General features: G+C 57.4%; 110 protein-coding genes, 2 tRNA genes and 1 riboswitch (2 of these 113 running past the window's edge). Of the genes, 34 read left to right on the forward strand and 78 right to left on the reverse strand.

The features are described 5' to 3' along the window. A riboswitch (TPP riboswitch) is annotated at positions 1-84 on the reverse strand; it reaches 19 nt to the left of the window's first position. 226 nt (positions 85-310) lie between these two features. The 8 genes from ACZ5VE_RS05380 to ACZ5VE_RS05415 form a co-directional block, all read right to left on the reverse strand. Beyond that, a complete protein-coding gene (locus tag ACZ5VE_RS05380) occupies positions 311-1,345 on the reverse strand; it encodes an NAD(P)/FAD-dependent oxidoreductase (RefSeq protein ID WP_464456999.1) in 1,035 nt (344 codons plus the stop codon). Between the two features lie 58 nt (positions 1,346-1,403). Beyond that, positions 1,404-1,733 carry a ferredoxin FdxA gene (gene fdxA, locus ACZ5VE_RS05385; protein ID WP_464457000.1) on the reverse strand — a complete coding sequence of 110 codons (330 nt, stop codon included), beginning with the start codon at positions 1,731-1,733 and terminating at the stop codon, positions 1,404-1,406. Positions 1,734-1,957: 224 nt separating this feature from the next. Beyond that, positions 1,958-3,226 carry a sulfate adenylyltransferase subunit 1 gene (locus ACZ5VE_RS05390; protein WP_464457001.1) on the reverse strand — a complete coding sequence of 423 codons (1,269 nt, stop codon included), beginning with the start codon at positions 3,224-3,226 and terminating at the stop codon, positions 1,958-1,960. Between the two features lie 14 nt (positions 3,227-3,240). Next, complete coding sequence (gene cysD, locus ACZ5VE_RS05395) at positions 3,241-4,170, reverse strand: sulfate adenylyltransferase subunit CysD (RefSeq protein WP_464457002.1); 930 nt, start codon at positions 4,168-4,170, stop codon at positions 3,241-3,243. Positions 4,171-4,400: 230 nt separating this feature from the next. Further along, positions 4,401-5,156: a phosphoadenylyl-sulfate reductase gene (locus ACZ5VE_RS05400; RefSeq protein WP_464457003.1), complete on the reverse strand. Its 756-nt coding sequence runs from the start codon at positions 5,154-5,156 to the stop codon at positions 4,401-4,403. A 195-nt stretch (positions 5,157-5,351) separates the two neighbouring features. Continuing rightward, positions 5,352-5,729, reverse strand: coding sequence for a DUF934 domain-containing protein (locus ACZ5VE_RS05405; RefSeq protein WP_464457004.1), 378 nt, complete (start codon positions 5,727-5,729; stop codon positions 5,352-5,354). Positions 5,730-5,838: 109 nt separating this feature from the next. Beyond that, the gene (locus ACZ5VE_RS05410; protein WP_464457005.1) at positions 5,839-7,644 is read right to left on the reverse strand and encodes a nitrite/sulfite reductase; all 1,806 of its coding nucleotides are present in this window, start codon (positions 7,642-7,644) and stop codon (positions 5,839-5,841) included. A 25-nt stretch (positions 7,645-7,669) separates the two neighbouring features. Beyond that, positions 7,670-8,461 (reverse strand): sulfite exporter TauE/SafE family protein, encoded by a 792-nt coding sequence (locus tag ACZ5VE_RS05415; protein WP_464457006.1) that lies wholly within the window; start codon positions 8,459-8,461, stop codon positions 7,670-7,672. A gap of 236 nt (positions 8,462-8,697) precedes the next feature. Between ACZ5VE_RS05415 and ACZ5VE_RS05420 the strand changes: the two genes are divergently transcribed. After that, positions 8,698-9,897, forward strand: coding sequence for an ABC transporter substrate-binding protein (locus tag ACZ5VE_RS05420; protein ID WP_464457007.1), 1,200 nt, complete (start codon positions 8,698-8,700; stop codon positions 9,895-9,897). Positions 9,898-9,921: 24 nt separating this feature from the next. Here ACZ5VE_RS05420 and ACZ5VE_RS05425 read toward each other — a convergent pair whose 3' ends face one another. The 3 genes from ACZ5VE_RS05425 to ACZ5VE_RS05435 form a co-directional block, all read right to left on the reverse strand. Further along, positions 9,922-11,526 carry an FMN-binding glutamate synthase family protein gene (locus ACZ5VE_RS05425; RefSeq protein ID WP_464457008.1) on the reverse strand — a complete coding sequence of 535 codons (1,605 nt, stop codon included), beginning with the start codon at positions 11,524-11,526 and terminating at the stop codon, positions 9,922-9,924. Between the two features lie 95 nt (positions 11,527-11,621). Beyond that, positions 11,622-12,860 carry an FAD-dependent 5-carboxymethylaminomethyl-2-thiouridine(34) oxidoreductase MnmC1 gene (gene mnmC1 / locus ACZ5VE_RS05430; RefSeq protein ID WP_464457009.1) on the reverse strand — a complete coding sequence of 413 codons (1,239 nt, stop codon included), beginning with the start codon at positions 12,858-12,860 and terminating at the stop codon, positions 11,622-11,624. A gap of 55 nt (positions 12,861-12,915) precedes the next feature. Next, positions 12,916-13,191, reverse strand: coding sequence for an oxidative damage protection protein (locus tag ACZ5VE_RS05435; RefSeq protein WP_464457010.1), 276 nt, complete (start codon positions 13,189-13,191; stop codon positions 12,916-12,918). A 204-nt stretch (positions 13,192-13,395) separates the two neighbouring features. On the opposite strand from ACZ5VE_RS05435, the gene ACZ5VE_RS05440 reads away from it, so the two are divergent. Both ACZ5VE_RS05440 and ACZ5VE_RS05445 read left to right on the forward strand, forming a co-directional pair. After that, complete coding sequence (locus ACZ5VE_RS05440; protein ID WP_464457011.1) at positions 13,396-14,172, forward strand: ferredoxin--NADP reductase; 777 nt, start codon at positions 13,396-13,398, stop codon at positions 14,170-14,172. Positions 14,173-14,251: 79 nt separating this feature from the next. Then, on the forward strand, positions 14,252-14,758 hold the full coding sequence (locus ACZ5VE_RS05445) for a disulfide bond formation protein B (RefSeq protein ID WP_464457445.1): 507 nt from the start codon (positions 14,252-14,254) through the stop codon (positions 14,756-14,758). On the opposite strand, the gene ACZ5VE_RS05450 is transcribed toward ACZ5VE_RS05445, so the two are convergent. After that, positions 14,743-15,219: an Lrp/AsnC family transcriptional regulator gene (locus tag ACZ5VE_RS05450; protein ID WP_464457012.1), complete on the reverse strand. Its 477-nt coding sequence runs from the start codon at positions 15,217-15,219 to the stop codon at positions 14,743-14,745. The two genes, ACZ5VE_RS05445 and ACZ5VE_RS05450, sit on opposite strands and share 16 nt — an antisense overlap. Before the next feature lie 112 nt (positions 15,220-15,331). Here ACZ5VE_RS05450 and ACZ5VE_RS05455 point away from each other — a divergent pair, with 112 nt between their 5' ends. Beyond that, positions 15,332-16,021 carry an aspartate/glutamate racemase family protein gene (locus ACZ5VE_RS05455; protein WP_464457013.1) on the forward strand — a complete coding sequence of 230 codons (690 nt, stop codon included), beginning with the start codon at positions 15,332-15,334 and terminating at the stop codon, positions 16,019-16,021. Positions 16,022-16,029: 8 nt separating this feature from the next. Further along, a complete protein-coding gene (locus tag ACZ5VE_RS05460; protein ID WP_464457014.1) occupies positions 16,030-16,878 on the forward strand; it encodes a class II glutamine amidotransferase in 849 nt (282 codons plus the stop codon). Here ACZ5VE_RS05460 and argA read toward each other — a convergent pair. Further along, positions 16,865-18,211, reverse strand: a complete 1,347-nt coding sequence (gene argA, locus ACZ5VE_RS05465; protein WP_464457015.1) for an amino-acid N-acetyltransferase — start codon at positions 18,209-18,211, stop codon at positions 16,865-16,867. The genes ACZ5VE_RS05460 and argA overlap by 14 nt on opposite strands. A gap of 102 nt (positions 18,212-18,313) precedes the next feature. Between argA and hrpA the strand changes: the two genes are divergently transcribed. Both hrpA and ACZ5VE_RS05475 read left to right on the forward strand, forming a co-directional pair. Continuing rightward, the gene (hrpA, locus tag ACZ5VE_RS05470; protein WP_464457016.1) at positions 18,314-22,243 is read left to right on the forward strand and encodes an ATP-dependent RNA helicase HrpA; all 3,930 of its coding nucleotides are present in this window, start codon (positions 18,314-18,316) and stop codon (positions 22,241-22,243) included. An 83-nt stretch (positions 22,244-22,326) separates the two neighbouring features. Then, positions 22,327-24,537: an OsmC domain/YcaO domain-containing protein gene (locus ACZ5VE_RS05475; protein ID WP_464457017.1), complete on the forward strand. Its 2,211-nt coding sequence runs from the start codon at positions 22,327-22,329 to the stop codon at positions 24,535-24,537. 46 nt (positions 24,538-24,583) lie between these two features. Here the strand turns inward: ACZ5VE_RS05475 and ACZ5VE_RS05480 are convergent, their stop codons facing one another. After that, on the reverse strand, positions 24,584-25,846 hold the full coding sequence (locus tag ACZ5VE_RS05480) for a D-alanyl-D-alanine carboxypeptidase family protein (RefSeq protein ID WP_464457018.1): 1,263 nt from the start codon (positions 25,844-25,846) through the stop codon (positions 24,584-24,586). A gap of 327 nt (positions 25,847-26,173) precedes the next feature. Between ACZ5VE_RS05480 and ACZ5VE_RS05485 the strand changes: the two genes are divergently transcribed. Further along, entirely contained in the window at positions 26,174-26,818 is a 645-nt protein-coding gene (locus ACZ5VE_RS05485; protein ID WP_464457446.1) for a Crp/Fnr family transcriptional regulator, read from the forward strand. Between the two features lie 35 nt (positions 26,819-26,853). On the opposite strand, the gene ACZ5VE_RS05490 is transcribed toward ACZ5VE_RS05485, so the two are convergent. After that, positions 26,854-27,417, reverse strand: coding sequence for a DNA-3-methyladenine glycosylase I (locus ACZ5VE_RS05490; RefSeq protein WP_464457019.1), 564 nt, complete (start codon positions 27,415-27,417; stop codon positions 26,854-26,856). Positions 27,418-27,518: 101 nt separating this feature from the next. Between ACZ5VE_RS05490 and ACZ5VE_RS05495 the strand changes: the two genes are divergently transcribed. The 4 genes from ACZ5VE_RS05495 (at position 27,519) to ACZ5VE_RS05510 (ending at position 31,233) form a co-directional block, all read left to right on the forward strand. Continuing rightward, positions 27,519-28,763 (forward strand): LysR substrate-binding domain-containing protein, encoded by a 1,245-nt coding sequence (locus ACZ5VE_RS05495; protein ID WP_464457020.1) that lies wholly within the window; start codon positions 27,519-27,521, stop codon positions 28,761-28,763. 77 nt (positions 28,764-28,840) lie between these two features. Next, positions 28,841-30,010 (forward strand): ABC transporter substrate-binding protein, encoded by a 1,170-nt coding sequence (locus ACZ5VE_RS05500; protein ID WP_464457021.1) that lies wholly within the window; start codon positions 28,841-28,843, stop codon positions 30,008-30,010. Between the two features lie 10 nt (positions 30,011-30,020). Beyond that, the gene (locus ACZ5VE_RS05505) at positions 30,021-30,773 is read left to right on the forward strand and encodes an alpha/beta fold hydrolase (protein WP_464457022.1); all 753 of its coding nucleotides are present in this window, start codon (positions 30,021-30,023) and stop codon (positions 30,771-30,773) included. A 1-nt stretch (position 30,774) separates the two neighbouring features. Beyond that, entirely contained in the window at positions 30,775-31,233 is a 459-nt protein-coding gene (locus tag ACZ5VE_RS05510; RefSeq protein WP_464457023.1) for a nuclear transport factor 2 family protein, read from the forward strand. Here ACZ5VE_RS05510 and ACZ5VE_RS05515 read toward each other — a convergent pair. Further along, positions 31,219-32,043 (reverse strand): TPM domain-containing protein, encoded by an 825-nt coding sequence (locus ACZ5VE_RS05515; RefSeq protein ID WP_464457447.1) that lies wholly within the window; start codon positions 32,041-32,043, stop codon positions 31,219-31,221. The genes ACZ5VE_RS05510 and ACZ5VE_RS05515 overlap by 15 nt on opposite strands. A gap of 47 nt (positions 32,044-32,090) precedes the next feature. Continuing rightward, the gene (locus ACZ5VE_RS05520) at positions 32,091-32,732 is read right to left on the reverse strand and encodes a LemA family protein (RefSeq protein WP_464457024.1); all 642 of its coding nucleotides are present in this window, start codon (positions 32,730-32,732) and stop codon (positions 32,091-32,093) included. A 245-nt stretch (positions 32,733-32,977) separates the two neighbouring features. Here ACZ5VE_RS05520 and ACZ5VE_RS05525 point away from each other — a divergent pair, with 245 nt between their 5' ends. The 3 genes from ACZ5VE_RS05525 to ACZ5VE_RS05535 all read left to right on the forward strand — a co-directional run bounded on the left by ACZ5VE_RS05525 (position 32,978) and on the right by ACZ5VE_RS05535 (position 35,839). Then, a complete protein-coding gene (locus ACZ5VE_RS05525; RefSeq protein ID WP_464457025.1) occupies positions 32,978-33,532 on the forward strand; it encodes a hypothetical protein in 555 nt (184 codons plus the stop codon). 24 nt (positions 33,533-33,556) lie between these two features. Beyond that, on the forward strand, positions 33,557-34,474 hold the full coding sequence (locus ACZ5VE_RS05530) for a S8 family serine peptidase (RefSeq protein WP_464457026.1): 918 nt from the start codon (positions 33,557-33,559) through the stop codon (positions 34,472-34,474). A gap of 141 nt (positions 34,475-34,615) precedes the next feature. Then, positions 34,616-35,839 carry an MFS transporter gene (locus ACZ5VE_RS05535; protein ID WP_464457027.1) on the forward strand — a complete coding sequence of 408 codons (1,224 nt, stop codon included), beginning with the start codon at positions 34,616-34,618 and terminating at the stop codon, positions 35,837-35,839. Positions 35,840-35,863: 24 nt separating this feature from the next. Here ACZ5VE_RS05535 and ACZ5VE_RS05540 read toward each other — a convergent pair whose 3' ends face one another. Together ACZ5VE_RS05540 and pobA are read right to left on the reverse strand one after the other, a co-directional pair. Further along, entirely contained in the window at positions 35,864-36,733 is an 870-nt protein-coding gene (locus tag ACZ5VE_RS05540) for a CoA transferase (RefSeq protein WP_464457028.1), read from the reverse strand. A gap of 115 nt (positions 36,734-36,848) precedes the next feature. Continuing rightward, complete coding sequence (pobA, locus tag ACZ5VE_RS05545) at positions 36,849-38,048, reverse strand: 4-hydroxybenzoate 3-monooxygenase (RefSeq protein ID WP_464457029.1); 1,200 nt, start codon at positions 38,046-38,048, stop codon at positions 36,849-36,851. A 192-nt stretch (positions 38,049-38,240) separates the two neighbouring features. Between pobA and ACZ5VE_RS05550 the strand changes: the two genes are divergently transcribed. Beyond that, positions 38,241-39,011 carry an IclR family transcriptional regulator domain-containing protein gene (locus ACZ5VE_RS05550; protein ID WP_464457030.1) on the forward strand — a complete coding sequence of 257 codons (771 nt, stop codon included), beginning with the start codon at positions 38,241-38,243 and terminating at the stop codon, positions 39,009-39,011. 93 nt (positions 39,012-39,104) lie between these two features. On the opposite strand, the gene ACZ5VE_RS05555 is transcribed toward ACZ5VE_RS05550, so the two are convergent. The 12 genes from ACZ5VE_RS05555 to ACZ5VE_RS05610 form a co-directional block, all read right to left on the reverse strand. Further along, positions 39,105-39,818 carry an ABC transporter ATP-binding protein gene (locus ACZ5VE_RS05555; protein WP_464457031.1) on the reverse strand — a complete coding sequence of 238 codons (714 nt, stop codon included), beginning with the start codon at positions 39,816-39,818 and terminating at the stop codon, positions 39,105-39,107. Position 39,819: 1 nt separating this feature from the next. Beyond that, positions 39,820-40,587, reverse strand: coding sequence for an ABC transporter ATP-binding protein (locus ACZ5VE_RS05560; RefSeq protein WP_464457032.1), 768 nt, complete (start codon positions 40,585-40,587; stop codon positions 39,820-39,822). After that, a complete protein-coding gene (locus ACZ5VE_RS05565) occupies positions 40,580-41,590 on the reverse strand; it encodes a branched-chain amino acid ABC transporter permease (RefSeq protein WP_464457033.1) in 1,011 nt (336 codons plus the stop codon). The genes ACZ5VE_RS05560 and ACZ5VE_RS05565 overlap by 8 nt, the downstream gene beginning before the upstream one ends. 13 nt (positions 41,591-41,603) lie before the next feature. Further along, positions 41,604-42,467: a branched-chain amino acid ABC transporter permease gene (locus ACZ5VE_RS05570; RefSeq protein WP_464457448.1), complete on the reverse strand. Its 864-nt coding sequence runs from the start codon at positions 42,465-42,467 to the stop codon at positions 41,604-41,606. A gap of 120 nt (positions 42,468-42,587) precedes the next feature. Next, entirely contained in the window at positions 42,588-43,772 is a 1,185-nt protein-coding gene (locus ACZ5VE_RS05575; protein ID WP_464457034.1) for an ABC transporter substrate-binding protein, read from the reverse strand. A gap of 187 nt (positions 43,773-43,959) precedes the next feature. After that, complete coding sequence (locus tag ACZ5VE_RS05580) at positions 43,960-44,409, reverse strand: flagellar export protein FliJ (RefSeq protein ID WP_464457035.1); 450 nt, start codon at positions 44,407-44,409, stop codon at positions 43,960-43,962. An 18-nt stretch (positions 44,410-44,427) separates the two neighbouring features. Then, the gene (locus ACZ5VE_RS05585) at positions 44,428-45,744 is read right to left on the reverse strand and encodes a FliI/YscN family ATPase (protein ID WP_464457036.1); all 1,317 of its coding nucleotides are present in this window, start codon (positions 45,742-45,744) and stop codon (positions 44,428-44,430) included. Next, the gene (locus ACZ5VE_RS05590; protein ID WP_464457037.1) at positions 45,744-46,718 is read right to left on the reverse strand and encodes a FliH/SctL family protein; all 975 of its coding nucleotides are present in this window, start codon (positions 46,716-46,718) and stop codon (positions 45,744-45,746) included. The genes ACZ5VE_RS05585 and ACZ5VE_RS05590 overlap by 1 nt, the downstream gene beginning before the upstream one ends. Further along, the gene (gene fliG / locus ACZ5VE_RS05595) at positions 46,705-47,823 is read right to left on the reverse strand and encodes a flagellar motor switch protein FliG (protein WP_464457038.1); all 1,119 of its coding nucleotides are present in this window, start codon (positions 47,821-47,823) and stop codon (positions 46,705-46,707) included. Before fliG ends, ACZ5VE_RS05590 begins: the two co-directional genes overlap by 14 nt. 22 nt (positions 47,824-47,845) lie before the next feature. Then, positions 47,846-49,717: a flagellar basal-body MS-ring/collar protein FliF gene (gene fliF, locus ACZ5VE_RS05600; RefSeq protein ID WP_464457039.1), complete on the reverse strand. Its 1,872-nt coding sequence runs from the start codon at positions 49,715-49,717 to the stop codon at positions 47,846-47,848. Positions 49,718-49,742: 25 nt separating this feature from the next. Continuing rightward, complete coding sequence (gene fliE, locus ACZ5VE_RS05605) at positions 49,743-50,102, reverse strand: flagellar hook-basal body complex protein FliE (RefSeq protein WP_291924070.1); 360 nt, start codon at positions 50,100-50,102, stop codon at positions 49,743-49,745. A gap of 11 nt (positions 50,103-50,113) precedes the next feature. Then, positions 50,114-51,622, reverse strand: coding sequence for a sigma-54 interaction domain-containing protein (locus tag ACZ5VE_RS05610; protein ID WP_464457040.1), 1,509 nt, complete (start codon positions 51,620-51,622; stop codon positions 50,114-50,116). A gap of 249 nt (positions 51,623-51,871) precedes the next feature. On the opposite strand from ACZ5VE_RS05610, the gene ACZ5VE_RS05615 reads away from it, so the two are divergent. After that, positions 51,872-51,997, forward strand: a complete 126-nt coding sequence (locus ACZ5VE_RS05615; RefSeq protein ID WP_464457041.1) for a hypothetical protein — start codon at positions 51,872-51,874, stop codon at positions 51,995-51,997. A 186-nt stretch (positions 51,998-52,183) separates the two neighbouring features. Here the strand turns inward: ACZ5VE_RS05615 and ACZ5VE_RS05620 are convergent, their stop codons facing one another. Beyond that, a complete protein-coding gene (locus tag ACZ5VE_RS05620; protein WP_464457042.1) occupies positions 52,184-53,020 on the reverse strand; it encodes a flagellin N-terminal helical domain-containing protein in 837 nt (278 codons plus the stop codon). 61 nt (positions 53,021-53,081) lie between these two features. Beyond that, positions 53,082-53,558, reverse strand: coding sequence for a tetratricopeptide repeat protein (locus tag ACZ5VE_RS05625; protein WP_464457043.1), 477 nt, complete (start codon positions 53,556-53,558; stop codon positions 53,082-53,084). Positions 53,559-53,851: 293 nt separating this feature from the next. Here ACZ5VE_RS05625 and ACZ5VE_RS05630 point away from each other — a divergent pair, with 293 nt between their 5' ends. The 4 genes from ACZ5VE_RS05630 (at position 53,852) to ACZ5VE_RS05645 (ending at position 56,504) form a co-directional block, all read left to right on the forward strand. Continuing rightward, positions 53,852-54,244, forward strand: a complete 393-nt coding sequence (locus ACZ5VE_RS05630) for a flagellar protein FlaG (protein WP_464457044.1) — start codon at positions 53,852-53,854, stop codon at positions 54,242-54,244. A gap of 206 nt (positions 54,245-54,450) precedes the next feature. Beyond that, positions 54,451-55,284 carry a flagellin N-terminal helical domain-containing protein gene (locus ACZ5VE_RS05635; protein ID WP_464457045.1) on the forward strand — a complete coding sequence of 278 codons (834 nt, stop codon included), beginning with the start codon at positions 54,451-54,453 and terminating at the stop codon, positions 55,282-55,284. 123 nt (positions 55,285-55,407) lie between these two features. Next, a complete protein-coding gene (locus tag ACZ5VE_RS05640; RefSeq protein WP_464457046.1) occupies positions 55,408-56,247 on the forward strand; it encodes a flagellin N-terminal helical domain-containing protein in 840 nt (279 codons plus the stop codon). Positions 56,248-56,279: 32 nt separating this feature from the next. Beyond that, complete coding sequence (locus ACZ5VE_RS05645; protein WP_464457047.1) at positions 56,280-56,504, forward strand: hypothetical protein; 225 nt, start codon at positions 56,280-56,282, stop codon at positions 56,502-56,504. Here the strand turns inward: ACZ5VE_RS05645 and ACZ5VE_RS05650 are convergent, their stop codons facing one another. The 21 genes from ACZ5VE_RS05650 to ACZ5VE_RS05750 form a co-directional block, all read right to left on the reverse strand. Then, positions 56,505-57,329: a flagellin gene (locus ACZ5VE_RS05650; protein WP_464457048.1), complete on the reverse strand. Its 825-nt coding sequence runs from the start codon at positions 57,327-57,329 to the stop codon at positions 56,505-56,507. A gap of 292 nt (positions 57,330-57,621) precedes the next feature. Next, positions 57,622-60,081 (reverse strand): HAD family hydrolase, encoded by a 2,460-nt coding sequence (locus ACZ5VE_RS05655; RefSeq protein ID WP_464457049.1) that lies wholly within the window; start codon positions 60,079-60,081, stop codon positions 57,622-57,624. A 24-nt stretch (positions 60,082-60,105) separates the two neighbouring features. Next, positions 60,106-61,407: a hypothetical protein gene (locus ACZ5VE_RS05660; RefSeq protein ID WP_464457050.1), complete on the reverse strand. Its 1,302-nt coding sequence runs from the start codon at positions 61,405-61,407 to the stop codon at positions 60,106-60,108. An 11-nt stretch (positions 61,408-61,418) separates the two neighbouring features. Further along, positions 61,419-62,477: a hypothetical protein gene (locus tag ACZ5VE_RS05665; RefSeq protein WP_464457051.1), complete on the reverse strand. Its 1,059-nt coding sequence runs from the start codon at positions 62,475-62,477 to the stop codon at positions 61,419-61,421. A gap of 17 nt (positions 62,478-62,494) precedes the next feature. After that, on the reverse strand, positions 62,495-62,944 hold the full coding sequence (locus ACZ5VE_RS05670; RefSeq protein WP_464457052.1) for a hypothetical protein: 450 nt from the start codon (positions 62,942-62,944) through the stop codon (positions 62,495-62,497). Positions 62,945-63,060: 116 nt separating this feature from the next. Next, positions 63,061-63,114, reverse strand: a complete 54-nt coding sequence (locus tag ACZ5VE_RS05675) for a hypothetical protein (protein WP_464457449.1) — start codon at positions 63,112-63,114, stop codon at positions 63,061-63,063. Between the two features lie 326 nt (positions 63,115-63,440). Continuing rightward, positions 63,441-64,784, reverse strand: coding sequence for a 2-C-methyl-D-erythritol 4-phosphate cytidylyltransferase (gene ispD / locus ACZ5VE_RS05680; protein WP_464457053.1), 1,344 nt, complete (start codon positions 64,782-64,784; stop codon positions 63,441-63,443). After that, a complete protein-coding gene (locus tag ACZ5VE_RS05685) occupies positions 64,777-66,441 on the reverse strand; it encodes a hypothetical protein (RefSeq protein WP_464457054.1) in 1,665 nt (554 codons plus the stop codon). Before ACZ5VE_RS05685 ends, ispD begins: the two co-directional genes overlap by 8 nt. A 156-nt stretch (positions 66,442-66,597) precedes the next feature. Continuing rightward, a complete protein-coding gene (gene fliD, locus ACZ5VE_RS05690) occupies positions 66,598-68,004 on the reverse strand; it encodes a flagellar filament capping protein FliD (RefSeq protein ID WP_464457055.1) in 1,407 nt (468 codons plus the stop codon). 87 nt (positions 68,005-68,091) lie between these two features. Further along, a complete protein-coding gene (flgL, locus tag ACZ5VE_RS05695) occupies positions 68,092-69,006 on the reverse strand; it encodes a flagellar hook-associated protein FlgL (RefSeq protein WP_464457056.1) in 915 nt (304 codons plus the stop codon). Positions 69,007-69,017: 11 nt separating this feature from the next. After that, positions 69,018-71,507, reverse strand: coding sequence for a flagellar hook-associated protein FlgK (gene flgK, locus ACZ5VE_RS05700; RefSeq protein ID WP_464457057.1), 2,490 nt, complete (start codon positions 71,505-71,507; stop codon positions 69,018-69,020). Next, the gene (locus ACZ5VE_RS05705; RefSeq protein WP_464457058.1) at positions 71,504-71,983 is read right to left on the reverse strand and encodes a rod-binding protein; all 480 of its coding nucleotides are present in this window, start codon (positions 71,981-71,983) and stop codon (positions 71,504-71,506) included. Before ACZ5VE_RS05705 ends, flgK begins: the two co-directional genes overlap by 4 nt. Before the next feature lie 11 nt (positions 71,984-71,994). Further along, positions 71,995-73,119, reverse strand: coding sequence for a flagellar basal body P-ring protein FlgI (locus ACZ5VE_RS05710; protein WP_464457059.1), 1,125 nt, complete (start codon positions 73,117-73,119; stop codon positions 71,995-71,997). A gap of 23 nt (positions 73,120-73,142) precedes the next feature. After that, entirely contained in the window at positions 73,143-73,883 is a 741-nt protein-coding gene (locus ACZ5VE_RS05715; protein WP_464457060.1) for a flagellar basal body L-ring protein FlgH, read from the reverse strand. 10 nt (positions 73,884-73,893) lie between these two features. Continuing rightward, positions 73,894-74,679: a flagellar basal-body rod protein FlgG gene (gene flgG, locus ACZ5VE_RS05720; protein ID WP_464457061.1), complete on the reverse strand. Its 786-nt coding sequence runs from the start codon at positions 74,677-74,679 to the stop codon at positions 73,894-73,896. A 26-nt stretch (positions 74,680-74,705) separates the two neighbouring features. Beyond that, positions 74,706-75,467, reverse strand: a complete 762-nt coding sequence (locus tag ACZ5VE_RS05725; RefSeq protein ID WP_464457062.1) for a flagellar basal body rod protein FlgF — start codon at positions 75,465-75,467, stop codon at positions 74,706-74,708. Between the two features lie 40 nt (positions 75,468-75,507). Continuing rightward, a complete protein-coding gene (locus tag ACZ5VE_RS05730) occupies positions 75,508-77,838 on the reverse strand; it encodes a flagellar hook-basal body complex protein (protein ID WP_464457063.1) in 2,331 nt (776 codons plus the stop codon). Between the two features lie 42 nt (positions 77,839-77,880). Beyond that, the gene (locus tag ACZ5VE_RS05735) at positions 77,881-78,573 is read right to left on the reverse strand and encodes a flagellar hook assembly protein FlgD (RefSeq protein ID WP_464457064.1); all 693 of its coding nucleotides are present in this window, start codon (positions 78,571-78,573) and stop codon (positions 77,881-77,883) included. A 14-nt stretch (positions 78,574-78,587) separates the two neighbouring features. Next, positions 78,588-79,013 (reverse strand): flagellar basal body rod protein FlgC, encoded by a 426-nt coding sequence (gene flgC / locus ACZ5VE_RS05740; protein WP_108426076.1) that lies wholly within the window; start codon positions 79,011-79,013, stop codon positions 78,588-78,590. A 2-nt stretch (positions 79,014-79,015) separates the two neighbouring features. Next, positions 79,016-79,405, reverse strand: coding sequence for a flagellar basal body rod protein FlgB (gene flgB / locus ACZ5VE_RS05745; RefSeq protein ID WP_464457065.1), 390 nt, complete (start codon positions 79,403-79,405; stop codon positions 79,016-79,018). A gap of 211 nt (positions 79,406-79,616) precedes the next feature. Next, on the reverse strand, positions 79,617-80,540 hold the full coding sequence (locus ACZ5VE_RS05750; RefSeq protein WP_464457066.1) for a hypothetical protein: 924 nt from the start codon (positions 80,538-80,540) through the stop codon (positions 79,617-79,619). 308 nt (positions 80,541-80,848) lie between these two features. Here ACZ5VE_RS05750 and flgA point away from each other — a divergent pair, with 308 nt between their 5' ends. The 3 genes from flgA to flgN all read left to right on the forward strand — a co-directional run bounded on the left by flgA (position 80,849) and on the right by flgN (position 82,534). Continuing rightward, positions 80,849-81,646 (forward strand): flagellar basal body P-ring formation chaperone FlgA, encoded by a 798-nt coding sequence (flgA, locus tag ACZ5VE_RS05755; RefSeq protein ID WP_464457067.1) that lies wholly within the window; start codon positions 80,849-80,851, stop codon positions 81,644-81,646. A gap of 149 nt (positions 81,647-81,795) precedes the next feature. Then, entirely contained in the window at positions 81,796-82,098 is a 303-nt protein-coding gene (flgM, locus tag ACZ5VE_RS05760; RefSeq protein WP_464457068.1) for a flagellar biosynthesis anti-sigma factor FlgM, read from the forward strand. Between the two features lie 46 nt (positions 82,099-82,144). Beyond that, entirely contained in the window at positions 82,145-82,534 is a 390-nt protein-coding gene (flgN, locus tag ACZ5VE_RS05765) for a flagellar export chaperone FlgN (protein ID WP_464457069.1), read from the forward strand. Positions 82,535-82,598: 64 nt separating this feature from the next. Here the strand turns inward: flgN and ACZ5VE_RS05770 are convergent, their stop codons facing one another. Genes ACZ5VE_RS05770 through ACZ5VE_RS05790 form a run of 5 tightly spaced genes read right to left on the reverse strand, consistent with a single transcriptional unit; the run spans position 82,599 to position 86,306 of the window. Further along, complete coding sequence (locus ACZ5VE_RS05770) at positions 82,599-82,880, reverse strand: EscU/YscU/HrcU family type III secretion system export apparatus switch protein (RefSeq protein ID WP_464457070.1); 282 nt, start codon at positions 82,878-82,880, stop codon at positions 82,599-82,601. Further along, positions 82,877-83,992, reverse strand: coding sequence for a hypothetical protein (locus tag ACZ5VE_RS05775; RefSeq protein ID WP_464457071.1), 1,116 nt, complete (start codon positions 83,990-83,992; stop codon positions 82,877-82,879). The genes ACZ5VE_RS05770 and ACZ5VE_RS05775 overlap by 4 nt, the downstream gene beginning before the upstream one ends. A 21-nt stretch (positions 83,993-84,013) precedes the next feature. Then, a complete protein-coding gene (locus ACZ5VE_RS05780; RefSeq protein WP_464457072.1) occupies positions 84,014-84,616 on the reverse strand; it encodes a hypothetical protein in 603 nt (200 codons plus the stop codon). A 36-nt stretch (positions 84,617-84,652) separates the two neighbouring features. Next, positions 84,653-85,930: a hypothetical protein gene (locus tag ACZ5VE_RS05785; protein WP_464457073.1), complete on the reverse strand. Its 1,278-nt coding sequence runs from the start codon at positions 85,928-85,930 to the stop codon at positions 84,653-84,655. Positions 85,931-85,934: 4 nt separating this feature from the next. After that, the gene (locus ACZ5VE_RS05790) at positions 85,935-86,306 is read right to left on the reverse strand and encodes an LPP20 family lipoprotein (RefSeq protein ID WP_464457074.1); all 372 of its coding nucleotides are present in this window, start codon (positions 86,304-86,306) and stop codon (positions 85,935-85,937) included. A 452-nt stretch (positions 86,307-86,758) separates the two neighbouring features. On the opposite strand from ACZ5VE_RS05790, the gene ACZ5VE_RS05795 reads away from it, so the two are divergent. After that, positions 86,759-88,030, forward strand: a complete 1,272-nt coding sequence (locus tag ACZ5VE_RS05795; RefSeq protein WP_464457075.1) for a sigma-54 interaction domain-containing protein — start codon at positions 86,759-86,761, stop codon at positions 88,028-88,030. Between the two features lie 56 nt (positions 88,031-88,086). Here the strand turns inward: ACZ5VE_RS05795 and ACZ5VE_RS05800 are convergent, their stop codons facing one another. From ACZ5VE_RS05800 to motA, 3 genes are all read right to left on the reverse strand, one after another. Further along, complete coding sequence (locus tag ACZ5VE_RS05800) at positions 88,087-88,590, reverse strand: hypothetical protein (protein WP_464457076.1); 504 nt, start codon at positions 88,588-88,590, stop codon at positions 88,087-88,089. A gap of 83 nt (positions 88,591-88,673) precedes the next feature. Beyond that, positions 88,674-89,660, reverse strand: a complete 987-nt coding sequence (locus tag ACZ5VE_RS05805) for a flagellar motor protein MotB (RefSeq protein ID WP_464457077.1) — start codon at positions 89,658-89,660, stop codon at positions 88,674-88,676. After that, positions 89,660-90,523 (reverse strand): flagellar motor stator protein MotA, encoded by an 864-nt coding sequence (gene motA / locus ACZ5VE_RS05810; RefSeq protein ID WP_464457078.1) that lies wholly within the window; start codon positions 90,521-90,523, stop codon positions 89,660-89,662. The genes ACZ5VE_RS05805 and motA overlap by 1 nt, the downstream gene beginning before the upstream one ends. A gap of 439 nt (positions 90,524-90,962) precedes the next feature. On the opposite strand from motA, the gene ACZ5VE_RS05815 reads away from it, so the two are divergent. Both ACZ5VE_RS05815 and ACZ5VE_RS05820 read left to right on the forward strand, forming a co-directional pair. Beyond that, positions 90,963-91,736 carry a GNAT family N-acetyltransferase gene (locus tag ACZ5VE_RS05815; protein WP_464457079.1) on the forward strand — a complete coding sequence of 258 codons (774 nt, stop codon included), beginning with the start codon at positions 90,963-90,965 and terminating at the stop codon, positions 91,734-91,736. Positions 91,737-91,765: 29 nt separating this feature from the next. Continuing rightward, positions 91,766-92,155 carry a surface-adhesin E family protein gene (locus tag ACZ5VE_RS05820; RefSeq protein WP_464457080.1) on the forward strand — a complete coding sequence of 130 codons (390 nt, stop codon included), beginning with the start codon at positions 91,766-91,768 and terminating at the stop codon, positions 92,153-92,155. Between the two features lie 115 nt (positions 92,156-92,270). On the opposite strand, the gene ACZ5VE_RS05825 is transcribed toward ACZ5VE_RS05820, so the two are convergent. From ACZ5VE_RS05825 to ACZ5VE_RS05880, 12 genes are read right to left on the reverse strand one after another with little or no spacing between them, the layout of a single operon-like run. Beyond that, entirely contained in the window at positions 92,271-93,257 is a 987-nt protein-coding gene (locus ACZ5VE_RS05825; RefSeq protein ID WP_464457081.1) for a hypothetical protein, read from the reverse strand. Then, the gene (locus ACZ5VE_RS05830; RefSeq protein ID WP_464457082.1) at positions 93,254-93,700 is read right to left on the reverse strand and encodes a hypothetical protein; all 447 of its coding nucleotides are present in this window, start codon (positions 93,698-93,700) and stop codon (positions 93,254-93,256) included. Before ACZ5VE_RS05830 ends, ACZ5VE_RS05825 begins: the two co-directional genes overlap by 4 nt. 17 nt (positions 93,701-93,717) lie before the next feature. After that, entirely contained in the window at positions 93,718-95,082 is a 1,365-nt protein-coding gene (locus tag ACZ5VE_RS05835; protein ID WP_464457083.1) for a hypothetical protein, read from the reverse strand. Beyond that, positions 95,079-96,242: a flagellar biosynthesis protein FlhB gene (gene flhB, locus ACZ5VE_RS05840; RefSeq protein ID WP_464457084.1), complete on the reverse strand. Its 1,164-nt coding sequence runs from the start codon at positions 96,240-96,242 to the stop codon at positions 95,079-95,081. The genes ACZ5VE_RS05835 and flhB overlap by 4 nt, the downstream gene beginning before the upstream one ends. Then, entirely contained in the window at positions 96,235-97,011 is a 777-nt protein-coding gene (fliR, locus tag ACZ5VE_RS05845; RefSeq protein ID WP_464457085.1) for a flagellar biosynthetic protein FliR, read from the reverse strand. The genes flhB and fliR overlap by 8 nt, the downstream gene beginning before the upstream one ends. Positions 97,012-97,029: 18 nt before the next feature. Further along, positions 97,030-97,299: a flagellar biosynthesis protein FliQ gene (fliQ, locus tag ACZ5VE_RS05850; protein ID WP_464457086.1), complete on the reverse strand. Its 270-nt coding sequence runs from the start codon at positions 97,297-97,299 to the stop codon at positions 97,030-97,032. Positions 97,300-97,310: 11 nt separating this feature from the next. After that, positions 97,311-98,063, reverse strand: a complete 753-nt coding sequence (gene fliP, locus ACZ5VE_RS05855; protein ID WP_464457087.1) for a flagellar type III secretion system pore protein FliP — start codon at positions 98,061-98,063, stop codon at positions 97,311-97,313. Then, positions 98,060-98,371: a flagellar biosynthetic protein FliO gene (fliO, locus tag ACZ5VE_RS05860; protein WP_464457088.1), complete on the reverse strand. Its 312-nt coding sequence runs from the start codon at positions 98,369-98,371 to the stop codon at positions 98,060-98,062. Before fliO ends, fliP begins: the two co-directional genes overlap by 4 nt. Positions 98,372-98,388: 17 nt before the next feature. Then, positions 98,389-98,700 (reverse strand): flagellar motor switch protein FliN, encoded by a 312-nt coding sequence (gene fliN / locus ACZ5VE_RS05865; protein ID WP_464457089.1) that lies wholly within the window; start codon positions 98,698-98,700, stop codon positions 98,389-98,391. 22 nt (positions 98,701-98,722) lie between these two features. Further along, positions 98,723-99,721, reverse strand: coding sequence for a flagellar motor switch protein FliM (fliM, locus tag ACZ5VE_RS05870; protein WP_464457090.1), 999 nt, complete (start codon positions 99,719-99,721; stop codon positions 98,723-98,725). 31 nt (positions 99,722-99,752) lie between these two features. Further along, on the reverse strand, positions 99,753-100,331 hold the full coding sequence (locus ACZ5VE_RS05875) for a flagellar basal body-associated FliL family protein (protein ID WP_464457091.1): 579 nt from the start codon (positions 100,329-100,331) through the stop codon (positions 99,753-99,755). Positions 100,332-100,355: 24 nt separating this feature from the next. After that, positions 100,356-101,915 carry a flagellar hook-length control protein FliK gene (locus ACZ5VE_RS05880; RefSeq protein WP_464457092.1) on the reverse strand — a complete coding sequence of 520 codons (1,560 nt, stop codon included), beginning with the start codon at positions 101,913-101,915 and terminating at the stop codon, positions 100,356-100,358. Between the two features lie 232 nt (positions 101,916-102,147). Between ACZ5VE_RS05880 and flhA the strand changes: the two genes are divergently transcribed. From flhA to fliS, 7 genes are all read left to right on the forward strand, one after another. Beyond that, positions 102,148-104,265 (forward strand): flagellar biosynthesis protein FlhA, encoded by a 2,118-nt coding sequence (gene flhA / locus ACZ5VE_RS05885; protein ID WP_464457093.1) that lies wholly within the window; start codon positions 102,148-102,150, stop codon positions 104,263-104,265. A gap of 6 nt (positions 104,266-104,271) precedes the next feature. Then, positions 104,272-105,687, forward strand: a complete 1,416-nt coding sequence (locus ACZ5VE_RS05890; protein WP_464457094.1) for a hypothetical protein — start codon at positions 104,272-104,274, stop codon at positions 105,685-105,687. Beyond that, positions 105,680-106,504: a MinD/ParA family protein gene (locus tag ACZ5VE_RS05895; RefSeq protein ID WP_464457095.1), complete on the forward strand. Its 825-nt coding sequence runs from the start codon at positions 105,680-105,682 to the stop codon at positions 106,502-106,504. Before ACZ5VE_RS05890 ends, ACZ5VE_RS05895 begins: the two co-directional genes overlap by 8 nt. 5 nt (positions 106,505-106,509) lie before the next feature. After that, on the forward strand, positions 106,510-107,220 hold the full coding sequence (gene fliA / locus ACZ5VE_RS05900; RefSeq protein ID WP_464457096.1) for an RNA polymerase sigma factor FliA: 711 nt from the start codon (positions 106,510-106,512) through the stop codon (positions 107,218-107,220). A 67-nt stretch (positions 107,221-107,287) separates the two neighbouring features. Further along, positions 107,288-107,785, forward strand: a complete 498-nt coding sequence (locus ACZ5VE_RS05905) for a hypothetical protein (RefSeq protein WP_464457097.1) — start codon at positions 107,288-107,290, stop codon at positions 107,783-107,785. Positions 107,786-107,797: 12 nt separating this feature from the next. Then, positions 107,798-108,457 carry a hypothetical protein gene (locus ACZ5VE_RS05910; RefSeq protein ID WP_464457098.1) on the forward strand — a complete coding sequence of 220 codons (660 nt, stop codon included), beginning with the start codon at positions 107,798-107,800 and terminating at the stop codon, positions 108,455-108,457. 88 nt (positions 108,458-108,545) lie between these two features. After that, positions 108,546-108,968, forward strand: a complete 423-nt coding sequence (gene fliS / locus ACZ5VE_RS05915) for a flagellar export chaperone FliS (protein WP_464457099.1) — start codon at positions 108,546-108,548, stop codon at positions 108,966-108,968. An 18-nt stretch (positions 108,969-108,986) separates the two neighbouring features. On the opposite strand, the gene ACZ5VE_RS05920 is transcribed toward fliS, so the two are convergent. The 4 genes from ACZ5VE_RS05920 to ACZ5VE_RS05935 form a co-directional block, all read right to left on the reverse strand. After that, a tRNA-Arg gene (locus ACZ5VE_RS05920) sits at positions 108,987-109,063 on the reverse strand. Positions 109,064-109,171: 108 nt separating this feature from the next. Further along, positions 109,172-109,248: transfer RNA gene (locus ACZ5VE_RS05925), tRNA-Pro, on the reverse strand. Positions 109,249-109,314: 66 nt separating this feature from the next. Further along, positions 109,315-110,007 carry a glutathione binding-like protein gene (locus ACZ5VE_RS05930; protein ID WP_464457100.1) on the reverse strand — a complete coding sequence of 231 codons (693 nt, stop codon included), beginning with the start codon at positions 110,005-110,007 and terminating at the stop codon, positions 109,315-109,317. Positions 110,008-110,103: 96 nt separating this feature from the next. Then, on the reverse strand, positions 110,104-110,422 hold the final stretch of the coding sequence (locus ACZ5VE_RS05935; protein WP_464457101.1) for an acyl-CoA dehydrogenase family protein. It continues 941 nt past the right edge of the window; only the last 319 of its 1,260 coding nucleotides appear in the window; its start codon lies off the right edge, out of view; its stop codon occupies positions 110,104-110,106.

A 110,422-nucleotide genomic window follows, 5' to 3' on the forward strand; every position in this document is an offset into this window, starting at 1 on the left:
CCTGCGCGAGGATTACCTCAATCAGGTTCAAAGGGACTTTCTCAGTCGAAGACCTCACGGCCCTCAACACCCCTAGCGAATGCCACGCTGCTTCAGCGGTGTGGCGGGCGGATTCTACCGCAGGCGGCGTGCGTGTAGGTATGTGACCAGACGCTTCACCCCTGTAGGAGCTTGCCCTGCAAGCGAAAAGCTTTTGGGCCACCATGGCCACCTGTAGGAGCTTGCCCTGCAAGCGATCATCCGCAGACCACACGCGCCCCATCGCCAGCAGGGCTGGCTCCTACAAAAAACAGCTGAACCCTGTCCGGGGTCACACTCCCAAGCGTTGGTGCAGCAAAGTGGAGGTGGTGGTGTACTGCAGCAGGGTCTTTTCGGCCGGGCGCAGCAGGGCGACCGCCCCAAACGCGGCCAGCGTGGCTTCGTGGAAGCCGCACAGGATCAGCTTCTTTTTGCCGGGGTAGGTGTTGATGTCACCAACGGCAAAAATGCCCGGCTCGGACGTGCCAAAGTTTTCGGTGTTGACCACCAGCTGCTTGCGCTCCATGGCCAGACCCCATTGCGCCACGGGGCCGAGTTTGGGCGACAGGCCCAGGCAGGTTTGCAGTACGTCCAGATTCAGCCACTCAGTTTCGCCTTGCGGGTTGAGCAGTTCCAACGCTTGCAGTCGATCGCCTGCAGTGCGCAGACCGGTGGGCTGGCCCGCCACAAAACGCATGCGGCCTTCGGTGCAGGCCTGGCGCATGTGCGCGATCAAATCCGGTGCCGCGCTGAACTGGTCACGGCGGTGCAGCAAGCTCACGCTGGCGGCCGCTTGTGGGCCTTCGATGGCGTCCAGACAGGTTTGCAAGGCGGCATCGCCGTCTCCTGCCACCACCAGGTGCTGGCCTGCCCAGCGTTCGGCGGCGGGGTGTTCGGCAAACACCTGGGTGCCGTCAAAGGCTTCCAGGCCATCGAGCACCATGCGGCGCGGCACAAAAGCGCCCACGCCTGCGGCAATGAAGAGGGTCTTGGTGAGAAAAATCTGGCCCGAACCCGTGGTGACTTGCAGGCGCTGGTCGGCCATGCGCTCGATGTGGCTGACCTGTTGGCTCAGATGCAATGAGGGCTTGAAGGGCGCTATTTGCTGCTGCAGGCGTTCGACCAGTTCTTGCCCGGTGCAAAACGGGATGCCTGGGATGTCGTAAATCGGCTTGCCCGCATACAGCTCGGCGCACTGGCCGCCCACATGGGGCAGGGCGTCGATGGCGTGGCAGTGGATGCCTTGCAGTCCGAGCTGGAACACCTGAAACAGGCCCACGGGGCCTGCACCAATGACCAGCGCTTCGGTATCGATGGGGTGGGTCATGCGGGGTGTCCAGAAAAAAGGCCGGAAATTCCGGCCAGAGGGGTCATGCGCGATGCGATCAGCGGATCAGTTCGGCCAGTTTGCCGGTTTTGTCTTTCCAGCTGTCGGCATCGGCCATGGGCGCTTTGCGCTTGGTGATGCTCTTCCAGCCGGGCAACAAGGCCAACTCGGCATTGATCTTGGTCATGTGCTGCTGGTCAGCGGGCAGGTCTTCTTCGGCGTAGATGGCGTTCACGGGGCACTCGGGGATGCACACGGCACAGTCGATGCACTCATCGGGGTCGATGGTCAGGAAGTTGGGGCCTTCGCGGAAGCAGTCCACTGGGCAAACGTCCACACAGTCGGTGTATTTGCACTGGATACAGGATTCGGAAACAACGTGGGTCATGATGGACTCGGAAAATGGAGCAGCGCTGTCAAATGGGCGCGGAACTGTGAATTTTAAAGGAGATCGCTGAGGGCCTGTGAGAGTCCCCGCAATGCTTGGCGCTTTGTAGGAGCTTGCCCTGCAAGCGATGGTTTGAGGGCCACGAAGGCCAAATCGCCAGCAGGGCTGGCTCCTACAAAAAGCAGCCCTGTAGGCGCTTGCCCTGGAGACCATCAGGGCCGCTTTCAATTGACCAGCACGGCGCCTGAGGTCTTGTGGCTGGCGGTGTCCACCAGCACTAGGGCACCCAGAATGCGCGACTGGGCAAAGGGCAGGGTGACCAGAGGCTCTTGCAGGGCCAGCGTGACATGGCCAATGGCATTGGGGGCCAGCTCGGTCGCTTCTTCTTCGGCCAGGGTGTTCACGTCCAGGCGGTGCACCACGCGCTGCACTTTGACCTTGACCCAGCGGTGGCCGTGCAGCGCCCAATACAGACGGCCTGCGACCAGGGGCTCGTCGTCCATCCAGGCGATGGTGGTGCTCAGCTGGCGCTGGCCTTCGGGGGCCCCAACGGCCGCGAGCAGCCAGTCGCCACGCGACACGTCCACTTCGCGGTCCAGCACGATGCCCGCGCTGTGGCCGGCGGCCTTGTTTTGCGGCTGGCGGGTGGCCGACAGCACTTGCGAGACCACGGCGGTCTGACCGCTGGGGAAGACCTTGATGGTTTGGCCAGGCTCGATGCTGCCCGTGGCCACGCGGCCCCAGAACACACGGCGGCCCTGGGTGGTCACGCCGGAGTCGTGGAACTTCTCGACCCACTGCACCGGGAAGCTGAAGGCCACATCGGTCTCGGCAGGTGTCACGGGCAGGTCTTCGAGGATGCTGAGCAGGCTCGGGCCGGTGTAGCCACACCAGTCAGGCTGCGAATCGACCACGTTCCAGCCCTTGAGCGCCGACACGGGCACCATGGCCGCGACGGTGATGCCCGCTTCTTTGGCGAATTTGTCCAGGGCACCCGCGATGTTCTGGTACGCCACAGTGGCGTCGGCCACAGCATCGAGCTTGTTGATGGCGAACACGATGGAGGGCACGCGCAGCAAATTCACCAGCAGCGAGTGGCGGCGGGTTTGCGGCAGCAGTTGCAGATCGGGGTTGGCCCAGTCAAGCTTGATGGCATCGACCAACACCACAGCGGCGTCGGCGCTCGATGCCGCCGTCACCATGTTGCGGGTGTACTGCTCGTGGCCGGGTGCATCGCCAATGATGAACTTGCGCGCTTCGGTGTTGAAGTAGCGGTAGGCCACGTCGATGGTGATGCCTTGCTCGCGCTCGGCGCTCAAGCCATCGGTCAGTAGAGCCAGATCGGTTTCACCCGAGCGTTGCACACCGGCCAGGTGGTCTTGCAGCACCGCCTTGGTGTCCACCAGCAGGCGGCCGATCAGCGTGCTCTTGCCGTCGTCGACCGAGCCGCAGGTGATGAATTTAAGGGCTGAAAATTGTTTGTCGTTGTGCATGTTTTTCTCCCTGATCAGAAATAGCCGTCTTTTTTGCGCTTCTCCATCGAAGCCTCGGAGGTCTTGTCGTCCATGCGGGTCGCGCCGCGTTCGCTCACGTCGGCGGCCAGGGTCTCGATCACGATCTGCTCGGGCGTGGCGGCTGTGCTCTCCACCGGGCAGGTGCAGGTGATGTCGCCCACGGTGCGAAAACGCACGTCACGCACCACCACTTCTTCGCCATCTTTGGGCGGTGTCAGCTCGGTCACCGGCACCAAGAGGCCGCGGCGGTCCACCACCTCGCGTTTGTGGGTGTAGTAGATCGAGGGCAGGGCGATCTTTTCGCGGGCGATGTACTGCCACACATCCAGCTCGGTCCAGTTGCTGATCGGGAACACGCGGAAGTGCTCGCCCGGCTGCAGGCGGGTGTTGAACAGCGTCCACAGCTCGGGGCGCTGGGCCTTGGGTTGCCACTGGCCAAAGCTGTCGCGGTGGCTGAAGATGCGCTCTTTGGCTCGGGCCTTTTCTTCGTCACGTCGCGCACCGCCGATCAGGGCGTCAAAACGGAACTCTTCAATCGCTTCGAGCAGCGTGACCGACTGGTGCACGTTGCGGCTCTCGCCCGGGTGGGCCAGACGCACGGTGCCGCGTTTCATCGAGTCTTCGACGTTGCGCACGATCAGCTCGGCACCCAACTCTTTGGCGCGTGAGTCACGGAAGTCAGTCACTTCCTGGAAGTTGTGACCGGTGTCGATCATGAGCAGCGGGTAGGGAATGCGACCCGCGCCGAAAGCTTTTTCGGCGCACTTGAGCATGACCAGCGAGTCCTTGCCGCCCGAAAACAGCAAGGTGGGGCGCTCGAAGGCGGCGGCGACTTCGCGCAGGATGAAGATGGTTTCTTCTTCCAGCGCGTCCAGGTGGCTGTTGCTCAGGGTGTGCAACTCGGTTTGTGTGATGGCGTTCATGAGCGTTTCTCGGTTCTGTTTTTGTAGGAGCCAGCCTGCTGGCGATTCGCTTGTCTGTGGGTGACGGGGTCATCGCTTGCAGGCAAGCTCCTACAAAGTCAATTCTTTGGGCTTGAGTCAGTGGGGTCGTCTGTTTGGGGGCAACCGCTTGCAGGCAAGCTCCTACAGGGAATGTGTCTGCTGTTTTTTGTAGGAGCCAGCCCTGCTGGCGATGTTGATGGGCAGTTTGTTCATTTCTTGACGTGCAGTCCGCATTCCTTGGCCGCCTCGTCTTCCCACCACCAGCGCCCGGCGCGGAACTCTTCGCCCAGGCTGATGGCGCGGGTGCAGGGCGCGCAGCCGATGCTCGGGAAAAACTGGTCGTGCAGCGGGTTGTAGTCCACCTTGTTCGTGGCGATGTAGTGCCACACATCACCCCAGGTCCAGCGGGCCAGCGGGTTGAACTTGGCCAAACCTTTCGTGGATTCTTCGCTGGTATCGAGCAGCGGCACCTCGGCGCGCGCGGTGGATTGCTCCTGGCGCAGACCGGTGATCCAGGCGCGCTTGCCTTTCAGGGCAAGGGCCAGTGGTTCCATCTTGCGCACGCCGCAGCATTCTTTGCGCAGTTCGATGGACTTGTAGATCGCGTCCTGGCCTTTGTCGCGCACGAACTGGATGACCGATTCGTGCACCGGACGGAAGACGTTGATGGGCGCACGCGAATGGGCCTGGGTGCGCTCCAGCAGGGCCAGGGTCTCGGTGTGCAGTGCGCCGGTTTCCAGCACAAAAACCGGGATGTCCAGTTGCAGGCTGTTGATGAGGTGGGTGATCACCACGTCTTCGGCGCCCAGACTGGAGGCCTGGGTCACGGGGGTGAACTCGGCGGCTGCGCGGCGCAGCAGGGCCTGCGTCTCGGCCAGCTTGGCGACAAAGTCTGGGCTGGCCTTGGCGTTTTGTTCCGTGGCCTTGGCTGGCGCACCGCGAGAAGAAATCAAGGAAGAGGTCATGGTCATGTCTTTGTAAGAGCCAGCCGACTGGCGATGCCGATGGTGGTCTGCGTTCATCGCTTGCAGGCAAGCTCCTACAGGTATGGGTTTTGCCGCTGATGAGTCGGTGTTGGTTTTTGTAGGAGCCAGCCTGCTGGCGATTTAGATGGTGGTCTGCGAGTCATCGCTTGCAGGCAAGCTCCTACGGGGTTTCTTTCAGGCGGCTTTGGCGAATGGGGGTTGTGTGCCAACGGCGGAGCCTTGGTAAAAGCCCGAAAATCGGTCGAACTGGCGCTGGGCTGCCGAGGCGTCCACGCCTTCGCGCAGCACGGCCACGTCAAAGCCGGTGCGCTGCATCTGCACCAGCTGGTCGATCAGCACGTCGCCTGTGGCGCGCAACTCGCCCGCAAAGCCCAGGCGGCGGCGCAGCAAAAAGGCCTGGCTGTACGCACGGCCGTCGGTGAATTTGGGGAACTGCAAGTCGATGCGGGTCACGCCGCTCAGGTCGAGCGTGCGTGGGTCCACGTCGTTGGCCAGCGTGATGACCGCTGGCGATTCCAGGGCTTGGTGTTCTTGGGCAGTGATGATTTTCATGAGTGCTGCTGTGTTGGGTGGTGTTCTGTGGGAGGCTGCCCCTGCGGCCGAATGCATGCTCTGGCCGGGGCGAACATTCGCGAGCAGGGGCTCGCTCCTACAGGGATATTCAGGCAGTTTTTTCCTCGGCCGGGTGGCGTGCCGCATTGGCCGCCGCCTTGAACGGGTCCTGGCCCACGCGACTCAGGGTTTGCACAAAGGCTTCGGCCTTGCCGCCTTGGCTGGTGCGCAGGTCTTTGTAGGTGTTGAGGATCGCTTCGATCACATCAGGCACTTCAAATGACGAGAACGAAGGGCCAACCACCTTGCCGGCCACGGTGGGGCCTGACAGGTCTTTGCCGTCCGAGCCGCCCAGCGTGACCTGGTACCACTCCTTGCCGTCCTTGTCGACGCCCAGAATGCCGATGTGACCCGAGTGGTGGTGACCGCAGGAGTTGATGCAACCGCTGATGTGGAAGTCGATGTGACCCAGGTCATCCAGCTCGTCCAGGTCCTGGTAACGCTCGGTGATGGCGGCCGCCAAAGGCAGCGAACGGGCATTGGCCAGGGCGCAATAGTCGCCGCCGGGGCAGGCGATCATGTCGGTCAAGAGGCCGATGTTGGGCTGGGCCAAACCCAAAGCCTTGGCTTCGAGCCACAGCGCGTGCAGCTGGTCCAGGCGCACCCAGGGCAGCACCAGGTTTTGCGTGTGGGTCACGCGGGCCTCGCCTGCGGAATATTTGGCGACCAGGGCCGCAGCGGCATCGAGTTGGTCGGCGGTGGCATCACCAGGCGACTGGCCGACGCGCTTGAACGACAGCGTCACGGCGCGCAGGGCCGGGTTTTGGTGGGGCTTGACGTTTTGCGTCATCCAGCGGGCAAAGGCGGGTGTCTTGGCGGCTTCGATGCTGACATCGGCTTCTGCTTTGGCTGCCCATTCGGCAGTGGCTGCGGGCAGGTTCAGTGCAGGCGCGGCAAAGCAGGCGGCCACGCGGTCGAACTCGGCTTGCGGGATGGTGTGCAGGCCACCGTCCTTGACCAGAATGTCCTGGTATTCGGATTCGACTTCGTCAAAGTAGCGCTGGCCTTCGGCCTTCACCAAAATTTTGATGCGGGCCTTGTACAGGTTGTCGCGGCGGCCCCAGCGGTTGTACACGCGGATCACGGCTTCGAGGTAATTCATGATCTGGTTCCAGGGCAGGAACTCGCGGATCACGGTGCCCACCACGGGCGTGCGGCCCATGCCGCCACCCACCAGCACTTTGAAGCCGACTTCGCCAGCGGCGTTCTTGACCATCTGCAGGCCCACGTCGTGCCAGCCAATGGCAGCGCGGTCTTCCGCAGCGCCGGTGATGGCGATTTTGAATTTGCGTGGCAAAAAGGCGAACTCGGGGTGCAGCGTGCTCCACTGGCGGATCAGCTCGGCGTACGGCCGGGGGTCGACCACTTCGTCCACGGCCACACCGGCCAGCTCGTCGGTGGTGGTGTTGCGGATGCAGTTGCCGCTGGTCTGGATGCCATGCAGGTTGACGGTGGCCAAGAGGTCCATCACGTCGGCCGATTTGGACAGGGGAATCCAGTTGAACTGCACGTTCTGACGCGTGGTGAAGTGGCCGTAGTTGGTGGTCAGCTTGGGGGCCAAGCCAGCAATTTTGTCTTGTGTGGCCTGGGCTTCGGCCAGCAGGGCGGCGTCGGGTGTGTCGTAGTCGCGGGCGATTTGGGCCAGCACCTGCAGCTGAGGGGCCGAGATTTCGCCATACGGCACGGCCACGCGCAGCATGGGCGCGTAGCGCTGCACGTACCAGCCGTTTTGCAGGCGCAGGGGCTTGAATTCATCGCCCGAGAGTTGGCCCGCCTCAAAGCGCTCCAGTTGGTCGCGGTGTTGCGCAGCGCGGGCGCGCACGAACTGTTTGTCAAATTCGGTGTATTGGTACATGGTGTAACGACAGGTCAGAAGAGATTCAGATCAAAACCAGTTTGGTGCCAGCCCAGGCCAGCAAAACGGAAAGCAGGGAACGGATCACGCGGTCGGGTGTGTGGTGCGTCAGGCGCGAACCCAGCCAGATGCCGGGCAAAGAGCCCGCCAGCAGCTTGGCCAGCAAAGCCCAATCGACCGAGCCGAGTGATGCGTGGCCCAAGCCCGCCACCAAGGTCAGCGGCACGGCATAAGCGATGTCGGCGGCCACGATGCGGGGCAAAGGCAGCATGGGGTAGAGCACCAGCAAGACGGTGACGCCAATGGCACCTGCGCCCACCGAGGTGAGGGTGACCAAAGTGCCGATCAAGGCGCCAAACAGCAGCGGCAGGCTCCAGTGGCGGGGTGTGCTGGCTTGGGCTTCATCGGCCGCGGCCAGGTGGCGCGGCACTTGTTTGCCGCGCACCGCCTTGTAAAGCATGGCCGCAGCCGTCAGCAGCAAGGCCACGCCCAGGGTGCTGGTCATCAGGGCCTGCACCTTGGGGTCGGCCGGGCCCACCCAGTGCAAAAAGCCCAGGGTCACCAGGCAAGCCGGGATGCTGCCCGCGCTGAGCAAACCCACCACTCGCCAGGGCACGATGCGCTGGCGGGCAAAGCTCACGGTGCCGCCGAGTTTGGTGAACGCTGCAAACAGCAAGTCAGTGCCCACGGCCATGTAGGGCTTCACGCCAAAGAAAAAGATCAGCAGCGGCGTCATCAAAGACCCGCCACCCACCCCCGTCAGGCCCACGATGGTGCCGACGAAGAAACCTGCAAACACATAGCCCAAATCAATCATGGGCGCGACTTTAAGCGGTCTTTATGCTCAAACAAACGATTTTTTAGTTGGGTATATATTCCAACTGCTTATAAGAAGTGCTGGCATGACGGACTCTGTTTGAAGCCGGTGGATGGCGAATTTGCGGTGACATGACGGGTCCTCACCAAGCGGGGGCTTTGTGTGTCAACTCCGCGACAGGCTAAAAACTGGCTGGTAAAGTCACGGCTTTCGACGCTAACCCTAGGACTATTTTTATGAACCGCCTTATTGCCACTGGTCTGCTGAGCGCAGCCGCCATGACCCCCGTTTTTGCCCAGACCCCGATCAAGATCGGGGAAATCAACAGCTATTCCGCCATTCCCCAGTTCACCCAGCCCTACAAGCAAGGCTGGCAGCTGGCCGTCGAAGAGATCAACGCCCAGGGCGGCTTGCTGGGCCGCAAGGTCGAGGTCATTGCCCGTGACGACGCCGGCAAGCCCGAAGAAGCTTTGCGCCACGCCATCGAGCTGACTTCCAAAGAGAAGGTCGACGTGCTGGCCGGTGGCTTTTTGTCCAACATCGGTTTGGCATTGGCGGACCACGCCCACAAAAACAAACGCCTCTTCGTCGCCAGCGAACCTTTGACCGACGCCATTGTCTGGGACAAAGGCAATCGCTACACCTTCCGCCTGCGCCCCAGCACCTACATGCAAGCGGCCATGCTGGTTGAAGAAGCGGCCAAGCTGCCCGCCAAGCGCTGGGCCACGATTGCGCCCAACTACGAATACGGCCAAAGCGCGGTCGCCAGCTTCAAGGAACTGCTCAAAGCCAAGCGCCCCGATGTGGAGTTTGTGAGCGAGCAGTGGCCCGCCCAGGGCAAGATCGAAGCGGGCAGCACATTGACGGCCACCATGGCCAGCAAGCCCGACGCCATCTTCAACGTGACTTTTGGTGCTGACTTGGCCAAGCTGGTGCGCGAAGGCAACCAGCGCAACGTTTTCCCCAAGACCCCCGTGGTCTCGCTGCTGTCGGGCGAGCCCGAGTACCTGGAAGTGCTGAAAGACGAAACGCCCAAGGGCTGGATCGTGACCGGCTACCCCTGGGACCAGCTCGACAACAAAGAGCACGCCAGCTTTGCCGCCAACTACTACAAGAAGTTCAACGAGAACCCCAAGGTCGGCTCGGTCGTGGGTTACGCCACCATGCAAGCCATCTTTGCGGGCATCAAAAAGGCCAACTCCACTGACAACGAAAAACTGGTCACGGCCATGCGTGGCCTCAAGTTCAGCACGCCCTTTGGCCCGGCCGAGTTCCGTGCGCTGGACCAGCAGTCCACCATGGGCGCGTATGTCGGCAAGCTCGACCAGCGCGGTGGCAAGGGCACCATGGTCCAGTGGCGCTATGCCGACGGCAAGGCTTATCAGCCCACCGATGCGTATGTGAAGGCACGCCGCCCAGCGGATGCAATGAAGTAAAGCGCCGCCGCGCCTGAACCGGGTTCAGGCAGGCGTCAAGCCCCAGCGGTGGGCATCGCTGGCGTGCCAAAACTCGGCAAATGGGCTCGGCAGTGCCGCTGTGCCCGAGGGGGCTTGCAGCAACTGGCCCGGCGAGAGCGTGTCGATGATGGTCGCCAAGCTGCGGGCCTGACCCTCGGCATTGCGCACCATCAGGTGGTGGGCGGTCATGTCGGTTGGGCTGTTCAGTCCGGCGGCGCCCAGCAAGTCGGCCAGCGCGTGCATCGTGTTGGCATGAAAGTAATACACCCGCTCGGCTTTGTCGGTGACCACAATCGCGCGTTGGCGCACGGGGTCTTGCGTGGCCACGCCTGTGGGGCAGTGGTCGGTGTGGCAGCTACGCGACTGGATGCAGCCCAGCGCAAACATGAAGCCCCGGGCCGAGTTGCACCAGTCGGCCCCCAGAGCCAAGCAACGCGCAATGTCAAATGCCGAGATCACCTTGCCCGATGCCCCGATCTTGATGCGATCGCGCAGACCCGCGCCCACTAAACTGTTGTGCACCAGGCGCAGGCCATCGCGCAAAGGCATGCCCACGTGGTCGGCAAACTCGATGGGCGCAGCGCCTGTGCCGCCTTCGGCCCCGTCCACCACCACAAAGTCGGGCGTCTGGCCGGTCTGAACCATGGCTTTGACGAGCGAAAACCATTCTGCCGGGTGGCCCACGCACAGCTTGATGCCCACCGGCTTGCCCCCGGACAGCTGGCGCAATCGCGCCACAAACTGCAGCAGCTCCACCGGTGTCGTGAACGCAGAGTGCCGGGCGGGCGAAACGCAGTCCTGGCCCATGGGCACGCCCCGTGCATCGGCGATCTCGGCGCTGACCTTGGCTTTGGGCAGCACCCCGCCATGGCCTGGTTTGGCGCCTTGAGACAGTTTCACTTCGATCATCTTGACTTGGGGTGACTGCGCCTGCAGGGCAAAGCGCTCGGGGTCAAAGTGACCATCGGCCGTGCGGCAGCCAAAATAACCCGAGGCGATTTGCCAGATCAGGTCGCCCCCGTGCTCCCGGTGGTGCGCCGAGATGCTGCCTTCGCCCGTGTCGTGCGCAAACTGGCCCCGGGCCGCACCTTTGTTCAAGGCCTTCACGGCGTTGGGTGACAAAGCCCCAAAGCTCATGCCCGAGATGTTGAGCAGCGACAAGTCATAGGCCTGTGTGCACTGCGCCCCGCCCACGCGGACGCGAAACGATGCCGGGTCCGGCTGCACGGGCTGCAAGGAATGGGCAATCCATTCGGTGCCCGCGCTGTACATGTCCTTGATGCTGCCAAAGCCGCGTTTGTCGTTTTGCACCTTGGACCGCGCATAGACCATGGCGCGCTGGTTGCGTGAAAACGGCAGCTTCTGCTCGTCGTCTTCCAGAAAGTACTGGCGCAATTCGGGCCGGATGTATTCCAGCCCGTAGCGCAGCCGCCCGCTCAAAGGGTAGTTGCGGCGCACAGCTTGCTTGGCTTGGGTGAAGTCGATCCAGCCCAGCACAAAGAGCACGGCAAAGCCTGCGCTCGCCCAAACCGAGAAAGGCGCGCTGACGATCGCCGCAGGCACGGTGATCAACCAGGGCAGGTAACGCGACAGAGATTGGCGGGGCATGTGCACTCCTCAAAGTACCGACAAATACCGACACAAAGGTCGATATAAGCGTCGTTATAGTCCCATCGTAGTCGTTATTGGTGTTTTTGTTAAATTTATGAGCGAATGTACCTTTGGGCAGCGAGGTGCTTGGCCAAAGACGCATCCAAAGGCAGTGGCTCGTTGCCCAGCCAGGCCGCAGTGAGTTCACCGCACAACACGGCCAGGCTGATGCCGCGTGCGCCCATGCCCGCACAGAGCCACAGGCCCGGCAGGCGCTCGTTGTCGATGGGGCCGACAGCGGGCAGGCGGTTGGGCAGCGTGCAGCGCAAGCCAGCCCAGCCGTGTACATGTTCGGGGCCAAACTGGTGTTGCATGGCCGCGCCCAAATCGGGCAGCAAGGTGGCCAGGCGCAGCTGGTTGGCGGCGTGGTCTTCCTCGCGCACAGGGGCTTGTTCGCAGTTGCGCTCAAAGGTCGAGCCAATGAACCAGCCCGGCTGGCCATCTGGCGTGGGCACGCCACTGATGAAGCTGCCGTGGCCGTTGACCGGGAAGGGCGGCAGCAGCTGGCGCTGGTCATCGCTCAAATCGTTCAGGTGGCCAAAGCTGATTTGGCCACGCAAGGGGTTCAGCGGCACAGCGAAGCTGGGCAAGGGCTGCAGCAAAGCCAAGCTGTCAAAGGCGCTGGCCACCACCAGCAAGGGCGCTTGACCCAAAAGCTGCCCTTGCGCATCGGTCACGGCCCAAAGCGACCCGCGCCGCTCAATGGTTTGCGCCTTGTGTCCCCAAAGCACCTGCACGCCCGGTGTTTGCAGCTGCGCCGCCACCAGTTGCCGGGGCCTGATCCAGCCCGCCCGCCCGTGCCAGAGCGCAGGCGTTCCGGGCGGCAGGCCAGCGGCCGCGATTTGGGGCGCACTGGCTTGCGTGCTGCATGCGTGGGCGCTTTCCGAGGTGTCATCCAGAGTGGCATCAGGGTCGTTGTTCCCGGTGGGCAGCCTGCGTTTGCCGGCCAGGTTGTGTTCCAGAACACCCGTCAGGGCCCAGTCGGTGCCGCTTTGCAGCAGCGCTTCGGCACGCTGCAAAGTGGCCTGAACGCCCGCCCGTGTGATGCGGGAAAGCACGTTGTCGTCGGGCGAGACATGGGGGGCGGCCAAACCCGCAGGCAAACCCGAAGCGCCAGCGCCCACCCCTTCGGCTTGGTCGAGCACCGTGACGGACCAGCCCCGCGAGGCCAGGCTGTGCGCCACGGCCGAGCCCGACAGGCCTGCACCGATGACCAGGGCCTGGCGTGGGACAGCGCTGCTGTGCTCGGGTCCGATGTGGCGCTGGCTGGGGTGCAAAAAGGGTTGGCTCAAATCAGCAGGAAATGGTCAATGGGAAATGGTCCGGGGAGTGCTCAGTGGTCGGAGGTCAGTTGGCGGCCGGTGGCACGTAGCCTTGGGCGGCGTCCGCACCGGAGCCAAAGAAATGGTTTTCCATTTGGCGGGCCAGGTATTGGCGGGCGCGCAGGTCGGCCAGGTTCAGGCGGTTTTCATTGACCAGCATGGTCTGGTGCTTGAGCCAGTCGGCCCAAGCCTGTTTGCTCACGCCTTCCCAGATGCGCTTGCCCAACTCGCCGGGGTAGGGCGGAAAATCCAGGCCTTCTGCTTCGGTGCCGAGTTTGATGCATTGAACGGTGCGTGCCATGGTCGTGTCCTTGGGTTTCTTAAGAGTGTTTGGTTATACGGATATAAAATCTTGGTATTTCCAGTAATGAGCAAGTCGCTGGACAATACCGGTTTGTCGTGAGATGCGACTGCAATGCGTGTTTTGCAAGACCGCAACTGTAGCAAGCTTCTGCTTCCCTTTTATGGCCTGGGGTCTGAACCCCTCTCCACCTGTTAGATCACCATGAGTGCTTTTCTCGAAGAACGCGTTTTGAGCGTTCACCACTGGACCGACCGTCTGTTCAGCTTCACCACCACCCGCGACCAGGCTCTGCGCTTTTCAAACGGTCACTTCACCATGATCGGTTTGCGCGGTGACAACGGCAAACCGCTCTTGCGCGCCTATTCCATCGCCAGCGCCAATTACGAAGAGCACCTGGAGTTTCTGAGCATCAAGGTGCCCGACGGCCCGCTGACCTCCAAGCTGCAACACATCCAGGTGGGCGACACCATTGTGGTGGGCCGCAAGCCCACAGGCACCTTGCTGTGCGACTACCTCTTGCCCGGCAAAAACCTGTACCTCATGTCCACCGGCACTGGCTTGGCCCCGTTCATGAGCATCATCCGTGACCCCGAAACCTACGAGCGCTTTGAAAAAGTGATCCTGGTGCACGGTGTGCGTCAGGTGAATGAACTGGCTTACCACGACTACATCACGCAAGAACTGCCTGCCAACGAGTTCCTGGGTGAGATGGTGAGCAAGCAACTGCTGTACTACCCCACGGTCACCCGCGAGCCCTACAAAAACCAGGGCCGCCTGACCGATTTGATCGAAAACGGCAAACTGTTTGCCGATTTGGGCCTGCCCAAACTCGACCCCGAAACCGACCGCATCATGATCTGCGGCAGCCCCGCCATGCTCAAAGACCTCAAGCGCATCTGCGAAGAAAGCGGCATGAAAGAAGGCAACACCAGCACCCCAGGTGCCTTCGTGATTGAACGTGCGTTTGCCGAGTCCTGATCGCGCTGGGGCTTTGTGACAGGGCCCACCGATCTAGGCTGAACACGGGCGCACAATGCGCCCGTTGTCTTTTTAAAAACTGACCATGAACCTGACCTCCATCACCCCCTCACGCCTGTTGGCCCTGATCGCCTTGTCGGGCATCGGCATGCTGGCCTTTGGCCTGTATTTGCAGCACGTGGTGGGCCTGAACCCTTGCCCCATGTGCATCGTGCAGCGCTATGCGTTGATCGGTGTGGTGCTGGTGGCGGCTGTGGGCTGGCGTTTGCGCGGTTGGGGCCTGACGCTGTCAGGCTTGTTGCTGGCGCTGGTGTCAGGCTTTGGCGGTTTTATCGCCGCCCGCCAAAGCTGGCTGCAGTGGTACCCGCCCGAAGTCGTGACCTGCGGCCGTGACTTTTATGGCATGGTCGAAAACTTCCCCATCAACCGCGCCATTCCCATGATCTTCAAGGGCAGCGGCGACTGCACCAAGGTGGACTGGACCTTTTTAGGCGGCTCGATTGCCAATTGGTCGTTTGTTTGCTTTGTGGTGTTTGGCCTCTTGGGCCTGTGGGTGGCCTTGAAGTCGCGTCAGCCAGCGGCGTAATTGAGCGGCACGGCCGTGGTGTATTTCAGCTCCTCCATGGCAAAGCTCGAACTCACATCCGACAGCGGCACCTGCTGAATCAGCTGCTTGTACACCTGGTCGTAGGCGGCAATGTCGGGCACCACCACCCGCAGCAGGTAGTCCACGTCACCGCTCATCCGGTAGACCTCGACGATTTCCGGGATGGTCTGCACCGTGGCCCGAAACTTCTCCAGCCAAGGCAGATCGTGGTCACGCGTGCGCACCGCCACAAACACCGTCACCCCCAGATTGACCTTTTGCCGGTCCACCAAGGCCACTTGCTGCGATATCACCCCCAGCTCCTTGAGCCGCTGAATGCGACGCCAGCAAGGCGTGGGCGTCAGGTGCACGGCGGCGGCCAATTCGTTGATCGGCATGTCGCTGCTCTTTTGCAGCAGCTCCAGTAATTTTCGATCTATTGCATCAATTTTCTGTTTCATGCCTTGATTGTAGAAAATTTTTCTAAAAATAAGCCATTTTTTGCGTCATTTTGAAACTTCATGCTGACCATTCGGTGGCAAACTTTGAGGCTCATTTTGAAAAAAGTTTGTCATGAAAAAAATCGGTTTGATCGGTGGCATGAGCTGGGAGTCCACAGCGCTTTACTACCAGAACATCAACCGCGAAGTGGCCCGGCGCCGTGGCGGTTTGCGCTCGGCGCGGGTGCACCTGGTCAGCCTGGACTTTCAGGAAATTGCCGATCTGCAAAAGCAGGGCGACTGGCCCCGCATGACCGAGATTTTGCAAACGGCAGCGCGCCAGCTCGAAAGCAGCGGTGCCGAGGTCTTGCTGATCTGCACCAACACCATGCACCGCATTGCGCAGGAGGTGCAGTCGGTGACCACGCTGCCCTTGCTGCACATTGCCGACGTGACCGCTGACGCGATTTTGGCCGCTGGCCTGCACAAGGTGGGCCTGCTGGGTACCCGCTTCACCATGGAGCAAGCCTTCTTGCGCGACCGTCTGGCGGCACGCGGCATCGAGTGCGTGGTGCCTGACGAAGCCGGTCGCATCGAGGTGCACCGGGTCATTTTTGAAGAGCTTTGCCGGGGCTTGGTGCAGGATGATTCGCGCCAGAAACTCATCGCATTGGTGCGCGAGCTGGCCGCCCAAGGCGCGCAGGGCGTGATTTTGGGTTGCACCGAACTGACCATGATCTTGCAGCCCGGCGACGGTGGTTTGCCCAGCTTCGACACCACCGCGCTGCACGCCATGGCCGCGGTTGATTTTTCCCTGTCCTGAGACGCGCCATGTGCCAACTCATGGGCATGAGCTGCAACAACCGCGCAGCCACCACGTTTTCATTCACCGGTTTTTCAGCCAGGGGCGGGCGCACCTCGGACCATGTGGACGGTTGGGGCATCGCGTTTTACGACGGGCACGGTTGCCGGGTCTTTCAGGACGACCAACCGGCCAGCGAATCACCCCTGGCGGAATACGTGCGCAGCCACCCGATCAAATCCAGGCTGGTGGTGGCGCATGTGCGCAAAGCCACCCAAGGCGATGTGCAAGCGGCCAACTGCCATCCTTTTCAGCGCGAATGGCTGGGGCGCACCTGGGTCTTTGCCCACAACGGCGACCTGGGGCGCTTTGAAGCCCCGCCCACCTGTCAGGACATGCCGGTGGGCACCACCGACAGCGAACGCGCTTTTTGCACGCTCATGAGCCGCTTGCGCCAGCACTTCAAAGACCTGCAGCAGCCTCCCGAATGGCCAGAGCTTGCCCCGGTGCTGGCCAGCATCGCTGGCGACTTGGCCCAGTATGGCAACTTGAACATGCTGCTGAGCGATGGCCACGCCCTTTATGTTCACTGCTCGACCCACCTGCACCAGTTGACCCGGCACCACCCCTTTCCCAACGCACGCTTGGTGGACTGCGACATGAGCCTGGATCTGGGGCCGCTCAACGCCGAAGGCGACGTCATGAGCTTGCTGGCCACCGAACCCTTGACCGTCGACGAGCCCTGGCAAGCTCTGCGCACAGGGGAGTTTCGGGTTTATGTGGACGGCCAGGAAGTCTGGCGCGATCTGAATCCGCACACGCAAGCCTTTGCAGCGGCCGAGCGCATGCTGCCCAAGGGCAGCCTCAGAGTTTCTTGACCAGCACCTGGCTCTTGCGGTCCCAGTTGTATTTGCGTTTGCGCGCCTCGGGCAGCCAGTCGGGGTCGACCTGCACAAAACCGCGCTTGATGAACCAGTGCATGGTGCGGGTGGTCAGCACAAAAATGCTTTTGAGGCCCATGGCGCGGGCGCGTTGTTCCACGCGTTTGAGCACTTTTTCGCCGTCGCCCTGGCCTTGTGATTGCGGCGACACGGTGAGCGCCGCCATTTCGGCGGTTTTGGCTTCGGGGTAGGGGTAAAGCGCTGCGCAGGCAAAGATCACGCCGTCGTGGTCAATGATGGTGTAGTGGTCGATGTCGCGTTCGATCTCGGTGCGGTCGCGCTTGACCAGGGTGCCGTCTTTCTCGAACGGCTCGATCAATTGCAAGATGCCGCCCACGTCGTCGGCGGTGGCTTCGCGCAGTTCTTCGAGCTTTTCGTCCACGATCATGGTGCCGATGCCATCGTGCACATACACCTCCAGCAGCAGCGCGCCATCCACCGCAAAGGGCAGGATGTGCGAGCGCTCCACGCCTTCTTCGCAAGCCTTCACGCAGTGCTGCAGGTAAAAGCCGATGTCGGTCGGCTCGGTCGGGTTGGGCAGCGAGGCCAGCAACTGCTTGGCAGCCGCCAGGGGCAGCTCGGTGTCGATGGGGTTGTCGTCGCTGGCCGGTGCATGTGGCTCGATGCGGATGCCCGGGATTTCGGTCACAAAAATCAGCTTGTCGGCCTGCAGCTCGGCGGCCACGCTGGTGGCCACTTCTTCCATGGCCAGGTTGAAGGCCTCACCCGTGGGCGAAAAGCCAAACGGTGAGAGCAGCACCATCGCGCCCATGTCCAGCGTGCGCATGATGCCGTCCACATCGACCTTGCGCACCAGCCCTGAATGCATGAAGTCCACGCCGTCCACAATGCCCACCGGGCGGGCGGTGATGAAGTTGCCCGAAATCACCCGCACCGTGGAGCCCGCCATGGGGGTGTTGGGCAGGCCCTGGCTGAAAGCCGCTTCGATTTCGTAGCGCAGCTGCCCTGCGGCTTCTTGTGCGCAATCGAGTGCCACGCTGTCGGTGACGCGGATGCCGTGGGAGTATTTGGGCGTGTGGCCTTTGGCGGCCAATTGTTCGTTCACCTGGGGGCGAAAGCCGTGCACCAGCACGATCTTGACGCCCATGCTCTGGATCAGCGCCAGGTCTTGCGCCAGGTTTTGCAGCTTGCCAGCGGCAATGGCCTCACCCGCAATGCCCACCACAAAGGTCTTGCCCCGGTGCATGTGAATGTAGGGTGCCACCGACCGGAACCAGGGCACGAAAGTGAAATTGAAGACTGTGGGCATGGGCGGCGAAGGTGCGGTGAAAGGGCTGCGAAAGTGGCAGGGTGCGCGGGACTGGGATAATCCCCCGCTGTTCTTGCCTTGATTTTCACAGAAGTTTCCGCCTTGTCTGACACCCCCCTCCAAATCGAGTTCCCCGAAGGTCTGCCCGTCTCGGCCCGCCGCGACGAAATCATGGCCGCCATGGACCAGCACCAGGTCATCATCGTGTGTGGTGAAACTGGCTCGGGCAAGACCACGCAGCTGCCCAAAATCGCGCTCATGCTGGGGCGCGGCAAGCTCAACGCCAAGCCGGGTGAGCGGGCCCGCATGATCGGCCACACCCAGCCACGGCGCATTGCGGCCAGCTCGGTGGCCAAGCGGATTGCCGAAGAACTCAAGACCCCGCTGGGCGAGGTGGTGGGCTTCAAAGTGCGGTTTCAGGACCGTTTGAGCAAAAACGCCTCGGTCAAGCTCATGACCGACGGCATCTTGCTGGCCGAAACCCAGACCGACCCGCTGCTGCAGGCCTACGACACCATCATCATCGACGAGGCGCACGAACGCAGCCTGAACATCGATTTTTTGCTCGGCTACCTGCGCCAGATCCTGCCGCGCAGGCCGGACCTCAAGATCGTGGTCACCTCGGCCACCATCGACGCTGACCGCTTTGCCAAGCATTTCGCTTCGCGCCAGGGCCCGGCCCCGGTCATCATGGTTTCGGGCCGCACCTTCCCGGTGGAGCACCGCTACCGCCCGTTTGAAGAGTCGCGTGACTACGGCCTGAACGAGGCCATGGCCGATGCCGTGGACGAACTCTGGCAGGGCGGGGCAGGGGGTGACATCCTGATCTTCTTGCCCGGCGAGCGCGAGATCCGCGAAGCCGCTGACCACCTGCGCAAGCACCTGGCGCACCAGCCGCTCACGCGCAACGCCGAAGTGCTGCCGCTGTTTGCCCGCCTGTCGCAGGCCGAGCAAGACCAGATTTTTGAAGCGTCCAACGGTCGCCGCATCGTGCTGGCCACCAACGTGGCCGAAACATCGCTCACCGTGCCCGGTATCCGTTATGTCATCGACGCAGGCACAGCGCGGGTCAAACGCTACAGCCTGCGCAGCAAGGTCGAGCAGCTGATGGTCGAGCCGATCAGCCAAGCGGCAGCCAACCAGCGTGCGGGCCGTTGCGGCCGTGTGGCCAACGGCATCTGCATTCGCCTCTACGACGAGAAGGACTTTGCGGGCCGTCCGCGCTTCACCGACCCGGAAATTTTGCGTTCGTCTCTGGCGGGCGTGATCTTGCGCATGAAGAGTCTGCACCTGGGCGTGGTGGAAGACTTCCCGTTCATCGAAGCACCGTCCAAGCGTGCCATTACCGACGGCTACCAGCTGCTGGCCGAACTGGGTGCGGTGGACGACGACAACGAACTCACCCCGATCGGCAAAGAACTTTCGCGCCTGCCGCTGGACCCGCGTGTGGGCCGCATGATTTTGGAAGCGCGTGGCCGCGAAGCGCTGGACGAAGTGCTCATCATCGCCAGCGCCATGAGCGTGCAAGACGTGCGTGATCGCCCCATGGACGCCCAAGCCCAGGCCGACCAGCAACACGCCAAGTTTGACGACGACAAGAGCGAGTTCACCGGCTACCTCAAGCTGTGGAAGTGGATTCACGATGCCCGAGGCGGCCCCACCAAATCAATCGGGGTCAGATACCAATTAAATGCGCCCGCACAAGAAGCGCCGCAGCACAAGCTCAGCAACCGCCAATACGAGCAGCTGCTACGCCAGAACTTCATCAACATCCGCCGCGTGCGCGAGTGGCGCGACACGCACACCCAACTGCTCACGGTGGTGGCCGAGCACAAGTGGCGCATCAACACCCAGCCCGCGAGCTATGAGCAACTGCACCTGTCCATGCTGGCGGGCCTGCTGGGCAACGTGGGCTACAAGCTCGAAGACGAAGAAGCCTATCTGGGCGCACGCGGCATCAAGTTTCACAAGCATCCCGGCGCGCACCTGAGCAAAAAACCGGGCCGCTGGATCGTGGTGGCTGAACTGGTCGAGACAACGCGCTTGTTTGGCCGGGGCATCGCGGCGATTGAGCCGCAGTGGCTGGAGCAAGTTGGCGCGCACCTGCTGCGCAAACAGGTGCTCGACCCGCACTGGGAAAAGAAATCGGCCGAAGTGGTGGCGCTGGAGCGCGCCACGCTCTATGGCCTGGTGGTCTACAGCGGGCGGCGCACGGCTTACAGCCGGGTGGACTTGCACGGCGCACGTGAGATTTTCATCCGCGAAGCGCTGGTGGGTGACCAGTGGGAAACCAAGCTGCCGTTCTTGGCCGCCAACCACAAGATGATCGCCAAGGTCGAAGAGCTGGAACACAAGTCGCGCCGGCAAGACGTGTTGGTGGACGACGAGCTGATTTACGCTTTTTACGACCAGCAAATCCCGCCCGAGGTGTGCAGTGGCCGCCTGCTCGAAGACTGGTATCGCGCCGAAAGCGCCAAGCAGCCACGCCTCTTGCTGCTGACCCGCGAAGAGCTGATGCGCCACGAAGCCGCAGGCATCACTACACAAGCCTTCCCCAAACACATCCGCCTGGGCGGCACCGACTGCCAGGCCACTTATTTGCACGAGCCGGGCGATGCCCGCGACGGCGTGACAGTGACCGTGCCGCTGTTTGTGCTGAATCAGGTGAGCGAAGACCGCTGTGAATGGTTGGTGCCCGGCTTGCTCAAAGACAAGATTCAGGCCCTGCTCAAAAGCCTGCCACAGCGCCCGCGCTCGCGCTTTGTGCCGCTGCCCGAATCGGCCACCCGCTTGGCCGCCGAGCTGTCGGTGCCCGAGCTGTTTGGCAGCGGTTCGCTCACCGACGTGCTGCTCAAAAAAGCCCGTGACGAAACCAGCCTGGACATCAAGCGCACCGACTTCAAACACGACATGCTCAGCCCCCACCTGTTCATGAACCTGCTGGTGGTCGACGAACACGGGCGCCAGTTGGGCATGGGCCGCAACTTGGGCGCGCTTAAGGGTGAACTGGGCGCTAAAGCGCGTGGCGCGTTCCAGGCGCTGGCGCAGTTGAAAGTGGCTACAGCGCCCCCGGCGGCTGCCACCACAGCCAGCGCCTCGGCCAACGCGCCAACTGGCGCACAAGGCGCCAACCGCAACAACGCCGCCCCAGCCAAAGCCGCTGCAGCCCCCAAACCCCTGGCCCCGCAGCGCTACACCACTTGGACCTTCGGCGAACTCCCCGAGCTGATGGAAATCAGCAAAGGCGGCCAGACCCTGATTGGCTTTCCTGCGCTGGTGGACATGCAAGACGCCGTGACCATCGAGGTGTTTGACGAGCCCGAAGTGGCCGCCAGCAAAAACCGCGCGGGCCTGCGTCGCCTGTTTGCACTGCAGATCAAAGACGCGCTCAAGTACCTTGAGAAAAACATCCCCGATCTGCAAAAAATGGCCGTGGCCTACATGCCCCTGGGCACGGCGGATGAGCTGAAAAACCAGATCATCGACGTGGCGCTGGACCGCGCCTTCTTGCTTGACCCGTTGCCCAACGACGAGATCACCTTCAAGCGCCGCATCGAAGAAGGCCGGGGCCGCCTGACTCTGATCGCCAACGAAGTAGCCCGGTTGGCAGGCACCATCTTGCTGGAGTTTGGCGCGGCCACCCGCAAGATCAAGGACACCAAAAACGCCCCCGATGCGACTGCAGACTGCACCCAGCAACTACAGCGCCTGATGCCCAAAAACTTCATGGCCGCAACTCCGTGGCCGCAACTGCAGCATTACGCCCGCTACCTCAAGGCCATCACCCTGCGCCTGGACAAATACCGCGCCGACCCCGCCCGCGATGCCCAGCGCCTGACCGAGCTGAAACCACAAGAACAACGCTATTGGCGTCTGGTGGCCGAACGCAAAGGCGCCCAAGACGCCCGCATGCTGGAGTTCCGCTGGCTACTGGAAGAGCTGCGCGTGAGCTTCTTCGCGCAAGAACTGCGCACCCCGCAGCCGGTCAGCATCAAGCGGCTGGAAAAGGCTTGGGGGCAGTTGAATCATTGAGCACATGATCACCACGGGTGCGGGCCAGTTGGCGACCGCCCCGCCTATTCATCGACAGGCAACCACACTATTTGGGAATTCCCATGGAAATCAAAGTCAATTTTCTCGACAAACTGCGCCTGGAGGCCAAGTTTGACGACTTCACTGTGCTGGCCGATCAGCCCATTCGTTACAAGGGCGATGGCTCGGCGCCGGGCCCGTTTGATTATTTTTTGGCGTCGTCGGCTTTGTGTGCGGCGTATTTTGTGAAGCTGTATTGCGAGACGCGCGGCATTGCCACCGAGCACATTCGCCTGTCGCAAAACAACATCGTTGATCCTGATAACCGCTATCTGCAGACCATCAAGATTCAGGTGGAGTTGCCGGCTGATATGTCCGACAAGGATCGCCTGGGCATTTTGCGGTCGATTGACCGCTGTACGGTCAAAAAGGCGATTCAAGCGGGCCCCACTTTCATCGTTGAGGCGGTGGACAACCTTGACGCTGACGCGCAGGCCTTGCTCTCGCTTAAGGCCGGTGCGCAAGCGCAGACCCGCATTGCGGGCAAGGACCTGCCGCTGGAGCAGACCATCGCCAACATGACGGCGGTGTTGGCGAATTTGGGCATCAAGATCGAGATCGCGTCTTGGCGCAACCTGGTGCCCAATGTGTGGTCGCTGCACATCCGCGACGCGCATTCGCCGATGTGCTTCACCAACGGCAAGGGCTCCAGCAAAGAAAGCGCCTTGGCCTCGGCGCTGGGCGAATACATCGAGCGGCTGAACAACAACCACTTTTACGCAGGCGTGTTTTTTGGCGAAGACATTGCGCAGGCCGACTTTGTGCACGACCCGCAAGAGCGTTGGTTCCAACCCGGCAAGCGCGACGCGCTGCCCAAAGGCTTGTTGGATGCGCACTGCTTGAGCGTTTACAACCCCGACGGCGAGCTGCGCGCCTCGCACCTGTTTGACACCAACTCGGGCAACACCGAGCGCGGCATTTGTGCGCTGCCCTATGTGCGTCAGTCCGACGGTGAGGTGGTGTACTTCCCCTCCAACTTGGTGGAAAACCTGTTCGTGAGCAACGGCATGAGCGCTGGCAACACCTTGGTCGAAGCGCAGGTGCAGTGCCTCTCAGAAATTTTTGAGCGCGCTGTCAAGCGCGAGATTTTGGAAGGCGAAATGGCTTTGCCTGACGTGCCACCTGCCGTGTTGGCCAAGTATCCCGACATCGTGGCGGGCATCGAGGCTTTGGAGGCGCAGGGTTTTCCGGTCTTGGTCAAAGACGCTTCGCTGGGCGGGGTGTATCCGGTGATGTGCGTGACCCTGATGAACCCGCGCACGGGCGGTGTGTTCGCGTCCTTTGGCGCACACCCCCGCCTGGAGGTGGCGCTGGAGCGCAGCCTGACCGAGTTGCTGCAAGGGCGCAGTTTTGAGGGCCTGAACGACCTGCCTGCGCCCACGTTCATCAGCAACGCCGTGACCGAGCCCAACAACTTTGTGGAGCACTTCATCGATTCCAGCGGCATCGTGTCGTGGCGGTTTTTCAGTGCGCAATCGGACTTTGAATTTGTGGAATGGGACTTTGCCGGACGGGGGGGAGATGCCACCGCCCAAGAGGCCGCCACGCTGTTCGGCATCTTGCAGGCCATGGGCAAAGAAGCCTATGTGGCGGTGCACGACCAGCTCGGCGCCACCGCCTGCCGCATCTTGGTGCCGGGTTATTCTGAGGTGTACCCGGTCGATGATCTGATTTGGGACAATACCAACAAAGCGCTTTTGTTCCGCGCCGATGTGCTCAACCTGCACCGTTTGGACGACGAGGCGCTAGAGGCATTGCTGGGTCGCTTGGAGAACAACGAGCTGGACGATTACCTGGACATCGCCACGCTGATCGGCATCGAGTTCGACGACAACACGGTGTGGGGCCAGCTCACGGTGATGGAGCTCAAGTTGCTCATTCACCTGGCTTTGCAGCAGCTCGAAGAGGCTCACGAACTGGTGGGTGCTTTCTTGCAGTACAACGACAACACGGTGGAGCGCCGCTTGTTTTACCAAGCCTTGAACGTGGTGCTGGAGGTGACGCTAGGCGAGGACCTGGACTTGGCGGATTACGCCGTCAATTTTCGGCGCATGTTTGGCGATGAGCGCATGGACGCGGCCATCGGCTCGGTGGACGGCAGCGTGTGCTTTCATGGCCTCACGCCCACCAGCCTCAAGCTGGAAACCCTGGACCGGCATCAGCGCTTGCTCGACAGCTATAAAAAACTGCACGCGGCGCGGGCGAGTGTGGCAGCGAAGCGGGCCTCGGTTTAAATCTGCCAAGCGCCCAGACAAGCCCTGACCGGGGCTCGTCTGGCGTTCACTTCCCAATCAACTTGGTCACATGCTGCCACCCGCGCAGCAGCCAGCCCGAGCGCTCCACCTCGGCTTGCGCCACCAGTGGGGCTTCGCCCACGGGTTTGCCATTCGATGTGGCGATCACTTTGCCGATGACGGCGCCCTTGGCCACGGGGGCCTCCAAGCCGGGCTTGAGTTCCACGGTGGTCTGCACTTGCATGCCGCGCGGCACGGTCAGCATCCAGGGGGTGCCCAGGCCTGCGGCCACGGTGTCGGCCTTGCCGAAGCTGACTTTGGCCGTGCTGACCACCGCGCCTGGCTGGATTGGGGTGGCTTTTTCGAAGCTGCCAAAGCCCCAGCCCAGCAGGGTGCGCGATTGGTCGGCCCGTGCTTGTGGGCTGTTGGTGTTGAGGATGACCGTGATCAGGCGCATGTCGTTGCGCTTGGACGAGGTGACCAGGCAGTAGCCGGCTTCTTCGGTGTGGCCGGTTTTCAGGCCGTCCACGCTGGGGTCGGTGTAGAGCAGAGCGTTGCGGTTGCCTTGCTTGATGCCGTTGTACTTGAACTCGCGCTCGGCGTAGAGCGGGTAATAGTCAGCGCCGCCCCCGATGATGGCGCGCGCCAGGATGGCCAGGTCTCGCGCGGATGATTTGTGCGCCGGGTCGGGCAGGCCCGTGGGGTTCACAAAGGTCGTGTGCGTCATGCCTAGGCTCTGGGCTTCGGCGTTCATCAGTTTGGCAAAGCCCGCTTCGGAGCCGGCCATGTGCTCGGCAATCGCCTTGGACGCGTCGTTGCCCGACTGGATGATGATGCCGCGCAGGATGTCGATGACGGTGGCCTGGCTGTTCAGGGGCAGGTACATGCACGACTCTGCGCTGGTGCCACGGCACCAGGCGTTTTCGCTCACGGTGACCAGGTCAGTCGGCTTGAGCTTGCCCGAGCGCAGAGCTTGCTCAACGATGTAGCTGGTCATCATTTTGGTGAGCGATGCGGGTGGCAGGGCTTCGTCGGCGTTGGCCGAGGCGAGCACCTGGCCAGAGTCGTAGTCCATCAGCAGCCAAGCCTTGGCGGGCAGCGCGGGGGCATTGGCGGCCAAAGCGTTGTCAGCGGCCAGCGGGGGCAGAGCGCTCACGGCGGCAACGGCCTTTTTGTTGGATGCCGCTTTTTTGTGCGCAGCAGGCTTGGCGGCTTTGGGGCTTGCAGCAAGGCTGGTGGAATGGGGGATCAATGCGCCTGCGGCGATGGCGAAGAGGACAGGGAGGATGGAGGAAGTTTTGGTTTTCATGGCGTCGACGGTCAGAGTCTCTGATTGTCGTCGATCAGCCCCGTGGCTTTTGGCTGCTTGCATCTGGGACTGCCCGAATAGGTCGAGCGCCTCAGGCATGGGTCAGTTGTGAAATATGTTCAGGTTAATAGGCGTGTATGTGCGATATCGCACATAACAAAATTGTTAATTCTTGTATCATTAATCGAGATTAATGGTTTTTTTAGATAGATGAGTATTTCGCCGACATTGAATCGACTTTTGTCAAATATTCCCGAGTTTGAGTTGCAAATACTGACCAGCCAGATGGAGTTGGTCTCGCTACAAAAGGGTCAAACCCTTTTTTACATGGGTGAAGTACCGAGCCATGTTTACTTCCCGGTCACTGCCATCGTGTCAATGTTCATTGACATGGAGGATGGTGCCAGCATAGAGACGTATATGTTGGGCAACACTTGCATGGTTGGTGCAGCGGCTTTGGGCCAGCCCAGCTTTTACCGTGCGTGCGTGCGAAGCGCTGGCTTGGCTTATCGAATGCCTGCCCACGCCATGCTGAGTGCCAGGACGAAATGCCCTGTTTACATGCAGGGTGCGCTTGCTGCGACCAATCGCATGCTCATGCAGCTTGCGCAAGCCATTGTCTGTAGCAAGCGGCACACCATTGAGCAGCAGCTCATCCGCTGGATGCTCATCACCCTGGATCGGACTCCTGGCAATCGCATCCAAATCACGCACCAAGAGCTGGGTGAGGTGCTGGGTTTCAGGCGCGAGGGGATCACCTTGGCCTTGGGGAAAATGACGGCCAAAGGGAACGTCCAGATCAATCGGGGAGAGATTGTGGTTCACGATCGCCTGGCACTGGAGGCGTGTTCTTGTGAGTGTTATTGGATCGGTCAACAACGCAAAAGGCCCTTGACTGCTGTGCGTGGCAATGCCGCAGCTAGCAGGTGGACGGAGTTGACTGAAAAAGCGGGTAGGGCTGGCTATCCCTGATGGTTTTTGGATGCCTCAGGGTGACTTGAATGCGCTCACTTGGCCAGCGGCGCATGCCGGTGGCAGCTGACCAGGTGGTCGTTGACCATGCCGGACGCCTGCATGAAGGCGTAGCAGATGGTGGAGCCGACGAATTTGAAACCGGCTTTTTTCAGGGCCTTGCTCATCGCGTCGGATTCGGTGGTTTGGGCTGGCACTTCGCCCATGCTACGGCGCTGGTGTTGCAGCGGCTGGCCGCCCACAAATTGCCAGACGAAATCGCCAAAGCTTTGCCCTTGGGCTTGCAAGGCCAGATACGCTTTGGCGTTGCCGATGGTGGCCGCCACCTTCAGACGGTTGCGCACGATGCCCGGGTTGGTCAGCAGTTCTGCCGCTTTGTGATCGTCGTAGCGGGCTATTTTTTCAGGGTCAAACTGGTCAAAGGCAGCACGGTAGGTTTCTCGCTTTTTCAACACGGTAGACCATGACAGCCCGGCTTGTGCGCCTTCAAGATTGATCAGCTCGAACAAGGCGAGGTCGTCTCGCAAGGAGACGCCCCATTCGGTGTCGTGGTATTCGCGGTAAAGGTCAAAGCCTTCACACCAGGGGCAGCGTTGCATACAACTCCTTCTTGAAATGTGTGCAGTCTAGCGGCTGTACTTTTGGATAATGTACGTGAGTGGACTCTGCTGCGGGGTCATGCCAAAGTTCAAGGAAAGTCATGCCACTGGTCGATCATCTGAAATACCTGCGTGTTGCGTGCGCAGTGTCTTTGGCCGGCAGCAGCACTGGGGCGGCACGGAAGCTGCATTTGTCACAGTCGTCGGTGACACGTGCTGTGCAGTCACTTGAAGCTGCTTTGCAGCAGTCGGTGTTTGACCGTTCTGCCCTTGGAATGCAGGTCACTGCACCATGGACCGAATTGTTGCAGCGCTGTGTTCGTGCTTTTGAGTATTTGGCCATTTCGCCTGCGTCCAAGATGGGTCTGCCAGAGGCGCAGGGTTGGCTGCGTTGTCGCTTTGCCACTGGCGTCGGTATGCGCCACTTGCGGGTACTCATGTCGCTGGCAGTGACGGGTTCCGAGACGGTCACGGCTGTGCAGCTGGGGGTCAGTCAGTCGGCTGTGCACCAAAGTCTGGTTCAGCTTGAGCATTTCAGTGGTAAGAAATTGTTCACACGCAGTCGGCAGTATGGGTTGCATGTGACCGAGTCTGGCACCCAGGTGATCCATGGTTGCAAATTGTTTGCGGCCGAAATGGCGCAGGCTGATGAAGTGCTGGCGGCACTGTCTGGTGCCGTGGCAGGACGGCTGGCGATCGGTACTTTGCCATTTTCTGTGGGGCCTTTGTTGCCCGTTGCGGTCAATAGGACCATGCAGGCTTTGCCAGGTTTGCAGGTGACGGTGGTAGACGGTACCTATGATGCGTTGATTGACAAGTTACGGGATGCCGATATCGATTTGATCGTAGGCGCTTTGCGGCCAGACTTTGCCATCCAGGGGCTGATGCAGGAAACGCTGTTTGTGGATGGCTTGGCGGTGGTCGTGCGATCGGGTCACCCTTTGGCTTTGCGTAAAAAGCTGTCTTGGCATCACTTGGCTGACGCGCAATGGATCATGCCCATGCCTAATACCCCTGCGCAAAAAGTGTTTGAGCGCACGCTGGCTCGGGGTGGTTTGTCTTTGCCTGCAATCGAGCTAAGGGTCAACAGTGCATTGATGATGCAGTCCTTGTTGATGCAAAGCGACCGCTTGGCCATGATGTCTCCGCGTCAGATTCAAAGCGAAATACAGGCGGGTTTGCTGATGGTTTTGCCTTTGGCTGTGCCCGATGCGGTTCGGACCATTGGCCTGATACGCCGTTCGGGCATTTTGCTGACGCCGGGTATGAGTGCTTTGCTTGAGGCTTGTCGTCAGGTGGCTTGCGAATTGGTTGGTGAAAACCCTTTGTATAAGTCAAACGCATAGCTTTTTCCAGAATAGCATTGGACACCCTTTATGGTGTGTTCAATCATGGCAAATAAGTTATTCAACAGGAGACACACATGAAAAAACGTTTGATTTTGGGGTCAATCGCCGGCTTGGCACTCAGTGCCGCAACGGGGCTGGTGCAAGCCCAGGACAACACATTCAAGATCGGTCTGGTCTTGCCCATGTCTGGGCCGTTTGCCTCTACAGGCAAGCAAATGGAGTTGGCGGCGCGGCTTTATGTGGCGCAACACGGTGATACCGTTGCTGGTCGAAAGGTGGTGTTGATTGTCAAGGATGACACAGGGGCGCCTGATGTGACCAAGCGCATTGCGCAGGAATTGGTCATCAACGACAAGGTACAGGTGCTGGCGGGTTTTGGTCTGACACCTTTGGCCATGGCCACTGCACCCGTTGCCACGCAGTCCAAAACGCCGCTGGTGGTCATGGCTGCTGCCACATCCATCATCACGGAGGCCTCGCCTTTCATTGTGCGTACCAGCTTCACGGTGCCGCAGGTGGTGACCGTTCTGGCTGATTGGGCCACCAAAAACAACATCAAGAAGGTCGTCAGTCTGGTGACCGACTATGCGCCGGGCATCGACTCCGAAAAGTACTTTAACCAACGGTTCATCAACAACGGCGGCGTGGTGATTGAAACTTTGCGAGTGCCGTTGCGCAGCCCGGATTTCGCCCCTTTTCTGCAAAAAGTGCGTGATGCCAAACCCGATGCCTTGTTCACCTTTGTTCCGGCGGGTGTCGGTTCGGCTTTGATGAAGCAGTTTGCTGAGCGGGGTCTGGACAAGGCGGGTATCCGCCTGATTGCCGAAGGCAGCGTGACCGACGACGACATTCTGAACAGCATGGGCGATGTGGCGCTGGGCGTGGTCACGGCACACCATTACTCGGCAGCGCACAAATCGGCTTTGAACAAGAAGTTTGTTGAGGCTTTTGGCAAGGCCAACAACGGCCTTCGTCCGAACTTCATGGCGGTGGGAGCTTATGACGGGATGCGCGTCATTTACGAAGCAGCCAAAACCACCAAAGGCGCTGGTGGTGAAGCCTTGCTCAATGCCATGAAGGGCCAGGCATTTGAGAGCCCACGCGGCCCGATTTACATCGACAACCAGACGCGTGACGTGGTGCATAGCATGTATGTGCGTCGTGTGGAGCGTGTGGGCGGTCAGTTGTGGAATCAGGAAATTGAGACCGTGACCGACGTGAAAGACATTGGCAAAACGCGCTGACCGTCAAGCCATGAACGCATTGCCATTGCTTTTGGTGCCGGGTTTGATGTGTGACCACACCGTGTGGGCGCCTTTGCTTCCATGGTTGACCGCTGATCGCTCTTGCACCGTGGTTGACCATGCCGATGCGGATGCTTTGCCGCAAATGGCCCACCAGTTGCTCGCATCAGCGCCCCCTCGGTTTTTGCTGGCGGGGCATTCCATGGGCGCCCGGGTCGCTCTTGAAGTGCTCAGATTGGCGCCTGAGCGCGTTCGGGGCGTGGCCTTGATGGATACGGGTTTCTTGCCCAAGCCGCAAGGGAGCGCCGGGGACGACGAGTCGGCCAAGCGCTTGGCTTTGTTGCAGATCGCCAAAGAACAAGGTGTTCGCGCCATGGCACAGCAATGGGTGCGCGGCATGGTGCACCCCGACCGGTTGGGCGATGCCGAATTGATCGAGCGCATCCTGGCCATGTTTGAGCGCAAGAGTGCCGGGATTTTTGAGCGGCAAATTCGCGCTTTGTTGTCACGGCCCGATGGCTCTGACGTGTTGCGCAGTCTGCGTGTGCCCACACTTTTGATGTGCGGTGCCCAGGATGCGTGGTCACCTCCCGCCCAGCACGAAGCCATGCAAGTTTTGGTGTCGCCAACGCTGGTCCAAATGGACTTGATTGAGCACGCTGGACACATGGCACCCATGGAGCGCCCCGCTGAGGTGGCTGCGTCGCTGTCGCGCTGGCTTGTGCGTTGCGCCTCTGTGGTGCTTGAGGCTGAGGGCCATTGAGATGGATGTTTTGGCGTTGTTGCAAGCAGAGAGCCAGTGCCGCGATCTGGTCATCGCGGCAGCTGAGGCGGTGGACGGTCAGCAATACGAGACGTTCGCTGATTGCTTCACCGAAGAGGCCGTGCTGCAACGCCCGGGCGGTGAGCCATTGAACGGGCGCGTTGCCATTTTGGCTTCTTATGCCAATAAAAGCCGTGACCGCTTGACTCAACATGTGTTGTGCAACCACCGCGTTGTGGTGGACCCATCGGGTTTTGCCGAGTCGTCTTGCAAGGTGCTGCTTTATGTCAGTGACAGGCGCCGTGAGCATGTGCCTGAAGGCCGAATGGCAGACAGCAAGCACCATGTGGGGGAGTTTCGGGATCGCCTGATTCTCACGACCGATGGGTGGCGCATTCAGAGCCGCAAAGCCTGGTTCGAGTTGCAGGTTGACGCACGGAGCGAGTCACCACCGGCCTGACGCGCCACCACCACCAAATCCGCCACCACCGCCTTTGAAGCCGCCTCCAGGGCCATTCCCAGGGCCACCTCGCCCACCCAAGCGCGCCCGCAGCAGGGCCGCAATGCCGATCCAAGTGGTCAGCAGGGTGATGCCACCAGCCATCAAGGCCAGTGAAAACACGCCAAGCAAGAACCAGGTGACAGCACCCACAATGGCGGCCGTCATGACCGAGCCTGGAAAGCGGCCCAGCACGGCCCGCAGTACAAAACCGAGCAAGGCGCCAGCCACGATGATCCAAGTGATGTTGTTCCAAGGGTCTTGAGGTGACTTGGCTGTCGGAGCGGGCAGCGCTTCGCCATCGATCACGCGCATCATGCGTTGCACGCCTGCCGAGATACCTCCGGCAAAGTCTTGCTGGCGAAAGCCCGGGGTGATGACTTCTTCGATGATGCGTTTGCAGGTGGCGTCGTTCAGCGCGCCTTCCAGCCCGTAACCCACTTCTATGCGCAGGGTCCGGTCGTTTTTGGCGACCACCAAAATCGCGCCATCGTCCACCTTTTTACGGCCCAGCTTCCATTGCTCTGCCACGCGCAGGGCATATTGCTCGATGGTTTCGGGCTGGGTGGTGGGCACCAGCAACACGGCCAGCTGGCTGCCTTTGCGCACTTCAAATGCGGCCAGTGCTTGTTCAATCTTGTTTTGCTGTTCCTGCGTGAGCGTGTGGGTTTGGTCAATAACATGGCCTGTCAGAGGGGGCACCGGTACCTGTTGTGAGCCCGCTTGCACGGGCGTTTGCCTCACTTGGGCGCTGCAAAACGGCCCACCCATGAGTGCGCAGAGCAGGATCAAGCCGCTGGCGGCCCGCTGCCAAAAGCTCACTTTGAAACACCGGGTTGGGGTGCCTGTGGGGTGGTTGCAGGCGCGAAATTGACGCTAGGGGGTTTGGTAATCGCTTGTTCGTTCTCGACCGAGAAGTTGGGTTTTTCTTTGTAGCCCAGCGCCCATGCGGTCAGGTTGGAGGGGAATGAATGCACCGTGACGTTGTAGTCCTGTACGGCTTTGATGTACCGGTTGCGGGCCACGGCGATGCGGTTTTCGGTGCCTTCAAGTTGGGCTTGCAGATCAATGAAGCCCTGATTGGCGCGCAGGGTGGGGTAGTTTTCTGCTACGACCAGCAAGCGCGACAGGCTGCCGGACAGTTCTTTTTGGGCTTGCTGGAATTTCTGGAACGCCTGAGGATCGTTGACCAGTTCGGGCGATGCCTGAATGGATGTGGCTTTGGCGCGTGCTTCGACCACGGCTTGCAAAGTGCTTTGCTCAAAGTCAGCCTGGCCTTTGACCACATTGACCAGATTTGGGATCAGGTCGGCCCGGCGCTGGTATTGGCTGAGCACTTCGGACCAGCTGGCTTTGACCTGCTCGTTGCCGCTTTGAAACTGGTTGTAGCCGCAGCCGGTAAGGCTCAAGGTGGCGACCATCAGGAGCAGGGCGCTCCATCGTTGAAATACAGATTGCATGGGGTACCTCGCATGTCAGGACAGGTGAATGTGTCGGGCGCCGTTTTATGGCTCGGTTTCTGCCACCTTAAACAGGCAGCTCGAACTTCACAGTGCGGTCGCAGACGTTTGCGCTGGCGCAGACCGATGCGCAGTCTTGGATTTTTGTTGATTTTATAAAAATGTAACTATAATTAGTTTAGTCAATTCAAAATATAAAAATGTTCAGAAACCGTCACATACGAACCGCGTTGGCATTGGTTTTCATGACCCTTGTGCCTGCGTTCGCTTGGGCATTCAAGGATGGCGTGTGGCGCCTTGAGCCAGTGTCATCGACGCATTTGGTGGAGATTGCCCAAGGGTCTGAGTTGTCAAAGCTGGGTGCCCGTTATCGGGTGGGGGGTTTTGAAACTGCAGGAGGTCAGTGGGTTGGTTTTGACCAGTGGTACCGCCCGAAATGGACGGACACACGTGCAACCTGGATGACCCAGCTCTCACCGGAATTTGGCATGCTTTGGGGCTTCAGCACCGGCGAGCAGGCTGAAAAATACAGAATTTCACCCGGGTTGAAGTTGGGCTTTGTTTATCAGGCCAAGGTGGATTTGCGCTCCCATTTTTCGGTTCGTGCTACGTCGGTCGTTGGCGGGCGAATGAAAGAAAAAACCTGTACCGCCAACTATGGCGATATCGGTGGGATCGAGCAGGTCAATTGCAGGTTGGCTGCCACGGAGATGGCCCCCGCTGAAACATTGAATTACCTGACCAATGCGCTGCCGCCAGATCGGCACAACATATGGGTCAGATACACCGTTAATTTTTAAGTTTTGTCAGTACAGAGGTTCCCCATGAAAATCATTCGCCTTGTTTCTTTGGTCACCATTGGCTTGCTGGCCTTGACGGCAGCCCATGCACAAAAATCCGGCCCATCCAAAGGCGCGCCTGCACCTCAATTGCAAACCTGGATGAGCCCGGAAGTGGGAGATGCGTGGGCTGCGGGTTACAAAGGCGCGGGCGTGACTGTGACGGTAGTCGATGATTTCCGCAGCAACCAAGGCCTGTACGGCAATCTGGGTCAGGGTACCCAATTGCTGCGCCATGGCGAGTGGACTTTGAAAGAGGCCAGCATGATTGCGCCATCTGCAACCCTGCGTTCGCAAGATTTCAATTCGGGGACAACGGTTGGTTTGAACCGCGGCATGAATGTGCTGAATTTGAGCTATGGCATGTATGCCCCGGCAGGCTACACAGCCTCTCAAATCGGCTGGAGCGCGCAAGAAACATCCATCATCAGCTACGCCCAGAATGGCAAGGCCGTCATCTCCAAGGCTGCGGGCAACGATGCCATCGCCATTGGCTCGGCCAATGCATCGGGCAATGTCGATTACCTGAACGTGGCGCTCAAAGGTGCCCAGTCCGCGATCTACGTGGGGGCCCTCAACACCAATGGCACAACGAGCGCGCCAGCCACCCTGGCTTATTACTCCAACACGCCGGGCGCTGATGCACAGGTTCAGCAGCAGTTTGTGGTGGTGGGTGTGGACGGCGCCAAAACAGGTTTGTACGGCACTTCTTTTGCCGCGCCTATCATCACAGGCTATTCAGCCATTTTGAGCAGCAAGTTCACCAGGTCAACGCCCACCCAAATTACCAACCAGTTGTTGAACACGGCACGTCAGGACACGATCTCTGGCTACAACCCGGCAACACACGGTCGCGGTGAGGCCAGCATTACCCGCGCACTGGCGCCCATCAGCATCCAATAAAGACCCTGTCAGGTCGGGCGGTGAGTTTCTGCCCGTTTCTGAACCCATCCAAGCAAGCCCTGCAGTGCGCGCGTCCTGTGTCGAGCGCGTCACCCTGTAAGGCTTGTCTGCTTTAGGATGCCTGGCATCGAAAGGTCTTTGATGCCCCATCTTCTTTCCGCTTCTTTTCGCCGCTTGGCCTGGTCCAACTTGTTGGCCCAGTCGGCCGAACAATTGAGTCTGGCGGCTGTGCCCATCGTGGCGGTGCTGCTGCTGCAGGCCGGGCCGGGCGAGATCGGTTTGCTGGCCTCCATCCAGTCGCTGCCATTCTTGCTGCTGTCCATGCCTTTGGGTTTGCTGGCCGACCGCACCTCGCGAACCCGACTGATGGCTTTGGCCGAGTCGCTGCGGGCAATGGCTTTGCTGCTGTTGCTGGCGCTGATCGTCACGGGGCATGTGTCGATTGCCGCTTTGGCCATCATTGGCTTTGTGGCGGCGGTGGGCACGGTGGCTTTCAGCGTGGCGGCACCTTCTTTGGTGCCTGCGCTGGTGAAAGTCGAGGGTTTGGCGCAGGCCAATGGCCGTCTTGAGCTGGCACGCAGCGCCGCGTTTGCGGCAGGCCCAGCTTTGGCCGGGGCCTTGATCGCGTGGACCGGCGCATCTGCGGCGTTTGTGCTTTCGGGCATGTTGTCGGTGTTTGCGGTGCTTTGTTTGCGGGGTATTCCTGAGCCTGAACGTGCCCCCATGCCGGCGCGCCACCCTTTGCTGGAACTGCAGGACGGGGCCAGGTGGGTGTGGAAGAGCGATTTGCTGCGGCCTATCGTGTTTTGCGCCATCGCTTGGAACATTTCGTGGTTCATGTTGCAAGCGGCCTATGTGCCCTATGCGATCCACGACCTGGGGCTGGACGCGAGTGGTGTGGGCGTGACACTGGCCTGTTATGGCGTGGGCATGATCGTGGGCGCTTTGCTGGCACCGCGTGTGGTGCGAGCGCTGCCTTTTGGGCAGGCGATTTTGCTGGGGCCCTATTTTTCGGTGCTGGCGGCGGCCACGATGGCCATGACCTTGTTCTGGCCGTACGGCTGGTTGGCCGCGCTGTCTTACTTTTTGTTTGGTGCGGGCCCGATCATCTGGACCATCACCTCAACCACTTTGCGCCAGACGGTGACGCCTCGCGCCATGATCGGGCGGGTCACGTCCATCAACATCGTGGTCAGCACAGGCGCACGCCCCTTGGGGGCAGCGCTGGGCGGTGTGGTGGGGGTGAACTTTCCGGTCTCGGTCAGCCTGTGGTGTGTGGTGCTGGGCTTCGGGCTGCAGGCCATCATCATCAGCGCATCCAAGGTTCGTACCCTGAAGCGCTTGCCCGACCCACTGCCTGACTGAGCCAGGCTCGGTCGGATCGGGCGTTCAGCGCGGCAGCGTCATCAGCGGGATGTCTTTGGCCGCGGCCAGTTTGTCGAGCTGGGCGCGTGTCTGGCCGGCCAGGAAAGCCTCGATGGCTTTGCGCGTGGCAGGCTTGAACAAGTCTTGCACCGGGTGCGCCAGCTTGACGCCAGCGGCTTCGCACAGACTCACAGCGAAGTGCGGCTCCAGTGCGGCCACGGCCACTCGGCCGTTTTTGCAGGCATACATGCGGTAGCCCGCGTGCGCACCGCCCACCGCGCCGTCGGGCGTGGTCATGCGCAGCTGGCGGGGCAGGGCCAACCAGGTGGCGGCATCGGACAAGGCCACTTCGTGGCGCGAGCCTTTGCCCGTGGTCTTGAGCGAGATGAGTGCCTTGAGCGTGGCTTCGCTGGCCATGAGCGCGCCGCCCATGTCGGCAAACAAGCTCGGGGGCAAGTCCATGCCGTTGACCAGACCGGCTTCGGCCTGGTAAGTCAAATCGTGCCCGGGAATTTCGGCCAGTGGGCCGGGGGCACCCACCACTTCGATCAGGCTGAGTGCGGGGTATTGCTTGTGCAGGGCCTTCCAGCTCAGGCCGAGCTTGGTCAAAGCCGAGGGGCGGAAAGATGTCAGCAGCACGTCGGTGGCGGGCAGCAGCTTGTGCAGCGCGGCTTGGCCTGCTTCGGTCTTGAGGTCCAGTGTTTTGTGCTTGATGCCTTTGTGCAGCAAGTCGTAGCCGCTGGGCGTGTAGTGCTGCATGGGGTCACCCGAGGGCGGGTTGACCTTGGTGCAGCTGGCGCCCATGTCGGCCAGACGCATGAGGGCGGCGGGGCCGGGCAGGTTGAGGGCGAGGCTCAGGACGCGCGTGCCGCGCAGGGGTTTGTTGGTGCTCATGGTGCTGATCATTTTAGGAGGGCACTTGGTCGATGGCTGCCAATGCGCGACACCCCAGGCATTGGCCTCCCACAGGGACCGCCGCCAGTAGGCGGTGTTTCTCCAAAGAGATGATTTACTGATCGCCAAAGTCCAGCGGCAGGCCCACGTAGTTCTCGGCGATGGTTTTGGAGCCCGATTCGCTGTGGATCAGGTAATCCAACTCGGCATCCTGGAATTTTTGACCAATCTCGCCGTTTTCTGGAAAGTGGTGCATCAGGCTGGTGAACCACCAGGAAAAGCGCTCGGCGCGCCAGATGCGGCGCAAGCAGCGCTCTGAATACGCGTCGATGCCCGCTTCGGAATTGTCCTGGTAGTACTCGATGATGGCGGTGGACAGGTACTTCACGTCGGTGGCGGCCAGGTTCAGGCCTTTGGCTCCTGTAGGCGGCACGATGTGCGCGGCGTCACCGGCCAGGAACATGCGGCCAAAGCGCATGGGCTCGGTCACAAAGCTGCGCAGCGGGGCGATGCTTTTCTCAATGCTGGGGCCAGTCACCAAATGTTTGCGCGCTTCGGGGTCGAGGCGCTTGCGCAGCTCTTCCCAGAAGGCTTCGTCGCTCCAGTCTTCAACCTTGTCGGTCAGGGGCACTTGCAGGTAATAGCGGCTGCGCGTGGCGCTGCGCTGCGAACACAGGGCAAAGCCACGCGTGCTGTTGGCGTAAATCAGTTCTTCGTGCACGGGCGGGGTGTCGGACAGCACGCCCAGCCAGCCGAAGGGGTAGACCTTTTCGTATTCCCGGATTTTGTCTTTGGGCGCGCTGGCGCGGCACACGCCATGAAAGCCGTCGCAGCCCGCGATGAAGTCGCACTCGATGGTGTGGGTCTTGCCGTCTTTTTCGTAAGTGACGCGGGGCTTGGCGGAGTCGAACTCGTGCACCTGCACGTTGTGTGCGTCGTAGACGGTGGGCAAGCCTGCCGCCTGGCGCGCGTCCATCAGGTCGCGGGTGACTTCGGTCTGGCCGTAGACCATGACGTTTTTGCCGCCCGTGAGTTGGTTCATGTTGATGCGGTGGCGCGCGCCCTTGAACAGCAAATCAAAGCCGCCGTGGATCAGGCCTTCCTTGTGCATGCGCTGGCCCACACCGGCTTCGTCCAGCAGGTCCATGGTCACCTGCTCCAGCACGCCTGCACGAATGCGAGAAAGGACGTAATCACCGCTTTGGCGTTCCAGAATGATGGCGTCAATGCCGGCTTTGTAAAGCAGTTGGCCCAGCAGCAGGCCCGAGGGGCCTGCGCCAATGATGGCAACTTGCGTGCGGGTGGCTTTGGTCATGGATTTGTCTCCGTCAAGGGGGTGTCAAAACTGTGATTGCAAGCTTAGGCAATGCCTGCTCTTTTGACTGACTGATTGTTCAGACTTTGTGCGATGATTCAATTGATTGTGCGAATATCGCGCAAATTGACGCACATCAAAGTGATGTTCAGCGGAATACATCTCCCCGACATGTCACAAGCAAGGCCCATCATGCCCATCGCCAAAGCAGATTACATCGAAGGCCTGGCCAAAGGCTTGGCCGTGCTTGAAGCCTTTGACACCGAGCGCCAGCGGCTGAACGCCACGCTTGCCGCACAGCGCACGGGCATCACCCGGGCGGCAGCACGGCGGCATTTGCTCACCTTGGCCGAGCTGGGTTATCTGGAAACGGACGGCAGCCACTATTGGCTCTCGGCGAGGGTGCTGCGCTTTGCGGGCAGCTACATGGCCACTTCACGTTTGCCACGCACACTGCAGCCCACGCTTAACCGGCTGGCGCAGCAAACACAGGCCGCTTTCAGTGCGGTGGTGTTGGACGGTGGTGAGGGTGTGATCGTGGCGCGCAGTGCGGGTGTGGCCGAACCGGTGCGGCACCAGGCCTATGGCTTGCACCTGGGCGCGCGCCTGCCTGCGCATGCCACCTCTACTGGGCGTGTGCTGCTGGCCAGTTGGCCCAAAGCCGAATTCAATGCCTGGCTCAAGGGCCGTGAGTTGGCGCGCATCACCCCGCAAACCGAAGTGGGCTTGGCCCGATTCAAGACCTTGATCGACAAGGTGCGGCAAGACGACCACTGCCTGGCCCGCGATGCGCACGAATTGGGCATTCACGCGCTGGCCGTGCCGCTGCGCAACATGCAGGGCCAAACCCTGGCCGCACTCAATGTGGTGGGCACGGCCGAGCAATTGTCGGATGCCGCTGTCGAGCGCAAGTGGTTGCCTTTATTGCTGGAGGCGGCGCGGGAGTTGCGGCCTTTGCTCTGATGGCTTTTGATGGTGGTCTTGCGAGCATTCGGCCGCAGGGGCTGCCTCCCACAGAGACAGCTTCCCGCAGGGATCGCTCCGGCACGGGCGGGGTCAAACCCCCAGATGCTGCTCCAGCACGCCCGGGTCGTCGTGCAGGGCTTGAGACGTGCCTTCAAACACGACCTCGCCTTTGACCAAAATCACATTGCGGTCGGTGATTTGGGTGACGTGTTTCCAGTTCTTGTCGACGATGATGGCGCTGATGCCGCTTTGCTTGATGAGGCTGCAGATGCGCCAGATTTCGCGGGCGATCAGCGGGGCCAAGCCTTCGGTGGCTTCGTCCAGGATCAGCACATCGGGGTTGGTCATCAGTGCCCGGCCGATGGTGAGCATCTGCTGCTCGCCGCCCGAGAGCTGCTGGCCGCCGTGGTTCAGGCGCTCGGTCAGGCGTGGGAAGGTTTCCAGCACGCGTTCATAAGTCCAGTCGCGCTGACCACGGGTGCCTGCCCGGGCTGCCATCTTGAGGTTTTCGACCACGCTCAGGTTGCCAAAGATGCCCCGGCCTTCGGGCACATAGGCGATGCCCAGCTGCGCCACTTCAAAGGTGGGGCGGCCGTTCATGGTCTGGCCCTTGATCTGCACGGTGCCGCTTTGCGGCGGCACGATGCCCATGATGGACTTGAGCAGGGTGCTTTTGCCCATGCCGTTGCGGCCCATGAGGCCGATGGTTTCGCCACGGGCCACGGCAAAGTCGATGCCGCGCAGGATGTGGCTGGCGCCGTAATAGGTGTTCAGGCCTTGGGCGTTGATCAACAGTTCGCTCATCTCAATGCTCCTCACCCAGGTAGGCGGCTTGCACACCGCTGTCGGCGCGCACCACGGCAGGGGTGTCGCTGGCGATCACCTGGCCGTTGACCATCACCGTCAGGTGGTCTGCCAGCGTGAAGATCGCGTCAATGTCGTGTTCGACCAGCAACATGGCGTGGTCTTTTTTCAGGCGCAACAAGAGCTGCACCATGCTCTCGGCCTCGGCCACGCCCATGCCGGCCAACGGTTCGTCGAGCAGCAGCACAACAGGCTCGGTGGCCAGCGTCATGGCAATTTCCAATTGGCGCTGCTCGCCATGGCTGGCCGCACCGGCTATTGTTTTGCGGCGGTCTTGCAAACCCGCCAGCTCCAGTGCGCGTTCGGCCCGGGCGTTTACGGCTGCCATGTTGTCGGCCCGGCCCAGCCAACCCAGCGGGTTGAAGGGCGAGGGCTGTACGCGTGACTGCGCGGCCAAGCGCACGTTGTCCCAGACGCTGAAGGTGCGGAAGATGTTGGTCTTTTGGTAGCTGCGGCCCAGCCGGTGGCGCGAGATTTTTTCGGGCGTCCAGCCGGTGATGTTGTGGCCGTCCAGGGTGATGGTGCCGCTGGTGGGCGGCAGGTCACCCGACAGCAAATTGGTCAGGGTGGATTTGCCTGCGCCGTTGGGGCCGATCACGGCGTGGATGCGGCCGTGCCACAGATCGACGTTCACTTCATTGACCGCCGCCAGGCCACCAAAACGCTTGGTCAGTTGGCGGGCCGACAGGAGCACTTGGGCTTCACTCATGGCCGCTCTCCTTGCCGATTTTCTGACCCGGAAATGCCCGGTTGATCAAGCCCAGAATGCCTTTGGGCGCAAAAATGATCAGGCCCACGATGAACAGGCCCATCCACATTTGCCAGTGTTTGCCGGTTTTGAATTCGCCGACATCGGGCAAGTCCTTGAAGATGTGCAGCAAAACCTCAAAGCTGAACGCGCCCACAATGGCCCCCGCAAAATTGCCCATGCCGCCCAAAATCACCATCATGATGGCGTGGGCGCTCATGTGAAAGCCCATGAGTTCGGGGTTCACAAAGCCGCTTTGCGCGGCCCACAAATACCCGGCCAGACCGGCCAGCGCCCCGGCTAGGGTGAAGGCCGCGAGCTTGTGGCTGAAGCTGCCAAAGCCCAAGGCGCGCATGCGGTGCTCGTTGACCCGAATGCCCGCCAGTGCGCGGCCAAAGGGGCTCCACAGCAAACGGCGCAAGAAGGCATAAACACCCACCAGGCAAGCGAGGGTGAAGAAATAAAACACCTGCTTGTTTTCCAGGTCGATCAGACCCGCGTCGGGCTTGAAGTTCAAGAAGATACCGTCCGAGCCGCCCAGGGCTTTGTTGTCAAAGAAGGCAAAAAACACCATCTGCGCAAAGGCCATGGTGACCATGATGAAGTAAATGCCGTGCGTGCGCACCACCAGAAAACCGATGACGACCGCAGCCAAGGCCGAGGCCCCGACCGCCAGTGGCAAGCTGGTGTACAGGCTCACTGGCGTGTCTTGCGGGGTAAGGAAGGCCAGTGCATAACCGGCAATGCCAAAGTAGGCCGCATGGCCCAGCGAGACCAGGCCGGTCACGCCTTGCAGCAGATCGAGGCTCATCGCAAAGATCGCCAGGATCATCATGCGGTTGACCATGTCGATGTAGAAGTTGCTGCCGACAAAAGGAAAGGCCAGCAGGGCGCACAGGCCCAGCAGCAGCACAAACTGCACGCTACGCGGCAGATTTTCAAGGTGGGTTTGGGGGGCGCTCATCGGGTTCTTGCCATCATTGTTTGAAAAGGCCTTCGGGCTTGTACAAAAGCACCGCGGCCATGAGCACATACACCAGCATGCCCGAAATTTGGGGCAGCAAAACTTTGCCGAAAGTGTCGACTAGGCCCACCAGCAGTGCAGCGATGAGTGCACCGCGCACCGAGCCGATGCCGCCAATCACCACCACCACAAAGCACATGATCAGCACTTGCGAGCCCATGTTGGGGTAGACGCTGGAAATGGGGGCGGCGATCATGCCTGCGATCGACGCCAGCCCCACGCCGAGTGCAAACACCACCGCGTGGATCAGGCCGATGTTCACGCCCAAGGCTTCGGTCATTTCATGGTTGAAGGCCCCCGCGCGGATTTTCATGCCCAGCCGGGTTTTGGAGATCAGCAAATACAGGCCCAGGGCCAGCACCAGGCACACGCCCGACATGAACAGTCGGTAGACCGGATAAGACAGCGTGTCGGTCAGCGCAATCGACGCCGACAGGGCTTCGGGAATCTGCACGCCGTGCACATCGTCGCCCCAGAGCATGGAGCGCAGCTCTTCAAACACGTAAATCAGGCCGAAGGTCAGCAGCACTTGGTCGAGGTGGTCACGGTGGTAAAAGTGCTTAAAGAGCAGCTTTTCCAGCAACAGGCCAAAGGCCACTGACAGCGCTGTGCCCACAAGGATGGCGAGGGTGAAGCTGCCGAGCATGCCCGCCAGCGACCAGGCGAGGTAAGCGCCCAGCATGTAAAAGCTGCCGTGCGCCAGATTGACCACACCCATGATGCCGAAGATCAGCGTCAGGCCCGCGGCCAGCATGAACAGCAGCAGGCCGTACTGAACGCTGTTGAGCAGCTGGATCAAAAAGTTAACGAAGTCCATCAGGTCGGTGCCCAAAGCAAAGGGTCAAAGAAAAAATGCTTGTGAAAACGGCGGAACAGGTCCGCCGTTGGTTTCTAACTCAGTCGCTGGGCCTGTTTCAGGCCGAGCGACTTGGGTGGATCACAGGCGGCAACCCGCTCCGGAGTCGGCCAGTGCCTTGGCTGCAATGCCGATTACCTTGTTTTCCTTGTTGGAGACTTCGCGCAAGTACATGTCTTGTACAGGGTTGTGCGACTTGCTCATGGTCCACTTGCCGCGTGGGCTGTCGATCACGGCCACTTCCATGGCCTTGATCATGGCCGCCTTTTTGCTGACATCGCCTTGCACCGCGTTGGCGCCTTGCACCAGCAGCAAACCGGTGTCATAGCCTTGCACAGCGTACACGTCGGGCTGCATCTTGAAGGTTTTGGCGTAGTTCAGGCGGAACTCTTTGTTGCGCTTGGTCTCGATGCCGTCGCCGTAGTGCAGGGCCGTGAGCACGCCATCGGCGGCGGGGCCTGCGGCATCCAGCACGCCTTCGGTCAGGAAGCCCGAGCCGTACAGTGGAATCTTGCCTTTGAGGCCGGCGGCGGCGTAGTCCTTGAGGAACTTGGCCGCACCGCCACCCGCAAAGAAGCAGGCCACGGCGTCGGGTTTGAGCGCCGCGATTTCGGTCAACAGTGCCTGGAATTCGACGTTGGGGAAGGGCAGGCCCAGCTCTTTGACGATGGTGCCGCCAGCCTTGGTGTAGCTTTCCTTGAAGCCTTCATAGGCCTCGTCGCCTGCGGCGTATTTCCAGGTGATCCAAACGGCCTTTTTGTGGCCGCGCTTGACCATGGCTTCGCCCAGCGCCATGGTGGGCTGGCTGTTGGAGAAGCTGGTGCGGAACACGTTGGGGGCGCACTGGGCGCGCGTGGCGATGTGCACGCCCGCGTTGGGGATCAGGCTGATCACGCCGCTGTCGCGGGCCACTTTGTGGATGCCCATTTGCACACCCGAGTGGACGGTGCCGATCAGCACATCGACCTTGTCGCGCTGCACCAGTTTGTTGGCGTTTTCGATGGCTTTGGAGGGCTCGGACTCGTCGTCGACCTTGAACCATTCGATTTCGCGACCGCCCAACTTGCCGCCTTGTTCGTTGATGGCCATGCGCACACCGTTTTCAATGGCCACGCCCAACTGGGCGAAGGTGCCTGTGTAGGGCAGCATGAAGCCGACGCGGATTTTGCCGCTTTGGGCCAGCGCGTTTTGGGGAACCAGCAGGCTGGTCGATGCGGCACCCAGGAGGGCGGCACTCTGTGTGAGAACTGAACGTCGTGAAGTCATGTGTGTCTCCTGTGAAGCAAACCAACTGTTGCCATCGGCAAACAGCACCTGCATGCATTATGTTGCATCCTGGTGTGCTGTTCTCTAGGGGAAAGTCCGGAGAAATGACTGGATTTTTCACCGACTCATTGGGTGAGTACCGCAGGTCAATGATGACCATGGGGATTCAACAACAAGGGGCTTGTTCTTAATGTTGCAGGCGCAGGTTGAATTGCCTGGCCCCCAGCTCGTCCATTTGACGCTGTTCGTGTTGTTGCAGATCGCGCCGCACGGCCTGCAGGTCGTGCTCTTCCAGAGCCCGCATTTTTTGCAATTCCACCTCAGCCTGGAATCGTTTTTGACGCAAATGGGCGACCAGGGTTTGGGCTTTGCTGATGTCGAGCACCACACGTTGCTGCAAATTGAGCAATTGGGCCATGAATTGCCGTTGGTTCATGCTGGCTTGCATGCCAAAGGCTTCGGTTTGTGTTTGCTGTTCTTTCAGCCGGTATTCGTCGTACAAGCGGCACAGCCTTTGGTGGCTGGTGTTCAGCTGTTCCAGACGTGCCAATGCTTCACCCAATTCGGTTTGAATTTGAATGACATCGTCGTTGGCCTTTTTGACCAAAACAGGCCAGCAGTTGCGTGCTTGTCGCATGTCGGTTCCTTGGTGTTATTAGGCCATCAGGGCCTGGAGCTCATGGCGGGTGGTGCCCTCATCCATGTTGATGTGCATGTCTTGCTGCAGAAAATTTTCCATGTTCTGCCGCAGACGGATGGCCTGGTCCAGTTCAGGGTTGCTGCCCATTTCGTAGGCACCCACCTGGATCAGGTCCTGGTTTTGTTGGTAAAGCGACCACAAACGCCTGAAGCGGTTGGCCAGTTTCATGTCTTCGGGGCTGAGCAGGTTTTGCATGACCCGCGAGATCGAACCGTTCAGGTCAATCGCCGGATAGTGCGCCGCATCGGCCAGTTTGCGCGACAGCATGACTTGGCCGTCGAGGGAGGCGCGGGCGATGTCGACGATGGGGTCGTTGGCGTCGTCGCCTTCGGCCAGCACCGTGTAGATGGCGGTGATGGAGCCAAACCCGTGGCGCCCCACGCCGGCACGCTCAATCAGGTTGGGCAGCAAGGCAAACACCGAAGGGGGGTAGCCCTTGGCGGTCGGGGGTTCGCCAATCGACAGGCCGATTTCACGCTGTGCGTGGGCCACCCGGGTCAGGCTGTCCATCAGCATCAGCACATCCTTGCCTTGGTCGCGAAAGTATTCGGCGATCACATGGGTCATGTGCGTGGCTTTGAGGCGCAAGACGGGTGAGACATTGGCTGGTGCGGCCACCAGTACCGATTTGGCCAAACCTTCGGGCCCGAGGGTTTCCTCAATGAAGGCTTGCACTTCTCGGCCACGTTCACCAATCAGACCGATCACCACCACATCGGCCTCGGTGAAGCGGGTCATCATGCCCAAGAGCACGCTTTTGCCCACACCGGAACCGGCGACCAAGCCCAGGCGCTGACCACGACCGATCGTCAGAACACCGTTGATGGCTTTAACCCCGACGTCAAGAATCTGTTTGATGGGACCGCGCTCCATGGGGTTGAGCGGGCGGCCCAGCAAACTGAGCACATCGGGGCAGTCGGGGGGCGGTTTGCTGTCCAGCGGTTGACCGCGACCATCGATGATGCGGCCCAGCAGTTCGGGGCCCAGGTTCACGCTGGGAGTATGGCTGAGCACCGTCACCCGTGCGCCAGGACCGATGCCGTTGGGCTCTGTGAAGGGCATCAAGTACAAGGTGTCATCGTTGAACCCGACCACTTCGGCTTCGACCCTGTGGCCCATGGGGTCGACCACTTCGCAGCACGCGCCCAAGGGGGCCATCAGGCCACGGGTTTCCAGGCGCATGCCCACCGAGCGCACCAAGGTGCCGCTGCGCTGCGGATCGGGTACATGCAGGTCGGCCATCATCTGACTGACTTCATTGTCAAAATTCATCATGCCAGGGGCTCTCGTGGCAGGTCAGCGGGGGGCTCGTCGGAATCGACAGTGTCTTGCGCAGCCCGTGACGTCTGGCTGGTTTGATCGTTGTCGATGTCCACCACATCAGCCACATCGCTGATGTGGTGGCTCCACTCGCGTCGTGGCGTGTCGGCAGGCATGGCCTCGACCGTGTCCTTGACCAAGCTGGACTTTTGCATCCAGGCATCGGGCTGGGCCAGAAGGCGACGGGCCAGAGGCTCCAGTCGGTGCTCGATCAGGTCTTGCACCACAGTGTCTTGCACACGGACCTTGACACTGCCTGGGCGCAGCAGGGCGTCGGCTTCGAGTTGCATGTGCTTGGTGACCGATTCGCCCATGGCTTGAAGACGGTGCAGATCGTCCGGGTTGACGCTGACATGCACGGGCTCGAGCGCTTGGTCAAGTTGCTGAATGCAGGCCTGGATCAGGCTGTGCACGGCTTGTCCTGAGAGCTGGAGTTCTGCGCGCACCAGTTGCTCGGCCAAATGCAGGGACAGTCGCTTGAGGGGTTCAAAAAACCGTTGTGGGTCTTGGCTGATGCTGCGCAATTCGATGCCCAAGTGGCGGATCAGTTCGCGTTCTTTGCTGCGTTCGCTTTCAAACTCGGTCCGGACTTGGGCTTGCCCTTCGAGCAAACCGCGCTGATAAGCCTCGTCGCGCAGTTGATCCAGGGCCGCATCGGTCCATTGGGATTCGGATTCGGCTTCTTTTATGGGCTCTTCGCTTGCATCTAGGGTGACCAGTGCATCTTCGTGCTCGGTCTCCAAAGGTGTGGCTTCGGCCATCAGGCCTTCTGTCGGTTCGACTTTTTCGGCCACACGCCAGGGGCCGAAAGATCGTGCCGAAGCTTCGTCCCACTGAGTGCGTAAAAAGCGGGGCGTTTGTACCGTGCTGTTGAGCAGGGGGTTGGTGCTCCAGGGGGCGGGGGCTTCTTTGTCAGACGAAACCATCGCCGCCTCCAGCCAGCACCAGCTCACCCGCATCGGACAGCTTGCGCGCCATGCGCATGACGTTCTTCTGTGCTTCTTCCACTTCTGTGATGCGCAATGGGCCTTTGCTTTCCATGTCGTCCACAAACATGACGCGAGCTCGGGCCGACATGTTGTCCAGGAACTTGTCCTTGACGAAATCGGGTGCGCCTTTGAGGGCCACCATCAGCAGATCTGGATCTGCCGAACGCATGATGGCCTGGATGCCCCGGTTGTCCACGCCCACCAGATTTTCGAAGGTGAACATGTTGTCCTGGATCTTCTGCATCAACTCGCCGTCGATCTGCGACAGGCCGGACATGATGGACGATTCGAGCTCGACCTTGACCGAGTTCATGATCTGGGCGGCCGCCTTGACGCCGCCAAAGCTGGACGATTTGGACGAAGAGTTCGTGGCGAACTGCTTCATCATGATTTGTTCCAGCTCTTCCATGGCCGACGGTTGCACCGTCTCTAGGCTGGCAATGCGCTGGATGATTTCGGGGCGTGATTCGCCAGGCAGGAAGTTCAGCACGTCAGCGGCCACGGTGTATTCGAGCACCGACAAGATGATGGCCACCACCTGAGGGTGTTCGCCGCGGATCATTTCGGCAATCGAGCGAGCGTCCATCCATTTCAGGATCTCCAGGCCCTTGCTGCCTTGGCCCGGCATGATGCGGCTGAGCACCGAAGCGGCTTTGTCTTCGCCCAAGGCGCGCTTGAGCACTTTCTCGACATAGTCGCCTGTGCCGAGACCCAGGCTGGTCTGCTTTTTCAGCATGGTGACGAATTCGTCCAGGACGATGTTCACCGCTTCTTGCGACAAGTCAGACACCGAGACCATGGCGGCGCCCAGGGACTGTACTTCCTTGGGGTTCATGAAGCGGATGATTTCAGACGCTTGTTGCTCGCCCAGAAGCAGCATCAAGACCGCAGCACGTTGTGTGCTGGTCAGCTCAGCCAGTTCCTTGACCAATTCTTCGGTCATGTTGATGTTGCTGTCCCCCAGCAGGGCAGGCGGTGCATCCTTGCCGTCTTTGGGCTTTTCTGCTTTGACGTCTTTGTCGTCGGGTTTTTTGGTGGCCATGGTTGTTTTTCCTTGATGTGCTTCAGCTGGCCTTGATCATGCCTTTGAGCACGTTGGCCACGCGGCCGGAGTCTTCTGCGACCAGCATGCGGATGAGCGCCACTTTGTCGTCGTAGGTGTTGGCCGTGTCCAGCATGTCCATGGAGATGCTTGACTTCTTGGGCTTGAGTTTGGCCTTGATCTCTTCCAGGCTTTCGCCTTCGCCAATCTGGATCATGCGCATGTCGTCTTCGCTCAACTCGCCGTCGCTCAGGGCGGCCTTGGCCTGGTCGGCATCGGTGGCTGCATCGCTGGCGTACATGTTGCGCATGATGGGGCGCACCACAATCAGCATGAACACGATGAAACTGATGGCCAGCAAGCCGCCTTTGATGCCGGTTTGCACCGCATCTTCCAGGTACCAGGGGATGGTCTCCAAGGCTGTGGCTGGCTCGAACTTGGCGGGCACCACCGAGACGTTGTCGCCGCGCTGCTGGTCGAAACCCACCACGCCACGCACCACCTGCAGCATTTGCTCCAGCTCTTGTGGTGTATAGGCCTGGGTGGTCGGGGCGTTCGGCACCACGGGGGCGTCTTTGGCCGGTGGCGGTGCGGGGCGCTCGTTCACGACCACGGCCACGCTGACTTTCATGATGCCGCCTGTCGCGTTGCGCACGTGGCGCACGGTGCGGTCCAGCTCAAAGTTGCGTGTGGCGCGGCTGCTGAGCTTGCTGCCGGATTCGCCCGAACCTTTGTTGCCATCCACTTGTGTGGAGTTGGTGGTGGTGGGGTCTGCGGGAGGGGTGTTGGCCAGTGCGCCCGGAATGCCTTCGGCAGCCCGGCTGGCAGCGCGGTCTTCGGCCGTCACTTCGGAGCGTGTGCGGGGGCCTTTGTCTTTGTTGTCAAAGTCTTCGGTGGTGCTCTCGATCTGGGTGAAGTCCAGCGACAGGTTCACTTGTGACCGCACATTGGCCTCGCCCACCATGGGGGCCAGGATTTGCATGATGCGGGTGCGGTACACCTCTTCAAGCTGCTGCTTGTGTTGCTCTTGGGCCGAGGTCAAACCGAGTTTTTGCTCGGTGGCCGACTCGGTCATGAGCTTGCCCACGTTGTCGACCACGGTCACATGGTCTGGCGCCAGATAAGGCACGCTCGACGACACCAGGTGCACGATGGCCTGCACTTGCGAGGCCGACACGGCGCGGCCAGGGTAGGGGGCCAACACCACAGAGGCCTTGGGCGGCGTGCGGTCACGCACGAACACGCTTTGCTTGGGGGTGGCCAGGTGCACGCGGGCGCTTTGCACGCTGCCAATTTGCATGATGCTGCGGGCCAGCTCTTGCTCCATCGCCGCATTCACCTTGACCTGTTCCATGAACTGGCTGGTGGTCATGGACGACTGCTCTTTCAGACCATCCAGGCCCGTGGCACCGGCTTTGGGCAAACCTTGCGAGGCCAGAAAAATCCGGGCTTCGTGAAAGCGCTGGCTGGGCACGGTGAGCTGGCCTGTCGCGGGGTCGATCTTGGGTTTGAAGTCAGCAGTTTTGAGTGACTCAAAAGCTTTTTGCTGGTCGGCTTCCTGCAGCCCGGGCATCACGGGGCGGTAGGGGGTGGCCTGCATCCAGGCGTAAACCAGACCAAAGATGACCAACACGGCCAGCATGATGATCAGCGGCAGCACTTTGCGAACGGCCGGTTGGTTGATCACGGTCTTGAAGGTGTCGGCCATGCCTTGAGTGCGCCAGGGGCTGAGCATGCCGCCTGCGCCTGCGCCATTGGCTGCACCGTTGGCACCTTGGGCGGTGGTCAACGCCGTGCCGCCCGAAGCATTGGCGGGCGTGGTGGCAGGGGTGTTGTTGGACGCTGGGGGCGCGGTCATCACGCCAGTGTTCATCGAAGCGGTTGCTGTGGCCATGTTTGTTCTTCTTCAGTTGAGAGGGTCAGACCGGCATGTTCAGAATTTCTTCGTAGGCCTTGAGCACTTTGTTGCGCACTTGCAAGGTGGCTTCAAAGGCCAACGAAGATTTCTGCATGCCCAGCACCACGTCGGTCAGCGCGATGTTTTCGCCACGGTCAAAGGCGGCACGCATTTCAGCGGATTGGACTTGCAGGTTGTTGACCTGCCCGAGCGCACCCGAGACCAGATCGGAGAAACCTGTTTTCTGGACACCGCCTGCGCTGCCGCCCAGTTCGGTCGCGCCGGGCATGCCCGCGGTTTTGCCAGAGGCTTCGGCCTGGTGGCTGCGCAGGGTTTGCAGCATCGACTGGATGCTGGCAGGAGAGATGGCTTTGTCGATCATGCGTGTCTCCGTCAATAGGCCGCGTTGGCCATGCCCAAGCCGTGCTCACGCAGTTGGGCCAATTTGTAGCGCAAGGTGCGCGGGCTGATGCCCAGGCGCTTGGCGGCTTCCGTCTTGCTGGGGGTGCTGGCCAAGGTGGCCATGATCACCTGGTGCTCGTTCATGCGGGCGGCGCTGTGCAGGTCGGTGGGCACTTCGGCGTGCAAGCTGGGAGCCTCGTCGGTGATGACCGGCGCTTGCAAACCGAAGGTGTGCTTGGCGGCGTTCATGAATTCATCGAAACCCGCCACAGGCTGGGCTGGGGCCGCAGGTTCAGCGTTCACCGACGCCTGCGCTGGGGCAGGTGCGGGCGTCGAAGTTGTTGCGGGGGCGCTGGCGGTCAGCCAGTCGTCAAACATCAGGTGTGCGGGGGTGACCACGTGGTCGGTGCACAACACCATGGCGCGGCGCATCACGTTTTCCAGCTCGCGCACATTGCCGGGCCAGGGGTATTGCAGCAGCTGCATCTGCGCCTGCGGGTGCAGCTGCCAAGGTTTCTTGTCGTGCTGCAGCAGGCACTGCATGGCCAAAGGAATGATGTCGCCGGGGCGCTCGGCCAGGGGCAACAAGCGCATGCGGAAAGTGGCAATGCGGTAGTACAGGTCCTCGCGGAACTCGCGCTCGGCGATGGCTTTTTTCAGGTCCTTGTTGGTGGCGGCCACGATGCGCACATTCAAGGGGATCACAGTTTGGCCGCCCAGGCGGGTGAGTTGGCGCTCTTGCAGCACGCGCAGCAGCTTGCTTTGCAGGTGCATGGGCATCTCGCCAATTTCGTCCAGGAACAAGGTGCCGCCCTGGGCTTGTTCGAACAAACCTTTTTGGTCGCGGTGGGCACCCGTGAAAGCGCCTTTCTCATGACCGAACAGCATGTCTTCGATCAGATTTTCCGGCATGGCCGCGCAGTTCAGCGCAACAAACGGGCCGTGTGCCCGGCCCGAGGCCTCATGCAGCACGCGGGCCAGGACTTCCTTGCCCGAGCCTGTCGGGCCAACCAGCAAGGCAGTCACATCGGCTTGGGCCACTTTTTGGGCCAGGGCCAGCAGGTGTTGACTCGCCGGGTCTACAAACACCACGTTGCGTACAGGCTGTGGTGTGGTGCGGCTTGCCGTGGGGTTGAGTTGGTTTTGCAGTCGCTGCCAAGAGGCTGTGCGAACGTCTTGCGCCGCCAGCACGGTCAATGCGCCCGCTTGGGTGGCTTCAACGGCCAGGTCCAGATCGTGGCGGTCAACGCGGCAGACCACAGGGGTGGTCAGACCTGCGTCTTGTAAAAGCTGTTGAACGGCTTTGAGTCGTGTCACGTCCAAAGTCAGGTGCAACACCACCATGGCCGCATCGGCCGCGTGGGCGAGCAGGTTGTCCAGCGTGGTGACGGGCATCACAGCCCAGCCGCTCACCTGCAAGGCATGACTGTGCTCGGGGCTCAGGGCTGCTTCGGGGTCCAGCCAAAGGGCCAGAGGGGTGGAAAGGGGTTGTGACTTCACGGTGTTGGTCTCATGTTCAGATGAAACCTACTAAGCAACCCTTGTGCCAGATTTAAATGCATTTAAAAAGCACTTAAATACCGAATATTGAGTACTTTAATGTTTTTAAAATTCTGGTGATTTTGACACTGCGCTTGACGGAAGATTGACAGCGGGAGCCCTGAAAAGTTGTCATACCCGCGCATGCGGGTATCCATTGCCGCCGAAGGCATGAATTCAGGATCAAGTTTAGGGTGACATTGATGTGTCATGCCCGTGAACGTGGGTATCCACATCACGCCCGGTCAAGCCGCGGTCTTGTATTTGGCGTCAAAGAGCATGCAAAACTGCCCATCCACGCGCAGCACCTCCATCGCAGGCAGCAGCCGCGATTGAAAGCCCATGGCCCTGCAGGCATAAGGTACCGATGGGATGTGGGTGATGGCGAAATGCCGGCATTGCCAGCAATTAGGGCCCTGTGCTTGTTTACCCGATGTGGGTTGGATGACCATACGATTTAAAAACTACTCGCTAATAAAACAGGGACCCTTGAAGGTCCCTGTTTTAGCCAGCTTGACCCCATTAACCTTGGAGAAGCTTCATCACGGACTGTTGATCTGTATTGGCTTGTGCCAAGATGGCTGTAGCGGCTTGCTGAATGATCTGCGTGCGCGACAGCTCGCTAGAGGCCTTGGCATAGTCAGTGTCCAGAATGCGACTGCGGGAGGCTGATGTGTTGACAGAGACATTCGTGAGGTTGTCCATGGCATAAGTGAATCGGTTAATTTTGGCACCCATATCACCACGGAAATCGTCCACAGTGGAAATCGCATCATCTAACGCATTGATGGCCGAGTTGGCACCTGACTGTGTGGTGATGCTCATGGCCGTGACACCCAAAGCAGAGGCAGTCATACTCACCAAATCCAGTGTGATCACTTGGTCGGCACCCGCTCCGACTTGAAATGTCATGGTGCCGGATGTGCCTGCAGTGCTGGCAGATCCAAGCAAAACGCTCATGTTGTTGAAGGTGGTGTCGGTCGCAATGCGTGAGATTTCAGCGGTCAATTGATCAACCTCCTTTTGCAGAGAAGCACGGTCATCGTCGCTGTTTGTGTCAGTTGCGGATTGGACTGCCAATTCACGCATGCGCTGGAGCATGTTGGTGATCTCAATGGTTGCCCCTTCAGCTGTTTGCGCTACGCTGATGGCATCGTTGGCATTGCGGACTGCTTGATCCAGACCACGGATCTGCGATGTCATTTTGTTGCTAATTGCCAATCCCGCTGCATCGTCCTTAGCTGAGTTGATGCGGCGTCCTGTCGACAATTGCTCCATGGCTGCACCTAGCGCACGGCTATTGCGGCCCAAAGCATTCTGCGAGATCAGTGATTTGACATTGGTATTAATGACGGACATGACGAATTTCCTTTATTTAGATAGGCACATCGGCAATTTTTTGCCTCTTGTGTTTTGACGTTCAATGGCTAATTGCCGGTGTTTCCAATTGAGATGAGTCTTGAGTCATTTCTAACAACTGCTGTTTTTCTGCCTGTAGTTGCCTGTGTTCCGGAAAAACTCCAACAGCCTGCTTGGCTGCTTGAGTTGCGCTTTTGATTTCTCCTCGACATCGCAGCACACGGATCCAATGGAGCCAGGTGTCTGGAGGGGATTCACCTTTTTGCACCCTCATGAGCTCTTGAAGCAGATCTTTAGCGCGATCCCAATCTTGTTGTACTTCTGCGACCAAGGCGCCAATGCAGAGGATGTCCTGAGAATGAGGGTGCAGGCTTAAACCTGCGTCAACCAATGCATTCGCTAGTGCTAATTGATCATTGCTGACCAAACAAGCAATTGTTTGCCTGATTTGTTCTGGCGTGAAACGTGACACCTGTTTTTCGGGTGTGATGCGACCGTAGGCAGCCTCGTGTAAAACAATCTCTGCGAGTGCAGTCATTCAAGTACTCCTTGACCTGTCAGAAAACCGGCGGCAATAAGTTGCCAACCGCTTTGTAAGTGAATTTAAGCAATAGCTGTGCCAGCTGTTGGGCCACCTTTTCCGTCGAGCCACTTGGGTGCTGAAATACAGTGAAACAACAAGGCTAAAGGCGAGATGTTGGCTGCTCAGATGGCCTGTCAAATATTTTTTGTTAAAGATCTGGATCTTCGTGTCGATACACATTGCGTACTGGTGTCAACCTGGTGCCTGGACTTCCCCAGCAACTGTGTTCACCGATGGAGGTTACGCCCATGTCTACATCTGCAATTACAAATTCTGTTCAAGCGGCCATACCGCACAAGGCTGACGTTCAGCAGGCAGCCGCTGGAGTCCGACCTCCGGATTCTTCCGTTGCAACGGAAACTGCAGGTAAAAATTCCGTTGACGCCAAGGAGGCGTTGCTGGTCAATCGTGAGGCCATGTCCAGAAATCTGGAGGAAGTCATACAAAATCTCAATGAGCAAATGAAGGCCAACCAGCGCGGCTTGAGTTTTTCAAAAGACCAAGTCAATGGCGCAATGGTTGTCAAAGTTATCAATAGTCACACGGGTGAAATGGTGCGGCAGATCCCAGATGTTTCCTTGCTTCGTGCTGCACACTCCATCGAAGCTTTGAAGGGTTTGATCCATGATGAGTCCACTTAAAAATTTTTCAAAAATGACTCAAGTCTTCTGAAACCAGGTCGATTCACTAATCAACGGGAACTTGAAAATTGATCAAAGAGATTTGAGATTCCGTCCAACCAAAGCGAGTGAATGCATTTTGATTTGCTTGCAATTTTTGTGGCAGCGTTGCTAAAGAATTTTTTCTTTAGACGCACTACCCTGATACCAGGGTGAAGGAGAAAGAAATGTCTGTTATCAATACCAACGTCAAGTCCCTCATGGCCGCCAACGCAATGGCCGTGAACAACCGTGCCCTGACATCGGCGATGGAGAAGCTGTCGACAGGTAAGCGCATCAACAGTGCTGCTGATGATGCTGCCGGTCTGTCCATCTCCAACCGCATGACTTCTCAAATTCGCGGTTTGAACCAAGCGGTTCGTAATGCCAACGACGGCATCAGCGTGGCTCAAACGGCCGAAGGTGCAACACAGGAAATCACCAATATGCTTCAGCGCATGCGTGAGTTGGCTGTTCAGTCAGTCAACGACACGAACAGTTCTGCTGATCGCACTTCTTTGCAGTCAGAAGTGTCTGAACTGCAAGATGAAATTACTCGAATCGCTGAAAACACACGTTTCAACGACATGACGATTCTGCAAGGCTCTGCCAGTACCGCAGGTACCACCGGTACCATGACGTTCCAAGTGGGGGCTGCCAGTGGCGAAACCATCACGCTTGATTTGGTGTCCATGACTGCTAGCGGGTTGTCTGTGGCTGATGTTGATATTTCCACAACTTCAGGTGCGGCCGGTGCCATTGCCACCTTGGATGATGCTATTGCCTCTGTTGACGATTTCCGATCAGATTTGGGTGCCAAGATCAATCGCATGACACACGCTGTAGATAACCTGACCAATGTGGCACAGACAACATCGGCAGCGCGAAGCCGCATCTTAGACACGGACTATGCCGCCGAATCAACAGAGCTTGCGCGAACTCAGATCATTGCGCAGGCGGCCACGGCGATGCTTGCGCAAGCGAACCAACAGCCTCAGTCTGTCTTGGCGCTTCTCAAGTAAGTCGTTTAAATGACTAGCAGTTGAACTGCAAAAAGAAAGCCCGCTTTCCTGCGGGCTTTCGGTATCAAATGAACGCAGCCCAGGTTTCATGGACTTGGGCTGCGCTGTAGCAGGAGAGTGCCCATGTCGGTCATCAATACCAACATCCAGTCATTGCAGGCCAGGGATGCGCTGGGCGTCAATAACCGATCGCTGACGGAAGCCATGCAAAGGCTAGCGACCGGCAAACGCATCAACAGCGCGGCCGATGATGCTGCAGGCCTGGCGATTTCCAACCGGATGACTTCTCAAATTCGGGGTCTCAACCAAGCGGTTCGAAATGCCAATGATGCCGTCAGCGTCGCACAGACTGCGGAGAGTTCCACACAAGAAATTACCAACATGCTGCAGCGCATGCGTGAATTGGCTATTCAATCTGCTAACGACACCAACAGTTCTGCCGATCGGGACTCCTTGCAATCGGAAATGTCGGAGTTAATTGCTGCAGTGGATGACATAGCCAGTAATACAAAGTTCAACGATATGACGATCTTGCAAGGCTCTGCAAGTGACTTGGGTACTGCTGGCGCTGTGACTTTCCAGATAGGAGGTGAATCTGGTCAAACCATCACCTTGAATTTGCAATCGATGGCCACATCAGCATCCTCATTGGCCATCGCTAGTCTGGACATTTCGACTCTGTCAGGAGCCAGCAGCGCTTTAGCAAGCCTAGATACTGCTATTGCAACAATCGATGATTTTCGATCCGACTTGGGTGCCAAGATCAATGCGTTTACGCATGCGATGGACAACCTGAGCACTGTTTCGCAAAACACGTCGGCGGCACGAAGTCGAATTTTGGATGCGGATTATGCAAGCGAGACCATGGAGCTTGCTCGAACGCAGATCATTCAAAACGCCGCCACCGCCATGCTGAGTCAGGCCAACCAACAACCTAGAAATGTGTTGGTGTTGCTTCAATGAATCGGCTTCACTGGTTTGATTTGACTTGAGATTTGACCATGATCGTTGAGCGGATCAATTTGCAAAACATCCGACAGCAGCCGCACATCACTACCTTGAGTGCGCTGGAAGTCGGTGAGAGCGTGTATTGCACAGAGCTCAAGCAGGCGCAAAGCCTGCGAGCCTTGAGCTACTACATGGTTCGATCACGCAACCTGCAGAGAAAGTTCACGTTCAGAAAAATGGACCGGGGTTGGCGCATCATCCGGATTCAGTGATCAGTTGAAGCTGGACTTGAGCAAAAATGTGACCAAATCCTTGTTCATCGACAGGGACTGGGTAAGCATTGCAGTGGCGGCGTCGCGCTGAATCTGGGCAGCTGCGAGTTTGGAGGTTTCTTCGGCCATATTTGCGTCCATGATTTTTCCGTAAGCCACTGACTGGTTGGTGATCATGGCGTTGGCCACATTGGTCTGTACATCCAGTACATTTTGTTTGGCCCCAATGTAAGACTGGTATTCATTCAGGGTGTCCAAGGCATTGTCGATGACGCCTACCGCCAACGTGGCATTGCTTGCGCTCGAAACACTGAGCAAATTGGTACCAGACGAATTTTCGATGCTCAAAGAGTAAGAAGTAATTTTGTCAAAACTGATGGTGGTGGTATCGCCAGACGCCGTGCCAGACTGGATCGTCATGCTGGAAGCGGTGGTCATGAGCGAACTGTCGTTCCAGACGGCGTTGTCTGCAATGCTGTCGATCTGATCCACATATTCATCAATCTGATCCTGGTATCCCGTTCGGTCGGAATTGGTCAGTGTAGAGCTTTCGGCTGCCACCGCTGCAACCCGCATGTAGCTCAGGATATCGATCATCTGGGTGAGTGAGTCGTCCACAATTTGAGTGGTTGCCGTGCCCAAGGATAAATTGTCCAAAACTTTAGAAAAAGACCCGATTTGAGTTTTCAGTCGGTTGGCTATGGCCAGCCCCGTCGGGTCGTCAGAGGCGTGGTTTATGCGCAGCCCTGTGCTGATCCGCTCGCTGGCTTGGGCAATATTGGCGTTGGCTGAATAGATGGCCTTGACAGCATTCAAGGCATTCAAATTGGTAGAGATTTGCATGGTTTGGCCCCTTGTACAGATCCACTGGCGCGGATCTTAAATACAAATACAAGGTAACCATACGGCATCAATGCAGCAAGTGGGAAAACTTGAGCGATCTTTACACTTTTTACAGGGGTTTACACGCGCTTGGATGGCTTGTGTGTGATCTTTCCCCCTTGAACGCCTTGCAATCCTATGCCTCTCATGAGCCGCTTAACTTCTGGGTGGCAACAGGCTTGGACCGTGTAGAGGTATAGCGATGCCACCAGGTATTTTTCTGCCAAAAAATTCGTTATGGCACAGCTCGGTCTGATTGCGCAGCGATGTCCCTGTACTGGATGACCAAGGCGGCATCCGGATTGTTTTTCAAAGGGATGTTTTTGAGATTGATGTACATGAAACCGTTCGCATCCTGAAATTGGACAATGCCGTTTTCATGGCCGATGCCGCCCTCGATTTGGGCATCTGGGTCCATGTCCTGCAACACTCGCCAACCCGGATCGGTGAGCAAAGCGCGCTGGGAAGCTAAAGCAATGCTCTTGAACTGAACCCACGAAAAATGGTGTCCGAAGTTGATGCCAATGTCAGCAAGGTTTTCAATATTCGGGATGACTGCCAGCTTGAAGCCGTCATAAGTGCGGAATGAGGGCACCTGGATTTCTCTGTGCTGACCGTTTTTCATCACCAGTCCCTTGAGCTTGATGAAATGATCAACGTATTCCGCGGGTGCAGCGCGGAATCCCAATATTTTTTGTAAAAAATTTTGGTAAACCAACGAAGGATCACAGGCATTGAGGTCATTGCCAATCATCTTGTGCACATCAGCGTTGAAAGACATGCCAGCTCCACGCATCAGCATTTCTCGCGTCTGCACAGGATTGGAAATTCGCCGCGCGCGCTGCGTACCGTTGTTGATGTCGTGATTGAATCGGCTGTAGAGCGTAATTTCTGAGCGATTGGGTTTCAGAGTGAAACGCGCAAGGTGGCCGATCGCCTCATGTGCATTCACACCGAAAGCGTTCCAGATGCGCTCTTGGCCTTCATAAGCCACTTCGATATAGCGAAGCGCGGCAGCTTGGATAGCCTTTTTGATCTGAATTTGTTGTTCGCTGATGGTGTTTTCTTCAAATACCGGTTTGCCATCGGGGGTGTAAGCGAGCAGTGAGCCTCGGTCGTTGGTGCAGAACTGCTCTAGCGTCTGAATCTGGCTGAGCAAAAGCTCTATCGATGACACTGGTACCTGCCTGAAATCAATGAGGCCTTTGCGTGCGCGGGGCGCCCTGTCAGAGTCGCGCAGCAGGAAATAGCGCCCTTCTACAGGGCAATGCGTGATGGCCTCAACGGTTTGATGAATCTGGTCCTGGATGGTGCCTGCATACCCCAGATCGGCCAGCACCAACGTTTCTCCCGCTTGCAGCATCAACTCAGATTGGAGGTACTTGGTGAATTGGCGTTGCCGCTCTTGCGATTGCCTAAGAATGGCTTCGCTGAAGTCGGGCGCTAGAACCGACTTTACAAATTGCTCCCAATCGATTCGTGGGTCGACATCGGGAAAGCGCAAATCATGATTTAACGTGTCGCTGCCTATGAGCTGACGCAGCATTTCTGCACGGTTGAGCATGCCCTGGCTTTGTTGCAGGAAAAGATGGATGTCTTGCTTGCTTTTGAAATGGGCAGCAAGCGCTACGAATCGTGAAATATCGAAGCTGACCACCGGCACGCCAGAGACCAGGAAATTACGTTGGCCGAGTTGCTCATGGATTTTCAGAGGCAAGAACCCATCACGCATCATGAATGCCAAACGTGGCTTTTTGCCTTCAGCCAGAAGTTGCCGAATCTCCAGGTCCAGCCAGTATGCGTATTGCGCCAGGACTGGACCCACTTGGTACAGACCCAAGTTTTCAATGGGATCATTGCTCACCGGCAGTTGGGTAAAGCCGGCATGGACCGTGCTGGTCAGTGGCTGCACCTCGCCATGGTCATTGACCAACAGCTTTTGCATGGTCGCGGCCTGGCTCAAGATTTGGACTGCAGCCGGTGAGAAACGATTGAAGTGGTAGCCCTGGACACCCAGTTTCCTTGGTCCTTGCATGTCAGCTACCGGATGGTCGCCGAAATGAAGAATTTTCTCTGGTAGGACCTGCATCTCCTTGGCGATGAGGCTAAACAATTGCTCCTTCTTGCTGTGTCGGAAGTCGGCTGAGGTGAAGAAATGGTCAATCGCGACAGGTAGTGAGAAACGTGCCGCTGCATGGCGCACCAGCTCCTCCAGCTGATTAGCATTGATGTACATGTCGCTCACCAGTATGGTTCTCAGTCCTCGGTCTTTCGCTTTCTGTAAAAGTCTGAACATGGGTTCAAAGGCGAACAGGTACTTTTTTTCAAAAGTAATCTCCAGATTCGCCAGTTCGGTAATGGTGTCATTGCTAGCAAGCGGTAGCAGATGTTTGTAAATCTCCTCCAACGTGACTTCACTGTTTCTGTGACTGCTGATGCGGTGCAGTCGGCACTTTCTTTCGGCCATGCGGCGGGAACTAGCGGTGATGCCATGTGCTTGGAACGCGGGGGCTTGTTGCAGCTCCTGGAACACATCGGTAGGCTTGGTTGTGCGTCGCCATAACAGTGTGTCGAAACAATCGAGGCTCAGTACCTTAACCTGGCTTTTTTTTGTCTCGAAGACGCTAAAAATTTCGTCTATCGATTTGGAGAACTCTGAGGGTGTGCCAGGTAGGGCGGAGGTATTTTTTTTCATTTTAGAAGGCGCAGTGAAGTTTACTCATAAATCCATGGATTGGAGCCAGGTTTCAAGATGGGACCAAGCGGTAGTTTGTGCCAGACCGGTGAATTGCTGTAAATGGCGTGCATGCAGCCTGGATGTTTCCCCAAGCTGTTCTTCACACAGATCGAGCAGGAAGTTCTCCAGATAAAAGGAGATTTTTCGGTCGATCTCTGCTGATCGCATTTGCCAGCTTTTGGGCGTCTCGATCTCTTGAAAAAAGTTGTCGATCGCATCGAAGTCGTGAAGGCAAGGTGCTTGCGAAGGCCCAGATAGCGGGCCGCGGCTGAGCAGGCCAAATGGTTTTCCCTTCAAAGCCGTTTCAAACTGTAGAGTGCTCAGTGTGAACAGATAGCCGTCGACCATCGCGTCCAGTTCGTCAATCGAAGACTGGGTGGTCACGGTGTTGGGTAGTCCTTCAGTGCGCAGCGTACGCTGATATTTGAGGTTGAATGGATGCTCTTTGACAACGAGATAATCGCCTCTATTGGCGAGGTAAGTGGCAACTTTTTCAATGGCCGTTTGCAGTTGCCCGGGTTCCAGGGCGTGCTGGCGTTGCAAGCCATAAAGACCCGGTATGGCACCGACATGCGGCTCGCCATGTGTCATGAGTGCATATATTTTTTGCCCGGCAGCAAGCTGCAGTCCTTGTCGAATGCTTTTTTCAGCGTCCTTGCTGCGCTTGGGGTACCGTTCAATCGTTTGCAATGCACGGGTTTTTTGCTTGTATTTTTCGATCAGAGCTAGGTTCGTCTTGTACTGCTCATAAGCCCGATGCAAGCCGAGACTGCTTGTGGTTTCGGTCATGAAATTGTTATGACCGCTATCGACCATAAGCGTTTCACGGACCCAACCGCGCTCGCAACTCCACCATGGCAGGCCTCTCGTCAAACAGGCTTCACGTACGATCTGGCTAGTGGGATGTATGCTTTGCCAGGAGAGCACAGCCGCTGGCTCGATGGCATCAAGTAACTGCTCATAAAAGCGCTTGACATTTAGATAAACTAGCTGCGACTTGTCGCGCGAAAAACCATACCAGGACTGCAAACTCTCAATCAGAGGGTGCTCGTGTCGCCCACTTGAAATTTTTTTGTCCAGCGTGTATCTGTCCAATTCAAAAGGTAAGCGAAGATGAGGCAGGCTATCATTCTTGACCACAGCGGTAGTGATCAGTAGCAAATCCTGACCTTGGACTCGCAGTGCTTCTCGCAGCGCCGCCCAGTAGGCCTCCACTTCAGGGGCAATGTTTTGCGGGACACAATGAAAAGCCAGCACCAGGCCTCTGTCTTTGAATTCGGTCATGATCGTTGTTTTTAAGGGTAAAGCTGTTGAGTCAGCTTCAACCAGCGTATATCGGGGAGGGTCACGTCAGACAGTTCGTGCAAAGTATCGGTTCTGAGGAGGCTCATGCCATTGAGTACGTCGTCATAAGCGGTAGTAAAGTGTCGGACCAGGACTTCGCTGCGCCAGTTCTCACGCATCCAACGCGCGGCATACTGGCCTGCCTGCTTAAACAAATCCGGTTCGTTTAGGAATTGCCCCAGCAGTTCCCTTAGCTCGGACAAGTGAACGTTGACCCAGGGTAAAGAGGTGCTACCTGTGAGTTTGGTCAGCACGGCGACGATGCGGTTGTCGAGGTAGCCGAAAGTACACTTGCCCAAGGCCAGACCTTCAAGGCCGGAGAGGTGGTAGCTGCCGGTTACGAGATCGTCGAGCACTACATCTGCCTGTGATTTTCTTCGCAACGCTTCCGCCAGTGGCAGGTTGGTGAAGACATCTGCCTCGAAAGGGATTTTTTGCTGAACTTCGTGCAGGAGCGCCAGTGTTTCCGGCATGCCTTTGGTGTTCCAGCGGCTGGCGCCAGCAGCCAAGTCGCTGGTGGGCGAATACAAGAGACGCGGCAAGGCCGATGGGAGAGGCGTGGTTTTTGCCTGTGCTAACTCCTGCTCGTTGAGCAGATTGGGCACCATGCGTGCGCGCGGGTAGTGCCGCTCAGGGTGCTGTGCGATTACAAGTTGTGGCAGGGGATCATTGACGATCACCTCACGGGCCACGCGGGCGTGTCTAGCCACAAAGTCCGGCTCTGAATGGAAGTGACGCAAGACTGCTTTGCAGCTGAGGTCAACGCCAAACGGATTTTTCTTCAAATCCATCCAGTGGTGAAGATGAATCAGATCAGCGGCTTCGATCAGGGCGCGCGCCTCGTCGGGATTCTGGCGGAATGCCAGGTCCTCGGTGTAGGTTCGGCTGCCATAGGCGATAGGATTTAAGTTGATCAGCCGAGCTTGAACAGGGGTGTACTTGTTCAGTGCTTGAACGATCCGTATCGGAGCGCCAGCCAGTGGTGTCATGCAAAGATGGACGACTTTCATCTGAGTCCTTGCTGTGTTCACTGCACGCGCGCCAGCGTGCCATTAGCGCTGTCGTAAATGATGCGCGAGGCGGAGACGGCCACCTCATAAGGGTTGTACAGGATCTCCTGCTCCTCTTTGTGGAAGTTGGTTGAGCGCATTTCCGTATCGGTACGACCGGGTATGACGCAGTTGACGCGGATGAGCGCCTGCAGCGAAGCCAACAGCTGCTTTTGGCTGATCGACTGATAGCAGTCGGGCCAGTAGCGGGCAGCGGATTCTTCGACCTCGTTGTTGCAGGTGAGGGTAGCCAGAAAGATCGCGAGGGCGCTCTTGCCGCGGTCCCGCACTTTTTCGTGCATGTCCTGCGAGAGTAGCTCCGGCAGATGCACCGAGGTCAACGCAGCGACCAGCGCGGTTTGGTCGACCACCATAAAGGCGTGGTTGATTTGGGTCATGGCGTATTGCAGCGGCGGCGAGAGGTTCATGGCAGATCTTTCGGTGGCAAGTTATTGACAGTGCTCCAGAGATGCCCTTCACCTGCAATATGCGTGCCAATGAAAAAGGCCCCTTGAAAGAGGCCTCGAAAGCTCGCCGTTGCAGCTTACTTGAGTAGGGACAGCACCGTCTGGGGCTGCTGGTTGGCCTGCGCCAGCATCGCTGTGGCCGCCTGTTGGATGATCTGCGTTCGTGCCAGCTTGGGGGGTCGTTGCCGCGTAATCGGTGTCCAGTACCCGGCTGCGCGAGGCCGTGGTATTGGTCGAAATGTTCGTCAGGTTGTCGGCCGCGTAGTTGAGGCGGTTGATCTTCCAGTCCAGATCTGAGCGTGCGGATAGCGGATAAAAGATTGCGGAATTGTTTCCTACGTTTTTTAGGCCTCACGTCTCGCGGTTATGTTTGACAGTTTGGTAGTTGTTCATCTTTGTAAAACACCACCTTTATTTTTGCATTCGTATTCATGTCTCGATGTTCCATATCAAGTTCTTAAACGCGCAACACTTGCCCGGTGGCCTTTGAGCTCAGCGCCTTGGCTGCGCACAAGGCCACTTCATAGGGGTTGCACAAGTCGGCTTGGGCTTCGTTGTTGAAGTTGGCCCTGCGCATTTCTGTGTCAGTGCGTCCCGGTACGATGCAATTGACGCGAATTTCATCGTCGTTCCATTCCTCGCTCAGCCCTTGTGTCAAATTGACAATGGCGGCCTTCGTAGCCGAGTAAGCGACGTAATCTGCTCGTCCTCGGGTGTAAGAGGACGACGCAAACTGCAGCAGCATGCCCTTTGTTTCTTTCAGCGACGAGTAGGCGGCCTGCGCGATCCACAGTGCACTGGTCAGGTTGACATGGATCTGGTTTGCAATATCGCTTGGGCTCTGGGTCAGCAGGGCACCTTTATTCAGCAATCCAGCGGTGTTGATGATGTAGTCGATGCTGCCCAAGGTATCGCGAGCATCGCTGATGCTGGATTTGATTTGTCTGGGATCGGTGATGTCGCAGCCGTTGTTTCTTGATCGGGCAACGACGTGCGCCCCAGCCTCGTTCATGATTTGTGCCAATGCCTTGCCGATGCCTGCCGTGCCACCAAAAATCAAGGCGTTACTGCCTCTCAAATCTATGCCATGCATTTCGGCAGCATTGTTTTGTGCACGCAAGCGAAACATTTCGTCGGCCAGCACCAAATCAATTGGGTTGGTGATTTTCAGATTTTCTTCGTGGCCCTGCACCACCCGCACGCGCCCCATGGGGTGGCATTCCAGGTAGATGCCGCAGTCGTCGGTGAATTGAGCCAAACGCTCTTCACCCACTTCCTCGTAGCAGCGCATGAGCAGGTCAAAGCGGAAGGCTTGGGGTGTTTGGCCGCGCAACAGGTGCTGCCGTTTCGGAATACTTTGTATGAAACCGTCGCGCTCCACAATGATGGTGTCGGCAGTGGGAATGGCCACATCGACAGCCTCATGTTTTTCCAACGCCTGCAAGACATCATGGATGATTTGGCCGCTGACAAAGGGCCTGGCACCGTCGTGAATCAGCACGTTTTTCGGTCGGGTTGCAGCCAGGGCCTGGAGTCCTTGTCGGGTCGATGCCTGGCGACTCGAGCCGCCTGGAACCACCTGGCAATGAGGGTCGGCGGCCAGCAGCTGGCGCACTTGTTCGATGCTGTCGACCGGAGCCACGACCACGATCAGTGAATGCGGCATGTAGCGTCGCAGCGCATCAAAGCTGTGGCATAAAACAGGTTTTCCAGCCACACGAATGAATTGCTTGGCCAGGTCGCTGCCCATGCGGGAGCCGGTTCCCCCGGCTAGGAGAATGGCTGCAGTTGAATCAGGCATGAAGAGGCTCGGTGAGGGAGGTTTCCAAAAGAGACGCTGGCGCTTGCGTTCCATCAAAATTCGTCGCTATAGAGAGCAGCGACTGTAGCAGTGGCTCGGGCATAGCGCAGGGCCGGTCTGCGTAGAGTTTGAGAATCTCAACCACCTTGCGTAGTTTTTTAGGTTTGCGTTGGATGATGGCCCCAAGCGCTGTCAGACGCGCGGTCAACAAGTGCTCCAACCCGCCTTTGTTCATGGTGGAGGGTGATTCCAGGTGTGAGATGTAACTGGCATCAGGCTCACGCCAGTTGCCAAAGTTTTCGGTCAGGTTCAGATCGGCATCGCTGGGCACATACATGTCCACGCCCAAGAAGCTAACAGGCTTAAGTTCAAAGGGCGTAAAGGCAAAGGTTTGTCTGTAGCCAAAGAAAAAGTCTACGCCGGTGACCAGTTTGTCGCCTTGGTCAAAATAGATAAAGATATCGATCCATGAGCCTGTGGCGTTGTGCTGAATCGGGATGTAATGCGAGGCATGTCCTTTGAGGAAATGCGCTGAAATCGTGAATTTGTTGCTCTTTTGCAAGGCCAGACAGATGTCATATTGTTTTTCCCAGCCGATCACCCCGATGTCAATGTCCTTGTCGTGATCGAGCAATTGGCCTTCACGTTCGTAGCCGAGCAGGGTGCCTGAAACCAGGAAAAATTTCAGATCAATCTCATTGAAAATACCAGCCAGGTCTGACAAGGCGCGGGATGCTGAGCGCACATCAAATGGCGTATCGGGCGCTCGTGCTGGGGCAATGGCCGCTTGCAAGTCTTTGTGGTCATCGCCATAGGTTTCAAGATATTTGAACTCGGTGAGCGCCTGATCCAGTGCTTGAATTGACGAAGGCAAATCACCTTTACGGCAGTGGTTGCGTGCAATTCCCATATGGGCTGGAATGGCCTGCTTGCCTTTGTTGAATTGCTTAAGAAGTCGGATGGCTTCTTCATACTCACCACCCATTTCCAGGCACCGCGCACGCAAATGGGCCAGCGCTGATGCCAATTCAGTGGCATTGGCGTTCTGTGCCGCCTGAATGCACAGGGCATATAGCCGTGACAGGCTTTGGTAATTGACGTCGGTAAAAGGGATGCCGGACTCATCCATGAATAGGGCATGGCGTTTGGCCAAGCGTTTTGCCAACTGCAACCAGAGAATGGTTTCAGTCCTTTTCTTGCCCAGTGTCTCTAAGGCACAAACAGCCGTTGCCCAGGCTTTGTTGTCAATTGCCAACTCAAAAGCATCCCACCAGTGTTGGTGGTCGCCTTTGATTTTTTGAAGATCACCCAGTTGCAACGGTGAACCATAAGCCAAGCTCGTCACCACCTTACGCAAGATGTTGTGTTCTGAAAGTCGGGTGATACCTTGAGTTAATTCTTTGTTGACGATTGACTGGTAGCAGTCCAACCAGATTTGAGCGCGGGAGGGGGTAATGTCGTTGCTGACAGCCAATGAGCACAGCAATAGGATCAGACTTTTTTTGTCTCGGGCTCTGACACAGGCAATGTTGTCTTCGGACAGCAGTTGTTCCAGAGGCACACTTTCCAGGCCAGAGATCAACGCATCCTCGTGACCTTCGATCAAAGCGGTGTTGATTTTGGTCAGCGTATGCTGCATCGTTGGATTGAGCTTCATGGGGCACTCCTGAATTCAGCAGTGTCAATAAAATGAAACGACATGCTTCCTCGGAAATAAGCAAAATCCAGGCCAGGTAAATATTTGCCGCTTATCCCTCTTAAGTATTATTTTTGTTTTTCTTGACTTTGTTGTTGACGAAAATTCACTGACACATCAGTTGTTTTTGTACATGGCCATCATGCCGTCGAAGCTGTTCTTCAAGTTGGTTCTGGTGGCATTGCTTTCGCCCACAATGGCATCCATCGCACCGAACTGTGTGGTGTAGCGCTCGAGGAGCTTGGTCATTCGATCTTCTAGCTTGATGAGTTCTTCTTTTTGCTTGGCAATACTCTTCTCTGTGGTGACGCTTTGTCTTTGGATCAGACCGGTCGACCTTTGCATTTTGTCGAGCTTTTTGAAGGCATCACCTGCAATGCCTCCGTTGTCTTGAGAATAAATGCTTTGGCCGCTCACGTTGGCCGTAAACATTTGTGTTACTTCGTCATAGTGCGTGCTCAAGGCCGTATCTAATTTGCTTTCATCCAAGCTCAATTTGCCGTAACGGTCAAGGCTTAAACCAATATCACGTAAAGCTTTGATGGTCGTGCCAGGAGTACTGGATGTCTTGGTGAACATATCCCGGACTTGACTTCTGACACTTTGCAAGAGGCTGTCGCCTGCCAGTGCCCCGCCAAAAGTTTCCACCGAGCTTTTGCGGTCGGCCAATACTTTAACAGAGTCTTCAAATGCGTTAAAAGAAGTAATTAAACTTTTTAGGTTGTCTTTGATGGTGCTGGTTTGTCTTGTCAACTCAAGTTGTGCGACACCACTGGTTTGGCCGTAAATTTGCAAACTAACGCCCGAAACCACATTGCTAAGGGTATTGGTCGAGCTGGTCTTGATTGCCCCGTTGACGTCAACAATCGCATCCGAAGCAGATCTTAAGGTACTTGAAAAGTTTAGATCGGCAATCTCTGTGGGAGATGAATCGGTGGTTTTTGCACTGATCTGAAAAGTATTGGCTGCTCCTGTAGCGCCCGACACCATGATTTTTTGACCGCTGCTGGTGTTGACCAGTTGGGCGGTAAGTCCCAAAGCCGCATTGTTGATAGCCGAGACAATTCCACTGGGTGTGTCATCAGTAACGGTCAGATCATGACTGACCAGACTCGACCCACTTCCTTGACTGATGCTCAGTAGCACTGGACTGCCGTTATTGAGGCTGCTGGCCAGTACACCACTGGAACTCATTTGCCCCTTTGCAACTTGCATAACCTCAACGCGTAGATTGGCTGCATCAGAGGTGCCTGTGGTCGTGACAGTGAAGGCGCTGGGTTGTGAGTTGGTGACAGTCAGAGATTTGAATTCGCTGGCATCGTTGAGTTTTCCGAATGCCGATTGAAGTTCGGAAAGCGAAAATTTTAGTGCTCCGTAACCAGAAATTTTATTTTCGGCTTGTGAAATTTTATTTTCAATGCGCTTTTTCAGTGGCGCCCGCTCTGCATCCACCAGACTAGTGGCCAGTGATTTGGTGTCTATGCCCGAACCTGCGCCCAGTGCGGATACAAAATTGGTTTCCATTGCTTTGTAACGGGTCGTTATCGATTTAGAAGGCCATAGAAAAAATATCGGTGGCTAAATTTAAAACTTTAGCGAAAGCAGATGTCCTTAGCCTCTTATGTATTCGAAAAGACTCAAGCCTGAAATTTTTGAAAAACTTCCCATTGCTGCTTCCAGTGCCATCATTTCTTTGTTCATCCTCGTCACGGCCTCTGCATAATCCAAGTCTTCGATATCTGAAAGCGTAGATTTCAAACGTAAGTTGGTTTCACCCAATACATCGATCTGTGATTGCACAATATTCTGATCTGATCCATTTTGTGCTAAGGACAGATTCAAACTTGTATGCATTTTTGTGACATCACTGATGCCTTGTTGAATCGCAAAATCTTGGTTGCTTGTGACGCCTTCAATCATTTGATCCAAAGCGTCAAAAAATCCAACGCTTTGGCCGTTTTCCCGAACAACCCTGCTGAAAACATCCGTACCGGCACGGGTGAATTGAACGGTTCTCTCCACGCCTGCAGGAATTCGGGTTTGGGTCTGATCTCCTTGATAAATCACGTGCCCATCAGGTTTCTCGGCGAAGGAGGGAGTGTTGACGCGGGTGCCAGAAAAAAGGTAATTGCCGCTGTCGTCGCGAGTATTCGCCAAGCTCAGTAATTGATCGCGTAAGGCTTTCATTTCAGAGCCAATGGCTAAGCGATTATCGGAACCTAAAGTTCCGTTCGCGGCTTGAATCCCCAGTTCTTGCAAACGAATAAGCAAATCGTTAGAAGAGGACAGTGCCGTTTCCTCCGCACCATAACGCCGCATGGCGACGTCCAGTGTTCTTACGTGGCTGTCCTGTCGTTGAATCTCACCTTTCAATCGCTGAATAGCAGCAGCTTGGTCGGGGGCATCACTCGGTGAGAGGATTTGTTTTGACACTGCCAGTTGTGCTTGGGTTGTTGCTAATTTGTTCTGAATCGTACTCATGCGCTCGGTGGCGCGGTCAAAAAGGAACGATGTGGAGATTTTCATGAGGGCTCCGTTCAGCGCACTTGCAAGATGGCGTCAAACAAGGACATGGCGGTTTGCATGACTTTGGCATTGGCCTGGTAGGCTTGCTGAAAACGCACCAAAGCCGAGGCTTCTTCGTCCAGGCTGACGCCTGAGATCCCGTCGCGGGCCTCTTGCGCTTGTTGATAGACCACGCTCAAGGCTTGCTCGGAAATGGAGGTCTGTCTGGCCACACTTCCAACTTGATTAACGCGTTCTATATAGGCTTCTGTCATCGTCAACCCGCCGGGCATGATGGCGTCGTCCTCCAGGGCGACCATGCGCAGCATGGCCTCGTTGTTCCCAATGCCGTCTTTGTTACCGTCGATGGTGAAGACATCACCGGCTTTGGGTGCCGTCGAAAACTCGAGCTTCAAGCCCCGGTAGCTCAGCGTGGGAGTGGTGGAGTTGGCATTGGCGTTGGCTTGCAAGCTGCGCTCTGCCACAACAGTGTCCGTCGCGGTGTCCACAATTTTGTATTGGGTATCGGTGATGAAAGTGACCTGCAGTGGGGAGGCACGCAGCGTTTGTTTCATGCTGCCTTCAATGCCTGTGAACTGGCCACTCACGGTGGCGCTGCTGGCAGAGCCGCTGCGGTCGGTCACAAAAATCAACAGATCGTCTTTGGCCGCACCTTGAATGGCAATGCGTGTGTCAAAGCCCAGTCGGCTCAAATCTGCCGACGTCCCGTTGCTGCCCATGCCCAGGCGGATGTCATCGGTGGTGTTGTTGCTGGCACGCGACAGCACCAATTGGCCGTCTGATTCGCTGACCGTGATGCCGATCGTGTCTGCTTGAGGCTTGAGCCAATTCACCACCGAGCTCAGGGTCAGCGGTCCCGCCAATTCAGTCAGTGGCTTGCCGTTGAGCGTGAGTGCGCCTGTCGCGATGCCTGCAGAGGAGGGCACAAAGGTGTTGCCCGTCAACACGGCCGGAATTTTTTTCGGTGCCAGCAAATCACCCGTGGTGGTGTTGAACTGCTGGACCAAACCCACCTCCGCTTTCGCCCCCATGAAGATATCCATCTCCAGGTAGGTCGATGCACCGGTGGCGTTGAGATTGGCTGCACTGTAAGTGGCACCCGCTTCCATGCCGTTGCCGGACTTGATCAGCAAGGCCTGTTCATTCGCATTCAGGGTTTGACCCAGAATATGACGGCCGTCACGGGTCAGCACTTGGAAAGATTGGTTGGCAGTCGGGTTTTGGAGGGTGAGGGACAAATTGTTTGTCCCTGCGGTCACCACCCCCAGGCTGGCAAATGGCTGGCTGGTGCTGGTGGACACAGTGACCGAGCCGATTTGCGGAATCTGTGCCAAGGCCAAGTCACCCTGCAAGGAAGTTGGGCCCGCAAATCCAGGCGCTTCGTAGCTCACGCGGGCCTGCGCTGTGCCGCTGTTCAATGGGTTGTCAATGACCCTGAACTGTCCGGCGGCAGCGACCCGATTGGCATCTTGCACAATCATCTGCATGCCTGCGGCCTGAAGGGGTTTGTCTGCACTGAAGCTGAACAAATCACCCCCCAGGAGACCCTCAGCGTCCACGCCTTCGCGGTGAACGGCATTGATTTCTCGGGCCATGACTTCGGCCAGGTCGTTCAAGGAGTTGGAGGCGGGATTCAAAACCTGATCCCGAAAATTCATCACGCCGCCGATCTTGCCGCTGCTGATGCCGGGCATGGTTTCGGGTTGGCCATAAGCGTCGATCACAAATTCAAGTTTGTTGTTGTCGATGCTGGATTGGGAAACGCTGATAGCCCGGGAAGTGGTCTTTTGAACCAGAATGCCTTGATCCAAAGTGTCGCCCACGCTGACCAGAACGGCTCCGTTGTCCTCAAATCGGGTTTTGACCGCGATCAATCCAGACAATTCACGCAACAGGCGATCGCGTTGATCCAGCAATTCAGAAGGCTGATTGGCCGCACTGCTGTGCTTGACCATTTGCTTGTTCAGCAAGCCCAATTGTTGGGTCAAAGAGTTGATCTGACCCACATCGGTCTCAACCGATTGACGGGTCTCGTTGTCGAGCAGGTCGAATTGACCTGCCAGTTGCCGAAAGCGTGCTGCCAGACCATCTGCATCGCGCAGAAATGTGCTCCGCGAAACGATCGATGCGGGATCGCTGGCCAAGTCTCTGGCAGACTCGAAGAAACGGTTCATCGCGGTGGTCAGGCCAATGCTTTCATCGCCCATGACATCGATCAAGCGATTGACATAGGAGAGCAGGGGCTTTTGGCTTTGCAGGTCGCTGTTGCTGTTGCGCAAGTTGGACTCGACAAAGGCGTCGTACTGACGCTGTACCGCATCAAAGCGGGCACCGGTGCCCAGGTAGCTGCCGCCCATTTGTCGCGGCTGGTTAGAGGCCAGCGAAACGTCTTGGCGGGTATAGCCCTCGGTGTTGACGTTGGCGATGTTGTTGGAGACGGTGGCCAGGGCACGTTGGTACGCGTTGACGCCCGAGCTGCCAATGCTGAGCATGTCACTCATGGCTTAGCCTCCGGGGTGATGCGGTCGAGCTTGTAGCCGCTCACGCGTTCGAGTTCATAGGCCTTGATGGCTTCCGGTTTGAGGGGCATGGCCTCACGAGGTGGGTTCAGCGGCATGGCGCGGGCTTCGGCTTGGCGCAGCTGCAGGGCGTCATGCGTGCTCAAGCCTTGAGCCAGAGTCATCTGGCGCTCCATCATGTCGGCCAGGCCCATGCCGCCGCGCTTGACCATCTGCAGCGAGACTTCCTTGTCCATCAGGTCCTGGTACATGTCCATGTTGCCGCCGTCCACCAGATCGCTTTTTTCGATCGACTCGCGCATGGTTTTCATCATTTGCTGGATGAAGTAAGCCTCGAACTGCTCGGACGTCTGACGGATGGCTTTGGACGGATCTTGCGCCGCCTCACCCTTCAAGCGCGTGAGGGCGTTGAAGTCCAGGTAAGTGCTGGAAGAGGTGTTGGTGGACAAGTCGCTCATGGGGAGGCTCTTTAGATCACGATCAGTTCGGCACGCAAGCTGCCCGAGCTTTTGAGGGCTTCGAGAATGGCAATCAGTGCCGAGGGCGTGGCGCCCACCTGGTTCACCGCATCGACCACCTGGCGCAAGTCCACACCGGGCTGGAACAGGAACATCGGGTTTTTGGGTTCGGACACGGCGATGTCGGCGTTTTGTACCGCTGCGGTCTGGCCACGGGCCAGTGCATTGGGCTGCGAGATTTCATTGGTGGCGGCAATCGCGACCGAGATCGTGCCGTGCGCCACAGCAGCAGCTGTGACACGCACATTGCGGCTGATCACCACGGTGCCGGTGCGCGAGTTCACGACCACGCGGGCAGGGGGCTCGCCAGGCACGACGTCGAGGTTTTCCACCATGCTCATGAAGGCCACGCGCTGCGACATGTCAATGGGGGCCTTGATGGCCAAGGACATACCGTCCAGTGCCTGCGCGGTGCCTTGTCCGAAGTTTTTGTTGATGGCGTTGACGATGGCAGTGGTGGTGGTGAAGTCCGATTCGCGCACGTTCATGACCACATGTTCGGATCGGTCAAAAGGGGTGTCGACGATGCGCTCGACCGTGGCACCACCTGGGATACGGGCCGAGGTGGGCACGCCAATGCTGACTTTGGAGCCGGCTGCGCTGGTTTCCACGCCAGTGGCCGTCAGGGCACCTTGGGCCAGGCTGTAGATCTCGCCGTCGACACCGCGCAGGCTGGTGAGCAGCAAATTGCCGCCACGCAGGCTGGTCGCTTTGCCGATGGCGGACACGTTGATGTCGATTTTTTGGCCTGGCTTGGCAAAGCCTGGCAGCTCAGCCGTGACCATGACAGCGGCCACGTTCTTGATGTCGATCTTGCCGCTGGTGGCGTTTTGTTCAAAGTCAGACAGTGGGCCATCAATGCCCACGCCCAAGCGGGCCAGCATGGCTTTCATGCTTTGGGCGGTGAAGGACACATCGGCACCGTCGCCCGTGCCTTGCAGGCCGACCACCAGGCCGTAGCCAATCAGCTGGTTGCTGCGGCCGGCTGCGATCGAGGCCAAGTCCTTGACGCGGTCTGCCCAGGCCGAGCCGGACAGGCCGAGCCACAAGGTGAGGGCGAAGAGGGTGGATTTCATGGGTTTTCCCGCGTGCCTGTGGTTTAGAAAGGCCAGAACTTCATCAGGGCGTTGGTGCCCCAGCCGGCTTTGGCCGCGTTGGCCATGTCACCCGTGCCGCGGTAGGCGATCTGGGCATTGGCCAGGCGGCGCGACTGCACGGTGTTGTTGGGCGAAATGTCTTCGGGGCGGATGATGCCGCTGACCTGGATGATTTCGGCACCTTCGGTCAGGGCCAGTTGTTTTTCGCCACGCACCATCAGGTTGCCGTTGGCCAGCACATCCACCACGGTCACGGAGACGTCGCCGATCAGACTGGCTTTTTGGTCGGCCTCACCGCCCCCCACACTTTCGATGTTGGCTTTGCTCAAGTCCACGCCGCCCATGATGCCGTCCAGGCGGGTGCCCAAAATTTTGGTAGGTAAACGCATACGCTGAGCCCGTGCGTTCAAACCATCGGGGGCACTGGACACCGAGGGGATGATGTCGTTCTTGGCGGCACGTTTGACGCTACCGCTTTGGGTGCGGCCAGCCTGTGTGGATTCATTGAGCAACACGGTGATGACATCGCCCACGTTGTAGGCGCGTACGCGGCCAAACCAGTTGTCGCTTTGACGGCCGTTGTAGATGGCACCTGTGGCCATTTTGGGTTTTTCGACAGCGACCGGCAGCACCGGGGCGAATTGGGGGGAATGGGCCATGGGCGCATTGGGCGAAGCGCAGCCGCTCAAGCCGAGCACCGTGGCGACGCCGAACGCGCAGGACAGGGACAGTGTTTTGTTCATGGTGCGCGGCTTACATGTTGTTGTTCAGGAAGCGCAGCATGCCGTCCACGGCCGAGATGGCTTTGGAGTTGATTTCGTAGGCGCGTTGGGTTTCGATCATGTTGACCATCTCTTCCACCACGTTCACGTTGGACGCCTCCAGGGCACCTTGCATGATTTGACCCACACCGGCCACCCCGGGCTGACCCACTTGGGGGGCACCGCTGGCGGTGGTTTCCTTCATCAGGTTTTGGCCAATGGATTGCAGGCCGGCGGGGTTGGCAAAGCGGGCGATCTGGATTTGGCCGATCACCTGGCTGCCACCGCCTGCAGCGGCTTCCACCGAAACGGTGCCGTCCTGGCCGACGGTGATGCTGGCCACGTTGGGGGGAATGGTGATGGCCGGCAGCAGTGGTGCGCCGTTGGCCGTGACCAATTGACCGGTGGCCGAGAGTTTGAAGCCACCATCGCGGGTGTAGGCGATGGTGCCATCGGATTGGGTGATCTGGAAAAACCCCTCGCCTTGCACAGCCAGATCCAGTGCGTTTTTGGTGGTGACCAAGCTGCCTTGGCTGTGGGTTTTTTCGGTCGACACAATGCGCACACCCGTGCCCAGCATCAGGCCTGTAGGCGCTTGCGCATCGGCACCAACCTGGGCGCCAGGCTGGCGCAGGTTTTGGTAGAGCATGTCTTCGAACGAGGCCCGGTCGCGTTTGAAACCGGTGGTGTTGACGTTGGCCAAGTTGTTGGAGATGACCGACATGCGTGTTTGCTGCGCGTCCAGGCCGGTTTTGGCAATCCACATTGATGCATCCATGGGGGGCTCCTGTCAGTGGTCAGTGTTTAGGCGGTTTTCATCATGGAAGCACCCGATTCGTCGAGCGTTTTGGTTTCCTTGATGATGCGAATTTGGGTTTCGAAGCTGCGCGATTGGTCGATCAGCCGCGTCATCGCCTCGATGGCGCTGACGTTGCTGCCCTCCAGCGCCTGCGGGATCACGCGGGGTACTGCGTTGCCGACCGGGATATCGGCACCATCGGCTTGGCCATCCACTTTGAACAAACCGTCCTGGCGGCGTCCGAGCTTCACATCGGTGGCATCGCGCAGGCGCAATTGGTCGATGAATACGGAAGGGGCTGCACCTGTTTGTGCCGGATCTTTGGCATAGAGCGAACCGTCAGGATTGATGGAGACCATCATGCCGGGGGGGACTGCAATGGGGCCACCTTGGCCCATGACGAGATGGCCCGAGCCGTTTTCGAGTTGACCCTGGGCATTGATTTTCAGGTCGCCGCGGCGTGTGAAAGCCAGCTCGCCGTTGGGTGCTTGCACGGCCAGCACGGCTTTGTCGGCCAGAGCCATGTCCATGGGGCGACCTGTGGCCATGATGGAGCCCGGTTCGAGACGGATCAAATCGCGGGCCACGGCCTGCGCCTGGAAGCGAGAGTCAAAACCCGGACCTTCCACTTTGATGGATTGCAGGGCCACGTCGTAGCTGCTTTTGAATCCGATCGTGGACACGTTGGCCAGTTCATTGACCAGCACCTGGCGGGCCGTGGCCTGCTCCTTGATGGTGGCATTGGATGTGAAGACAAGGCGGTCCATGGTGTTTTTCTCAGAGGTTCAGACGGGTGTGTTCAGGGCATCAAGAACGGATGTTGATGATGGCGCTGGTCATCGTGCTGCTGGTCTCGATCGCTTTGGCGTTGGCCTGGAAGTTCCGCTGGGCGGTGATCAGGTCCACCAGTTCTTGCGTCAAGTCCACGTTGGCACGCTCGGTGGCACCGGCGCGGATCGATCCGAAACCGGCAGAACCGGCTTCACCGATCTTGGCGACGCCGGATGTGGCTGATGACAAGTAACTGGCATCACCGACCTGACGCAGACCGGAAGGGCTGGAGAAATTGGCCAGCACGATCTTGCCCAGCGAGACTTGTGAGCCGTTGGAGTAGGTGGCATTGACCAGACCGTCGACGCCGATGTTCAAACCCATCAATTCACCCTCGGGAGCGCCGTCCTGAGACTGCGAGAGCACCGCGAAAGCACTGGAGTATTGGGTGGATTTGGTGAAGTCGATCGACATCGTCAAGGCACCTTTACCACCCGCGAGGAAGGCTGTTTCAAAGGGCATGTCGGTCAATGGCGAGATGGGTTTACCCGTGAGATCGAAGCTCAGCTCGCCGCGGTCGAGGTAAACAGGCCACCATTCGGTTTGGGTAGACAGACCTGTCGCGTCTTCTGTTTGAATACCGTTCTTGACAAACTGCAATGCCCCGTTTTCAGTGAATTGGGTCAATTTTTTCCATTCACTGGTGGAGCCAAATTGCATTTCGGTGTTGGCCAATCCCCAGTCGGCAGAGCCGGTGATCTGGATGGCAGAGTTCTCTCCGGTTGTGCCTGTTGTGAAGACAAACTGTTTTGATTTGGCGTCGAAGTTGACCGTGACACCCGAGACGATGCGGTTCGTGGATGGGTCGATCTTGCCGTTGATGTTGTCTTGCAAGGCCTTGGCAAAACTGTCAATGTTGGTGTAAGTGGTGGGGAAAGAGAGTTCGACCTTGAAGGCATAACCGTCGACAGAGACAAAGAAGTCCTTGTTGGCCGATGTTGTGCTGATGCTCTTGGTGGTATTGATGGTCATGCTCTCGCCGCGCAAAACTGCGGGTTCGCTGGGCTTGCCGCGCAAAGCTTCATTGGTCGATGCATCGACCTTCAGGCCTGTGCCTGTCAAACCCATCACTCGGATGGCGTTGGCGTCTGTGGTGGTGACTTCAATGCTGGAGCCGTCGCCAGTGGTGCCCGAGGCGATGGAGAACCTGGCGGTGTCAGGGTCAAAAGCAACAGAAATGCCGAAGCGGGCATTTTTGATGGCGGGCGTGCTTGATGTTGCCGGTGTTTCGGCCAGTGAGCCCAGAGCGTTGTTGATGGCGACTTCAACGTTGCGTGCCAGCACTTCGGGATCTTGGTCACCGGCTTTCATGGTGTAAGTGATGGGTGTAGCGGCCGCGGCAGCATCCACTTTGATGTTGAAACTCAAAGTACCGCTGACGGCGTTGACCAATGCACCGTTGGTGAAACCGGCCGATGTCAGGGCGCTGCCAATGGCTGAAGCAGGCGAAGACCGGCGAACGTCGGTCAATTGGTCCAGCGAATACATTTCGGTGGTGCCAGAGCTGGGGACCACACGAGGGTCGCTCTTGGGCAGCACATCACCATATTTGTTGACAAACAATGCTCCCCCCACTTTGTCGGTCGCTTGCTGCAGCGCAGGTTTGACCTGGGTGTCGCCCACAAAAAAGTAGGTCTGCCATTTGGAGCTGGGGGGCGTTTGATCCTGGCTGGCGTTTTGGGTTTTGGCGTAGTAAACCGTGGCCAGGTAACCGTTACCACCGCTGTCGTACACCGTCAAAGCCGTGCTTTTGTTGTAGGTGCTGGGGTTGCTGCGGTCAAAGTCTGCCGTGATCACAGCGGAGTCGGCGGGCAGGTTCAGGCCCAACTGGATCTTTGTGGTTTCAACCGCTTCCCCCGAGGTCTTTGGCGGGATGGTCAAGGCGTTGAGGTCGGTCAAATCGGCCTTGCCGGAAGAGTCGACTGACGCTGCCATCAAACGCTGCCCTGTGGAGTTGACCACGTTGTTCTGGTCGTTCAGGGTGAAGGAGCCGTTGCGGGTGTAAATGTCTTGCAGACCATCCGGTGTTTTGAGCGGGAAGAAACCATCGCCGGTGATGGCCAAGTCGAGCGAGTTGCCCGAAGTGGAGATGTTGCCCTGGCTGAATTCCTGGCTCACTTGCTTGAGCGAGACGCCCTGACCGATGTTGCTGGACGACTTTTGCAGAGGCGACGTGGAGAAGATGTCGCCAAAGTCAGCCCGCGAGCGCTTGAAGCCCGAGGTGCCCACGTTGGCGATGTTGTTGGATGTGACGGCCAGCTGCGCGGTGGCAGAGTTCAGTCCGGTGAGCGAGGTGTAGAACGACATGCTGGATGGCTCCTGTGAATCCGGGGGGAAGGTGGGTGCAGGTCAGAGACCCACGCGTTTGACGTCGGTGAGCAAAACGGTCTTGCCGCCATCGACTTCGACGCTGACGCTGCCGTCTGACGGATTGGTCACGATGGACTTGACGGTGGACAGTGCATTGACCGCAACTTTGCTGGTGTTGCCATTCACCACGGCTTGCGCTGTCAGGCGGTACAAGCCCGCCGGGGCAGGGTTGCCCATGGCGTCTTTGCCATCCCATTGAACCGGTGTGGTGCCCGGCATTTGAGGCCCGGCAACGAGCTCTTGAACCAGATTTCCTCTGGCGTCGTGCACATTGATTTGGATGCCCGCAGCGCCTTCCGGCAAATCGATGCTGGCGTCGATGGTGCCGCCTTGGGTCAACTGGGTCAGCGAATCGCTGATGGCCACTTTCTTGCCGATGAGCGAGGCACCGTTGAGCATGCGTTCACCCGACATGGCCGTCACGAAAGTGTCCAGCGAGGTCTGCATGTTGGTGAGGGCTTCGAGTTGCGAGAACTGGGCCAACTGGGCCACGAAGGCTTCGTTCTTGACGGGCTCCAAAGGGTTCTGGTTTTGCAGCTGGGCGGTGAACAAGGTCAGGAAGTCCTGTTTGCCCATTTCCTCGCTGGTTTTGGATTTGCCCTGGTTTTTCACGTCTTCGTAGCGCGTGACGTTTTTGAGCAGGCTGGACGAGCTGACGGTGTCTGTGGCCATGGGGTGCTTTCGGATCAGGCTTTGGTGATGTCCAGCGTGCGCATCATCAGTTGACGCGCCGTGTTGATCACTTCCACGTTGTTTTGGTAAGAACGGGCGGCGGCCATCATTTCCACCATTTCGGTGACTTCGCTCACGTTGGACTGGTACACATAACCGTCTTTGTCGGCCAGGGGATTCTTGGGGTCGGACACGCGCCGTGGGGGAGCGGCGTCATCGGCCATGCGATCGATCTTCACGCCGCCCACATAGGCGGCACCCGCATTGGTCATTTGCTCGTCAACCAGTGCTTTGAAGACGGGGCGTTTGGCCCGAAAGGCGTCTTTTTCTGTGCCCGCGACGGTGCCTGCGTTGGCCAGGTTGGAGGCGGTGGCGTTCATGCGGGTCAGCTGCGCATTCAGCGCGGTGCCGGCAATGCCGAAAATGTTGTCCATGCTCATGCTCAATCTCCTCGCAGGGCTTTGCGCACGCTGCTGACCCGGTTTTCCAAAAACTGCAAGGTGGCCTGGTACTCGGCGGCGGCTTTGCCGTACTGGGCTTGTTCAACGCTCATTTCAACGGTGTTGCCGTCAAACGAGGTGTTGAAAGGGGTGCGGTAGCGCATGCCATCGTGGCCCATGCCTTCGCCTGCGCCAAAATGTCCGGCGTTGGTGGCCGTCATGGCCGTGTCTTGTTGCTGGGCTGCGCTCATCACGGCCTTGAAATCGATGTCACGCGCCTTGTAGTGCGGGGTGTCCGCGTTGGCAATGTTTTGCGCCAACACTTCCAGGCGGCGGCTTTTGACTTGCAAAGCTTGTTCGTGCACGCCAAGTGCTTGGTTCAACAAATTCATCTGGACTCCTGGGCTACTGACTTGGATTCGATGTTCACGGGCCGTCGATCTTTTGACGTTCTCCACTCAAGTTGAGCGGCCTCGTGTCGATACCTGCAAAAGCTGTGCCAAGTTTTTCTGTCACCTTTTGAGGTGGGATCCGGGCGTACTTGAGGTTCTTGCCGCAGGCCGGCGGCAATTTTTCGTTGTTGGCGGCAAAGGCTTGCCGTTTTCAGCGCAGCGTGCTGGATGTGCTCTTGTCCACGTTGGCATACCAGCGGCTGCCTGCGGCTTTGGACGTGCCGGGCTCCAGCAGGGTGTTGGTCAATGCATGCAGGCCCGACAAGATGGAGTTGCGGGTGATTGGACCTCGCGTGTCATTGCCGACATGCAAAGCACGGGCTTGAGGCCCGGCAATGGGCAGCGGCGCATCGGGGCGCGTTTCACGTCGCGCCGCCGGGGTCAATATGGTCAGGTACAGATCGTCCAGCCCAAGCTTGGGACCGTTGGTATTCAATCCAGACTGAGCAAAGTATTTATCCACCAAATCGAGTTGTTGCAGCAAACCCATGCCCAAGATCGCTCGGGGATTGTTTTTCATTCCCACCACTGCCGCACCTCTGTTCGGGCCGTCACAAAACTGGATGATCCCGTGGCAACTGCCATTGGTGGCCTGAGGGTTCATGCCCCCGCTTTCCATGAGGCTCAGTCGCGCAAAGTCATCCGGGGCAAAGTTGTAGCGTTGCGCCAGTGCCAGGATTTTTTGCCTCACCTCCTGCAGTTGTTCTGAGGGGACAAAGCCTTTGTTTGCTGCACGTGCGAGCGTTCGATCCAGTACGGGGTGTTGTGAGTTGGTGTCATGGCTCAAAGCCTGCGTCAGGTCTGTGGCGCGTGGTGCTGCTAGCGTGCGCCGCTGGGCCAGCATCTCGGCAGCAGGAGCAGGCGCTGCACTCGTGTTGAGTTGGTTGACAGCCTGCCGTTGGGCGCTGGCACTGATTTCCAGGGGTCCCGTCCCGGTTGCGCGTGCCAATGGCGGTAAATTCAACGCGGAAAAGTCGATTTGCTGACCTGGCACGATCAAGTCAGGGTTGGCGATTTGATTTTCCCTGGCGATTTGGTGCGCCAGCAGATAGGCCTGATTTTCTGAAACGGCCATGCCGTTTTGCCTGTAATGTGCCTTCACCAAACCAATCAGGGTGTCGCCGCTTTCAACTTGAATCGTGTTTCCTGACAGCCTGGCTTCTGCCCAGGCTTGCTGAAATGCCTTGCTTGCGCCCGTGCTGGCTGCACTGCTCCCTGCCGCAGGTGGCATCCCGGGTGTCGCAGCCGATGGCATAAGGCCAGGGCTTGGAGAGGGTGTGGGAAGTGACGTCGATTGCATGCGGGGCAAGGTGGTGGGTCAGGCTGGTCTCATTTTTGCTTTGCTTAGTGGAAGTCAACCCCACTGTCAAAACTTCTACACATATGAAACAAGCCAAGCAAATGCTGTGCCGACTGCTGGATCAGTTGATTGCCCGTGGGCTTTTACTGGGTTTTGTTGTGTGCTTGTTCAGCGTCACAAGCCATGCCGCAAGCGCGTCCAAACCACTGGCACCGTCAGGTTCTCCACAGGACACTTTGCATGCGGCAGTCAAAAACTGGGTGGCACAATCCAAGAAAGTGACGGCAGAACAGGTTGTTTTGGCCCCTCTGGATGCCCGCTTGAAGGTTCGCAATTGCGATAAGTCGCTGGTCATGGACCAGCCTTTTTCAAGTACGGAGTCTGTGCGGGTGCGTTGTAGTCAGCCTGTTTGGCAGCTGTATGTCCGTGTGAGTGTGTCTGGAGCCCCCCCCGAATCGCCCGTTCAAGCCAAAACAGACAAGTTGCCTGCATCGGACAAACGCTGGGTTTTGGTGGCGAATGTGCCGCTGCAGCGAGGAATGACGCTCAATGAGACTCATGTTCAGCGTGTTCAAGTCGATACTGTAGGTGTCCCAATGAATGTTCTGGAGCAAGCTTCGGAGGTCATGCATGCCGAAGTGGTTCGTGATGTGCGACCGGGTACACCGCTGCGAAGCCAAGACATCAGGCCGACAGTGTTGGTCAAAAGAGGTCAAATGGTCTTGTTGTCGGTTGGCCAGCCTCAAGGGTTTCAGATTTCTGCCCGTGTAGAGGCCATGCAAGACGGGCGGTTTGGGGAGCAGATCAAGCTCAAGAACCGGGATTCCGGAAGAGAATTGAGCGGTCGAGTGCAAGGCCCCAATCAAGTCATCGGTTTGTAATGTCTCCACCGCTTAGGGATAGGAAGCCTTTTTGCATTGTGAAGGAGCAAAAAAATGATTTATTTTGCTCAAGTTCTAGAATCTCATGCCGATTCAGTATTCGAGCAGGGTCTCAGCTCGATGTCCAGAGACCAGAAAAGAGAATCATCATGACCGATCCCATCTCTCATTTCGGCCGCAAGGCCCAAATAGAATCTGCCAGCCGACAGGTGGTTGCCAAGGGTGAGCCACGCAGTTTTGCGTCTTCTACCGAGGCGACGGGGCGATCTGTTGCACCGGCTACCGACGAATTGCAGCTCAGCGAAGTCGCTCGTCAAGCCATGCAAGAGCCCGAATTCGACCGTGCCAAGGTGGAGGCCATCAAGACGGCCATTCAACAGGGGCAATATCCGCTGGATTCCCGCCGTATTGCAGAGAACTTTGTGGCCATTGAAAAAATGATCAAAGGCTGATCAGCGTATGAGCGAAGTTGCCAGACTCACTGCCGAATCCCCGTCCATGGATGCTGCCTTGTTGGCGGCACCTGACGACGCAGCACGCCTGGCAGAGATTTTGAGCCTGGAATTCGACGCTTTGAAGACCCGTGACTTATCGGCTTTTGAAGCAATACAGGAAGAGAAAAACCAGGTTTTGCACAATCTGGCATCTTTGGCGCAATGGGCGGCGATCCAGACGACCGCGCCCGTTGTCTGGCAACAGCTGCAAGAGAGCTTGCAGCAAAGCAAACAAGACCACTTGCGCAATATTCAGCTGTTGCAGCGTCAGTTGCAGGCGGTCAAAGGCACTTTGCAGGCTTTGCAGGGTGAATCCGGACCTGGCGTTGATTTGTACGATCGCATGGGTCAGATTGCCCGGCGTCAAGGTGCTTGGGGCTACCAGTTGGCCTGACGAATCGGTCCGCCTTTGCGGGTGTTGATGCAGGCAGATTTTCTGCATCCGGTTGCCTCCCGATTTACACCGTTTTTTTCTCATCGCCAGGGCGCATGCCTTTGAGCCAGTAAACCCAGGACAAAATGACCGCTACCGCTGTGTACATTTCAGGCGGTATTTCGGCGTCCAGATCTACCCGGCTGAGCAAGGCCAGCAGTTGTGGGTCTTCCGCCACGTAAATACCATGCCGTTGGGCTTCTTCGACGATTTTTTGAGCCAGCTCGTCTTGCCCTCTGGCGCTGATGACTGGCGTTTTCCGAGCCCCGTATTCCAGAGCAACCGCTTCTTTGAGTGGTGTTTTCATGTGTGAACGTCCAGCAGACTGCCCATTTGCGGCGTGGCATAGGGCATGGGGTCTTGTGGCCCTGCGCCGTGAATGATTTGCAGTCGGGTCATGTTGAGGTCTGCACTGTCCAGTTCTTGCGCCAGATTGGAGGCCAGTGCTTGAGCCCGCAGGACCACATCTTCGCGCAGGGCCCACATCACCATGTCAACGTTGGTCTGGTCACTGATGCGCGTTTGCAACCAGACCTCGCCCAGATCCCGGTTGCGGGTGTGCAGGTGAATGACCAGTGGCGGCTTGTCTTGTCCCGGCTGGTGCTTGCTGCGCGCAAAACGCATGGCCACCGGTTCGGCATCGGCAAACGGCAGCATCATGGAGAACACCCATTCACGCCCATTCAATGTGTCGTGGGCCATCAATTGGTGCGATTCAATGTCGTCTAGGCTGTCGCCAATAAGGCTTTCGCTGTCTGATGTCGTACCGCTGCGCAGCAGCTGTCGCAGAACGCTTTTGAGGTCAATCAGACCCGCACCTTGTCCTTGAGAGAGCAGATTCTCTGTCATGAAACCACTGCGTTGCATGGCCCGCTGCAATTTTTCAGGCGTGAGTTGTGCCATTCCCGTTCGCGCTCGCAACCATTGCTGAAGGGCTCCCAATTCGGGTGCCGAGGCACTCAAGCCTTGGAGCATGTTGTCGAGTACGCCTGGTCTGAGCAACTGCGCCAAGGCTTGCATGTCTGGGGGGCGAAAACCCAATTGTTGCGTACGCCCAGGTAGCGATGCAGGTATTGCCTCAGCATCAACAAGGGCCGTTGGGGGGGCCGCTTGCAGGGGGCGAAGCATGATGGTGCCATTGGCCAGGACCTGAACCCTGAACAGTGCGGTGTCCCCCGAGGCCAGTCGCAAGCCCGCCGGAAGATCTTTGGGCAGATCAATGAACTTTCCTTGCAAAGGGCCTTGCAGGTTCAGACGCAGTGCGGCATCGCGTTTGGCCTCTACGGCGGCTTGAATCACTTGTCCATCGCTCAACCCCAGTTCTGCTGCACTGCGCTCAATGACAAGAGGCAACTTGCCTTCCAGATAAATGGTGGGCGTTTTAGGCGTGAGGTGAGCCGTTTCGGCCCCTGTGATCATGTGAGACTGCCTATTCCCGAATCAAGGAAAGCGCACCCAGCGGCGTTTGTCCGGGCCTGGCGGAACTTCGGGTGTGGCGGCTTCGTTTGCCGGTATCTGGAAGAGGGCGGCAGCATTCGGGTAGTTCGACAGCATCATCTGGCGCAAAGTTTCGTGCGAAGGCAGCGTCAATACCGTGCCGGGTCGAACAGGGTAGGTTCGACCTTTGGGGAAGATGCTCGGGTTGGCATTGGCCAAAGCCTGACGCATGAAGTCTTCTTTCAAGGGCAGCCCAGGCATACCGCGTCGAATCACGGCATCAATGCTTTCCCCCTTTTGGACCGTGATGCTGTTGCGGTGGGGCAATGGACTGGCATGGTCTTTTGAGGGGGGCTGTTGGCTGGGGGCAGCATCGGTTTCAGCCAAGGGCATGGTCAAAATTTTGAGGGCGGCGGCCGCAGCAGCGGATGTTTCGGCCGCGTTGACAGGCGGCGAGGTGACCACCGCGACCATCCCGAAAATCAGGCAAGCCATGAGCATGAAGATGCGCCGGGTGGATGCCAGCCGAGTGATGACATCGTCAATCCAATGCGTGCATGGCTGCAGTACAGGGCTGTTGTGGCGAGGGTGGGACAGGGCGGTCATGTTGGGCTCGTGGATGAGGCAGGGTGTCATGCCGGATCAGAGGGGCAAGGCCATCCAGTGGCCTTGAGCGGCCAATGCCGGACCTGCCAGCTGTTGCAGCTCGATGCGATCTGGGCCCACTTTGACCACTTGTGCCAAGGCCAGATGCTGGGTCGCGCCAGGCTCCAGCATCTGGCTGGGGATGTGGCTTGGGTTCATCAGCAGGACACGATCACCAGCACGCAAGCCACTTTCAAAGCCCGCTTGAAGTTGCAGGACTTCTTGGGCGTTGCGACGCACATGAAACTGAACAGGTTCACATTCAGAGCGCTTGTCCAGTTGTTGTACCCAAGCTTGCATTTGTTTGTGCAGTTGTTCTTTCAGATCTTGCATCCAGGCCGAGGGATTCCTGCTGATGAGCTGGGGGTCCACGGTGATCACTTGCTCGGTTTGCCATTGCGGCTCGATCAGGCCCGAAGGTGTGTTGCGCTCACCGAGGGTGAAGCTCAAGGTCCATCGCCAGTTGGTCTCGTCCTTGTTCCAGTCGTTCCAGGCTTGGCGCCAACCAAAAGACGCAGTGGGCGCATGTGGCTTGAGCACCAACTCAGCAGCCCAACCGGTTGAGCCTTCGCCGGGGCCTGTCAGAGCCCTCATGTAGGCACTCTCTGGAGGAGACTCTTTGAACTGTGGGCGCCAGCGTTGCGAGTCCTGCATCTTCTTCGTCCAAACTTGGCGCACAGTGTTTAACAAGGACTGACTCGCAAAGCTCTGCGGGCCTGTAAAACCCGATTCCGTGCGGATCTGAAGAACCAAGGGCAAGCGCCACTGACGCGGCGGCGGCGTGCAGGTGCCTGTTTTGGACTGAGCAGCGCGCCAACCCCAAGGCAAAACCTCTGCACTTACTTGAGGGGGGGCGTCCTTTTCATCTTCCAGGTACGACAGCACGCGCACACCGCGCACTTGCGCTTCGGAATGAAAATGGGCGCTTTCATGCAGCGCACCTTTGTCATCGATCCATGCACTGCTGAGCACCCGGGTGGGCCGCTCAATGGTCGCTTCCAGAATGGCTTGACGAATCGCACTCAACTGGGTTTCGTATTGCTTGTGCGTTGGTGTGCGCGCAGGTCGGGTCTCTGTTTGAGTGGGCGCGCCCATCGCTGCAGGGCTTGCCGGAATCGAGTTGGTGTGACTGTCCGTGCCAGGAAACCTGACGTTTTGCGACATTGCGCTGGTCGAGGCGAAAAAAACAAACGCAACGCCGACGTGCCAGCGCAGGCGCAGCAAGCCCTTGCTGGTCCGGCTGGGTGCCATGGGTGACGCTGCGTGCATGAACATCGTGTTACCGCCGACGCGCAGCCAGTTGACTCAGGTACAGGCTGCGCAGGTCACGCACAACGTGTTGGTCCAGAGACAAGGTGGTTTCGTAGGTGTCTTCACCTGCAGGGGCGATGCTGACCAGCACGGCCCCGTAAATCACACCTTCGACCTTGGCTCTGAAGGTGTCGCTCATCACGGTCATGTCTGCCACGGTCGTTGTGGCGTCCAGTTGCTGTCCATAAACTTGCTCGGTGAGTGACCTGTAGGCGTCCAGTTTGGATGCCCGAATGGCCAGAAGGCGTTGTTGTGCAGGATTTTTGTGGTTCTGAACACTGATGACGGCATAACCTGTGGCCACCAATGTTTCACGCTTTTCGACCAAGGGGGTGATCATGGAGGCAGAGGCAGCAGGCCCAGCTTGGCTGCTGGTGTGCATCCCATTCAAGAGCGTGGTTTCACATCCTGCCAGGGCAAAAAGGCTGAGCAGCGTTGCGGCTACCGATCGATTGAAGGTCATCTTTAAACTCCATAGACAACCTTGATCACGATCTGAAGTGGTCGGCAAGGTTGATTTGTCTTGATGGGAGTATCGGCACCAGCGTCTCAGTCTTGAGAGCCGTGGTGGCCGTCCTTCCAGTTTCTGATGGGGGCGCTGATTGTGAAAATCCCAACAATATTATTATTATTAACGATTTGTCCTCTAAAGTTGTCGTTTTTCCTTGCTAAAAATGGTGGTTGTCATATATAAACGTTAAAAATCATATTTACATTAATTTCAATCGGACAGATTTCAATGATCGATGTGCTGCATGTTCCGTTGATCGACCACACCTTGGCCATTTGCGAATGAAGTCCAACACCAAACCCAACATCATTGGCGAAAGCCAGGCGACTGTTTTTTTGCGCGAATTGATCAAGACCTTGTCTGCGTCTTCTTCGACTGCGCTCATCACAGGAGAAAGTGGTACCGGCAAAGAATTGGTGGCTCAGGCGCTGCACATGCAGGGGCCGCGTGCCTCGGGCCCTTTTGTTCCCATCAATTGCGGGGCCATTCCTCGTGAGTTGATCGAGAGTGAGCTTTTTGGGCACCGAAAGGGCAGTTTCACGGGGGCGGTGGCAGACCGACTGGGGCGCTTTGAATTGGCGCATGGCGGAACGCTGTTTCTGGACGAAATCGGTGATTTACCGATGGACATGCAAGTCAAATTGTTGCGTGTGCTGCAAGAGCGTTGCATTTTGCCTGTCGGGGCCTCCAGAGAAGTGCCTATTGATGTGCGCGTGGTGGCGGCTACCCATAAAAACCTGGAGGCAGAAGTGCAGGCCGGGCGTTTCAGAGAAGACTTGTATTACCGAATCAATGTGTTGCCAGTGACTACCACGCCACTGCGTGAACGCCCGGCGGACATTGCCAGCCTGCTGAATTTTTATGCGGGAAAGCATGCTTTGCCAAGTGTCAAAGCCATCCACTTTTCGGCAGAAATGATGCAACTCATGCAGGCCTACGCCTGGCCTGGCAACGTGCGCGAGTTGTCCAATCTGGTGGACCGCTTTTCTACCTTGTACCCTTCACAAGTCTTGCATGTGCATACGGTGCCTGCTTGCATGATGCCTCAGGGCTTGGTCGCTTTGCAGTCCGAGTGGCTGGCACAGCACGGTACAGCCATGCCCGCATCGGTGCAGCCTCAGCTGGACCCGTTGGTGGTGGTTTCCCAAGTTGCGACAGCTTTTGTGGATGCAGAGCCATCGGGCGCTTCGGTTTGGCCGCCTCAAACAGCATCGTCATTTGACCGTGGTGACGATGCCATGGCCCATTTGTTGTCAAGCCCTGGCGGCTCGTTCAATCTGCCTGTGAGGGCATTCAGTCCGGCGCCTTTGTCGGCATCGAACGATGAGATCAACGAGGTGGAGCAGGCGATTTTGCTGGCTCAGGGTATTCAGACCTTGCCGCCAGAAGGGATGTCGCTCAAGCAGCATCTGGTAGAGGTTGAACGCAGCCTGATTGAACAGGCCTTGGCCAGGACGCAAGGCAATGTCTCACAGACAGCCAAGTTGCTTCAACTGCAGAGAACGACGTTGATCGAAAAAATCAACAAGTACGAGCTGCGCGGGGCGGGCTGACGGTTTTGTGGCCGTGTTCACCAGCGCTGCACGCGGCGGCCTGAAACCCTGCGGGGTTAAAAGGGCGGCTTGATCACCTTGGCACAAGTGCCCTTGATCAGTTTGACCGTCCTGCCATCTTTCAGGCTGAGTGATTGCACAAAACTGCCTGTTTTGCGGTCCACTTCAAAATCTTCACCGGTGATCATCACGCCAAAACGCTGAAACATGGCAGGGCGATTGACCTGCAATCGCGTGCCCATCAAATGAAGGGTGCCAGCCCGGCTCTCGGAAATGGCAATCTTTCCTTGGTACCAGCCGGAGTTTTTCTCAAAATCAATTTGGGCCATGGTGATTCGGTTGGGCTCATTGTCCTTGATCCCCAGTGCCAACTGGCCATCCAGATCGAGCTGCAGCTCACAGATCAGATCCATCACCCCTTTGTTGCCGCCGGGCAATTTGCCCTCGTTGGCGAGTTCTGCGACCGGACTGCCTTCATCGGACAATACATGCACCAATCCCCAGACGCCGGCCATCACCAACATGCCTATCGCTATACCGATGATCGTATTCTTCAACATGAATGAGCCTCTCGCTGAGCAGTTGGTGGCTGTGAATGGCCGGTGATCATATAGCGTAACGCATGCGGACTGTGGTCCTGCGCTTACTGGTTGAGCACGGTGATGCTGACGCGCCGATTCCGGGGATCTGCAGGGTTGCCCGGTACATTGGGGTTGGTATCTGCCACCCCTTCAATGCGCGAAAACCGGTTGGCGCTGATGCCTTGGCTTTGCATGAATTGGCGGGTCGCATCCGCCCGTTCGGTCGATAAAGACCAATTGTTACGCATGCTCTCGGGTGGAAAGCCCATGCTGTCGGTGTGTCCCCGAATGGCCAATTTGTTGGGCAGGGGCTTGAGTGATTTGGTCACTTCGGACATCAATGCGGCTGCTTTGGCCCCCATTTCTGCGCCACCCGAGCCATACATGGCGAAATCGGCTTTGTCGATCACTTCGATGCGCAGGCCTTCTTTGTCACGGGTGATGCTGACTTGGTCCTTGACCTTTTCGAATTGCTTGCTTTCCGACAATTTTTGCTTGATGTCTTTTTCAAGCTTGTCGAAGTTTTCCTTGTCCTGCTTTTGAGCAGGTGTGCCCGTACCGCTTTCTTTGCCGGGATCTTGTTCGGAGGGGCCGTCTTTGTTGTTCTCCTCCTTGGAGGATCCAAAACTTTCAGCGGGGCCACCTTGGGCCTGAGGCGTCAGGCGTTCCAGCATAGCGGTCTGTTTGGCCGTGAAGGGAAAACCATCGGTGTCGATGATGGATTGACCACCAAATAGACCGTTGGAGCCTGCTAATTCGCCGAAAGCAATCTGACTGTGGGAGGCGGGCCTGAAGTAGTCGGCCACGCTTTTGCGCTTGTCTTCGTTGCTGGCTCCCAAGAGCCACATCAACAAGAAAAACGCCATCATGGCCGTCATCATGTCGGCCAGAGCAATCTTCCAGGCACCACCGTGCGCTCCCGCATGGCCATCGTCTGCAATGATTTTTTTGATGACGATGATGGGCCGCAACGCTTCTGCGGCAGCGGCGGCTTCTGCTGCCGCAACCTCTTCGGGCGTTCCTGCTGCGGGTTTGTCGGCCTCTGCCATCAGGAGCCTCGCATGCCGTCAAAGACCTCAGAGAAGCTGGGTTGGCTGTGGTGTGCAATGCAGGCCCTGGCCGATTCAATGATCAGGGGCTGTGGATGTCCTTTGAGGTTGCAGACGATCATTTCCCGGATCACGTCAAACGCTTGTGCATCTTCATTGATGATCTGGGTCAACCGTCCAGAAAAGGGTTCAAACATACCGTAAGCCAAAAACACGCCCATCAAGGTGCCGACAAGGGCGGAGCCGATCAGCGCGCCCAGCACGGGCGGTGGTTGGTCAATCGCGCCCATGGTCTTCACCACACCCAGCACGCAGGCCACAATACCCAGCGCAGGCAAGCCGCCGGCAATACCGGCCAAAGCGGCTGGAGCCAGCAAGGCTTCGTGGTGGTGAACCTTGATGGCTTTTTTCATCAGATCATCCAAAGCGTCCGCGTCCAGATTGCCTTGAGAGATCACCATCAGACGCAAAGGATCACAAATCATCTGGACGATGGAATGGTCTTTGGCCAGTTTGGGGAATTCACCAAAAATCGGGCTGGAGTCAGGGTTTTCAACGTGCGATTCCAAGGCCACAACGCCTTCTTTTTTCATCACGGTTTGCAGTTTGCCGATCAGCAGCATCAGGGCCAGATAATCAGCCTGATGCCACTTGGGGCCCTTGATGCATTGGCCGATGCCACCCATGGCCGCCTTGAACACCGGAAAACTGTTGGCGACCAAAGACGCGCCAATGGCTGATCCGGCAATGATGATGAACTCAAAAGGCGCAGCCTTGATGATGGGGGCCATCTTTCCGCCGGCAAAGACGTAACCACCGAACACAGCAACAAAAACAACCGCTAACCCGACAAAGAAAAACATGGTGGCCCTTTAAAGCTAGACAATGCACCAAATACCGATGCACCAACCCAGTGTCCATTGAAAAACAAAGTCCATCAAATTGCCCAACACGAGGATGGGCAGACCCAAATACAGTGCACCACATGCCCAGCCAGAAGCCGTCAAGCGGGCTTTGGGAATGTCATGGCCGAGGATGGTCTGATCTTTAGGAGATGGCATGATCAGTCTTTTCCATTTACACCTGTATTCATCGGTATGAAATGGGGTATCTTGAGTTGAATTTAAAAAATTTACCTATTATGACAATATGAAAGTGAGTTGGACTGATTTACCCCAGGTGGCTTGGGAGGAGTTTCATGCCGCCCAGCACGGCGCTTTGCAGCAAGCGTGGGCTTATGGTGATGCATTGGCCTCATTGAGCGTTGTGGTGCACCGTGCGATGGTTTGGCAAGACGGGCAATTGCTGGCCGTCGCGCAGTTCATGTGCAAGCGCATTGCGGGGTATATCTCGTTGGCTTCCTGCACACGTGGTCCTGTTTGGCATCCCGATGTCAGTCCTGCCCAACGCCGCACGATTTATCGCCTGTTGCGTCAGTCGATGCCCTTGCGTCGGTTGAAGGTGGTTCTTTTTTCTCCCGACCGCACGTCGGCTCAGGTGGATTCTGCCGAATTTCAAGGCATGTCCCGCGTCATGAGCGGCTATTCGACCGTGTTGCTGGATTTGACAGCCCCTTTGGCGACTTTGAAGTTGGCTTTGGATGGCAAATGGCGCAACAGGTTGACCAAGGCCTTGTTGAACGAAAAAATCAGGATCCAGATTCAGCCGAGCTTGAAGCGATGTGAATGGTTGCTGGGCAAAGAACTCGACCAGCGCGAGGCGAAAAAATTTCATGGCTTGCCTACGTCGTTTGTGCAGGCTTATATTGCCGCGACCACGGACCATCGGCGTGCTTTTGTTGTGGCTTACGCCGAACTGGGTAAAAACACGATTGCGGCCATGTTGTTTCTGATCCATGGCCGTGTCGCCAGTTACCATATGGGCTGGTCGAACGAAGAGGGGCGCCAGCTGAATGCCCACAACGCGCTGATGTGGAAAGCGATGGCGTACTTGCAAGATCTGGGCATTGAGGTCCTGGATTTGGGAGGGGTCAATACCCACGATTTGCCCGGGATTTCGCGTTTTAAATTGGGCACGGGTGGTCGTGTGGTGACCCTTGCCGGCACTTATTTTTAAGAAAAATCATGACTTTTCCGGGGCTTCCAATGCGACAAATTGTTCGGCGTGGGTTGAGTTGTTTGTTGTTGATCAGCAGCGTTGCTCCTCTGGAGGCCTTCGCCTGGACCCGGATTGGTGAAACGCCAGAGGTGACGCTTTATGTCAATCGGAACTCGATTGAGAAAGAGGACACCGTTCGACGTGTTTGGGAAATGCAAGACCTCAAGTCGCCAGATGGCGATGGCGTGATGTCAAGGCGCTATCTGAATGAGTACGATTGCAATTACAAAATGCACCGCATCGGCCAGATGACCAGCTACGCCGGGCCGAAAATGACGGGGCAAAAACTGGCCACTGTCGACGAGATGGGAAACTGGAGAAAAATCCCGCCGAATGGCGTGTTCGTGCTGACCTACATTGCTGTTTGCGTGCAGTAACGCGAAGACCGGCAATACTGTCCTGACGATTGATGTCTACCGCTCAGCTTGCCTGAGGGGTGTAGCTGCACCGCTTGGCAGGGCATGCTGTCAAGCGATGGGCATGGCTTGTTTCTCAGGGCTTGGCTGCAGGTACGCCGGCCGTGCCCTGTGCCGGAGCCCCTGCGTTGGTTTCGCCGGGTTTGGGCGCCGTGTACCGTGGAAACTGGACTGCCCGCTCTCGAGAGGTGTTGGCATTGTTCTTTTGTACCGTCTCCAGATAGCGTTCTTTTTGCAAGGTCACTAAGGCCTCGACATCCCGCTTGAGACCGTCCACATTGCCCACCGCTGTTTTCAGGGATTTCACCTCATTGCCCAAAGACTGGACGGCAGTGGCCTGTGTTTGCAGTTTGGCGTTAATGCCTTGAACCTGTCGAATGACCGAGTCGCTGCTGGCGGCAACTTGCTTTGCGGTTTCACCCGGGACCTTTTGTACCAGGCTTTCTGATTGCTTAAGCGATGCATCAATCCGGCCTTCGATTTGACCTTGCGATTTCGTCAAGGCCACTTGTTGGGCAGCGAGTTCTTTCACGCTTTGGTTAACACCCTCGAGGGATTCCATGCCCGAGTTGAGTTCGACCACACGTTTGCCGACAGCGATCAACATGGCATCCAGTTGGTTAATCCGGCTGACCAGCCGAACGCCCATGATGAGGAAAAAGATCAGACTGATGATCAAAATGCCGCCAGTGATGGCCACCAAAAGCCGTGCTTTCTTATGACCTGCCTCGGTCAGGTCTTTGAAGTCTGCCGTGGTTTGTCTCAGGTGGTTGCTTGCAGTGGCGGCAGCCTCTGCCGATTTTGTCGCCAAGTCTGCCGAGTCCAGGACCACTTGTGCGAGTGACTGGTATTGTTGGTAAGCACGTTGGTCGACCGTTATGCCGACATGTACCGGTTTGGCTGGGGTGCTTGCAGTGGCGGCAGGCGCAGGCGCATGGGTCACTGCGGTCGGTGTGGCCGGCTTTTCTGGCGCAGCTTCAGGCGAAGACACGGGGGCCTCGTGGGGCTCGACATGTGGGTGTTCCTGCGGCTCAGCAGCGGGTGTAAAGGTTTTCTCGCTCATGGCTTTTTTCCTCTGGCTTGAAAGGGGGTTTTCAGTCTTTGGATTTGTTCATCCAGAAGTGCATTGCGCGTCCTGAGCTGAGCCAAACGGCTTTTGACAGGACTGTCTTGTTCCCAAAGTACGGCTTCGTCCAGTGGAGTCGGTGTCACGGGTGGAGCCAGTTGAGATGAAGAAAGGGGGCTGGTTGCAACCGGTGTGGCTGCTGCTTGTGCCTGGGGTTTCAAGCGCACTTTGGCGCGGGGTTTGTTGGGAGGGCGTTTTGGGGTCTTGACGGGGACGGGCGTCACTTCAGGCGAGGCTTTGACCATCACAATGGCCTCGGGTTTGACCTCGGGTTCTTTGACGGCAGCAGCCTTCTTGACCTTGCGCTCGGCCACATTGGAGCCTTCTTGCACCTTGACAGAATGTGGTGCTTCGTTACGTATGACGGTATTTTTTTTCATGGTGGTGTTCCCATCACTCAGATCGGACTTTTGAGTTGGGCTTGCAGGCTGCGGGTCGAGCGAACCCAGCTGTTGTTCGGCACGCCTGGGCGTTTGGCTGCGTCATAGCCTTGTGTAGCCTGGTTGTAAGGGCCGGACACGATCACGAAATGAGCCAGTTTTTCGCCGGGTCGGTAGGCCGCAACAATTTGAGCTTGTTTCAATGCAGGAAATTTGCGCTGGATATCCTGTACTTTTTCGTAGGTACTCGATGTGCCGTGCTGAACAAGGAAGCTGTCTGGATCCAGTTTTTTAACCCAGGCTTGCGCGTCCACGGCTGCTTCTGGTGCCTCAATGGCGGGTTCTGCGGGTGTTTTGACCATGGCGACCCTTGCGCCGGCGGCTGCAGCAGCTTCTGCTGTTGGCGCGACAGGCACGCCTGCAGGGGTTGCCACCGTTGTTGTCGTGGGTTGGGTCAGTTGCGGGTTTTTGAGTTTGGCAGCAGCAGGCTTGGACGATGGAAGGCCAAAAGCTTCCGGTTGAATCCACAGCATCATCAATGTGGATATGAACAGCGCCAAGGCAATGCCCAAAGCCAGCTTGGTGTTTTGGCGAATCCAGGATGAGGCCTTGTTTCCGATTTGGCGACCATTCCGGATCACCTGTATGGCTGATTTGACGTATTGCAGAAATGTCAAGCCTCGATTTTTCAACACCGATACCGATGGTTTGACCGGCTCAATGGCCGGGGCGCTGGTGTTCTGGATGGCGGTGTCCAGTGGGAGGTCAAACGCAGGAAAGGTTTTGCGCTGAATGCGTTGAAGCAATTGCTGTACAGCATGGAAGTGCCCTTCATGGCGCGCCAGCTCGAGTGCGGCTTGAGCCTGTTCTTCGGTGGGCGCTTCAATGTCCCATCGCAAAATTTTTCGACCAAAGGCCGATAACGGTGATTTGTCAACTTTCGGAACGCCGGACATCAGCAAAACGGCGCGGATGTTGGCACCTGGAAAATTCTGAATCAAGCGAGCCAGCAACTGAATTTCGGTTTCAGGCAACGTTTGGGCATCGTGCACGATCCAGATCTGTGCCTGGCTCACGGTCGCTGTCGGTTTGACTGCCTGGTTGAGTGACTGGCTGGCCAACACCTCGTTAAAACGCCCAAGCAAAGAGTCGGTATTGGCTGGAAAGTAGACCTCTATCTTGTGTTCTGGTGCTTGTTGCCGCAAGCGTGCCAACAGCAAATTGACATAGTGATCCAGTAATGCCTCATAGGGGCAGTACAGTGCCAAACTCAGTCCTTCGTGCGCAACGGCATTGGCACACCCGTCGATCCTCATGCGATCAGCAGCACGAAATACATAATTGTTCAAAGCGGTGCTCTCGGGATGGATCTGGATGTTCATGCAGTGGCTCCAGCTTGTTCAGCTTTACTGCCGTCAGGGTTGAACAGCATGCTTGGGGGAACTTTGACTTTGGGTTTGGCCTGTGGCGGGTTCATCGGCGATGCAGCTTCCAGGCTGAAGACGTAGGCAATGACCTGGGCGACAGCGTGGTACAGGTCCTCGGGGACTTGTTGTTCGACTTCGGTCGTGAAGTAAATGGCTCGGGCCAACGGTGCGGCTTCAAACAGATGAACGCCATGTGCCTTGGCTTCTTCCCGGATCAGGGCGGCCATGTGGTCCGAGCCTTTGGCGACCATGATGGGGGCACCATCTCCGGTGGGGTCGTATTCGAGTGCGACGGCAAAATGCTCGGGGTTGGTGATGACGACATCCGCATCCTTGACGCGTTGCATCATGCGTGAGTTGGCCATCTCGCGTTGGCGTCTGCGGATTTGCGCTTTGACCTCCGGACTGCCTTCCATTTGCTTGTATTCGTCTTTGACCTCTTGCTTGGTCATGCGCATGCGTTTGTTGAACGAATGTTTTTGGTAGGGGACGTCAATCATGGCAATGACGGCCAAGCTCAATGCCACCCACAAAGCCGATTGCATGATCATGACGCCGGCTGCAGAGAGCGCTGGCTCAAGACCCATTCGTCCGATGCGAATCAGCGCATCCATGTTGGACATCAGCGACCACCAAAGCACGGCGGAGACCAGGCTGAACTTGAGAATCGCCTTGCCCAGTTCAACGGCAGCATGGGCGCCGAAAATGCGCTGCAGGCCACTGATGAGGCTCAGTTTGGAGCCTTTGGGGGTAACTGCCTGCAGCGAAAAGAGATAGCCACCGGTCATGCCTGAAGCCACGATGGCCGCAATGACGGTGAAGACCATGATCGGCATCACCGTGATGAAGGCCGACATCAGTTGATCTCCAAAGTGGGATGGCAGCAAAAGGGGCTTTTCGATGGTGGTGCGGTCAAATACGAAGCCGTTGGCAAAAATGCCGGCCAAACGCGTGATCAGCCACCCCCCAGTCATCAAGAGCATCAGGAGTGCGCCAATCACAATGACGGCGGCAGGCAACTCCGAAGACCTTGCAACTTGCCCGTCTTCACGTGCTTTGCTGAGTCTCCTGGCCGTCGGCTCTTCTGTCTTGTCCTGACCTGTCGCTTCAGACACGGGGTACTCCCATCACGTCACGAACCACCGTGAAGCCTTGCACCCAAAGCCATTCGATTCGGGCACCAATGCTTTCCATGGAGATGATCAGGATCAAAAATCCAGCGATGATCATTGCCGGAAAGCCGACCGCGAAAATATTGAGACTGGGAGCGGCCCGTGTGACGACGCCAAGTCCAATGTTGATGAAAAGGAGAGACACCATCACGGGCAAAGCCAGCAACACGGCACCCAGAAAAACCATGGAGCTCCACTGCAGAACACGCCCATAGACGTTCTGGTTGAGGATGGATGTGCCGATTGGCAAGGCGTTGAATGACTCGGAAATCAGCCCCAGCAAAATCGCATGGCCTCCAAAACCCACAAAAATGAGCGTTGACATGACGATCATCAACTGTGAAATGACCGGTACGTTGCCCATGTTGGGGTCCATCATGTTGGCCATGGACAAGCCCATGGCTGCCGCAATGCTCTGACCTCCAACGACCATGGCTGCGACCACCACTTGCATGATGAGGCCCATGACGGAGCCGATCATGATCTGATTGAACACTTCGACCAAGCCTGGTGCTGTAGAAGGGTCAAGTAAAGGCCAGTTGTGCAAAGGGTAAATCAGCCAGGCCATCGCCAAGGCCATCAAGATGCGAAGCCGCAAGTTGAAGGCGTTGAGCGAAAAAATTGGCGCTGTGATCAGCAGGGCTGAAATGCGCAGCATGGGCCACAAAAAGGTATAAAACCTTTCCACGACGTCGGCTGCTAGGAAGTTCATGACGGGCGATATCCCTGTTCAGGAGAACAGGGTTGGAATGCGTTGAAAGATGTTGCGCGTGAAATCAATCAAGGTGACCAGTTGCCAGCTGCCAAACAGCAGCAATGCCAAGGCCAGTGCGATCAATTTGGGGATGAAACTCAGCGTCATTTCATTGATCGATGTGGCGGCTTGGATGATGCCGATGACCAGGCCTACGGCCAAAGCCACGCCCAGCAAGGGAGCGCAAACCAGCACAGCTGTCCATAGGGCATGGCGTCCCAAATCAATGACCATGGCGGTGTCCATCGTGTGCTCCTTTAAGGCATGGCAAAGCTGGCGGCCAGGGATCCCATGATCAGGCTCCATCCATCGACCAGCACAAACAACATCAGCTTGAACGGCATCGAAATCATCATGGGGGACAACATCATCATGCCCATGGACATCAAGACGCTGGCCACGATCAGATCGATCACGACAAAGGGGATGTAAATCAGAAAACCAATCGTGAACGCGCTTTTCAGCTCGGAGGTCAGAAATGCCGGAACCAGGGTCATGAAGGGCACATCTTGTGAGCTGGCAACGCCTTTGTTTCGGGCGATCTCCATGAACATGGCGATGTCGTCCTCGCGTGTTTGCAGCAGCATGAATGCCCGAATCGGTTTTTCGGCGGCCGCCAAGGCTTTGTCAAATGACATGCCTTGGTTCATGTACGGCAGCAGGGCGTTTTGGTAAACGTCGTTCAGAACCGGAGACATCACGAACAGCGTCAAGAAAAGTGACAACCCGACGATGACCATGTTGGGGGGGGTCTGGCCTGTTCCCAAAGCTTGACGCAGGATGGACATGACGATGACGATGCGAACAAATGCCGTCATCATGAGCAGCAGCGATGGCAACACCGACAGCGTGGTCATCAAGGCCAGCAGCTGCAGCGTCAGGCTGTACTGTGTGCCTTTGCCCGTGTTGCTGCTGGTGATGGCAGGCATGTCGGGTGCCGCTTGCGCCAGAATAGGCAGCAGCCCCACCAGCAAGGTGAGGATCAGGCCGATGTTGACAGAGCGCTTCATGTGGTTGGTTTTTCAATAGAGGGGGAATTCGCCACGCAAGCGTCAGGCCAAGGGGTCAGCACCGTCATTTGCTGCGCGGTGACGCCAATGAGTATTTCGCGTTCGTCGACGCGGATCAGCATGATTTTTTGCCGAGGTCCAATGGACAGGGTTTCCAGTGCTTGCAGGCGGTTGGCGCTTTTGCGCAGCAGTGGAGAGCCATTTTGCAGTTTTCGCAAGGTCCACAAGAGCGTCAGCAACAAACCAATCACGAAGACAAAACTGAACAGGTATTGCAGCCAGTCACCCCATGTCCATACCGAGTTCATACCTGTACCGTTCCAGATCAGAGGTTGTCAAGGCGTTCTGAGGCAGGCACAACGCGCGTCAGCCGGATGCCGTATCGGTCGTTGACCAAAACCACTTCGCCTTGTGCCACCACGGTGTTGTTGACCAGCAAGTTCAGAGGTTCACCTGCAATGCGGTCAAGTTCGACCACGCTGCCTTGGGTCAGGCGCATCAGATCGCGGATCTTGATGACAGCGCGTCCTACCTCAATCGAGAGGGTGACGGGAATGTTTTGTAAAACATCGGAATGGATTTGGCCTTTGTCCCCAGATTCCTGGCTGGATTCAGCAGTGGTGGTCAGTTCGCTCATAAGCGCTCCTCAATGTGGTGTGTCAAGCTGGGGCGTTGGGGCTGATGGCGTGGACGATCTTGACCGCCACCTGGCTGCCCATGGCGCCAACTTCGACATCGTAAACAGGCATGTCTTCGATAAGGGCCCGAGCCGATTCGGATTTTTTAAAGGGCAAGACATCACCGGGTTGCATGGTTTGCAGCTGCTGCAGTGACACGTTGAGCTTGCCCAGAAGAATCTGGATTTCCAGTTCGGCGTCGCGTACGGCATCGGCGAGTTGACCGTGCCACACTTTGTCTGATTCTTCGTTTCCGTCGCCGGTCTGGACGCGGCTGCGTAACAAATCCCGGACAGGTTTCAGGGCCACATAGGGGATCACCATGTCGATGAACCCAGCCCCTTGTGTGTTGGCATCTGACTCAAAGCGACTGAGCACCACCAGATCATTTTCGTCCGCAATTTGTGCAAACTGAGGATTGATCTCGGAGCTCACGTGCTCAAATTCAATGGGGGTGACCGGGGACCAGGCCTCTTTGAACGATCTGAAAAAGACCTGAAGAATGATCTTGATAATGCGTGCTTCTGTCGGGGTGAACAGGCGACCCGGCGGCAGTTGACCGACACCACGGCCAAAGCCGCCAAAAAAACTGTCAAGTGAGCTGAACACCACGGTGGGTTCGATCACGACCATCGCATAGCCGCGCAAAGGGGCCATCCGGATGATGTTGACCGACAGGGGGGCTTTCAGGTCTTTGATGTAGTCACTGAAGCGGACAATTTGCGCGCGGGCGGGGTTGACTCTCGGACTGGTACGTAGGACTTCAAGCATGCCCAATCTGAACAAACGGATGAAGCGTTCATTGATCATGTCCAGGGACGAAACGTTCACACCCAGGCTGCTGTCTTCTGCGGCCAGGTCATGTTTGCGAACTTGGGCGTCCAGGTTGTAGCCAGTGTCGACATCCAGGCTTCCGTCACTGATGCCCGCTGACAGGGCGGCCAGCTCATCCGGGGACAGTAAGGGTTGATTTTCAGCCATGGTCAAATATTTTCTTCAAAAATGCGCAGACTCACTGCACCACAAAACTGGTGAAGTAAACCTCTTCAATGCCGCCAAAGTCTTCGTATTTCTGCAGGACACCGTTCATTTCTTCGCGAATCTTGGAGGCCAGTTCTTTGCGAAATTCAGGTTTGGCCAAATCGGCCTCGGTCATCTGTCGCATCACATCCAGCGCCACAGATCGCAAGGCAAATTCATGCTTCTTGGCATTTTTGAAGACGCGTTCGTCGTAGTGCGTCATGATGGCCAGGTTCAATTGGATGACTTTTCGGGTATTGCTCAGGTTGGAGACCAAAGGCTTTTCAAGCTCCATGTAGCTGTTTTCAAAGCGTTGAAGTTCAGGCGATTCCTTGGCCACCTTTTGAGGCGCTGCCTCACTGGCCGCCGTTTTGTGGTCGGCGGCACCTTCTTCCAGGTGTTTCAGGGTTTCTTCTGCTGCATGGGTGTCTTTTTTGTCAAAAAAGCCAGTGACGAACATCGTGCCCACGGCCGTGCCGACCAGCAACAAAATAGCCACCAAGGCAATGACCACGATTTTGATCAATGGGGATTTTTTTTTGCCTTCAATTTCGATTTCTTCGTCAGCCATCTTGATTCCTTGATTGATTGAGTGTCAAACCAGCACATCCCAGCCATCTTGTCCCATTTTCATTCGAGGGGGCGTGACGACTTGTGATGCTGTGGATTTTGAATCGCTTGGACCAGTATCCGTTAATCTGGATGGTTGGTTGGGTGTCGAATCTCCGCCACGTTGCTGGGTTTGTCCATCGCCTACGTGCATTGAAGCAACATCCATGCCCATTTGATTCAATGTATCTTTGAGTTTGGAGAGTCCGTCTTGCAGCAACTCGCGCGTCATGGCTTGGGGGGCAGAGAAAACAGCATCGAGTTCACCGCTGCGCATCCTCATTTCGACTTCGATGTGTCCGAGTGTTGCTGGGCGCAACATGAGTTTGAGATGCCATTGGCCTTTTTCTATTTCCGACAGAATCCGCTGACCCACGGCTTGCCCCATCTTTTCGGCCAGGTTCTGGATGTTTTCGCTGCGCTGTGCGCTGCCAGACGTTGGCACCGACGGACTTGTATCGGGGGCGGGGGCGTCCTGGCTGGCTGACGCCTGCATTTCCAATGCATGGCCCGTATGGCCCGTATGGCCCGTATGGCTAGGCACAGGGGTTTCGCCTGCTGAGAATGAACCGCGTTCGGCCAGATTTTCCAGCAGTTCCGGGCTGAGCACAGATGTCAAATCCAGCTCGCTGAGTGATACATCGGCTTGGCTTGTGCTTGTGCTTGTGCTTGTCTCCGGGTTGGGCGCGACTGTAAAGGTATTGCGCTGCATCCAGACGGCAGCTGGCTGGGGCATGCGCATGAGGTTGATCTGCATTTGTCCCTCATCCCTGGAGAATTCGGTTGCAGTCGGGAGGAGGGGTACCTTGTCGGTGGGTTGGGTCATGGCCCACAGTGCTGCGGTATTCAAGGTCAACATGTCTGACTTGACCGTGTTTCCCGTCTTCGTCTGGTCCCCTGTGGGGGGCATGGGCTGCCCTGTTTCGACGGCGTCGAGTGACTTTGCGGGTGTTGTCGGGTGGGTTGTCGGGGGGGGAGTGTTGCGCAGCAGGGTGGTTATGCCGTTGAAGGATGCGGTCTCTGAAGGTGTATTCACGTCCGACGCGGTCTCTGAGGGTGTATTCACGTCCGACGCACTGGTCAGATCGCTCAAACCTTCGGCTTTCAGGGCAGGAGTGGCCAGCTTCAAGCCGGGGACTGTTCCCATCAGCCACTGAACAGCTGTTTCGTCCAGACCTTGTGATCTGGCAAAGGCCTCAAGACTTTGATCATCCGGTGCGGCAGTCTCGGGCGTGATGACATTCAGATGAGGCCCCAAGTTGACTGCTTTCAGGAAATCGCCTCCCCATGTCGGGAAAAGACCTTGCATGCCATCCGTTGGTTCGGCAATTTTTTGCCCATCCAGAGCTTGCAGCGCAGCTTCAGGAACTGATTCGCCCGGTTTGTCTTTTGTGACGTCACCGCTCTTGGCTGTCATGACGTCCGTCATCACTTGCCCGAACTCCGTCTTTTCCGATCGGGACTCGTTGTTATTTTTGTTGTCTAAAGCCTCCATTTTTGTGCTACTGATGGATCGGCTGGCACTGTCGATCAATGTGATGGTCATGGTGTTGCTTCTTGTATGTGGGGCTGCCTGGGTCAAAAGACCAAAAAACAGGCGGTTATTTCTTGCCGTTTGATCCAGGAATATCTTGATTCAGCAATTTGCGCACCAGCTTTGGTTCAGGTGGATCCGAAGTCGTCGTGGGATTGACAGGTCGTGTGGCATGCCCTTTGCTTGATGGTGTTGAAACATTTACACCCCGCCCCCTGTTCACTCTGTCAGCAACCACCTTCACATGAACACTTTGACCCTGTCAGCGATCCGACAGAACTTCTCGCGCTTCGATTTGGCGGGGTTGGGTCTGCCCGCGCTGGTCTTGTTGATCATGGCCATGTTGGTGGTCCCGTTGCCGCCCTTGTTGCTGGACATTTTGTTCACCTTCAACATCATGATTGGCCTGGTTGTCATCATGATTGCCATTGGCACACGCAAGCCCCTGGAGTTTTCCTCGTTTCCTTCGGTCCTGTTGTTCGCCACGATGCTGCGTTTGGCGTTGAACGTCGCCTCTACGCGTGTGGTGCTGGTCAAGGGCCACGAGGGACCAGAAGCTGCCGGCAAGGTCATTGCTGCATTTGGTGAGTTCGTGATCGGTGGCAATTACCTAGTCGGTTTCATCATCTTCGTGATTTTGATGATCGTGAACTTTTTTGTGGTGACCAAAGGTGCGGGTCGTGTCTCCGAGGTCAATGCTCGCTTCACCTTGGACGCCATGCCCGGCAAGCAAATGTCGATTGACGCCGATTTGAACGCGGGTGTGATTGATCAAGATACTGCCAAAAAACGCCGTGAAGAGTTGGCGCAAGAATCAGACTTCTTTGGCTCCATGGATGGTGCTTCCAAGTTCGTGAGCGGTGATGCCATGGCGGGCATGCTGATTTTGATCATCAACATCATTGGTGGCTTGGCCATTGGCATCGGTCAGCACAACTTGCCGTTGGGTGATGCCACCCGTATTTATGTCCTGCTGACCATCGGTGATGGCCTGGTCGCCCAGATTCCATCCTTGTTTTTGTCGCTGGCCACCGCCATCATCGTGACCCGCGTGACGACTTCAGAGTCGATGACTGAACAAGCTGCGACGCAATTGTCCAATGTGCCAGCCTTGTTCATTGCGGCAGGCATTTTGACCATATTGGGCCTGGTTCCAGGCATGCCGCATTTGGTTTTTTTGACGCTGGCCGCCGCGACCGCCGGTTTGGCCTTCATGGTCATGCGCAAACAGATGGTGCTGGAGCAAACGGCAGCTGCACCAGCGGCACCCACCAATGAGGCACCCAAAGAACTGGATTGGGACGATGTGGAGCAGGTGGATTTGATTAGCCTGGAAATTGGCTATGGCCTGATTCCATTGGTCAACGTCGAGTCAGGTGGTCAATTGATGACCCGCGTCAAAGGGGTTCGCAAGAAATTGTCGGCTGAATTGGGTTTTCTGGTGCAGCCTGTTCGCATTCGTGATGCGCTCAATCTGGAGCCGGACGCTTATCACATTGTGCTCAACGGCGTGGTGCGTGGGCGTGGTGAGGTCAAAGTTGGTCGTGAGTTGGCCATTAACCCCGGCAAGGTCTACGGCAAGGTGGAGGGGCAGCCGACAAAGGAGCCCGCTTTTGGCCTGGATGCCGTCTGGATTGAGCCCGCTTGGCGTGATCAGGCGCGGGCTTTGGGCTACACCGTCGTTGACCCGAGCACGGCCATTGCGACCCACATGAACAAAGTGCTGCGTGACAACGCCTCCGAGTTGATGAGCCACGATGAAGCTCAGAAGCTGTTGGACAAATTGGCTGCGAAGTCTCCGAAATTGGTGGAAGAGCTGGTGCCCGGCAAGTTGTCCTTGGGGGTTGTGACCCGAACCTTGCAGAACTTGCTGCAGGAATCGGTGCCCATTCGCGACATGCGTACTGTGGTTGAGGCTTTGACCGAGGTTTGTGGTCGCACACAAGACCCCGATCAATTGACCCAGTTGGTCCGACCCAAACTGGGCAGGATGATTGTCCAGAGTCTGATTGAAAACCGGGACACCTTGTCCGTTTTGACGCTTGACCCTCAACTTGAACAGTTGTTGCACAACGTGCTGCAACAAAACACCAATTCTGCGGGCATGGTTCTGGAGCCCGGTTTGGCTGAAAGCCTGTTTACCGCCTTGCGCGAAAGTGCAAGAGCCACTGAAGAGCAGGGCCTGCCTGCTGTGTTGGTGGTTTCTCCGGCTATCCGGCCCTGGATGTCCCGGGCCGTTCGCTACCGTGTGAACGATCTCACGGTGTTGTCCTATAGCGAAATTCCGGACGATCAATCGGTCAAGGTGATCAACACTGTGCAAGCCGATCCGCGCAACAACCCTTCTGTTACCAAAGCCTGATAAATCATGGAACTCAAACGCATCATTGCCCGCGACAGCCGATCAGCCAATGAAAAGGCCATCCAGTTGTATGGTCCGGAAGTCTTGATCATTTCAAGCCAAAGGGTCGATCAGCAGACCGAATTGATTGTGGCTGTGGATGTGCCAGACGAATCTCCTTGTGAAGCGATGACAGAAAAAGACCCTCTGCCCGCCATTCGGCTCGCAACCCAGGCCGAAGTGAGCGATTTCAAGGAAAATTCAGCCCAGTTTTTGCCATTTTCTGAAGTTTTCCAGAATGCCCATACCCAAGCCTCTCGGCAAGAAGATGGGTTGCTTTCCGTCGCATTGCCAACCGAATTGAGCCCCATGCCCATGCCGCATGACAAAGCCGCGGTGCAGTCGGAACGCTATGAGCAGCAACGTAGCCATGAAATTGTCGACATGCTGCGTGAGGAAATGTCGGCTTTGAGAAAAGAGTTTGCGCTGTCGCGTCAAATGCAGCCTTGGCAGCAAACGCTGGGTCTTTCGGCCGATATGCAGAAGTTGTCCATGGCGATGCAGGAAGTTGGCATGCCCGTGGGGCTTCGGTCCTTGCTGACAGACAGCATTCAAGGCATGGAAACGTTCGACCAGGCTTGGCCCGTGATTCAGCGTTTGCTGGTGGATGCCATCAACCGTCCGGCGATGACCATCCCCATGACAGGCGTGCACGCCTTGTGCGGTCCTTCCGGCGCTGGAAAAACGTCCATGCTCGGTCGTTTGGCCTATACCGCTGCTCAGGCTCACGGGGCCGACAAACAGGTGATGGTCAGTTTTGGCGAGCATCGCCCAGGGGCTTGGTCACAAATTCAACTGCTGGCCTCACAAGCCGGTGTCGCCTGTTTCCGCATCGCCGATGTGTCGATGCTTCAGACGCTTTTGGACGATTTGCACGGGAAAACTGTCTGGATCGATACCCCGGGCACTGATTTCGCGGTTCAGGCACAACAATTGCGCCAGACGCACGTCGGGATGGGCATTCATGCGGTGTTGCCGGTTGATGCTACAGTGACCAGTGTGCAAAAAATTCTTCAAAATTCAGACGTTCGCTGGTCATCCCTGATGCTGACAAAAATCGACGAAGCTGCTTATCCTTGGCCTTTGATCAAAGGTTTGTGCGATCAATCTTTGCCCGTTTCCTGCATGGCGGAAGACAACAAAATCAATGTTCTTCCCTTGTCGTTCGATGCCGAGCGACTGGTTGCTTTGGCCATGGCGCCGTTGCAGTCCTTGTTGCCCGAACTGGTGACGTTGAGTGCATCTGTTCAGCCGGTCAAGGCCGTTCGAAAGCCCCGTGCCAAAAAGCAGGCAGAGGTGATCGTGGAGACGCAATCCAAGCCCCGGGCTTCGAAGTCGCGGGCAGTGAAAGCCAAGACGTCTGCTGAGGCTGTTCATGGATAAAAAAAGCTTTCCCCAAGTGATCGGTGTGGCCAGTGGCAAAGGTGGCGCGGGCAAAACCACTGTATCGATCAACTTGGCTGTGGCGTTGGCGATGCGGGGTCACAAGGTGATGCTGCTGGATGCCGATTTGGGTATGGCCAATGCGCAAATTGCACTGGGTGCCCATGCGCCATTCAACATCAGCCATGTGTTGAATGGCAGTAAAACATTGCAAGAGGTGTTGATCACCACGGCCCAAGGCGTCCGCTTGGTGCCCGGGGCATCAGGTCTTCGTGACATTGCGGCTTTGGATGCCGGGCAGATTGCCACCATCATTCATGCCTTTGACAGTCTGGACGAGCCCGTTGATTATTTGGTGGTTGATGTGGCTGCAGGCATTGCGCCGGCTGTTCTGGAGTTCATGGCCGCATGCCAGCGCCGATTTGTGGTGGTTTGTGACCAGCCGTCGTCAATTGCCGATGCCTATGGCTTGATCAAAGTCATGTCGACAGAGCAGTCGCTGGATGAAATCTATCTGATTCCCAACATGGTGGGCGGTGCACAGGACGGGCGGCAACTGTATCGACGCCTCAACGATGTGTGTACCCGGTTCTTGGGTGTTTCCATTCGGTTTTTGCATGCCATTGAAGCCGATGAGTTGGTGTTGCAGGCCTTGCGCAAATACCAGTCTGTTCTGGATTACGCCCCGGGCAGTGCTGCTGCACGTGATTTCAGAGGGCTGGCAGAAGCGCTTGACCAGTTGCCACCGATCCAGTCCGCTTCCGGGCGCATGCAGTTTTTCATGGAGCGCATGCTCCGTGTGCCTTCAGACCGGTGAGGCGCATGAGCAGTAACTTATCACTCTATGAAGATGCCGGCGACCGGCATGAGTCATTGATTCTGGCGCACATGCCCATGGTCAAACGTGTGGCCGTGCACCTGAAGGCTCGTCTTCCTCCTTTTATGGAGCTCGATGAACTGGTCCAGGTGGGTATGGTCGGTTTGATCGAAGCGGCACGCTCTTTTGACCCGACCAAAGGCTTTGAGTTTGAGCATTTCGCTCTCAGCCGGGTGCGGGGTGCCATTCTGGATGAAGTGCGTCGGCAGTCTTTTTTGCCCCGATCGGCCGTGGCGTTCAATAAAAATGAAAACGAAGCGGTTCATGTATTGGCCGCTGAATTGGGGCGTGCGCCGACACAAGTTGAATTGGCCCAGTTCATGGGCAAGGAAATTGAAGAGTTTCATAAAGAACGTGGTCAAGCCAAGCGTTTCGAAACTTTTTCTATGGAAGTAGTCAATGACGAAGTCATGAGCATGCCGGGTGACAGTGCGATGCAACCCGAAGTCATGGTGGAAGAGGCTGAGTTCATGGAGGCCGTGGTGCAAGCCATTGACCAATTGCCTGAGCGCGAAAAAATGGTGATGTCCCTGTATTACGTAGAAGAGCTCAATCTCAAGGAAATCGGGGAGGTTTTGAGCGTCAGTGAATCGAGGGTGAGCCAAATTCTTTCAGCGGTGGTAAAGAAATTGCGTCAAAATCTGCAAATCTCATAAAACTGCAAAATTTCTGATGTTCAGTATTTTTAATCGCAACAGTCCTGCCGACGAAATGAAGCGCGCTGTGGCGGCCTTTGAAAAAGTAGCTTCCCTCGACACCGATTCTCGCGATGCCAGAAGTTTGCGCATGCGCATGGGCATGCTTTGCCGAGCCCATTTGGACAAGACCTTCATCGCAGGCGCTGAGCAAACTGAGGCTTGGCAGGAGCTGGCGAGCATGTCTCTGGCTGCAGGCAAACCCGTGCCCGAACTGCCAGTGCCTTCCAAATTTCAAAAAATACGTGCTGGAGAATCGGACATTTATGCGTACTTGCCTGAAGAGTACGTGACAGAGGCCTTTGGAATTGGGGCGCGCTACCAGAAGGCGGAGCTGCCTCCTCAAAAGGCGATTGATGCGATGCAAGCACTGGCCAATCAAATCAGTTACTACGATCTGCGGCTTCAAGAGCCATTTCAGGTCTTGGGTTTCTTGCGCGATGAACTGGCGGCTGAAGCTGCCCTGCAAGAGCCCGCGGAAGGTTCCGAATCGCGTCCAGCAGATGATGCTGCCGCGCCTGCTTGATCCCATAACGCCATGGATGCCTTGGTCAACGCGCTCATTGCAATCGGTTTGCTGCTGATTCTGGTTCTGGTGATCTATTTGATTGACCGGGTCAATTCGATCGAAAAAGAAACCCGAAAGGTGATGACTTCCATCTCAGAGAAGTCCACTCGTGCTGTAACCCCCTTTATGGGGTTGGCATCCAAACCATTGTGGGATGCCATGACAGGCAGGGGGGCTGAGGGCCTGGATGCGGAAGCGATGGCAGATTTGCGTAACCAATACCAACTGGTGTTGTCCAAGCACATGGAAGCGCTGTACCAAGAAGGTTTTAAAGATGGTCAACGTGGCATGTCTGGTGAACCTAAAAATACCAAGCGCGTATCCACATCCAAAGGGCAGGTGGAATCCTGGATACCTTCGGCTCAAGCCAATGCTTTGTACCAATGTGGTTTGAGTGCATCGCAAACACCTGAAGCAGAATGGGGGCCACTTCGTGCCTCCATGGACGAGGCCGGGCTGTTTTTGCTGACCAAAACCCAGTTGGACGCCAGCAGCCCCTTGTCGGATTGGTTGATGCCATTGGCAACATCGAGCGAGCCCAGTCCCGAAGAGGTCTTGACGGAGCCTTTGCCCGGCACTGCCTCAGCCAGTGATGCCGTTGCAGTGGTATCCGCAAACAACCACACCTGAATTTAATCGCTGTAACGGCTGGATGACCTCAAGTTTTCCGTGGTCCAGCCGATTCCCTTATTACTCAAGCAGTCAAGGGGTTTTATTCATGCGTGCATATTCAAAGTTTGCTGAAAGTTACGGCTCCGTCCAGGTCGTTACAGGGGTTGCAACAGCGGACAACATCCAGTTGATTCAGATGTTGTTTGATGGCCTGCAAGAGAGCCTGTCTTCTGCATCTGGTCATATCCAGAACAAAGCCATCGAAGACAAGTCAAAAGCATTGATGCGTGCAGGGCGTATCGTGGTGGGTTTGCAGGGTGCTCTGGATTTTGAGCGTGGAGGGGAGCTGGCTCAAAACCTCAATGAACTCTATGCCTATGTCACCCGCAGGCTTTTTCACATCAATGCACACAATGATTTGACGGCGCTGGAAGAAGTGAAAGCTTTGATCCGGGACATCTCGCAAGCATGGCAGACCTTGCCCGGTTTGTTGACCGACAGCAGCCGCAAAACACATTATCCAAACTGAAATTGGCGTCAGGCTGATTGGTCTGCCCGACAGGGATCGAACCTGTGACCCACAGCTTAGAAGGCTGTTGCTCTATCCAACTGAGCTACGGGCAGAAATTAGACATTCGCTGGAAACACAAAAGGCCCTGACGGGCCTTTTTTGATGTGTGCGTTCGTATCAACGCTTTTTTGTGTATACCTTGGCCTGAACCAAAAGGGTAATGGTCGGAGCGGCGGGATTCGAACTCGCGACCCTCTGCTCCCAAAGCAGATGCGCTACCAGGCTGCGCTACGCTCCGACAAGCAATATTCTAACCCCCAAATGGGCTGTTTTTGGACTTGATTGCAAAAAAGTCTGCAGCGGTTCAGCGCTTCTTGTATTGGGTGGCACCAAACAGGGCTTGTCGCGCTTTGTCGTCCAGCAAAGGCTTGCGCGCATCGGCCAACACTTGCACCGCCGTTTGCACGGCAGGGCGTTCGCTGATGCGGTCAAACCAGACTTTCAGATGGGGGTGGTCCGCCCAATCAATGCCCTGGTTTTGCCAGCTGCGCAACCAGGGGTAAATGGCCATGTCGGCAATCGAGTACTCGCCACCTGCAATCCATTTTTGCCCGGTGAGCTGTTTGTCCAGAACGCCGTACAAGCGCTTGGCTTCGTTGGTGTAACGGTCGACTGCGTAGTCGATTTTTTCAGGGGCATAAATCCGGAAATGGTGGGCCTGGCCCAGCATGGGGCCGAGCCCGCCCATCTGAAACATCAGCCACTGCAGCACATCGTATTTGGCGCGGTCTGATGCCGGTAAAAAGCGCCCGGTTTTTGCTGCCAGATACAGCATGATGGCGCCCGACTCGAACAGTGAAATCGGTTGGCCATCTGGCCCCACGGAGTCGACCAGCGCCGGGATCTTGTTGTTGGGACTGATTTTGAGGAACTTCGGTTTGAACTGGTCACCTTGGCCAATGTTGACGGCATGCACTTTGTAGGGCAGGCCGCACTCTTCCAGCAAGATGTGGATTTTGTGGCCGTTGGGCGTGGGCCAAGTGTAGAGATCGATCATCGGCAAATCCTTCGAGACAAGAGGTTCACATCATCGCAAAAAAACGGCCTGCTTCACCGGGGTGGAGCAGGCCGTTGAGGGGAGGCAGAAGAAGAATCAGCTGCCGCGGGTGATGGGCATGTCCACTTCACCGGGCATGGCCAGGTGTTTGGCCAGTTCCAGCTTGGCCAGCGAGTTGCGGTGCACCTCGTCCGGGCCGTCCGCCAAGCGCAGCGTGCGCTGGTGGGCGTAGGCATAGGCCAGCGGGAAGTCTTGCGACACGCCGCCACCGCCGTGGGCCTGGATCGCCCAGTCGATGATCTGGCAAGCCATGTTGGGGGCCACGATCTTGATCATGGCGATCTCGGCCTTGGCAACCTTGTTGCCCACGGTGTCCATCATCGAGGCCGCTTTGAGGGTGAGCAGACGGGCTTGC

It is taken from the genome of Limnohabitans sp. INBF003, assembly GCF_055396645.1.

Excerpts from the sequence above, each read along its gene's own strand:
- ACZ5VE_RS05440 (WP_464457011.1), top strand. The coding sequence starts at position 13,396 with ATGAGTGCTTTTCTCGAAGAACGCGTTTTGAGCGTTCACCACTGGACC.
- fliD (WP_464457055.1), bottom strand. The coding sequence starts at position 68,004 with ATGGAAACCAATTTTGTATCCGCACTGGGCGCAGGTTCGGGCATAGAC.
- ACZ5VE_RS05575 (WP_464457034.1), bottom strand. The coding sequence starts at position 43,772 with ATGACTTCACGACGTTCAGTTCTCACACAGAGTGCCGCCCTCCTGGGT.
- flgL (WP_464457056.1), bottom strand. The coding sequence starts at position 69,006 with ATGAAAATCTCCACATCGTTCCTTTTTGACCGCGCCACCGAGCGCATG.
- flgC (WP_108426076.1), bottom strand. The coding sequence starts at position 79,013 with ATGAGCATGGACAACATTTTCGGCATTGCCGGCACCGCGCTGAATGCG.
- ACZ5VE_RS05715 (WP_464457060.1), bottom strand. The coding sequence starts at position 73,883 with ATGAACAAAACACTGTCCCTGTCCTGCGCGTTCGGCGTCGCCACGGTG.
- ACZ5VE_RS05890 (WP_464457094.1), top strand. The coding sequence starts at position 104,272 with ATGGAACTCAAACGCATCATTGCCCGCGACAGCCGATCAGCCAATGAA.
- ACZ5VE_RS05515 (WP_464457447.1), bottom strand. The coding sequence starts at position 32,043 with ATGGGTGGGCCGTTTTGCAGCGCCCAAGTGAGGCAAACGCCCGTGCAA.
- ACZ5VE_RS05555 (WP_464457031.1), bottom strand. The coding sequence starts at position 39,818 with ATGAGCGAACTGTTGATCAACGCCCAAGGCCTGAACACCTATTACGGC.
- ACZ5VE_RS05615 (WP_464457041.1), top strand. The coding sequence starts at position 51,872 with ATGCCCGTGAACGTGGGTATCCACATCACGCCCGGTCAAGCCGCGGTC.
- ACZ5VE_RS05705 (WP_464457058.1), bottom strand. The coding sequence starts at position 71,983 with ATGAGCGACTTGTCCACCAACACCTCTTCCAGCACTTACCTGGACTTC.
- ACZ5VE_RS05410 (WP_464457005.1), bottom strand. The coding sequence starts at position 7,644 with ATGTACCAATACACCGAATTTGACAAACAGTTCGTGCGCGCCCGCGCT.
- flgB (WP_464457065.1), bottom strand. The coding sequence starts at position 79,405 with ATGAATTTGTTGAACCAAGCACTTGGCGTGCACGAACAAGCTTTGCAA.
- ACZ5VE_RS05510 (WP_464457023.1), top strand. The coding sequence starts at position 30,775 with ATGGATGTTTTGGCGTTGTTGCAAGCAGAGAGCCAGTGCCGCGATCTG.
- ACZ5VE_RS05420 (WP_464457007.1), top strand. The coding sequence starts at position 8,698 with ATGAACCGCCTTATTGCCACTGGTCTGCTGAGCGCAGCCGCCATGACC.
- ACZ5VE_RS05730 (WP_464457063.1), bottom strand. The coding sequence starts at position 77,838 with ATGTCGTTCTACACCTCGCTCACCGGACTGAACTCTGCCACCGCGCAG.
- ACZ5VE_RS05415 (WP_464457006.1), bottom strand. The coding sequence starts at position 8,461 with ATGATTGATTTGGGCTATGTGTTTGCAGGTTTCTTCGTCGGCACCATC.
- ACZ5VE_RS05880 (WP_464457092.1), bottom strand. The coding sequence starts at position 101,915 with ATGACCATCACATTGATCGACAGTGCCAGCCGATCCATCAGTAGCACA.
- ACZ5VE_RS05580 (WP_464457035.1), bottom strand. The coding sequence starts at position 44,409 with ATGCGACAAGCACGCAACTGCTGGCCTGTTTTGGTCAAAAAGGCCAAC.
- ACZ5VE_RS05685 (WP_464457054.1), bottom strand. The coding sequence starts at position 66,441 with ATGAAGCTCAATCCAACGATGCAGCATACGCTGACCAAAATCAACACC.
- ACZ5VE_RS05435 (WP_464457010.1), bottom strand. The coding sequence starts at position 13,191 with ATGGCACGCACCGTTCAATGCATCAAACTCGGCACCGAAGCAGAAGGC.
- ACZ5VE_RS05425 (WP_464457008.1), bottom strand. The coding sequence starts at position 11,526 with ATGCCCCGCCAATCTCTGTCGCGTTACCTGCCCTGGTTGATCACCGTG.
- ACZ5VE_RS05455 (WP_464457013.1), top strand. The coding sequence starts at position 15,332 with ATGAAAAAAATCGGTTTGATCGGTGGCATGAGCTGGGAGTCCACAGCG.
- fliG (WP_464457038.1), bottom strand. The coding sequence starts at position 47,823 with ATGGCCACCAAAAAACCCGACGACAAAGACGTCAAAGCAGAAAAGCCC.
- ACZ5VE_RS05750 (WP_464457066.1), bottom strand. The coding sequence starts at position 80,540 with ATGGCCGTTTCAGAAAATCAGGCCTATCTGCTGGCGCACCAAATCGCC.
- ACZ5VE_RS05770 (WP_464457070.1), bottom strand. The coding sequence starts at position 82,880 with ATGAAAACACCACTCAAAGAAGCGGTTGCTCTGGAATACGGGGCTCGG.
- fliS (WP_464457099.1), top strand. The coding sequence starts at position 108,546 with ATGCGTGCATATTCAAAGTTTGCTGAAAGTTACGGCTCCGTCCAGGTC.
- fdxA (WP_464457000.1), bottom strand. The coding sequence starts at position 1,733 with ATGACCCACGTTGTTTCCGAATCCTGTATCCAGTGCAAATACACCGAC.
- ACZ5VE_RS05525 (WP_464457025.1), top strand. The coding sequence starts at position 32,978 with ATGACCCTTGTGCCTGCGTTCGCTTGGGCATTCAAGGATGGCGTGTGG.
- ACZ5VE_RS05710 (WP_464457059.1), bottom strand. The coding sequence starts at position 73,119 with ATGAAATCCACCCTCTTCGCCCTCACCTTGTGGCTCGGCCTGTCCGGC.
- ACZ5VE_RS05800 (WP_464457076.1), bottom strand. The coding sequence starts at position 88,590 with ATGTTGAAGAATACGATCATCGGTATAGCGATAGGCATGTTGGTGATG.
- fliM (WP_464457090.1), bottom strand. The coding sequence starts at position 99,721 with ATGGCTGAAAATCAACCCTTACTGTCCCCGGATGAGCTGGCCGCCCTG.
- ACZ5VE_RS05640 (WP_464457046.1), top strand. The coding sequence starts at position 55,408 with ATGTCGGTCATCAATACCAACATCCAGTCATTGCAGGCCAGGGATGCG.
- ACZ5VE_RS05635 (WP_464457045.1), top strand. The coding sequence starts at position 54,451 with ATGTCTGTTATCAATACCAACGTCAAGTCCCTCATGGCCGCCAACGCA.
- fliE (WP_291924070.1), bottom strand. The coding sequence starts at position 50,102 with ATGATCGACAAAGCCATCTCTCCTGCCAGCATCCAGTCGATGCTGCAA.
- ACZ5VE_RS05475 (WP_464457017.1), top strand. The coding sequence starts at position 22,327 with ATGGAAATCAAAGTCAATTTTCTCGACAAACTGCGCCTGGAGGCCAAG.
- flgM (WP_464457068.1), top strand. The coding sequence starts at position 81,796 with ATGACCGATCCCATCTCTCATTTCGGCCGCAAGGCCCAAATAGAATCT.
- cysD (WP_464457002.1), bottom strand. The coding sequence starts at position 4,170 with ATGAACGCCATCACACAAACCGAGTTGCACACCCTGAGCAACAGCCAC.
- fliA (WP_464457096.1), top strand. The coding sequence starts at position 106,510 with ATGAGCAGTAACTTATCACTCTATGAAGATGCCGGCGACCGGCATGAG.
- ACZ5VE_RS05560 (WP_464457032.1), bottom strand. The coding sequence starts at position 40,587 with ATGAGTGAAGCCCAAGTGCTCCTGTCGGCCCGCCAACTGACCAAGCGT.
- ACZ5VE_RS05530 (WP_464457026.1), top strand. The coding sequence starts at position 33,557 with ATGAAAATCATTCGCCTTGTTTCTTTGGTCACCATTGGCTTGCTGGCC.
- ACZ5VE_RS05535 (WP_464457027.1), top strand. The coding sequence starts at position 34,616 with ATGCCCCATCTTCTTTCCGCTTCTTTTCGCCGCTTGGCCTGGTCCAAC.
- ACZ5VE_RS05630 (WP_464457044.1), top strand. The coding sequence starts at position 53,852 with ATGTCTACATCTGCAATTACAAATTCTGTTCAAGCGGCCATACCGCAC.
- ACZ5VE_RS05655 (WP_464457049.1), bottom strand. The coding sequence starts at position 60,081 with ATGAAAAAAAATACCTCCGCCCTACCTGGCACACCCTCAGAGTTCTCC.
- ACZ5VE_RS05450 (WP_464457012.1), bottom strand. The coding sequence starts at position 15,219 with ATGAAACAGAAAATTGATGCAATAGATCGAAAATTACTGGAGCTGCTG.
- fliO (WP_464457088.1), bottom strand. The coding sequence starts at position 98,371 with ATGAACTCGGTATGGACATGGGGTGACTGGCTGCAATACCTGTTCAGT.
- ACZ5VE_RS05550 (WP_464457030.1), top strand. The coding sequence starts at position 38,241 with ATGCCCATCGCCAAAGCAGATTACATCGAAGGCCTGGCCAAAGGCTTG.
- ACZ5VE_RS05505 (WP_464457022.1), top strand. The coding sequence starts at position 30,021 with ATGAACGCATTGCCATTGCTTTTGGTGCCGGGTTTGATGTGTGACCAC.
- ACZ5VE_RS05405 (WP_464457004.1), bottom strand. The coding sequence starts at position 5,729 with ATGAAAATCATCACTGCCCAAGAACACCAAGCCCTGGAATCGCCAGCG.
- fliP (WP_464457087.1), bottom strand. The coding sequence starts at position 98,063 with ATGAAGCGCTCTGTCAACATCGGCCTGATCCTCACCTTGCTGGTGGGG.
- ACZ5VE_RS05665 (WP_464457051.1), bottom strand. The coding sequence starts at position 62,477 with ATGAAAGTCGTCCATCTTTGCATGACACCACTGGCTGGCGCTCCGATA.
- ACZ5VE_RS05480 (WP_464457018.1), bottom strand. The coding sequence starts at position 25,846 with ATGAAAACCAAAACTTCCTCCATCCTCCCTGTCCTCTTCGCCATCGCC.
- ACZ5VE_RS05910 (WP_464457098.1), top strand. The coding sequence starts at position 107,798 with ATGGATGCCTTGGTCAACGCGCTCATTGCAATCGGTTTGCTGCTGATT.
- ACZ5VE_RS05620 (WP_464457042.1), bottom strand. The coding sequence starts at position 53,020 with ATGTCCGTCATTAATACCAATGTCAAATCACTGATCTCGCAGAATGCT.
- ACZ5VE_RS05585 (WP_464457036.1), bottom strand. The coding sequence starts at position 45,744 with ATGAATTTTGACAATGAAGTCAGTCAGATGATGGCCGACCTGCATGTA.
- fliQ (WP_464457086.1), bottom strand. The coding sequence starts at position 97,299 with ATGGACACCGCCATGGTCATTGATTTGGGACGCCATGCCCTATGGACA.
- ACZ5VE_RS05785 (WP_464457073.1), bottom strand. The coding sequence starts at position 85,930 with ATGTTCATGCACGCAGCGTCACCCATGGCACCCAGCCGGACCAGCAAG.
- fliR (WP_464457085.1), bottom strand. The coding sequence starts at position 97,011 with ATGAACTTCCTAGCAGCCGACGTCGTGGAAAGGTTTTATACCTTTTTG.
- ACZ5VE_RS05790 (WP_464457074.1), bottom strand. The coding sequence starts at position 86,306 with ATGATCACCCCCTTGGTCGAAAAGCGTGAAACATTGGTGGCCACAGGT.
- ACZ5VE_RS05725 (WP_464457062.1), bottom strand. The coding sequence starts at position 75,467 with ATGGACCGCCTTGTCTTCACATCCAATGCCACCATCAAGGAGCAGGCC.
- pobA (WP_464457029.1), bottom strand. The coding sequence starts at position 38,048 with ATGACCAAAGCCACCCGCACGCAAGTTGCCATCATTGGCGCAGGCCCC.
- ACZ5VE_RS05485 (WP_464457446.1), top strand. The coding sequence starts at position 26,174 with ATGGGTGAAGTACCGAGCCATGTTTACTTCCCGGTCACTGCCATCGTG.
- ACZ5VE_RS05835 (WP_464457083.1), bottom strand. The coding sequence starts at position 95,082 with ATGAACATCCAGATCCATCCCGAGAGCACCGCTTTGAACAATTATGTA.
- ACZ5VE_RS05660 (WP_464457050.1), bottom strand. The coding sequence starts at position 61,407 with ATGACCGAATTCAAAGACAGAGGCCTGGTGCTGGCTTTTCATTGTGTC.
- ACZ5VE_RS05570 (WP_464457448.1), bottom strand. The coding sequence starts at position 42,467 with ATGGACTTCGTTAACTTTTTGATCCAGCTGCTCAACAGCGTTCAGTAC.
- ACZ5VE_RS05775 (WP_464457071.1), bottom strand. The coding sequence starts at position 83,992 with ATGATCACAGGGGCCGAAACGGCTCACCTCACGCCTAAAACGCCCACC.
- ACZ5VE_RS05540 (WP_464457028.1), bottom strand. The coding sequence starts at position 36,733 with ATGAGCACCAACAAACCCCTGCGCGGCACGCGCGTCCTGAGCCTCGCC.
- flgN (WP_464457069.1), top strand. The coding sequence starts at position 82,145 with ATGGATGCTGCCTTGTTGGCGGCACCTGACGACGCAGCACGCCTGGCA.
- ACZ5VE_RS05795 (WP_464457075.1), top strand. The coding sequence starts at position 86,759 with ATGAAGTCCAACACCAAACCCAACATCATTGGCGAAAGCCAGGCGACT.
- argA (WP_464457015.1), bottom strand. The coding sequence starts at position 18,211 with ATGCCCACAGTCTTCAATTTCACTTTCGTGCCCTGGTTCCGGTCGGTG.
- ACZ5VE_RS05805 (WP_464457077.1), bottom strand. The coding sequence starts at position 89,660 with ATGGCAGAGGCCGACAAACCCGCAGCAGGAACGCCCGAAGAGGTTGCG.
- ACZ5VE_RS05780 (WP_464457072.1), bottom strand. The coding sequence starts at position 84,616 with ATGACCGCCCTGTCCCACCCTCGCCACAACAGCCCTGTACTGCAGCCA.
- ACZ5VE_RS05390 (WP_464457001.1), bottom strand. The coding sequence starts at position 3,226 with ATGCACAACGACAAACAATTTTCAGCCCTTAAATTCATCACCTGCGGC.
- flgK (WP_464457057.1), bottom strand. The coding sequence starts at position 71,507 with ATGAGTGACATGCTCAGCATTGGCAGCTCGGGCGTCAACGCGTACCAA.
- ACZ5VE_RS05625 (WP_464457043.1), bottom strand. The coding sequence starts at position 53,558 with ATGACTGCACTCGCAGAGATTGTTTTACACGAGGCTGCCTACGGTCGC.
- ACZ5VE_RS05500 (WP_464457021.1), top strand. The coding sequence starts at position 28,841 with ATGAAAAAACGTTTGATTTTGGGGTCAATCGCCGGCTTGGCACTCAGT.
- motA (WP_464457078.1), bottom strand. The coding sequence starts at position 90,523 with ATGTTTTTCTTTGTCGGGTTAGCGGTTGTTTTTGTTGCTGTGTTCGGT.
- flgG (WP_464457061.1), bottom strand. The coding sequence starts at position 74,679 with ATGGATGCATCAATGTGGATTGCCAAAACCGGCCTGGACGCGCAGCAA.
- ACZ5VE_RS05670 (WP_464457052.1), bottom strand. The coding sequence starts at position 62,944 with ATGAACCTCTCGCCGCCGCTGCAATACGCCATGACCCAAATCAACCAC.
- flgA (WP_464457067.1), top strand. The coding sequence starts at position 80,849 with ATGAAACAAGCCAAGCAAATGCTGTGCCGACTGCTGGATCAGTTGATT.
- ACZ5VE_RS05930 (WP_464457100.1), bottom strand. The coding sequence starts at position 110,007 with ATGATCGATCTCTACACTTGGCCCACGCCCAACGGCCACAAAATCCAC.
- fliF (WP_464457039.1), bottom strand. The coding sequence starts at position 49,717 with ATGGCCACAGCAACCGCTTCGATGAACACTGGCGTGATGACCGCGCCC.
- ACZ5VE_RS05520 (WP_464457024.1), bottom strand. The coding sequence starts at position 32,732 with ATGCAATCTGTATTTCAACGATGGAGCGCCCTGCTCCTGATGGTCGCC.
- ACZ5VE_RS05735 (WP_464457064.1), bottom strand. The coding sequence starts at position 78,573 with ATGGCCACAGACACCGTCAGCTCGTCCAGCCTGCTCAAAAACGTCACG.
- ispD (WP_464457053.1), bottom strand. The coding sequence starts at position 64,784 with ATGCCTGATTCAACTGCAGCCATTCTCCTAGCCGGGGGAACCGGCTCC.
- ACZ5VE_RS05495 (WP_464457020.1), top strand. The coding sequence starts at position 27,519 with ATGCCACTGGTCGATCATCTGAAATACCTGCGTGTTGCGTGCGCAGTG.
- ACZ5VE_RS05380 (WP_464456999.1), bottom strand. The coding sequence starts at position 1,345 with ATGACCCACCCCATCGATACCGAAGCGCTGGTCATTGGTGCAGGCCCC.
- ACZ5VE_RS05490 (WP_464457019.1), bottom strand. The coding sequence starts at position 27,417 with ATGCAACGCTGCCCCTGGTGTGAAGGCTTTGACCTTTACCGCGAATAC.
- ACZ5VE_RS05830 (WP_464457082.1), bottom strand. The coding sequence starts at position 93,700 with ATGAAAAAAAATACCGTCATACGTAACGAAGCACCACATTCTGTCAAG.
- fliN (WP_464457089.1), bottom strand. The coding sequence starts at position 98,700 with ATGAGCGAACTGACCACCACTGCTGAATCCAGCCAGGAATCTGGGGAC.
- ACZ5VE_RS05590 (WP_464457037.1), bottom strand. The coding sequence starts at position 46,718 with ATGGTTTCGTCTGACAAAGAAGCCCCCGCCCCCTGGAGCACCAACCCC.
- ACZ5VE_RS05460 (WP_464457014.1), top strand. The coding sequence starts at position 16,030 with ATGTGCCAACTCATGGGCATGAGCTGCAACAACCGCGCAGCCACCACG.
- flhA (WP_464457093.1), top strand. The coding sequence starts at position 102,148 with ATGAACACTTTGACCCTGTCAGCGATCCGACAGAACTTCTCGCGCTTC.
- ACZ5VE_RS05400 (WP_464457003.1), bottom strand. The coding sequence starts at position 5,156 with ATGACCTCTTCCTTGATTTCTTCTCGCGGTGCGCCAGCCAAGGCCACG.
- ACZ5VE_RS05895 (WP_464457095.1), top strand. The coding sequence starts at position 105,680 with ATGGATAAAAAAAGCTTTCCCCAAGTGATCGGTGTGGCCAGTGGCAAA.
- ACZ5VE_RS05875 (WP_464457091.1), bottom strand. The coding sequence starts at position 100,331 with ATGGCTGACGAAGAAATCGAAATTGAAGGCAAAAAAAAATCCCCATTG.
- ACZ5VE_RS05820 (WP_464457080.1), top strand. The coding sequence starts at position 91,766 with ATGCGACAAATTGTTCGGCGTGGGTTGAGTTGTTTGTTGTTGATCAGC.
- ACZ5VE_RS05565 (WP_464457033.1), bottom strand. The coding sequence starts at position 41,590 with ATGAGCGCCCCCCAAACCCACCTTGAAAATCTGCCGCGTAGCGTGCAG.
- ACZ5VE_RS05825 (WP_464457081.1), bottom strand. The coding sequence starts at position 93,257 with ATGAGCGAGAAAACCTTTACACCCGCTGCTGAGCCGCAGGAACACCCA.